At 73.0% G+C, this 115,343-nt stretch carries 98 protein-coding genes, 1 pseudogene and 1 riboswitch (1 of these 100 running past the window's edge); of the genes and pseudogenes, 69 read left to right on the plus strand and 30 right to left on the minus strand.

Annotated elements, in window-relative coordinates:
* Positions 1-171: 171 nt before the first annotated feature.
* The 4 genes from ACFYPH_RS20325 to ACFYPH_RS20340 form a co-directional block, all read right to left on the minus strand.
* Positions 172-1,236 carry an NADH:flavin oxidoreductase/NADH oxidase gene (locus tag ACFYPH_RS20325; protein ID WP_363942357.1) on the minus strand — a complete coding sequence of 355 codons (1,065 nt, stop codon included), beginning with the start codon at positions 1,234-1,236 and terminating at the stop codon, positions 172-174.
* Positions 1,237-1,302: 66 nt separating this feature from the next.
* Positions 1,303-2,595 (minus strand): dicarboxylate/amino acid:cation symporter, encoded by a 1,293-nt coding sequence (locus ACFYPH_RS20330; RefSeq protein ID WP_354857680.1) that lies wholly within the window; start codon positions 2,593-2,595, stop codon positions 1,303-1,305.
* 197 nt (positions 2,596-2,792) lie between these two features.
* Positions 2,793-3,461, minus strand: a complete 669-nt coding sequence (locus tag ACFYPH_RS20335) for a DUF998 domain-containing protein (protein ID WP_354857598.1) — start codon at positions 3,459-3,461, stop codon at positions 2,793-2,795.
* Complete coding sequence (locus tag ACFYPH_RS20340) at positions 3,454-4,419, minus strand: glutathione S-transferase family protein (protein ID WP_387183802.1); 966 nt, start codon at positions 4,417-4,419, stop codon at positions 3,454-3,456. Before ACFYPH_RS20340 ends, ACFYPH_RS20335 begins: the two co-directional genes overlap by 8 nt.
* 107 nt (positions 4,420-4,526) lie before the next feature.
* Here ACFYPH_RS20340 and pcaF point away from each other — a divergent pair, with 107 nt between their 5' ends.
* The 11 genes from pcaF to ACFYPH_RS20395 all read left to right on the plus strand — a co-directional run bounded on the left by pcaF (position 4,527) and on the right by ACFYPH_RS20395 (position 20,273).
* Entirely contained in the window at positions 4,527-5,732 is a 1,206-nt protein-coding gene (gene pcaF / locus ACFYPH_RS20345) for a 3-oxoadipyl-CoA thiolase (protein WP_355066867.1), read from the plus strand.
* A 154-nt stretch (positions 5,733-5,886) separates the two neighbouring features.
* Entirely contained in the window at positions 5,887-6,699 is an 813-nt protein-coding gene (locus tag ACFYPH_RS20350) for an SAM-dependent methyltransferase (protein WP_354857605.1), read from the plus strand.
* 5 nt (positions 6,700-6,704) lie between these two features.
* The gene (locus tag ACFYPH_RS20355; RefSeq protein ID WP_387183806.1) at positions 6,705-8,867 is read left to right on the plus strand and encodes a putative bifunctional diguanylate cyclase/phosphodiesterase; all 2,163 of its coding nucleotides are present in this window, start codon (positions 6,705-6,707) and stop codon (positions 8,865-8,867) included.
* A gap of 46 nt (positions 8,868-8,913) precedes the next feature.
* Positions 8,914-9,414: a DUF456 domain-containing protein gene (locus ACFYPH_RS20360; protein ID WP_387183809.1), complete on the plus strand. Its 501-nt coding sequence runs from the start codon at positions 8,914-8,916 to the stop codon at positions 9,412-9,414.
* Positions 9,415-9,714: 300 nt separating this feature from the next.
* Positions 9,715-11,301 carry an amino acid permease gene (locus ACFYPH_RS20365; protein ID WP_354857612.1) on the plus strand — a complete coding sequence of 529 codons (1,587 nt, stop codon included), beginning with the start codon at positions 9,715-9,717 and terminating at the stop codon, positions 11,299-11,301.
* Between the two features lie 127 nt (positions 11,302-11,428).
* Entirely contained in the window at positions 11,429-12,793 is a 1,365-nt protein-coding gene (locus ACFYPH_RS20370; RefSeq protein ID WP_387183812.1) for a glutamine synthetase family protein, read from the plus strand.
* An 87-nt stretch (positions 12,794-12,880) separates the two neighbouring features.
* Positions 12,881-14,236 (plus strand): aldehyde dehydrogenase family protein, encoded by a 1,356-nt coding sequence (locus ACFYPH_RS20375; RefSeq protein ID WP_355066864.1) that lies wholly within the window; start codon positions 12,881-12,883, stop codon positions 14,234-14,236.
* Between the two features lie 5 nt (positions 14,237-14,241).
* Entirely contained in the window at positions 14,242-15,009 is a 768-nt protein-coding gene (locus ACFYPH_RS20380) for a 3-oxoacyl-ACP reductase (RefSeq protein ID WP_354857619.1), read from the plus strand.
* Between the two features lie 55 nt (positions 15,010-15,064).
* Entirely contained in the window at positions 15,065-15,820 is a 756-nt protein-coding gene (locus ACFYPH_RS20385; protein WP_355066863.1) for a gamma-glutamyl-gamma-aminobutyrate hydrolase family protein, read from the plus strand.
* 46 nt (positions 15,821-15,866) lie between these two features.
* Positions 15,867-16,418: a pyridoxamine 5'-phosphate oxidase family protein gene (locus ACFYPH_RS20390; RefSeq protein ID WP_354857623.1), complete on the plus strand. Its 552-nt coding sequence runs from the start codon at positions 15,867-15,869 to the stop codon at positions 16,416-16,418.
* 195 nt (positions 16,419-16,613) lie between these two features.
* Complete coding sequence (locus tag ACFYPH_RS20395) at positions 16,614-20,273, plus strand: SpoIIE family protein phosphatase (protein ID WP_387183817.1); 3,660 nt, start codon at positions 16,614-16,616, stop codon at positions 20,271-20,273.
* A 48-nt stretch (positions 20,274-20,321) separates the two neighbouring features.
* Here the strand turns inward: ACFYPH_RS20395 and ACFYPH_RS20400 are convergent, their stop codons facing one another.
* Positions 20,322-20,636 carry an STAS domain-containing protein gene (locus ACFYPH_RS20400; protein ID WP_354857627.1) on the minus strand — a complete coding sequence of 105 codons (315 nt, stop codon included), beginning with the start codon at positions 20,634-20,636 and terminating at the stop codon, positions 20,322-20,324.
* 95 nt (positions 20,637-20,731) lie between these two features.
* Here ACFYPH_RS20400 and map point away from each other — a divergent pair, with 95 nt between their 5' ends.
* Both map and ACFYPH_RS20410 read left to right on the plus strand, forming a co-directional pair.
* Positions 20,732-21,589, plus strand: coding sequence for a type I methionyl aminopeptidase (map, locus tag ACFYPH_RS20405; protein WP_354857630.1), 858 nt, complete (start codon positions 20,732-20,734; stop codon positions 21,587-21,589).
* On the plus strand, positions 21,586-22,299 hold the full coding sequence (locus ACFYPH_RS20410; RefSeq protein ID WP_354857632.1) for a VIT1/CCC1 transporter family protein: 714 nt from the start codon (positions 21,586-21,588) through the stop codon (positions 22,297-22,299). The genes map and ACFYPH_RS20410 overlap by 4 nt, the downstream gene beginning before the upstream one ends.
* Positions 22,300-22,305: 6 nt before the next feature.
* On the opposite strand, the gene ACFYPH_RS20415 is transcribed toward ACFYPH_RS20410, so the two are convergent.
* The 7 genes from ACFYPH_RS20415 to ACFYPH_RS20445 form a co-directional block, all read right to left on the minus strand.
* Complete coding sequence (locus ACFYPH_RS20415; RefSeq protein WP_354857635.1) at positions 22,306-23,043, minus strand: nucleotidyltransferase domain-containing protein; 738 nt, start codon at positions 23,041-23,043, stop codon at positions 22,306-22,308.
* A gap of 93 nt (positions 23,044-23,136) precedes the next feature.
* A complete protein-coding gene (locus ACFYPH_RS20420; protein WP_354857637.1) occupies positions 23,137-23,637 on the minus strand; it encodes a nitroreductase/quinone reductase family protein in 501 nt (166 codons plus the stop codon).
* An 83-nt stretch (positions 23,638-23,720) separates the two neighbouring features.
* Entirely contained in the window at positions 23,721-26,450 is a 2,730-nt protein-coding gene (locus ACFYPH_RS20425; protein ID WP_387183823.1) for an FtsX-like permease family protein, read from the minus strand.
* A gap of 56 nt (positions 26,451-26,506) precedes the next feature.
* Complete coding sequence (locus ACFYPH_RS20430) at positions 26,507-27,241, minus strand: ABC transporter ATP-binding protein (RefSeq protein WP_355066859.1); 735 nt, start codon at positions 27,239-27,241, stop codon at positions 26,507-26,509.
* Positions 27,238-27,840 carry a PadR family transcriptional regulator gene (locus ACFYPH_RS20435; protein WP_355066858.1) on the minus strand — a complete coding sequence of 201 codons (603 nt, stop codon included), beginning with the start codon at positions 27,838-27,840 and terminating at the stop codon, positions 27,238-27,240. Before ACFYPH_RS20435 ends, ACFYPH_RS20430 begins: the two co-directional genes overlap by 4 nt.
* A gap of 53 nt (positions 27,841-27,893) precedes the next feature.
* Positions 27,894-28,331 (minus strand): ferritin-like domain-containing protein, encoded by a 438-nt coding sequence (locus ACFYPH_RS20440; RefSeq protein WP_387183828.1) that lies wholly within the window; start codon positions 28,329-28,331, stop codon positions 27,894-27,896.
* Positions 28,328-28,855 carry a hypothetical protein gene (locus ACFYPH_RS20445; protein WP_387184213.1) on the minus strand — a complete coding sequence of 176 codons (528 nt, stop codon included), beginning with the start codon at positions 28,853-28,855 and terminating at the stop codon, positions 28,328-28,330. Before ACFYPH_RS20445 ends, ACFYPH_RS20440 begins: the two co-directional genes overlap by 4 nt.
* 154 nt (positions 28,856-29,009) lie before the next feature.
* On the opposite strand from ACFYPH_RS20445, the gene rimP reads away from it, so the two are divergent.
* The 10 genes from rimP to ACFYPH_RS20495 all read left to right on the plus strand — a co-directional run bounded on the left by rimP (position 29,010) and on the right by ACFYPH_RS20495 (position 38,801).
* Positions 29,010-29,726 carry a ribosome maturation factor RimP gene (gene rimP, locus ACFYPH_RS20450; protein ID WP_363939714.1) on the plus strand — a complete coding sequence of 239 codons (717 nt, stop codon included), beginning with the start codon at positions 29,010-29,012 and terminating at the stop codon, positions 29,724-29,726.
* Positions 29,723-30,766, plus strand: coding sequence for a transcription termination factor NusA (gene nusA / locus ACFYPH_RS20455; protein ID WP_354857652.1), 1,044 nt, complete (start codon positions 29,723-29,725; stop codon positions 30,764-30,766). Before rimP ends, nusA begins: the two co-directional genes overlap by 4 nt.
* A gap of 16 nt (positions 30,767-30,782) precedes the next feature.
* Positions 30,783-31,115, plus strand: a complete 333-nt coding sequence (locus tag ACFYPH_RS20460) for a YlxR family protein (RefSeq protein WP_266251254.1) — start codon at positions 30,783-30,785, stop codon at positions 31,113-31,115.
* Between the two features lie 93 nt (positions 31,116-31,208).
* Positions 31,209-34,223: a translation initiation factor IF-2 gene (gene infB, locus ACFYPH_RS20465; protein WP_354857655.1), complete on the plus strand. Its 3,015-nt coding sequence runs from the start codon at positions 31,209-31,211 to the stop codon at positions 34,221-34,223.
* Between the two features lie 90 nt (positions 34,224-34,313).
* Positions 34,314-34,610 carry a DUF503 domain-containing protein gene (locus ACFYPH_RS20470; RefSeq protein ID WP_234588255.1) on the plus strand — a complete coding sequence of 99 codons (297 nt, stop codon included), beginning with the start codon at positions 34,314-34,316 and terminating at the stop codon, positions 34,608-34,610.
* 128 nt (positions 34,611-34,738) lie between these two features.
* Positions 34,739-35,230: a 30S ribosome-binding factor RbfA gene (gene rbfA, locus ACFYPH_RS20475; RefSeq protein ID WP_387183833.1), complete on the plus strand. Its 492-nt coding sequence runs from the start codon at positions 34,739-34,741 to the stop codon at positions 35,228-35,230.
* Positions 35,227-36,285, plus strand: coding sequence for a bifunctional oligoribonuclease/PAP phosphatase NrnA (locus ACFYPH_RS20480; protein ID WP_387183836.1), 1,059 nt, complete (start codon positions 35,227-35,229; stop codon positions 36,283-36,285). The genes rbfA and ACFYPH_RS20480 overlap by 4 nt, the downstream gene beginning before the upstream one ends.
* A gap of 127 nt (positions 36,286-36,412) precedes the next feature.
* Entirely contained in the window at positions 36,413-36,820 is a 408-nt protein-coding gene (locus ACFYPH_RS20485) for a hypothetical protein (protein WP_354857662.1), read from the plus strand.
* Positions 36,820-37,029 (plus strand): DUF6186 family protein, encoded by a 210-nt coding sequence (locus ACFYPH_RS20490; RefSeq protein ID WP_234588302.1) that lies wholly within the window; start codon positions 36,820-36,822, stop codon positions 37,027-37,029. Before ACFYPH_RS20485 ends, ACFYPH_RS20490 begins: the two co-directional genes overlap by 1 nt.
* Before the next feature lie 449 nt (positions 37,030-37,478).
* Positions 37,479-38,801 carry an MATE family efflux transporter gene (locus ACFYPH_RS20495; RefSeq protein WP_387183839.1) on the plus strand — a complete coding sequence of 441 codons (1,323 nt, stop codon included), beginning with the start codon at positions 37,479-37,481 and terminating at the stop codon, positions 38,799-38,801.
* A 15-nt stretch (positions 38,802-38,816) separates the two neighbouring features.
* Here ACFYPH_RS20495 and ACFYPH_RS20500 read toward each other — a convergent pair whose 3' ends face one another.
* Complete coding sequence (locus tag ACFYPH_RS20500; protein WP_387183842.1) at positions 38,817-39,833, minus strand: hypothetical protein; 1,017 nt, start codon at positions 39,831-39,833, stop codon at positions 38,817-38,819.
* Positions 39,834-40,021: 188 nt separating this feature from the next.
* Here ACFYPH_RS20500 and truB point away from each other — a divergent pair, with 188 nt between their 5' ends.
* The 6 genes from truB to dapB all read left to right on the plus strand — a co-directional run bounded on the left by truB (position 40,022) and on the right by dapB (position 47,292).
* Positions 40,022-40,906: a tRNA pseudouridine(55) synthase TruB gene (truB, locus tag ACFYPH_RS20505; RefSeq protein WP_355066854.1), complete on the plus strand. Its 885-nt coding sequence runs from the start codon at positions 40,022-40,024 to the stop codon at positions 40,904-40,906.
* Positions 40,907-40,982: 76 nt separating this feature from the next.
* Positions 40,983-41,912 carry a bifunctional riboflavin kinase/FAD synthetase gene (locus ACFYPH_RS20510; RefSeq protein WP_355066853.1) on the plus strand — a complete coding sequence of 310 codons (930 nt, stop codon included), beginning with the start codon at positions 40,983-40,985 and terminating at the stop codon, positions 41,910-41,912.
* A gap of 190 nt (positions 41,913-42,102) precedes the next feature.
* Entirely contained in the window at positions 42,103-42,372 is a 270-nt protein-coding gene (rpsO, locus tag ACFYPH_RS20515; RefSeq protein WP_007456699.1) for a 30S ribosomal protein S15, read from the plus strand.
* A gap of 226 nt (positions 42,373-42,598) precedes the next feature.
* Positions 42,599-44,998, plus strand: coding sequence for a polyribonucleotide nucleotidyltransferase (locus ACFYPH_RS20520; protein WP_354857674.1), 2,400 nt, complete (start codon positions 42,599-42,601; stop codon positions 44,996-44,998).
* Positions 44,999-45,045: 47 nt separating this feature from the next.
* A complete protein-coding gene (locus ACFYPH_RS20525) occupies positions 45,046-46,443 on the plus strand; it encodes a pitrilysin family protein (protein ID WP_354857676.1) in 1,398 nt (465 codons plus the stop codon).
* A gap of 96 nt (positions 46,444-46,539) precedes the next feature.
* Positions 46,540-47,292, plus strand: coding sequence for a 4-hydroxy-tetrahydrodipicolinate reductase (dapB, locus tag ACFYPH_RS20530; RefSeq protein ID WP_355066852.1), 753 nt, complete (start codon positions 46,540-46,542; stop codon positions 47,290-47,292).
* Positions 47,293-47,373: 81 nt separating this feature from the next.
* Here the strand turns inward: dapB and ACFYPH_RS20535 are convergent, their stop codons facing one another.
* On the minus strand, positions 47,374-49,509 hold the full coding sequence (locus ACFYPH_RS20535) for a glycogen debranching N-terminal domain-containing protein (protein WP_387183849.1): 2,136 nt from the start codon (positions 49,507-49,509) through the stop codon (positions 47,374-47,376).
* A gap of 108 nt (positions 49,510-49,617) precedes the next feature.
* Between ACFYPH_RS20535 and ACFYPH_RS20540 the strand changes: the two genes are divergently transcribed.
* The 4 genes from ACFYPH_RS20540 (at position 49,618) to ACFYPH_RS20555 (ending at position 53,980) form a co-directional block, all read left to right on the plus strand.
* On the plus strand, positions 49,618-50,607 hold the full coding sequence (locus ACFYPH_RS20540; protein ID WP_355066850.1) for a LacI family DNA-binding transcriptional regulator: 990 nt from the start codon (positions 49,618-49,620) through the stop codon (positions 50,605-50,607).
* A gap of 27 nt (positions 50,608-50,634) precedes the next feature.
* Positions 50,635-51,885 carry an extracellular solute-binding protein gene (locus ACFYPH_RS20545; RefSeq protein ID WP_387183852.1) on the plus strand — a complete coding sequence of 417 codons (1,251 nt, stop codon included), beginning with the start codon at positions 50,635-50,637 and terminating at the stop codon, positions 51,883-51,885.
* A gap of 84 nt (positions 51,886-51,969) precedes the next feature.
* Entirely contained in the window at positions 51,970-53,091 is a 1,122-nt protein-coding gene (locus tag ACFYPH_RS20550; RefSeq protein WP_387183855.1) for a carbohydrate ABC transporter permease, read from the plus strand.
* Position 53,092: 1 nt separating this feature from the next.
* Positions 53,093-53,980, plus strand: a complete 888-nt coding sequence (locus ACFYPH_RS20555; protein ID WP_355133479.1) for a carbohydrate ABC transporter permease — start codon at positions 53,093-53,095, stop codon at positions 53,978-53,980.
* Positions 53,981-54,016: 36 nt separating this feature from the next.
* Here the strand turns inward: ACFYPH_RS20555 and ACFYPH_RS20560 are convergent, their stop codons facing one another.
* Entirely contained in the window at positions 54,017-54,598 is a 582-nt protein-coding gene (locus ACFYPH_RS20560; RefSeq protein ID WP_354859186.1) for a GNAT family N-acetyltransferase, read from the minus strand.
* 35 nt (positions 54,599-54,633) lie between these two features.
* On the opposite strand from ACFYPH_RS20560, the gene ACFYPH_RS20565 reads away from it, so the two are divergent.
* Complete coding sequence (locus ACFYPH_RS20565) at positions 54,634-55,908, plus strand: glycosyltransferase family 87 protein (protein WP_387183859.1); 1,275 nt, start codon at positions 54,634-54,636, stop codon at positions 55,906-55,908.
* On the opposite strand, the gene ACFYPH_RS20570 is transcribed toward ACFYPH_RS20565, so the two are convergent.
* Positions 55,807-56,358, minus strand: coding sequence for a GNAT family N-acetyltransferase (locus ACFYPH_RS20570; RefSeq protein WP_355066845.1), 552 nt, complete (start codon positions 56,356-56,358; stop codon positions 55,807-55,809). The genes ACFYPH_RS20565 and ACFYPH_RS20570 overlap by 102 nt on opposite strands.
* An 80-nt stretch (positions 56,359-56,438) precedes the next feature.
* Between ACFYPH_RS20570 and ACFYPH_RS20575 the strand changes: the two genes are divergently transcribed.
* The 5 genes from ACFYPH_RS20575 (at position 56,439) to ACFYPH_RS20595 (ending at position 62,016) form a co-directional block, all read left to right on the plus strand.
* Positions 56,439-57,668 carry a winged helix-turn-helix domain-containing protein gene (locus ACFYPH_RS20575; RefSeq protein ID WP_387183863.1) on the plus strand — a complete coding sequence of 410 codons (1,230 nt, stop codon included), beginning with the start codon at positions 56,439-56,441 and terminating at the stop codon, positions 57,666-57,668.
* Positions 57,658-58,218 (plus strand): DUF2752 domain-containing protein, encoded by a 561-nt coding sequence (locus ACFYPH_RS20580; protein WP_387183866.1) that lies wholly within the window; start codon positions 57,658-57,660, stop codon positions 58,216-58,218. Before ACFYPH_RS20575 ends, ACFYPH_RS20580 begins: the two co-directional genes overlap by 11 nt.
* A gap of 342 nt (positions 58,219-58,560) precedes the next feature.
* Entirely contained in the window at positions 58,561-59,301 is a 741-nt protein-coding gene (gene thyX, locus ACFYPH_RS20585; RefSeq protein WP_145785820.1) for an FAD-dependent thymidylate synthase, read from the plus strand.
* A 47-nt stretch (positions 59,302-59,348) separates the two neighbouring features.
* A complete protein-coding gene (gene dapA / locus ACFYPH_RS20590) occupies positions 59,349-60,275 on the plus strand; it encodes a 4-hydroxy-tetrahydrodipicolinate synthase (protein ID WP_354859197.1) in 927 nt (308 codons plus the stop codon).
* 52 nt (positions 60,276-60,327) lie between these two features.
* Positions 60,328-62,016 (plus strand): ribonuclease J, encoded by a 1,689-nt coding sequence (locus tag ACFYPH_RS20595; protein WP_124854118.1) that lies wholly within the window; start codon positions 60,328-60,330, stop codon positions 62,014-62,016.
* A 68-nt stretch (positions 62,017-62,084) separates the two neighbouring features.
* Here the strand turns inward: ACFYPH_RS20595 and ACFYPH_RS20600 are convergent, their stop codons facing one another.
* Together ACFYPH_RS20600 and ACFYPH_RS20605 are read right to left on the minus strand one after the other, a co-directional pair.
* The gene (locus ACFYPH_RS20600; protein ID WP_387184217.1) at positions 62,085-63,722 is read right to left on the minus strand and encodes a YbjN domain-containing protein; all 1,638 of its coding nucleotides are present in this window, start codon (positions 63,720-63,722) and stop codon (positions 62,085-62,087) included.
* 80 nt (positions 63,723-63,802) lie between these two features.
* Positions 63,803-64,273 carry a YbjN domain-containing protein gene (locus tag ACFYPH_RS20605; RefSeq protein ID WP_355066841.1) on the minus strand — a complete coding sequence of 157 codons (471 nt, stop codon included), beginning with the start codon at positions 64,271-64,273 and terminating at the stop codon, positions 63,803-63,805.
* Positions 64,274-64,386: 113 nt separating this feature from the next.
* Between ACFYPH_RS20605 and ACFYPH_RS20610 the strand changes: the two are divergent.
* A pseudogene (locus ACFYPH_RS20610) lies at positions 64,387-68,310 on the plus strand (DNA translocase FtsK 4TM domain-containing protein); the annotation flags it as partial.
* A 91-nt stretch (positions 68,311-68,401) separates the two neighbouring features.
* On the opposite strand, the gene ACFYPH_RS20615 reads toward ACFYPH_RS20610, so the two are convergent.
* Both ACFYPH_RS20615 and ACFYPH_RS20620 read right to left on the minus strand, forming a co-directional pair.
* A complete protein-coding gene (locus tag ACFYPH_RS20615; RefSeq protein WP_354859203.1) occupies positions 68,402-68,647 on the minus strand; it encodes a hypothetical protein in 246 nt (81 codons plus the stop codon).
* A 76-nt stretch (positions 68,648-68,723) separates the two neighbouring features.
* Complete coding sequence (locus ACFYPH_RS20620) at positions 68,724-69,038, minus strand: SMR family transporter (protein ID WP_354859204.1); 315 nt, start codon at positions 69,036-69,038, stop codon at positions 68,724-68,726.
* Positions 69,039-69,093: 55 nt separating this feature from the next.
* Positions 69,094-69,164, minus strand: a riboswitch (guanidine-III (ykkC-III) riboswitch).
* Between the two features lie 93 nt (positions 69,165-69,257).
* Between ACFYPH_RS20620 and ACFYPH_RS20625 the strand changes: the two genes are divergently transcribed.
* The 7 genes from ACFYPH_RS20625 (at position 69,258) to ACFYPH_RS20655 (ending at position 75,687) form a co-directional block, all read left to right on the plus strand.
* Positions 69,258-70,181 carry an ornithine cyclodeaminase family protein gene (locus ACFYPH_RS20625; protein WP_354859207.1) on the plus strand — a complete coding sequence of 308 codons (924 nt, stop codon included), beginning with the start codon at positions 69,258-69,260 and terminating at the stop codon, positions 70,179-70,181.
* Positions 70,182-70,275: 94 nt separating this feature from the next.
* Positions 70,276-71,784, plus strand: coding sequence for a 30S ribosomal protein S12 methylthiotransferase RimO (gene rimO / locus ACFYPH_RS20630; RefSeq protein WP_354859208.1), 1,509 nt, complete (start codon positions 70,276-70,278; stop codon positions 71,782-71,784).
* Between the two features lie 77 nt (positions 71,785-71,861).
* Positions 71,862-72,458: a CDP-diacylglycerol--glycerol-3-phosphate 3-phosphatidyltransferase gene (gene pgsA, locus ACFYPH_RS20635; RefSeq protein WP_354859210.1), complete on the plus strand. Its 597-nt coding sequence runs from the start codon at positions 71,862-71,864 to the stop codon at positions 72,456-72,458.
* Positions 72,459-72,575: 117 nt separating this feature from the next.
* On the plus strand, positions 72,576-73,193 hold the full coding sequence (locus tag ACFYPH_RS20640; RefSeq protein ID WP_387183873.1) for a CinA family protein: 618 nt from the start codon (positions 72,576-72,578) through the stop codon (positions 73,191-73,193).
* 152 nt (positions 73,194-73,345) lie between these two features.
* Positions 73,346-73,807: a helix-turn-helix transcriptional regulator gene (locus ACFYPH_RS20645; protein WP_354859213.1), complete on the plus strand. Its 462-nt coding sequence runs from the start codon at positions 73,346-73,348 to the stop codon at positions 73,805-73,807.
* Between the two features lie 201 nt (positions 73,808-74,008).
* On the plus strand, positions 74,009-74,881 hold the full coding sequence (locus ACFYPH_RS20650; RefSeq protein ID WP_355066838.1) for a PspA/IM30 family protein: 873 nt from the start codon (positions 74,009-74,011) through the stop codon (positions 74,879-74,881).
* Positions 74,882-74,901: 20 nt separating this feature from the next.
* Positions 74,902-75,687, plus strand: coding sequence for a hypothetical protein (locus ACFYPH_RS20655; RefSeq protein WP_354859216.1), 786 nt, complete (start codon positions 74,902-74,904; stop codon positions 75,685-75,687).
* Positions 75,688-75,702: 15 nt separating this feature from the next.
* Here the strand turns inward: ACFYPH_RS20655 and ACFYPH_RS20660 are convergent, their stop codons facing one another.
* Together ACFYPH_RS20660 and ACFYPH_RS20665 are read right to left on the minus strand one after the other, a co-directional pair.
* Positions 75,703-79,470 (minus strand): hypothetical protein, encoded by a 3,768-nt coding sequence (locus ACFYPH_RS20660; RefSeq protein ID WP_387183877.1) that lies wholly within the window; start codon positions 79,468-79,470, stop codon positions 75,703-75,705.
* Positions 79,471-79,542: 72 nt separating this feature from the next.
* On the minus strand, positions 79,543-80,352 hold the full coding sequence (locus ACFYPH_RS20665; RefSeq protein ID WP_354859220.1) for a DNA-formamidopyrimidine glycosylase family protein: 810 nt from the start codon (positions 80,350-80,352) through the stop codon (positions 79,543-79,545).
* 109 nt (positions 80,353-80,461) lie between these two features.
* On the opposite strand from ACFYPH_RS20665, the gene ACFYPH_RS20670 reads away from it, so the two are divergent.
* A complete protein-coding gene (locus tag ACFYPH_RS20670) occupies positions 80,462-81,730 on the plus strand; it encodes a hypothetical protein (RefSeq protein WP_387183879.1) in 1,269 nt (422 codons plus the stop codon).
* A 24-nt stretch (positions 81,731-81,754) separates the two neighbouring features.
* On the opposite strand, the gene ACFYPH_RS20675 is transcribed toward ACFYPH_RS20670, so the two are convergent.
* Both ACFYPH_RS20675 and ACFYPH_RS20680 read right to left on the minus strand, forming a co-directional pair.
* Positions 81,755-81,997 (minus strand): CPCC family cysteine-rich protein, encoded by a 243-nt coding sequence (locus tag ACFYPH_RS20675; protein WP_039905669.1) that lies wholly within the window; start codon positions 81,995-81,997, stop codon positions 81,755-81,757.
* A 25-nt stretch (positions 81,998-82,022) separates the two neighbouring features.
* Positions 82,023-82,823 carry an SAM-dependent chlorinase/fluorinase gene (locus tag ACFYPH_RS20680; protein ID WP_354859227.1) on the minus strand — a complete coding sequence of 267 codons (801 nt, stop codon included), beginning with the start codon at positions 82,821-82,823 and terminating at the stop codon, positions 82,023-82,025.
* Positions 82,824-83,011: 188 nt separating this feature from the next.
* Between ACFYPH_RS20680 and ACFYPH_RS20685 the strand changes: the two genes are divergently transcribed.
* Positions 83,012-83,626, plus strand: a complete 615-nt coding sequence (locus ACFYPH_RS20685) for a hypothetical protein (protein ID WP_387183882.1) — start codon at positions 83,012-83,014, stop codon at positions 83,624-83,626.
* 545 nt (positions 83,627-84,171) lie between these two features.
* On the opposite strand, the gene ACFYPH_RS20690 is transcribed toward ACFYPH_RS20685, so the two are convergent.
* Positions 84,172-88,827 (minus strand): ATP-dependent helicase, encoded by a 4,656-nt coding sequence (locus ACFYPH_RS20690; protein ID WP_387183884.1) that lies wholly within the window; start codon positions 88,825-88,827, stop codon positions 84,172-84,174.
* Between the two features lie 178 nt (positions 88,828-89,005).
* Between ACFYPH_RS20690 and ACFYPH_RS20695 the strand changes: the two genes are divergently transcribed.
* The 10 genes from ACFYPH_RS20695 (at position 89,006) to ACFYPH_RS20740 (ending at position 99,291) form a co-directional block, all read left to right on the plus strand.
* On the plus strand, positions 89,006-89,392 hold the full coding sequence (locus ACFYPH_RS20695) for a hypothetical protein (RefSeq protein ID WP_354859914.1): 387 nt from the start codon (positions 89,006-89,008) through the stop codon (positions 89,390-89,392).
* Positions 89,393-89,523: 131 nt separating this feature from the next.
* Positions 89,524-92,358, plus strand: coding sequence for a Na+/H+ antiporter subunit A (locus ACFYPH_RS20700; RefSeq protein WP_363937068.1), 2,835 nt, complete (start codon positions 89,524-89,526; stop codon positions 92,356-92,358).
* A 23-nt stretch (positions 92,359-92,381) separates the two neighbouring features.
* Positions 92,382-92,843 (plus strand): Na(+)/H(+) antiporter subunit C, encoded by a 462-nt coding sequence (locus ACFYPH_RS20705; protein WP_354859968.1) that lies wholly within the window; start codon positions 92,382-92,384, stop codon positions 92,841-92,843.
* Between the two features lie 19 nt (positions 92,844-92,862).
* A complete protein-coding gene (locus ACFYPH_RS20710; RefSeq protein WP_354859919.1) occupies positions 92,863-94,368 on the plus strand; it encodes a Na+/H+ antiporter subunit D in 1,506 nt (501 codons plus the stop codon).
* Entirely contained in the window at positions 94,365-94,970 is a 606-nt protein-coding gene (locus ACFYPH_RS20715) for a Na+/H+ antiporter subunit E (RefSeq protein WP_354859921.1), read from the plus strand. The genes ACFYPH_RS20710 and ACFYPH_RS20715 overlap by 4 nt, the downstream gene beginning before the upstream one ends.
* A complete protein-coding gene (locus tag ACFYPH_RS20720; RefSeq protein ID WP_354859923.1) occupies positions 94,967-95,230 on the plus strand; it encodes a monovalent cation/H+ antiporter complex subunit F in 264 nt (87 codons plus the stop codon). The genes ACFYPH_RS20715 and ACFYPH_RS20720 overlap by 4 nt, the downstream gene beginning before the upstream one ends.
* Positions 95,230-95,637 (plus strand): monovalent cation/H(+) antiporter subunit G, encoded by a 408-nt coding sequence (mnhG, locus tag ACFYPH_RS20725; RefSeq protein WP_354859970.1) that lies wholly within the window; start codon positions 95,230-95,232, stop codon positions 95,635-95,637. The genes ACFYPH_RS20720 and mnhG overlap by 1 nt, the downstream gene beginning before the upstream one ends.
* A 161-nt stretch (positions 95,638-95,798) precedes the next feature.
* Entirely contained in the window at positions 95,799-97,154 is a 1,356-nt protein-coding gene (locus tag ACFYPH_RS20730) for a hemolysin family protein (RefSeq protein WP_387183889.1), read from the plus strand.
* Positions 97,151-98,215, plus strand: a complete 1,065-nt coding sequence (locus ACFYPH_RS20735; RefSeq protein WP_354859928.1) for a hemolysin family protein — start codon at positions 97,151-97,153, stop codon at positions 98,213-98,215. Before ACFYPH_RS20730 ends, ACFYPH_RS20735 begins: the two co-directional genes overlap by 4 nt.
* A 146-nt stretch (positions 98,216-98,361) precedes the next feature.
* Positions 98,362-99,291 carry a sporulation protein gene (locus tag ACFYPH_RS20740; RefSeq protein ID WP_355133511.1) on the plus strand — a complete coding sequence of 310 codons (930 nt, stop codon included), beginning with the start codon at positions 98,362-98,364 and terminating at the stop codon, positions 99,289-99,291.
* Positions 99,292-99,297: 6 nt separating this feature from the next.
* Here the strand turns inward: ACFYPH_RS20740 and leuE are convergent, their stop codons facing one another.
* Together leuE and ACFYPH_RS20750 are read right to left on the minus strand one after the other, a co-directional pair.
* On the minus strand, positions 99,298-99,969 hold the full coding sequence (gene leuE, locus ACFYPH_RS20745; RefSeq protein ID WP_355133513.1) for a leucine efflux protein LeuE: 672 nt from the start codon (positions 99,967-99,969) through the stop codon (positions 99,298-99,300).
* Positions 99,969-101,210 carry a bifunctional pyridoxamine 5'-phosphate oxidase family protein/GNAT family N-acetyltransferase gene (locus tag ACFYPH_RS20750; protein ID WP_387183892.1) on the minus strand — a complete coding sequence of 414 codons (1,242 nt, stop codon included), beginning with the start codon at positions 101,208-101,210 and terminating at the stop codon, positions 99,969-99,971. The genes leuE and ACFYPH_RS20750 overlap by 1 nt, the downstream gene beginning before the upstream one ends.
* A gap of 34 nt (positions 101,211-101,244) precedes the next feature.
* Here ACFYPH_RS20750 and ACFYPH_RS20755 point away from each other — a divergent pair, with 34 nt between their 5' ends.
* Together ACFYPH_RS20755 and ACFYPH_RS20760 are read left to right on the plus strand one after the other, a co-directional pair.
* Entirely contained in the window at positions 101,245-102,585 is a 1,341-nt protein-coding gene (locus ACFYPH_RS20755) for an aminotransferase class I/II-fold pyridoxal phosphate-dependent enzyme (protein ID WP_387183895.1), read from the plus strand.
* 295 nt (positions 102,586-102,880) lie between these two features.
* Entirely contained in the window at positions 102,881-103,585 is a 705-nt protein-coding gene (locus ACFYPH_RS20760; RefSeq protein ID WP_387183898.1) for a UdgX family uracil-DNA binding protein, read from the plus strand.
* 84 nt (positions 103,586-103,669) lie between these two features.
* Here ACFYPH_RS20760 and ACFYPH_RS20765 read toward each other — a convergent pair whose 3' ends face one another.
* From ACFYPH_RS20765 to ACFYPH_RS20775, 3 genes are all read right to left on the minus strand, one after another.
* On the minus strand, positions 103,670-105,082 hold the full coding sequence (locus ACFYPH_RS20765) for an FG-GAP-like repeat-containing protein (protein WP_354859943.1): 1,413 nt from the start codon (positions 105,080-105,082) through the stop codon (positions 103,670-103,672).
* A 101-nt stretch (positions 105,083-105,183) separates the two neighbouring features.
* The gene (locus ACFYPH_RS20770) at positions 105,184-105,444 is read right to left on the minus strand and encodes a hypothetical protein (protein ID WP_354859945.1); all 261 of its coding nucleotides are present in this window, start codon (positions 105,442-105,444) and stop codon (positions 105,184-105,186) included.
* A complete protein-coding gene (locus tag ACFYPH_RS20775) occupies positions 105,444-105,677 on the minus strand; it encodes a hypothetical protein (protein ID WP_354859947.1) in 234 nt (77 codons plus the stop codon). The genes ACFYPH_RS20770 and ACFYPH_RS20775 overlap by 1 nt, the downstream gene beginning before the upstream one ends.
* A gap of 210 nt (positions 105,678-105,887) precedes the next feature.
* Between ACFYPH_RS20775 and ACFYPH_RS20780 the strand changes: the two genes are divergently transcribed.
* The 8 genes from ACFYPH_RS20780 to rny all read left to right on the plus strand — a co-directional run.
* Positions 105,888-106,859 (plus strand): LuxR C-terminal-related transcriptional regulator, encoded by a 972-nt coding sequence (locus ACFYPH_RS20780; RefSeq protein WP_354859949.1) that lies wholly within the window; start codon positions 105,888-105,890, stop codon positions 106,857-106,859.
* Positions 106,860-107,025: 166 nt separating this feature from the next.
* Positions 107,026-108,630 carry an FAD-dependent oxidoreductase gene (locus ACFYPH_RS20785; protein ID WP_387183902.1) on the plus strand — a complete coding sequence of 535 codons (1,605 nt, stop codon included), beginning with the start codon at positions 107,026-107,028 and terminating at the stop codon, positions 108,628-108,630.
* Between the two features lie 145 nt (positions 108,631-108,775).
* Positions 108,776-110,143 carry an MFS transporter gene (locus ACFYPH_RS20790; RefSeq protein WP_387183905.1) on the plus strand — a complete coding sequence of 456 codons (1,368 nt, stop codon included), beginning with the start codon at positions 108,776-108,778 and terminating at the stop codon, positions 110,141-110,143.
* A gap of 4 nt (positions 110,144-110,147) precedes the next feature.
* Positions 110,148-110,348, plus strand: coding sequence for a DUF3046 domain-containing protein (locus ACFYPH_RS20795; RefSeq protein ID WP_354859956.1), 201 nt, complete (start codon positions 110,148-110,150; stop codon positions 110,346-110,348).
* Positions 110,349-110,532: 184 nt separating this feature from the next.
* Positions 110,533-111,579, plus strand: a complete 1,047-nt coding sequence (gene recA / locus ACFYPH_RS20800; protein WP_354859959.1) for a recombinase RecA — start codon at positions 110,533-110,535, stop codon at positions 111,577-111,579.
* A 14-nt stretch (positions 111,580-111,593) separates the two neighbouring features.
* A complete protein-coding gene (locus tag ACFYPH_RS20805) occupies positions 111,594-112,292 on the plus strand; it encodes a regulatory protein RecX (protein ID WP_387183908.1) in 699 nt (232 codons plus the stop codon).
* Positions 112,293-112,323: 31 nt separating this feature from the next.
* The gene (locus ACFYPH_RS20810) at positions 112,324-113,160 is read left to right on the plus strand and encodes a 3-keto-5-aminohexanoate cleavage protein (RefSeq protein ID WP_387183911.1); all 837 of its coding nucleotides are present in this window, start codon (positions 112,324-112,326) and stop codon (positions 113,158-113,160) included.
* A gap of 713 nt (positions 113,161-113,873) precedes the next feature.
* Positions 113,874-115,343 carry the 5' portion of a ribonuclease Y gene (gene rny / locus ACFYPH_RS20815; RefSeq protein ID WP_354859966.1) on the plus strand. It continues 297 nt past the right edge of the window, so only the first 1,470 of its 1,767 coding nucleotides appear in the window; the start codon lies at positions 113,874-113,876; its stop codon lies beyond the right edge, outside the window.

Below are 115,343 nucleotides of genomic sequence, written 5' to 3' on the forward strand. Positions count from 1 at the left end.
GGGGGGGGGGGGGGGGGGGGGGGGGGGGGGGGGGGGGGGGGGGGGGGGGGGGGGGGGGGGGGGGGGGGGGGGGGGGGGGGGGGGGGGGGGGGGGGCGGGGGGGGGGGGGGGGGGGGGGGGGGGGGGGGGGGGGGGGGGGGGCGCGGCCCCCCCCCCGACCGGCGGAAATCCTCAGGCGCGGGCGTACTGGGCGGGTCCGCTGTACGCGACGCCGAGCTTCGCGGCGGCGCGGCGCGGCCAGTACGGGTCGCGCAGCAGTTCCCGGCCGAGCAGCACCAGGTCGGCCTCGCCGTTGGCGACGATCTCCTCGGCGTGCTCCGGCTCGACGATCAGGCCGACCGCGCCGGTCGGCACGCCCGCCTCGCGGCGAATCTGGGCGGCCAGCGGCACCTGGTAGCCGGGGCCGAGCGGGATGCGCTGGTCCGGGCTGACGCCGCCGGAGGAGGCGTCGACCAGGTCGACGCCGACGCCGGCCAGCTCACCGGCGAGCACCACGCTGTCCTCGACGGTCCAGCCGCCCTCGACCCAGTCGGTGGCGGAGATCCGGGTGAGCACCGGCACGCTCTCGCCGACCGCGGCGCGCACGGCGCGGGCGACCTCCAGGGTGAGCCGCATCCGGGCGGCCCGATCGCCGCCGTACGCGTCGGTGCGGTGGTTGGTCAGCGGCGACAGGAACTCGTTGAGCAGGTAACCGTGCGCGGCGTGGATCTCCACGGCGGCGAAGCCGGCGGCGAGGGCCCGCTCGGCGCCTGCGGCGAACGCCTCGACCACCCTGGCGATGCCCGCCGCGTCGAGGGCGGTCGGCGTCCGGTAGCCGGGCGTGAACGGCTCGGACCCGGGGGCGACGGGCGTCCAGCCGCCCTCGGCGTCCGGCACTCCGCCGCGCTCCGGCGCCCACGGCCGGTAGGTGGAGGCCTTGAAACCGGCGTGCGCGAGCTGGACGGCCGGCACCGCACCGTGGGCGGCGACGAACGCGGTGATCGGTCGCCAGGCGTCCACGTGCGCGTCGGACCACAACCCGGTGTCCTGCGGGGTGATCCGACCCTCGGGGAGTACGGCGGTCGCCTCGGTCAGCACCAGCCCGGCCCCGCCGACCGCGCGGCTGCCAAGGTGGATGCGGTGCCAGTCGGTGGGCAGGCCGTCCGGTCCGGCCGAGTACTGGCACATCGGCGCCATGGCGATCCGGTTGGGCAGGGTGACCCCGCGCAGGGCCAGGGGAGTGAACAGGGAACTCATCAGGTCATCCTCTCCGAAACGGCGACGGGCCCCGGGTAGAGGGGCCCGTCGTCGTGCAGTGACTTGTCAGGCAGGGACGGGGCTGAGCTCGGGCCGGGTGTCGGCGACCGGCTCCGGGTCGACGAGATCCCGGCGGCCCGCGGACTCGTACGCGGCCCGGTCGAGGGTGCCCTCACGGGCGGCGACCACGGTCGGCACGAGCGCCTGCCCGGCCACGTTGGTGGCGGTACGGATCATGTCCAGGATCGGGTCGATGGCCAGCAGTAGGCCGGCGCCGGCCAGCGGCAGACCCAGCGTGCTCAGGGTGAGGGTGAGCATCACGATCGCCCCGGTCAGGCCGGCGGTGGCCGCCGAGCCGACCACCGAGACGAACGCGATGAGCAGGTAGTCGGTGACGCCGAGGTGCACGCCGAACACCTGCGCCACGAAGATCGCGGCGAGGGCCGGGTAGATCGCGGCGCAGCCGTCCATCTTCGTGGTGGCGCCGAACGGCACCGCGAACGAGGCGTACTCGCGCGGGACGCCGAGCCGCTCGACGGAGCGCTGGGTCACCGGCATGGTGCCCACCGACGAGCGGGACACGAAGGCCAGCTCGATCGCGGGCCAGGCGCCGGCGAAGAAGCGCAGCGGGTTGAGCCGGCCGGCGAGGATCAGCACCAGCGGGTAGACCACGAACAGCACGATGGCGCAGCCGACGTAGACGGCGGTGGTGAACTTCGCGAGGGGGGCCAGCAGGTCCCAGCCGTACGAGGCGACGGCGTTGCCGATCAGGCCGAGGGTGCCGATCGGGGCGAGTCGGATGACCCACCACAGGGCCTTCTGCACGATTTCCAGCAGCGAGCGGTTCAGCGCCACGAAGGGCTCGGCGGCGTCGCCGACCAGCAGGGCCGCGGCACCCACCACGAGGGCGAGGAAGACGATCTGGAGGACGTTGCCCTCGACGAACGCGCCGACCGGGTTGGTGGGCACGATGCCGGTGAGGAAGTCCGTCCAGGAGCCGGTGTTCTTGGGCGGGGTCGCGCCACCCAGGTCGAGGCTCACGCCGCGGCCCGGGTTGACGAGCAGGCCGAGGCCGATGCCGATGCTCACCGCGATCAGTGCGGTGATGCCGAACCACATCAGGGTCTTCAGCGCGAGCCGGGCGGCGTTGGCCACGCCGCGCAGGCTGACCACGCTGACCACGATGGCGGTGAAGACCAGCGGCGGCACGGCCAGCTTGAGGAGCTGGATGAAGAGGCTGCCGACGGTGTGCAGGGTGCTGGTCAGCCAGCTCAGGTCGTTGCTGCGGGCCAGGAAGCCGAGCGCGACGCCGAGCACGAGGCCGAGAAGGATCTGCACGGAGAACGGAATTTTGCGCAGGCCGAAGGGCATGAAGTGTCCAATTGTCTGTTCTGGTCGGGGTAGGCGCGAGGAGGGCGGCTACGCCGGACAGATGCCGCTGGCCTGCAGTCGGAGATCGACATACAGGCGAACGGTCAGGCCCCAGACATTGGTCATCGCTCGCCGACAGTACGCCGATCAGCGCGATCTGCAAGGAACGGCGGCCGTGACGCTCCTTACAAGCCCCGCTCGCGGCGGGCCAGGGCCAGGGCCGTGCCGGTGGCCACGCCCCACAGCACCGCGAGCCCGAGAACCAGCCGCTCCACCACGCCGACCAGGGCGCCCCGGCCGACCACGAGCATGGCCAGGCCGACCGTCGCGCACAGCGGCAGGGCGAGCGCGGCCGTGCCGGCCGCCAACCGGCGGACCACCGGCCCGGCCGGCCCGGACACGGCCAGCGCGATCATGGCGAGGACCACCGCCGCCGTCGCCGCGATGCTCGCGCCTCCGTGCACCAGGTCGGCCACCGTGGTGCGCTCGAACGGCGGCAGTGGGCAGCCGGCGGAGCAGGTCACCGCCCCGGACACCGCGGTGAGCACCGCGCCGGTGGCGAGCAGCGCCGGCGCCACCCGCACCCCGGGAGGCAGCGCCGCGGCGATCAGCAGCAACGCGCCAGCCAGGGCGAGAACCCCGATCCGGTACGTCACGGCGTGCGCGCTGCCGGCGATACCCGCCTCGCTCACGTACCCGGTGAGACCGGGACCGGGACCGGCGACGACCGCGACCGTCACCGCGACCGCGCCGGCCACCGCGCAGCCGGCGGCGGCGGACCCGGCGACCCGGCGGGCGACGTCCCCGCGGGCGACGGGTGCCGTCGCGGTGCCGGCCCGCCCCGGCTCAGCCACGCCCGTGCGGCGTCGTCCAACCGGACTCGTCGGGCCCCAGCGGCACGATGCCGGTCGGGTTGATCTCCCGGTGGGTGCCGTAGTAGTGCCGCTTGATGTGGTCGAAGTCCACCGTCTCGCCGAAGCCCGGGGTCTGGAACAGGTCCCGGGCGTACGCCCAGAGCACCGGCATCTCGGTCAGCTTGCTGCGGTTGCACTTGAAGTGCCCGTGGTACGCGGCGTCGAAGCGCACCAGCGTGGTGAACAGCCGCACGTCGGCCTCGGTGATCGCGTCTCCCATCAGGTAGCGCTGCCCGGCCAGGCGTTCGGACAGCGCGTCCAGTCGGGCGAAGAGCGCCCGGAACGCCTCGTCGTACGCCTCCTGCGAGGTGGCGAACCCGCACCGGTAGACGCCGTTGTTGACGTCGTGGTGGATCTCGGCCATCAGCGCGTCCATCTCCGGGCGCAGCGCGACCGGGTACAGGTCGGGTGCGCCGGGCGCGTGCAGCGACCGCCACTCGGTGGAGAAGTCGAGGGTGAGCTGCGGGTAGTCGTTGGTGACCACCCGGCCGGTCAGCGTGTCGACAAGCGCCGGCACGGTCACCCGGCCGGTGTAGTCCTCGTCGGTGGCCAGGTACGCCTCGGAGAGGAAGCTGACACCGAGGACCGGGTCGAAGCCGTCCGGGTCGAGGGCGAACGCCCAGCCCCGCTCGTCCCGGATCGGGTCGACGGTGCCCAGCGAGATCGCGTCGTCCAGCCCGAGCAGGCCGCGCACGATCCTCGCCCGGTCCGCCCACGGGCACGCGCGGCACCAGATCAGCCGGTACCGGCCGGCCTCCAGTGGCCAGCGGTCCTGCTCGTCCGGGCCGCCACCCGGCGGGGAGGTCGAGTGGGGGGTGACCCGACCGGTGAAGCGGTTGGGCTGGCGGACGAAAGCGCCACCACGGCTGGTCTCTGCGCTGAACTGGGCCCGGGCCATGCCGCCAACCTATCCGCTGGGAGCGTGGATATCCTGGCGGCTGGGGAGTCCCCCGCGACCCGGTGGACGCCCGCACCCCCGCCCTTCCCACCCCCGAAGGACTCGCGATGACCGTGGCATACCTGGTGGCCGGTGTCCGTACCCCCATCGGCCGGTACGCCGGCGCGCTGGCCGGCGTCCGCCCCGACGACCTGGCCGCACACGTGATCCGCGAGCTGGTCGCCCGGCACCCGTCGGTGGACTGGGCCCGCGTCGACGACGTCGTGCTCGGCTGCGCCAACCAGGCCGGCGAGGACAACCGCAACGTGGCCCGCATGGCGGCGCTGCTCGCCGGCCTGCCCGAGGAGGTGCCGGGCAGCACCGTCAACCGGCTCTGCGGCTCCGGTCTGGACGCCCTCGCCATCGCCGCCCGGTCCATCGTGGCCGGCGAGGCGGACCTGGTGGTCGCCGGTGGGGTGGAGAGCATGAGCCGGGCGCCGTTCGTCGTGCCGAAGGCGACCTCGGCGTACTCCCGCTCGGCCGAGATGTATGACACGACCCTGGGCTGGCGGCTGGTCAACCCGCTGATGCGTGACGGCTGGGGCGTCGACTCGATGCCGGAGACGGCGGAGAACGTGGCCGCCGAGTACGGCGTCGACCGGGCCGAGCAGGACGCCTGCGCGTACCGCTCGCAGCAGCGCGCCGCCAAGGCGCAGGCCGACGGCCGGTTCGCCGAGGAGATCGTGCCGGTGTCCGTGCCGGCCGGTCGCCGGGAGACCCGACTGGTCGAGGTCGACGAGCACCCCCGGGAGACGTCGCTGGAGAAGCTGGCCGCGCTGCCCACCCCGTTCCGCGACGGCGGCACGGTGACCGCCGGCAACTCCTCGGGCGTCAACGACGGCGCGGTCGCGCTGCTGGTGGCCAGTGAAGCGGCGGTGCAGCGGTACGGCCTCACCCCGCTGGCCCGCATCGGCGGCGCGGCGACGGCCGGCGTACCGCCGCGGATCATGGGAATCGGCCCGGTGCCGGCCACCCGCAAGCTGCTCGACCGGGTCGGCGTGGAGCTGGGCGCGGTGGACGTCATCGAGTTGAACGAGGCGTTCGCCGCGCAGTCCGTGGCGGTGCTGCGCGAGTTGGGGTTGCCGGTCGACGCCGAGCACGTCAACCCGAACGGTGGCGCGATCGCGCTCGGGCATCCGCTGGGCGCCAGCGGCGCGCGGCTGGCGCTGACCGCCGCCCTGGAGCTGCGCCGTCGCGGCGGCCGCCGGGCCCTCGCCACCATGTGCATCGGCGTCGGGCAGGGCATCTCGCTGCTGCTGGAGTCGGCCGCCTGAGCGCGGAAAGTTACGTGAAGGGATCTGCCGTACGTGGGAGTTGTCGGCCTAGAGTGGTCCACACCACACGACCCGCGGGGTCGGCCGGCGGTCGCGCGCGCTCGTCGACGCCGGTGCCGCCTCGCGCCGCGGCGACGAACTGGGGAGCACACTGATGCCGGACGCACTGCCGACCGAGATTGACCTGACCAGGCCGAGCGCGGCCCGGGTGTACGACTATTTCCTGGGCGGGGCGCACAACTTCGAGGTCGACCGGCAGTTGGCCGAGCAGATCGCCAGCATGACCCCGAATCTCGCCGCCACCATGCGCTCCGGTCGGGAGTTCCTGCGCCGAGCCGTCCGGGTGCTGCTCGACGCCGGCATCGACCAGTTCCTCGACATCGGCTCCGGCATTCCGACAGTGGGCAACGTGCACGAGGTGGCCCAGGCGGCCAACCCCAAGGCCCGGGTGGTCTACGTCGACATCGACCCGGTCGCCGTCGCGCACAGCCGTGAGCTGCTCGCCGGCAATGACCTGACCGGGGTGATCCACGCCGACCTGCGCGAGCCGGAGCGCATCCTTGCCGAGACCCGGCGGCTCGGGCTGATCGACTTCAGTCGACCGATGGGCATCCTGCTGGCCGGGGTGGTGCACTTCATCCCGGACGCCGACGGTCCCGAGGAGATCCTGTCCACCCTGCGGGCCGCCGCCGCGCCCGGCAGCTTCCTGGTCATCTCGCACTCGACCTTCGAGGACCAGCCGCAGGAGATGCTGGACGCCCAGCGCCTCTCCGCCCGGACGGCCACCGAGATCACCCTGCGCTCCCGCGCGCAGGTCACCGGCTTCTTCGGCGACTGGACGGTGCTCGAACCGGGCGTGGTGCACATGCCACTGTGGCGTCCCGACTCGCCGGCCGACGTGGATGAGCACCCGGAGCGGTTCGGCGCCTTCGGGGGCGCGGCCCGGTACGACCAGCCCGCCGGCTGATTCCAGTGGCCGCCGTCCCGGACCCCACCGGGGTCGACGTCGGCCGGGGCGGCGCCCAGGGCTACGCCGCCGACTGGGCCCGCGCCGTACGCCGCATCGGTTTCGTGCCGCTCAGCGCGGCCGAGACCGAGCGGCTGTTGCTGCTGCACACCGTCCGGCTCGCCCAGGTGGTGCGGGCCGAGCCGTTCAGCGCCCGCCCCGCCGAGGAGGTCGGGCGGGCGCTGGTGGAGGCGCACCTGACCGAGCCCCGGGCGTTGGAGTGGTCGCTGCGCGCGCTCGGTGACGACTTCCCCGATCGGGTCCTGGCGTCCGGCGACCGGCCGGCCGACCTGGGCGAGCGGATCGCGGCGGTGCAGGGCGGGTTGGCCGCCGGGTTCGCCCGCGCGCTGCGCGACCGCACCTTCACCCAGCAGGAGCGCATCGCCCGCTCGGCCTGGCAGGCCCGCGACGAGGTCGAGCAGGCGCTGCGCGACAGTGAGGCGCGGTTCCGGGCGGTCTTCACCGGCGCGGCGATCGGGATCGGCATCGCCGGGGTGGACGGCCAGATCATCGACGTCAACACGGCGTTCGCCGACATGCTCGGCTACTCGATCGAAGAGCTGTGCGAGATGAACGTGGCCGAGCTGTTCCACGCCGACGACGCCGCCGGCATGTGGGAGCTGTACCAGGAGCTGATCGAGGGCAAGCAGGACTCGGTCCGCGTGGAGAAGCGCTACCACCGCAAGGACGGCACTATCGTCTGGACGGACCTGGCCGTCTCGTTGATCCGGTACGACGACGGGCGACCCCGCTTCACCGTCGCCATGATCGAGGACATCACCGAGCGGTACGAACTCCAGCAGCGGCTGCGTTTCCAGGCGCTGCACGACCCGCTGACCGGACTGCCCAATCGGACCCTGTTCTTCGAGACGCTGGGCCGGGTCTTCGACACCGCCGGGCCCGGTCAACGGGTCGGGGTGTGCTTCCTCGACCTGGACGGCTTCAAGGCGATCAACGACAGCCTCGGCCACGACCTCGGCGACCGGCTGTTGGTGGCGATCGGCCGGCGGCTCGCCGAGTGCGTGGCCGACCACGGCCACCTGGTCGCCCGGATGGGCGGCGACGAGTTCGTCATCCTGGTCGACGGCGGCGACGACGTCGACGACGCGGTGGCCGTGGCGGAGGCCGCGCTGGCCGCCGTCGCCGCCCCGGTGCACCTCGGCGACCAGCAGTTGGCGGTCTCCGCCAGCGTGGGCATCGTGGACTGCCCGGCCGCGGAGACCACCGCCTCGGAGCTGATGAAGGCCGCCGACACGACGCTCTACTGGGCCAAGGCCGCCGGCCGCGGCCGGTGGGCGGTGTACGACCCGGAGCGCAGCGCCCGCGACCTCGCCCGGTCGGCGCTGGTCGCCGGGCTGCCGGCCGCGCTGGACCGGGGCGAGTTCGTGCTGCACTACCAGCCGATCGTGTCGCTGCTGGAGGGCACGATGCTCGCGGTGGAGGCGCTGGTCCGCTGGGAGCACCCGGAGCTGGGCCTGATCGGCCCGGACCGGTTCATCGGCCTCGCCGAGGAGACCGGCCTGATCGTCCGGCTCGGCGAGTGGGTGCTGCGGCGGGCCTGCCACGACGCCGAACGCTGGCGGCGGGAGTTCCCCGAGGCCCGGCTCGTGGTCAGCGTCAACCTGGCCGCCCGGCAGGCCGACGACCCGGCGATCGTCGCGACGGTGGCGGACGCGCTGGCCACCAGCGGCCTGCCGGCGGAGCTGTTGCAGCTGGAGTTGACCGAGAGCGCCGTGATGGGCAGCGCCGGCGAGCCGCTGCGCAGCCTGCACCGACTCGCGGCGCTGGGCGTCCGGCTGGCGGTCGACGACTTCGGCACCGGGTACTCCAACCTCGCGTACCTGCGGCGGCTGCCGATCCACTGCCTGAAGCTGGCCGGCCCGTTCGTCGAGGGCATCCGCGCCGACGGGACGGACGCGGTGGCGGACCACCGCGACGAGCGGATCGTCGACGCGTTGGTCCGGTTGGCGCACGCGCTGGAGCTGTGGGTCACCGCCGAGGCGGTGGAGACCCCGGTGCAGGCCGAGCGGCTGCGAGCGCTGCGCTGCGACACCGGGCAGGGGCGGTACTTCGGCGCACCGTCGCCGGCCGAGGAGATCACCGCCCGGCTGCGGCGGGCGACGGCGTGAGCGGTGGATCGGGCCGGTCCCGATGGTGGCGACGGAAGGCGACGGCGTGAGCCTGAACGACTCGCAGACGGTGGTGGCCGTGGTGGCCGCGCTGGCCATCCTGGCCGGGCTGGCTGGCGTGGTGGTGCCCGGCCTGCCGGCGCTGCCGCTGTGCTGGGGTGGGGTACTGGTCTGGGCGATCTTCGGTGGTGCCGGCCCGGGTGGCTGGGCGGTGTTCGCCGCCGCGACACTGGTCGCGGTCGGAGGCATCGTCGTGAAGTACCTGTGGCCGGGCAGGAACCTCAAACGCACAGGCGTGCCGACGTCGTCCCTGCTGGCCGGGGGCGCGCTCGGTCTGGTGGGGTTCTTCGTGATCCCCGTGGTCGGTCTGCTGCTGGGCTTCGTCGCGGGAGTGTGGGCCGCGGAGCGGCTGCGGCTGGGCAGCAACCGGCTCGCCTGGCCGTCCACCGTGCAGGCGCTCAAGGCGGCTGGCCTGTCCATGCTGGTGGAATTCCTGGCCGGCCTGACCATCGGCGCCCTCTGGGTAACCGGCCTCCTACTAACCTGACCCACCCCCCGCACCCGGGAGCGGAGGGGGCGGCGCGGGGCATTTGTGGGTACGGCGGTTGCCGTACGGAGAGAGAGGCGTGCCCCGCGCCGCCGCGGTGCCGGGCGGTCCGAGCGCCCGGTGGTGGCCCGTCGCGATCGGGCCTGGTCACGAGGTCAAGCATGCGGGCGGGCTGGACGGGCGGCAACGCAATTAGCCGGGACGGCGGTGAGATTCCCACCGGCGCTGTATTGACCTGTCTTGATCGGCGGGACGACACTTTGCGCACTCGTTCGCGGAACCACCTCAGGGAGGTGTGCAGTGGCCACGACGCCCGTGCCGACCGCAGAGCAACCGATCGACGACGACGCCCGACGACTCGCCGAACTCGGCTACAAGCAGGAGCTACGCCGCAAGTGGAGTGGCTTCTCCAACTTCGCCATCTCGTTCTCCATCATCTCGATCCTGGCCGGCTGCTTCACCACCTTCGGCCAGGCGTGGAACAACGGCGGGCCGGTCGCCATCTCCTGGGGCTGGCCGCTGATCTCACTGTTCATCCTGATCATCGGGTTCTGCATGGCCGAGCTGGTGTCGGCCTACCCGACGGCGGGCGGAATCTACTGGTGGGCGGCGACCATGGGCCGCCCGGTGCACGGCTGGTTCACCGGCTGGTTGAACCTCATCGGCCTGGTCGCGGTCACCGCCTCGGTCGACTACGGCTGCGCGACCTTCCTCAACCTCACCCTGTCGGCTCTCTTCGACGGCTGGGCCGGGACGCTGCGGCAGGCGTTCGTCCTCTTCGTGATCATCTTGGCGCTGCACGGCCTCATCAACATCTTCGGGCACCGGATCATCGACGTACTCCAGAACGTCTCGGTCTGGTGGCACGTGGCCGGCGCGGCAGTCGTGGTGGCCATCCTGGTGTTCGTTCCGGACGATCACCAGAGCTTCCAGTTCGTGTTCACCGAGCGGTTCAACAACTCGGGCTTCGGTGACGGGGACACCGGCGGGCTGACGTTCTGGTTCTACGTGCTGCCGCTGGGCTTCCTGCTCACCCAGTACACGATCACCGGCTTCGACGCCTGCGCGCACGTCTCCGAGGAGACCCGGGGCGCCTCGCAGGCCGCCGCGCGCGGGCTCTGGCAGTCGATCTTCTATTCGGCGGTCGGCGGTTGGATCCTGCTGCTGGCGTTCCTGTTCGCGGCCACCGACGTCGAGGCGGTCAACGCCGCCGGCGGCTTCTCCGGCGCCATCTTCGAGTCCGCCCTGACCCCGGTCTTCTTCAAGATCGTCATCATCATCTCCACGATCGGGCAGTTCTTCTGCGGGATGAGCTGCATCACCTCGATGAGCCGGATGGCGTACGCCTTCAGTCGGGACCGTGCGGTGCCGGGTTGGCGGCTCTGGTCGAGAGTGAACCGCAACGGCACCCCGGTCAACGCGATCATCGGCACCACCATCGCCGGCCTGGTGCTGACCCTGCCGGCGCTCTACGAGAGCTCGGCCGGCATCCCGATCGCCTTCTACGCGGTGGTCTCCGTCGCGGTGATCGGCCTCTACCTGTCCTTCCTCATCCCGATCGCGCTGCGGCTGCGCCTCGGCGACCGGTTCGTACCCGGCCCGTGGACGCTGGGGCGCAAGTACAAGCTGCTCGGCTGGATCGCGGTCATCGAGATCGCGGTCATCGCCGTGTACTTCGTGCTGCCGATCGTGCCGGCCGGCGTGCCCGGCAACGACGACTTCACCTGGTCGGCGGTGAACTACGCGCCGCTCGCCGTGGGCGGGGTGCTGCTGGTGGTCGCGGTCTGGTGGTACGCCTCGGCCCGGAAGTGGTTCGCCGGCCCGGTGCGTACCGTCGAGGAACCCGCGCCGGCGGCCGACCCGGCGCCGGTCGACGGCCCGGCCTGACACCCGCCCGGCGGGACGGTCATCGCGGCCGTCCCGCCGGTGCGGTCACCGGGTTTGCCGCCCTCGGCGCCGGGGGCATTGACGGTGATCCGGTTTGCCAGTAGACCTTGGTGATGGAGGCCCGCGAATGACGAAAGCTCCGCTCACGCTGGAACAACTGCGGGTCGCCGTCGCCGAGGGCGAGATCGACACCGTCGTGCTGGCCCTCGTCGACATGCAGGGCCGCCTGCAGGGCAAACGGTTCCACGCGCCGTTCTTCCTGGACCAGGTGGTGGCCAACGGCAGCGAGGGCTGCAACTACCTGCTCGCCGTGGACGTCGACATGAACACCGTCGACGGGTACGCGATGTCGAGCTGGGAGCGCGGCTACGGCGACTTCGCGATGGTGCCGGATTTCGCCACCCTGCGTCGGGTGCCCTGGCAGCCCGGCTCCGCCCTGCTGCTGGCCGACCTGACCTGGCTGGACGGCTCCGGTGACGTGGTCGCCTCGCCCCGGCAGATCCTGCGCCGGCAACTGGACCGGCTGGCCGAGCACGGGCTGACCGCGTACGCCGGCACCGAGCTGGAGTTCGTGCTGTTCCGCGACTCGTACGAGGATGCCTGGCGGCGCGGCTACCGCGACCTCACCCCGGCCAACCAGTACAACGTGGACTACTCGCTGCTCGGCACCGCCCGGGTGGAGCCGCTGCTGCGCCGGATCCGCACCGAGATGGCTGGCGCCGGGCTGACCCCGGAGAGCGCCAAGGGCGAGTGCAACCTCGGCCAGCACGAGATCGCCTTCCGCTACGACGAGGCCGTGGCCTGCGCCGACCACCACGTGATCTACAAGAACGGGGCCAAGGAGATCGCCGCCCAGGAGGGCATGGCGATCACCTTCATGGCCAAGCCGAACGAGCGGGAGGGCAACTCCTGCCACATCCACTTCTCGCTGCGCGACCGGACGGGCGCCTCGGCGATGCTCGGCGACGGGCCGGCGCACCTGTCGGAGACCGGGCAGCGGGTGCTCGCCGGGCTGCTCGCCACCATGCGGGAGTTCAGCCTGCTCTTCGCCCCGAACATCAACTCCTACAAGCGTTATCAGCCGGGCTCGTTCGCCCCGACGGCACTGCGCTGGGGGGTGGACAACCGCACCTGCGCCCTGCGGGTGGTGGGGCACGGGCAGGGCATGCGGGTGGAGAACCGGGTGCCGGGGGCCGACGTCAACCCGTACCTGGCGATCGCCGGGTTGGTCGCGGGCGCGCTGCACGGCATCGAGCGGGAGCTGGAGCTGGGCGAGGAGTGCACCGGCAACGCGTACGACGATCCGCAGGCCGAACGGGTCCCCGGCACATTGCGCGACGCACTGGCGCTCTGGGAGGCGTCGACGGTGGCCCGGGAGGCGTTCGGCGACGAGGTGGTCGCCCACTACGCCAACCAGGCAAGAGTGGAACTCGCGGCGTACGACGCGGCGGTGACGGATTGGGAGCTGACCCGTGGCTTCGAGCGCCTCTAACCCCTGGTCCGTCCTCCGTGATCTCGCACGTTGTGTCGGTGGTTCGTGCAGCACCTGCGAGATTGCGCAGGGGTAGGGGGTAGCGGCGTGACCGTGGTGGTGGATCCGGCCAGCGGGGAGGGGTTTCGGGAGGTTTCCGGGGCCTCGGTGGCGGAGGTGGACGCGGCGATCGCGCGTGCCGCGAAGGCGTTCGAGGCGTGGCGGGTCGTCGCGCCGGGGGACCGGGCCCGGCTGCTGCGGCGGTTCGCCGCCGCCGTCGACGCGCACCTGAACGAGCTGGCCGCGTTGGAGGTCCGCAACTCCGGGCACACCGTCGGCAACGCCCGCTGGGAGGCCGGCAACGTTCGCGACGTGCTGGACTACTACGCCGGAGCGCCGGAGCGGTTGACCGGACGGCAGATCCCGGTGCCCGGCGGCCTGGACGTCACCTTCCACGAGCCGCTCGGCGTGGTCGGCGTGATCGTGCCGTGGAACTTCCCGATGCCCATCGCCGCCTGGGGGTTCGCCCCGGCCCTCGCCGCCGGCAACACAGTGGTGCTCAAACCCGCCGAGCTGACCCCGCTCACCGCGCTGCGCCTGGCCGAGCTGGCGCGCGAGGCCGGCCTGCCCGACGACGTGTTCACCGTCATTCCGGGCGAGGGCGCGGTGGTGGGGGAGCGGTTCGTCAGCCATCCGGCGGTCCGCAAGATCTGCTTCACCGGCTCCACCGAGGTCGGCACCCGGATCATGGCCGGCTGCGCCGCCCAGGTGAAGCGACTCACCCTGGAGTTGGGCGGCAAGAGCGCGAACATCGTGTTCGCCGACGCCGACCTGGAGCGCGCCGCCGCGACCGCGCCGGGCGCGGTCTTCGACAACGCCGGCCAGGACTGCTGCGCACGGTCGCGGATCCTGGTCCAACGCCCGGTGTACGACAGGTTCCTGGAACTGCTCGAACCGGCGGTACGCGCGGTGCGGGTGGAGGACCCGTCCCGGGACACCGCCGAGATGGGTCCACTGATCTCGGCGGCCCAGCGGGACCGGGTCGCCGGCTACGTGACCGGGGCGACTGTCGCCTTCACCGGCTCCCGCCCGGACGGCCCCGGTTTCTGGCACGCGCCGACGGTGCTGCTGGCCGACTCGCCGGCCGACCGGCACTGGCGGGAGGAGATCTTCGGACCGGTGGTGTCGGTGCTCCCGTTCGACGACGAGGCGGACGCGGTCCGGCTCGCCAACGACACCGAGTACGGCCTCTCCGGCTCGATCTGGACCAGGGACGTGGGCCGCGCGCTGCGGATGGCCCGCGCCGTCGAGTCGGGCAACCTCAGCGTCAACTCGCACTCCTCGGTGCGCTACTGGACCCCGTTCGGTGGGATGAAGCGTTCCGGGCTCGGCCGTGAGCTGGGCCCGGACGCGCTGCACTCCTTCACCGACGTCAAGAACGTGTTCATCGCGACAGAGGAGTGACGCCAGTGCAGGGTCGATTGCAGGACCGGGTGGCCGTGGTCACCGGAGCGGGCAGCGGCATCGGGTTGGCCACCGTGCGGCGGTTCGCCGCCGAGGGGGCCCGGGTGGTCTGCGTGGACATCGACGAGGCGGCTGGCGAGAAGGCCGCCGAGGAGTGCGGCGGCGAGTTCGTCCGCACCGACGTGGCCGACGAGTCGGCGGTCCGCGACCTGTTCGACGGGGTGGCCGACCGGCACGGCCGGGTGGACGTCGCGTTCAACAACGCCGGCATCTCCCCGCCGGACGACGACTCCATCCTGGACACCGGCCTGGACGCGTGGGAACGGGTCCTCCGGGTCAACACCACGAGCGTCTACCTGTGCTGCAAGTACGCGATCCCGCACATGCGCCGCCAGGGCAAGGGCTCGATCATCAACACCGCCTCGTTCGTGGCGCTGATGGGCGCGGCGACGTCGCAGATCGCGTACACCGCCAGCAAGGGTGGGGTGCTGGCGATGACCCGGGAGCTGGGTGTGCAGTTCGCCCGCGAGGGCATCCGGGTCAACGCGCTCTGTCCCGGCCCGGTGGCCACCCCGTTGCTGCTGGAGCTGTTCGCCGCCGACCCGGAGCGGGCTGCCCGCCGACTGGTGCACGTGCCGATGGGCCGCTTCGGGCAGCCGGAGGAGATCGCCGCCGCGGTGGCGTTCCTGGCCAGCGACGACGCCTCGTTCATGACCGCCGCGCAGTTCGTGGTCGACGGCGGGATCACCGGCGCATACGTGACTCCCCTGTGAGCGCGAGGAGTGAGCCGGTGTTGCGAGCCCCGCAGTCGCGAACGCTGGCCGTCCGGTGAGGCGGCCGCTGATCGGGATCAGCGCGTACGTCGAGCCCGCCGACTGGGCCGTGTGGCGCGGTGTGCGGGCGGTGCTGGTGCCGGAGGCGTACGTGCGGGCGGTGACCGCTGCCGGTGGTCGTGCGGTGGTGCTGCCCCCGGACGACTCCGACGGTGACGTGCTGGCGGTCCTCGACGGGCTCCTGCTGGCCGGGGGCGCCGACGTCGGTCCCGGGCGGTACGGCCAGCAGCCGCACCCGCGGACCGAGGACCGGCCGGACCGGGACGCCGGTGAGCTGACCCTGCTGACGGCCGCCCTCGCCGCCGACCTGCCGGTGCTGGGTGTCTGTCGGGGAATGCAGCTGCTCGCCGTGGCGTACGGGGGCACCCTGCACCAGCACCTACCCGACGTCGTCGGTTCGGAGGCGCACCGTCCGGCCCCGGGGGTCTACGGCACCCATCCGGTGCGGTTCGCGCCGGGGAGTCTGGCGGCGAGGACGCTGGCCGGGGTGGACCGGGTCAACTCGTACCACCATCAGGCGGTCGCCACGCCGGGGCGGCTCGCGGTCAGCGGCTGGGCGGCGGACGGCGTGATCGAGGCGGTTGAGGACCCGGACCGTCCGTTCGTGCTCGGGGTGCAGTGGCATCCGGAGAACGAGCCGGACCCGCGTCCGATCACGGCGTTGGTCCGGGCCGCCCGCCGGCGAGCGTCCGGCCCGCCGGTGCGGGTCCGCCACGAGGGCGTGGACGCGGCGGGGTCGCCGACGGTGTGACGCAGGTCGCCCCGGCGCGGGACGGGCGCGATGGGAGGATCACCGCATGGGCAAGGTCTATCCAGAGATCGACGGTCGTCTGCGGGAGTTCATCGCGGGCCAGCCGGTCTTCTTCGTGGCCACCGCGCCGTCCGGGCCCGAGGGGCACGTCAACGTCTCGCCGAAGGGCATGACGGGCACCTTCGTGATCCTCGGCCCGCACCGGGTGGCCTACCTGGACTACCACGGCAGCGGCGCGGAGACCATCGCCCACCTGCGCGACAACGGCCGCATCACGCTGATGTTCTGCGCGTTCGACGGGCCCCCGAAGATCGTGCGCCTGCACGGCAGGGGCAGCAGCGTCGCGGTGACCGAGGCGGGCTACGCGGATCGGCTCGCCGAGTTTCCCGCGCCGCCGGACGTGCACGCCGTGCGGGCCGTGATCACGGTGGAGGTCGAGCGGGTCAGCGACTCCTGCGGTTATGCGGTGCCGCTGATGGACTACCGCGCGGAGCGTGACCTGTTGCTTACCTCACACTCCCGCCGTACGGCCGATGATCTGGTGACCTACCGCGCCACCAAGAACGCCGCGAGCATCGACGGACTCCCGGTCTTCTGACAGGTCAGGGCGCTCCCGGCGGCCTCCCTGGGCCCGCGTACGCCCCCGCGCTGCCGGGTCGGCGACGGGTGCGGCACGGGTAACCAGCGTCCAAGGGGCGTCATGCGTTACGTTGCTGGTCCGCCGGGGTACAAGTCGGAGCACGGCGCGTGAAGATCAACGGCTGCGGGGTACGGCCGAAGCGGGGGAGGCTGCATGAGCTCGGCCCAGGGGGGCGCGGATGCGGGGCATTCCTTCGCGGACGTCCACGAGACCTCCCCGCTGCTCGCCGCCGCGTACGCGGGCGGCGGTGAGCTGGGTGAGCGAATCCGCGCCTTCGACTGGTCCACCCACCCCCTGGGCGGGCCGTCCGGCTGGCCGGCGGCGCTCTCCAACGCGATCGGCATGATGCTCTCCTCCAGCGCGCAGATCGTCATGTTCTGGGGCGACGACCAGCTCGCCTTCTACAACGACGCCTACCGGCCGACCATCGGCAGCAAGCACCCGCACGTGCTCGGCCAGCCGGCCCGACACCACTGGGCCGAGACGTGGGACGTCCTCGGTCCGCTGCTCGACGGGGTCCGGCGCACCGGGCTCTCCTACCGCGGCGAGGACCACCCCTTCCTGCTGGACCGCTCCGGTTTCGTCGAGCAGACCTACTTCGACGTCTCGTACGACCCGATCCGGGGTGCCGACGGCGCGGTCAGCGGCGTCTACTGCATCGTCAACGAGACCACCGGGCGGGTGGTGGGCGAACGCCGGCTGCGGGCGTTGTCGGAGCTGGGCACCGAGCTGGCCGACGTGATCAGCGCGGGCGAGCTGGGCCGGACCGCCGCCGACGTGCTCGCCCGGCACTCCGCCGACGTGCCGTTCGCGCTGATCTACCTGGCCGACTCCACCGGCCGGTTCACCCTGACCGCCGCCAGCCGCGTCGACCCGGCCGCGGTCAATGTCCCGCCCGACACGTTCGGCGAGCTGGTCGCCGAGGGCTCGCCGGCCACCATCGAGGTGAGCGGTCTGCTCGCCCAGCCACCGGCCGACGCCGCCGACGTGGCGCTCGTGCTGCCCGTCAAGGCGGCCAACGAGACGGTCGGCGCGCTGGTCGCCGGCGTCGCCCGCCAGCTGCCGCTGGGCGACGAGTACCGCGACTTCCTCGACCTGGTGGCCGCGCAGATCTCCCGCGCGGTGGGCACCCAGCGGGCGTACGAGCAGGAGCGCGCCCGCGCCGCCGAGCTGGCCGCGCTGGACCGGGCGAAGACCAACTTCTTCGCCAACGTCAGCCACGAGTTCCGTACGCCGTTGACCCTGGTGCTCGGCCCGCTGGAGGACATGCTGGCCGACCCGGAGCTGCCCGCCGCCTACACCGACCGGCTCGTCGTGATGCACCGCAACGCGTTGCGACTGCTCAAGCTGGTCAACACCGTGCTCGACTTCTCCCGACTGGAATCCGGTCGGCTGGCCGCCCGCTACCAGCCCACCGACCTGGCCGGCTACACCGCCCGGCTGGCCAGCACCTTCCGCTCGGCCACCGAGCGCGCCGGGCTGCGCCTGGTGGTGGACTGCCCGCCGCTGCCGGCGCCGGTCTTCATCGACCGGGACATGTGGGAGAAGATCGTCCTCAACCTGGTGTCGAACGCGGTGAAGTTCACCTTCGACGGCGAGATCCGGGTGCGGATCCGGGCCGACGACGCCGTCGCCCGGCTGGAGGTCACCGACACCGGCGTGGGCATCGTGCCGGCCGAGTTGCCGCACGTCTTCGAGCGGTTCCACCGGGTGCCCGGGGTGCGCGCCCGCACCCACGAGGGCACCGGGATCGGGCTCGCGCTGGTCCGGGAACTGGTCGAGATGCACGGCGGCGACGTCGGTGTGACCAGCCAGATCGACGAGGGCAGCACCTTCACGGTGACCGTCCCGTTCGGATCGGCGCACCTGCCCGCCGACCGGGTCGCCGCGTTCGCCCCCCTGCCCACGGGCGAGCCCGAGCAGGCCCGGCTGTACGTGGCGGAGACGGCCCTGTGGGCCGACGAGGACATGCCCGGGCCGACCGACCGTCAGCCGACCGACGCGGCCCCGGCCGGCCGGATCCTGGTCGTCGACGACAACGTCGACCTGCGCGAGCACGTGACCCGGTTGCTCTCCCCGACCTGGGAGGTGGTCACCGCGAGCGACGGTCTGGCGGCCCTGACGCTGGCCCGTGCGGGCGGGTTCGACCTCGTGCTCACCGACGTGATGATGCCCCGGCTGGACGGGTTCGGCCTGGTCGGCGCGCTGCGCACGGACCCCCGCACCCGCGACGTGCCGATCGTGTTGCTCTCCGCCCGCGCCGGTTCCGCCGAGGCGGTCGCCGGCCTCTCCGTGGGCGCCGACGACTACCTGACCAAGCCGTTCTCCGGGCAGGAGCTGATCGCCCGGGTCCGGGCCAACGTCGAGCTGGGCCAGCTGCGCGGGCAGATCATCCGTCGGCTTCGGGCGCTGGCCGACGCGGCGGTGGCGGTCAACACCGCCCGTTCCACCACCGATGTGCTGCACGTCGCCGCCCGGCACGCGCTCAGCCTCGCCGAGGCCGCCCGGGTCGTGGTCACCGCGGCCGGCGCCCGCGCCGAAGCCGACGGCGGTGGCGTCACCGCCACCGACCCGTCCTTCGTGGCCGCGCTGACCGGCACCACCCGCGAGCAGCTCGGCGAGTTGCGGGTCTGGCAGGCTGCCGGCGACGACGCGCAGGCCGACGAGGCCGCGCTCACCCAGCTGGCCCGGCTGGTCGGCGTTCGGCTGGAGAACGCCCAGCTCTACGAGGCCGAACACCGCATCGCCGCCACGTTGCAGCACAGCCTGCTGCCGAGGTCGCTGCCCCAGATGCCGGGCGCGGTCGTCGCGAGCCGGTACCTGCCGGGCAGCGCCGACGTCGAGGTCGGTGGGGACTGGTACGACGCGATGAGGCTCGACGGAGACGACCTGGTGCTGGTCATCGGCGACGTGGTCGGCAAGGGCGTCCAGGCCGCCGCGGCGATGGGGCAGCTGCGCAACGCGCTGCGGGCGTACCTGCTGGAGGGCTTCGACCCGGGTGAGTCGCTGACCCGGCTCAACCGGTTGGTCGGGTCCACCGAGGGGCGCTCGTTCGCGACAGTGGTCTGCCTGCTGTTCAGCCCCCGTACCGCCCGGCTGCGCTACGCCAGCGCCGGTCATCCGTCCCCCCTGCTGATCCGAGGAGACGACGTGGCGTTCCTGCACGACCGCGCGCTCGGCCCGCCGGTCGGCGTCATCCCCGACACGACGTACCGGACGGTCGAGGGGGAGCTGCCCGCTGGCAGCCGGCTGCTGCTCTACACCGACGGGCTGATCGAGGACCGTCAGCTCGGTATCGACGCCGCGCTCGCGCAGCTGCGCGCCGACGCCGCCACCCCCGGCGAACACGTGACGGACCTGATCGACACGGTGGTCGAGCGGGTCACCGGACGGCCGCGCCGCGACGACGTGGCGGTGCTCGCCCTGGAGGCGGCCGAGCTGAACCGGTTCGCGTTGCGGCTGCCGGCGGACCCGACCCGACTGAGCGTGCTGCGCAAGCGCCTGGAGGACTTCCTCGTGGCGCACAACGTCGGCGAGACGGACCTGTTCGACCTGACCGTGGCGGTGTCGGAAGCCGCCGCGAACGCCATCGAGCACCCCGTCCAACCCGCCGAGGCGGTGATCAGCGTCGAGGTGGCCATCGAGGACCGGACGGTGATCGCCACCGTGCGCGACACCGGGCAGTGGCGGGAGCCGACCGACTCCGGGTTCCGGGGGCGCGGCCTGTCACTGATCAAGGCGCTGGGTGACCTGATGGTGCGGCGTACCGACGAGGGCACCGAGGTGACGCTGCGCCGGCAGTTGCAGGGCTGACCCCGGACCCGGTGGCCGGGGTGCCGGCGGCCGGGTGCGTCGGCGATCTCAGACCGGGTCGAGCCAGCCCTGGTCGCCCAGGCCGGAGATCTCCAGCACCCGGCGGACCTGCCGGGACGGCAGCACGGTGAGCGTGCCGGAGAACTGCTGGGCGAGCCGGACCAGGGCGTGGATGGCCGCCGAGTCGAAGAAGGTCACGGCGCGCAGGTCGAGGGTGATCCGACGGGCGGGCTCGCGCAGGGCGGTCTGGAGCATCGTGTCGGCGGTCGCCATGTCGACCTCGCCGGTCACCACCACGCGGAGGTGCTCTCCGTCGATCTCCGCGCTGGCGGAGAAGACGGGTGGTGCTCCCCCTTGATCCACGCAGACACCATGGCACAGCCGACCTGGCAGGGCAACAACCGGGACTGCCGGGCCGTGGCACGGGTCACCAGCTCCTCCGGCGATAGGCTTGGGGCATGACCGTCCGTCCGCCGCTGACCCCAGGCACGCTCTCCCCGATGCGACCGGTGCCCGCCCACATTCCCCGCCCGGAGTACGTGGGTAAGAAGAGCCCGCAGCAGTGGCGCGGCTCGCACGTGCAGACGCCGGAGACCATCGAGAAGATGCGGATCGCCAGCCGGCTCGCCGCCCAGGCGACCCAGCTCGCCGGTGAGCACTGCAAGCCCGGCGTGACCACCGACGAGATCGACCGTCTGGTGCACGAGTTCCTCTGCGACCACGACGCGTACCCGTCGACGCTCGGCTACCGGAGCTACCCCAAGTCCTGCTGCACCAGCGTCAACGAGGTCATCTGCCACGGCATCCCGGACTCCACCGTCCTGACCGACGGCGACATCATCAACGTCGACGTGACCGCGTACATCGGTGGGGTGCACGGTGACACCGACGCCACCTTCTGCGTCGGCGAGGTCAGCGAGGAGGCCCGGCTGCTCGTCGAACGCACCCACGAGGCGATGATGCGCGGCATCCGCGCGGTCGCCCCGGGCCGCCAGATCAACGTGGTGGGCCGGGTCATCGAGTCGTACGCCAAGCGGTTCGGCTACGGCGTGGTCCGCGACTTCACCGGCCACGGGATCGGCGAGACCTTCCACAGCGGGCTCTACGTGCCGCACTACGACAGCCCCCGCCCCACCGACATCATGGAGCCGGGGATGACCTTCACCATCGAGCCGATGATCACCCTCGGCACCTACCAGTACGACATGTGGGACGACGGGTGGACGGTGGTCACCAAGGACCGCAGGTGGACCGCCCAGTTCGAGCACACCATCGTCGTCACCGACGACGGCCACGAGATCCTGACCCTGCCGTGACCGACACTCCCGCGGCCCTGCGCGAGGCACACCACGCGGACGTCTCCGGCGGCTGGCTGCGCCCGGCCGTCTTCGGCGCGATGGACGGCCTGGTCACCAACATCGCCCTCATCGCCGGCGTCGGCGGCGGTGGCGTGTCGCCGCGCAGCATCGTGCTGACCGGGTCCGCCGGCCTGGTGGCCGGTGCGATCTCGATGGGGCTCGGCGAGTACACGAGCGTGCGCTCGGCCAACGAACAGGTCGCCGCCGAGGTGGCCAAGGAGCGGCGCGAGCTGGAGCGGCACCCCGAGGCGGAGGCCCGCGAGCTGGCCGACGCGTGGGTGGCCCGGGGCCTGCCCCGCGACCTCGCCACCCAGGTCGCCGAGGCGGTACGGCGGGACCCGGAGGAGGCGCTGCGGGTGCACGTCCGCGAGGAGTTGGGCGTCGACCCCGACGACCAGCCGAGCCCCTGGGCGGCGGCGATCTCCTCGTTCCTGTTCTTCTCGGTGGGGGCGCTGATCCCGCTGCTGCCGTACCTGCTGGGCGCCACCGAACTCTGGCTGGCGCTCGCCGTGGGTGGGCTCGGCCTGTTCGCCGCCGGTGCCGTGGTGGCCCGGTTCACCAACCGACCCTGGTGGACCAGCGGCCTGCGTCAACTCGTGCTGGGCGCCGCCGCGGCCGGCGCCACCTACCTGGTCGGCTCACTGATCGGAGTGCAGGGCGGGCTGTGACGCCGGTCAACCGGTGAGCAGCTCGTCGATCGTGCCGTCGACCGGGCGGCCACGCGCCGCCAACTCCTCGGCCTGCCGCGCCAGCACCGCGCCGACCTCCGTCATGTCCGCGCCGGCCAACCCCGTGCGCCGCACCGCGTCACCCGGATCACGGAAGTAGGTGCGGCCCAGCAGGCCGGTCACGGTCGCCGCGGCCAACCGCGCCTCACCGAGCATCAGCAACGCCTGGTCCGTCTCGTACCACTCGGCCAACCGGGCGGCCCGGGAGTGCGCCGCGCTACCCCGGTACCAGGCCTGCCGCGCCGCGGTGCTGAACTCCGTCGGCCGGGCCCGGGCGAGCCGGCCGAGATGCTCGTCCCGCAACGTCCGCAGCCAGCTCGTCGGGTCGTAGAGGGACCGGGTGGTGACGTACCGGTCGGCCGTCAGCGGCCACAACGGGGAGAGCACCCGGGCCTGCCCGAGGTAGTCGTCGGCGGCGGCCACGGTCAGATCGACAAGCACCCCGTCCACCCGCCGGGTCGCCGGCGGCGGCCCGGCGCCCGGCCGGTAGGTGACCACCAGCATCCCCACCTCACCGTCCCCGCCACCGTCGTCGTCGCCGTGCGCCAGGGGACCGTGGACCGCGATCGCGAGCACCTCGGCCGGAAACCGCCGCCGGACCACCTCGGCGACCCGCTCCGCCACCGTCCACCGTCGATCGTCGAGGCTCCGGTCGACACCCGACCGCTCACTGCTCGCGCTCACTGGTCAGCCTTTGTTCGCGGCTGCGGGGCTCGCAGGACCGGCTCACTCCTCGCGCTCACGGGTCAACCTCCGCCTGAAGCGACTGGCGTCAGCCTAGCCAGCCGACGGGGGGTCGGCCGGCACGCCGCGCCCGGTCGGCACCAGCCGGAAGATGCGGATCTCCCGGCCGCCGGCCCGCTCGACGTACGTGCGGTACGCCGGCCACTCGGTGACCAGCAGGTGCCACAGGCGGTCCCGTTCGGCCCCGGTGGCCGGGTCGGCCCGCACCGGGAACCGGCGACCCTTCACGTCCACCTCGGCGGCCGGGTCGGCGAGCAGGTTCATCGCCCAACCGGGCTGGTGGGTCTGCCCCCAGTTGGAGCCGATCACCGCGTACGCGTCGCCGTCGGCCACGTAGAGCAGCGGATTGCTGCGCGGCTTGCCCGAGCGGCGACCGGTCGTGGTGATCACGAGGGACGGGAGCACACCGAGCGCGACCACCCGGCCCCGGGTGAGCCGGCCGACGATCCGGTCGGCGGGGACCAGCAGGCGGGCGGCGGACCCGAACCAGCGGTGGTGGCCGAGTCGACGGGTGAGGGTTGCGAGCGCTGACACGTCGCTCAGTCTGCCGGCTGCCCCGCCCCGACGGCACCCCCGGACGGTCCGGTTCCGGCCCCCGGCCCCCGGGTGGCCCGGGTTCAGTCCAGGCGCCGTTCGATCGGCAGCCCCGACCGGGTGAACAGGCCCGCGCCGAGCATCGCCACCACCGGCACCAGCACCAGCACGCCCAGCGCCGGCCACGGCACCAGGTACGGGTACGGCTCCCGTGCCGGCCAGGCCGTGGCGTACTCCCGGTTGGCCGAGAACAGCACGATCGCCGCGGTGCCGAGCCCGGCCACGATGCCGAGCACCGAACCGAGACCGGCGATCACCCCGGCCTGACAGATCGCCAGCAGTCGGCGTACCGCAGGGGCCGCGCCGACCGCGGCGAGGGTGGACAGTTCGGCGCGGCCCTCCGCGGCGGCGAGCGCCGTGGCGATCCCGGCCGCGCCCACCGTGATCATTCCGGCCGCCGCGGCGAGCAGCAGCAGCAGCGGTGAGTCGTCGCGCGGGGCGGCGCCCTGCTCCACCTGGAGGGAGAACGTCCCGAAGGCCCGCAGGTCCTTGGCGAATCGATCCTGCCGGCGCTGGCTGGGCGGCGCCGGAGTGTCGACCACCCAGCCCGCCTGGACAGGGCTCAGACCGAGTTGTCGGGCGGCGGACGCGGAGAGCAGGAGGCGTGGCTGGCCGACCGTGGGCGGCAACGCGTACCCGGGCAGGTCGTGCCGGGTGGTGGTCGCCTCGTCCCGCCCGGCCCGCACCTCGTTGACCTGCACCGTCACCCGGCCGTCGTGCAGGTAGCGCGGGTCGGTCACCACCACGCCCCCGGCGCGCAGCACGGCGGTGGCGGCGGCGGTCGCCGCCGCGTCGGCGCCGGTGAGCAGCGGCAGCGCGCTGCCGTCGTCCACCACTGTCTCGACGCCGTTGCCGAAGTAGTCCGCGGCACGGTTCCGGCAACGCGGGTCGGCCCGCGCCTGGCGACGCTGCGTCGCCGACAGCCTGTCCCCGGGCACAAAGGGGCAGACGCGCTCGGGCGGGATCTCCGGCCCGACGGAGCAGTAGTCCGCCGCGCCGTCGGTCGAGGAGCAGAGCGGCGTGCGTACGGGTGCGACGGCGGTGGCGCCCAGCTGCGCCCGTGCGACGGCGTCGATCTGGGCCAACGTCGGCTCCGGCTGCCGGCCCGGCTCCTGGGGGTTGATGAGGACGTGACCGGTGGGCAGCATCGGCTGGTAGGTGCGCGCGTCGCGGACCCCGTCGCTGGCCAGGTATCCGCCGAGCGCGACGCTGCTGGCCACCGCCGCCATCACGGCGCAGATGGCCGGCGCCGCGGCGGCCCGGTTGCGGCTGGCGTCGCGCAGCGCGATGCGGGGCGCCAGCGGCAGCACCCGGCCGAGCCGGGCGAGCGCGCCGATCAACGTCGGCGTGCAACAGACCAGGCCCAGCTCACCGAGGATCAGGCCGGTCAGGATCACCGCCGGTGATGTCCGGCTGGCCCCGAACGCCGCGAGCGCCGCCCCACCGACCACCAGCGTCAACCCGAGGGTCAGGGCGCGGGCCCGGGGCGGCGGCGGGGTACGTCGCCCGGCGAGCCCGGCGACGACGTCCTGCCGGGCCGCCGTCCAGGCCGGCGCGAGCGCGGCCAGCACCCCGGCCAGCACCGCGACCCCGCCGAGCACGACCAGGGCCGAGGGCCAGCAGCGGTACCCGCCGAAGCGGGCGCCGAAGACGTACTGCTCCATGAGTGGACGACCGGCGAACGCCGCGCCGACACCGAGCAGCAACCCCGCCGCGGCGCCCAGCACGCCCAGCACCACCCCGTCGGCGAGCACGACCCGACGCAGTTGGGCCGCGTCCCCGCCGGCCACGGCAACCAGCGCCAGGTCCCGGCGCCGACGGCGGACCCCCACGGCGAACGCCGGTCCGACCAGCAGCACGACCTCCAGCAACCCGAGACCGGCGATCAGCACGCCGGTGCTCAGGTCGGTGGTGTCCGCGTAGCCGATCCAGCTGCGGGACGACGTCGCCGAGGCGGGCAGGTGGCGCGGCGCGACCACCACCCCGTGGTCGTTGAGCCGCGACACCATCGCCGCGTCGACGACGCCGGGAACGTCGACCAGCCAGCGGCTCTCCGTCTGCGGATCGGCCCGCCCGACGGCCGCCGGGTGCAGCGCCATCACCGGGCCGAGGTCGTCGGGAAACTCGACAACCCCGACCACCGCGTACGTCCTCGCCCGGTCGGCGGTGGCCACGGCGTCGCCCAGGCGTACGTCCAGGCGGCGCAGCGCGGCCGGGCTCACCGCGACCTCGCCGGGCTGCTGCGGCGCCCGCCCCGACCGGAACCGCACCAGACTCCGGGCCAGCGGGTCGGCGAGGTCGAGAACCCGCCCCTGCAGGGTCTCGTCGCCTCTCGGGCCCCGCACCGTCACCGGGCCTCCGGCGCGGACCTCGGTGACCCGGCTGCCGGGGCCGAGCAACGCGGTCACCTCGGCGGCGGTGGCCGGGCGGCCGATCGCTGACTGGCTGTCGTCACGGGGATACCAGCTGTCGCCCCACTCGTCCTGGATGACCGGGGTCTCGGCGAACCACCGCAGCTCCGCGTCGGCGACGCCGAGGCGGCGGTCGACACGCTCCTGCGGGGTCAGTTCGGACATGTCGTAGCTCGTGGCGAGGAAGGCCAGCACCAGCACCGGCAGGGCGATCATCGCGAGCACCAGGGCGGTACGCCGACGTGCCCGGCGCGACTCGCGTCGGGCGATCCGCAGCGCCGCCCGCCACGAGCCGGTCAGTTCGGCGAACCTCCGCCGCCCGACGGGCGTGGGCGGTGTCACCGGTCCGACCGCCGGGGGATCGACGCGGCGGCGTGCCAGCGGCGTCCGGCGCAGGGTCAACGGTCGCTGCCGGACAGCAGTTGCTCGACGCTGCCCAGCGGGGCCGTCGTGTCGACCAGCACGCCGTCGCGCAGGAACACCACCCGGTCGGCCCAGCCGGCGTGGCGCGCTTCGTGGGTGACGAGGATGCCGGCGGCGCCCGCGTCGACCCGGCGGCGCAGCAGGTGCAGCACCGCCTCGCCGGTCTGCGAGTCCAGCGCCCCGGTGGGTTCGTCGGCGAGCACCAGCCGCCGCTCGCCGACCAGCGCGCGGGCGATCGCCACCCGCTGCTGCTGACCACCGGAGAGCTGGTCCGGGAAGCGGTCACCCAGCGCCGGCAGGCCCACCTCGGTCAACGCGGCCAGAGCCGCCGCACGGGCCCGCCGGCCGCCGACGCCGTCGAGCTCCAGCGGGAGCGCGACGTTCTCCAACGCGCTCAGGCTGGCCAGCAGGTTGAGCTGCTGGAAGATGTAACCGATGCGGCGGCGGCGCAGCTGGGCCAGCCCGCGGCGATCCAACGCCCCGAGCGGCTGGCCCTCGACCCGGACGTCGCCGCGGGTCGGGCGGTCCAGCCCACCGGCGAGGGCCAGCAGCGTCGACTTGCCCGAACCGGACGGGCCCATCACGGCGACCAGCTCGCCCGGCCGGACGACCAGGCTGACACCGCGCAGCGCGTGGACCGCCGCCGGGCCGGACCCGTGGGTGCGGTGGACGGCGCGCAGCTCCAGCACCGCGTCGTCCGTTCCGCTCACCGTCGCGCCTCCTCGTCGGCCCACCGCGCGCCGTCGGACGCCCCGGGGTCGGGCGGCCGGGTCGGGGGTGGCGTCGGCCCGTTGGGCTGGAGCCGGACCAGACTGGTCTCGCAGTGGTCCAGCCACCGCACCTCAGCTTCGGCCTGGAACACCATCGAGTCCAGCACCAGTCGCCACGGCAGGTCCTCCGGGCGGTCGCTGCCGTACTTCAACCGGGTCAACTCCTGCAACGTGCGCATGGTCGCGCTGCGCTGGGCCTGCACCACCGAGCGGACGTCCACTCCGGGGGTGGTGAGCGCCAGGGCCAGTTTGATCGCCAGCTCGTCGCGGGGGCGGTCGGTGCGGCTGATCGGGGTGGCGAACCACAGCGCGAGGTCCGCCCGACCGGCGTCGGTGATCTCGTACGGGCGCTGCCCGGCCTCGCTCTCCGGCAGCGGGCGCACCAGACCGTCCCGTTCCAGCCGGGACAGCGTGGTGTAGACCTGCCCGATGTTCAGCGGCCAGGTCGAGCCGGTCGACTCCTCGAACGCGGCGCGCAGCTGGTAGCCGTACATCTGGCCGCGTTCGAGAAGGGCGAGCAGCCCGTGACGGATGGACATGGCAACGGAGTATGCATACCTGGTATGCGCTCCGCAACCGGAGTGGACCAGGTTCAGGTCGGGCGGCCGGGAAATGCGACAGTCGCCGGGGTCACCCCTGCGGTCTTGCGCCACCGCGCGGCCCGTACGGCGTACTCGACCAGGGCGGCCAGCGCCTGGTCGCGGTCCGGGCCCGTGGTGGACGCCAACGCGGCCCGCCAGTGCGCCGCGGTGCGCTCCTCCACCTCGACGGCCAGCCGCAACGCGCTCGCCCGGTCGATGACGGGAAACGGCAGCGCGTACCCGGCCCGGCCCGGTGGAACGGTGCCGCCGGTGGTGCTGAGCTGCACGACCAGCCCGTCGCGCCGTCGTCGGTGTGCGGCCTCCGCCTGGTGTGCGGCCTCGCGTGCCGCCCCGGTGAGCCGGACGCCGATCCGCCCGTAGGCGTAGATGGCCGCGTACTCGGCGGAGAGGGCGGCGGCGAGCGCCTCCCCGGAGGTGGGCTGCCTCACTTCAGTGCCTCCTGGTGGGTGGCCCGCGCGGCGGCGATCGACCCGAGCAGCGCCGCCCGCTCGGCGGGCGCCGCCGCGCAGGCCGCGGTGGCGGACTGCTGTGCGGTCTTCTCCCGCGCGCGCAGGGCGGCCAGCGCGCCGGCCGGCTCGGTCGCCGCGGTGGCGCTCGGGTCGGCGGCGGGTGTGGACGGGAGAGCGAGGCCGATCACCCGGGCCAGCTCGGTGGCGTGCGCGGTGTGTGTCTCGGCGATGGGGCCGAGGCGGTCGGCCAGCTCCGGGTGGGCGGCGGCGCTCGCCCGGTACGCGGCGGCCAGGCCCAGCGACTCGTCGACCATCGGGCGCAGCGGGTCCGGCGGTGGCGCCGGCTCGTCGTCGCGGTCGAAAAGATCACAGCCGGTCAGCGGCGCCGCTGCGCAGCCGAGCGCCAGCAGCGCCCCGACGCGCAGGAGGTTTCGCCGGTTATGTCCGGATACTTGGTCGCGCGGTGTCGTTCTGCCGATCCCCACCGAGCCAGTGAACACCATCCGGGCCGGTCCGGGGGCCATCGCCGTCGGTGCGCCGCCCGGTCCGCCGCCGGGCAGGCGCGTTACGCTCTGCGCAGCCACCGGCGCGTCCGCTCCGGTGGCGTGCCGGCATGGCGGGACGAGGGTCCCGGTCGACCAGGGAGAGGGTGCGCAGATGACGCAGCGTGGCCGTGCCACCAGGTCGACGGGTCGACCCCGCGACGGCGCGGGCTCCCGCGGTCCGCGCGACGGCGCCGCCCCGCGCGGCGGCGGTGATCTCGCGGCACGGCGTACCCGGCTGCGGACCGTGATCGAGCCGGTGGTCAACGGCGTGGGCTACGACCTGGAGGACCTGTCGGTCTCCCGGGCCGGCCGCCGGCACGTGGTGCGGGTGATCGTGGACGCCGACGGCGGCATCGACCTGGACGCCGTCGCGGACGTCTCCCGCGCGGTCTCGGCCGCCCTGGACGCCGCCGAGGAGACCGGCGGCGACATTCTCGCCGGGGAATACCAGCTCGAGGTCAGCTCGCCGGGTGTGGACCGGCCGCTCACCCTACCCCGGCACTGGCGGCGCAACGTGGGCCGGCTGGTCAAGGTCACCGTCCGGGGCGCGGTCGCGCTGCCCGGCCAGCGCGGCGAGCAGCCCTCCGGGGACCGCCAGCTGACCGGCCGGGTGGTCGGGGCCGACGACGAGGGCGTGCGGCTGGAGACCGACGACGGCCAGACCCTGTGGGCGTACGCCCAGCTGGGCCCGGGCCGCGTGCAGGTCGAGTTCACCCGCCTCGCCGAGCTGGGTGAGCCGGACGAGTTCGACGACGCGGACGAGACCGACGAGAACGACGATTCAGACGACATCGACGACGAAGATGATGTGGAGGACGAGGAGAGGTGAACATCGACCTCGCGGCGCTGCGCGCACTCGAGCGCGAGCGGGAGATCCCGTTCGACACGATTCTCGCGGCGATCGAGACCGCGTTGCTGACCGCCTACCGGCACACCGACGGCGCCGAGCCGCACGCCCGGGTGGAGATCGACCGCAAGTCCGGCGCGGCCCTGGTGTACGCGCAGGAGATGGACGACGACGGTTCCCTGGTGCGTGAGTGGGACGACACGCCGCACGACTTCGGGCGGATCGCCGCGATGACCGCCAAACAGGTGATCCTCCAGCGTCTGCGGGAGGCCACCGACGAGGTGCACTTCGGCGAGTACGTGGGCCGCGAGGGTGACCTGGTCACCGGCGTGGTGCAGGCGCACGAGACCCGTACCGAGAAGGGCATCGTCAGCGTCGACCTGGGCAAGCTGGAGGGCGTGCTGCCGCAGTCCGAGCAGGTGCCCGGCGAGCGGTACGCGCACGGCGAGCGGATCCGGTGCGTGGTGGTGCACGTGGCCAAGGGCATGCGCGGGCCGCAGATCACCCTGTCCCGGTCGCACCCGGCCCTGGTCAAGAAGCTGTTCGCGCTGGAGGTCCCGGAGATCGCCGACGGCACGGTCGAGATCGGCGCGATCGCCCGTGAGGCAGGTCACCGTACGAAGATCGCCGTCCGTTCCACCACCCCCGGGGTGAACGCCAAGGGCGCCTGCATCGGCCCGATGGGCCAGCGGGTGCGCGCGGTGATGAGCGAGCTGCACGGTGAGAAGATCGACATCATCGACTGGTCGGACGACCCGGCCACCTTCGTCGGTAACGCGTTGTCGCCGGCCAAGGCGCTGCGCGTCGAGGTGGTGGACCTGGCCGGTCGGGCCGCCCGGGTGACCGTCCCGGATTTCCAGCTCTCGCTCGCCATCGGCCGCGAGGGGCAGAATGCCCGACTCGCTGCCCGGTTGACCGGTTGGCGGATCGACATCCGGTCCGACGCGGAGCAGACCGCCCCGGCCGCGCGCGGCGCGGCCGAGCATGTGCCGGAGCCGGGCGGCGCGATCTCGGGCAGCTAGGGGTAGACTTCCTCCAGTGGTACGACGCGCGCAGCCGGAGCGCACCTGTGTGGGTTGCCGGCAACGTGCGCCGGCCAGCGAATTGCTGCGGGTCGTCGCGATCGGGGACGAGGCTGGTCACAGCCTCCGGCCTGATCCGCGCCGCAGGCTGCCGGGTCGGGGAGCGAACATGCACCCGGATCCGGCCTGCTTCGCGCTGGCGGTGCGGCGCCGAGCCTTCGGGCGAGCGCTGCGCATCACCGAGGTCCTCGACCACGGTGTGCTGGCAGAGCACGTCGATGCGCCAACCACTACGTCCGGTCAGCCCGACCGGGCGAGGGTCGCTAGCAGGGTAGGACGACCGACATGAGCACACGATGAAGTCCCTGAAATGACCAGGCTTCAAGTGCACGAGTGAGGTCGCTGCGGGTGCTGCCCGCACGACCTCGGAGTGAGGAGTGCAGTGGCAGGCAAGGCCCGCGTACACGAGCTTGCAAAAGAGCTCGGGGTCGAGAGTAAGACCGTTCTCGCCAAGCTGAAGGAAATGGGCGAGTTCGTCAAGTCCGCGTCCAGCACGGTCGAGGCGCCCGTCGCCCGACGGCTGCGTAACGCATTCGTCGCGTCGTCCGGTGCTCCGGCGCCGGCCGCCCCGTCGGCGCCCGCGCCGACGCCGGCTTCGACGCCGACCCCGACGCCGTCTCCGACCCCGGGCGCCCCCCGGGTCTCGGCGAAGCCGATGCCGCCTCGGCGGCCGGCCGCGCCGGCACCCGGTCCGAAGCCCAAGGGTCCGGTGCCCGGTGCGCCGCAGTCCGCGGCCCCGGTCGCCAAGCCGGCGAGTGCCCACGACATCGAGGTGGCGGCCGCGGAGGCGCGTGCCGCCGCGCTGAAGGCTGAGCAGGAGGCCGCGGTCAAGGCCGCGCAGGCCGCCCGCCAGCAGCAGCGGGAAAACCCCGTTCGCCGGGAGCCTCCGGCAGACGGCAACCGCCCCGGTCCGCGGCCGGGTCCGGCCGCGATGCCGCCCCGTCCCGGTTCGCCGGCCGCTCGGCCGAGCACGCCGGCGCCGGGTCCCGGTGCCCGACCGGGCGGTCGTCCGCCGGCGCGCGGCGCCGGTAACAACCCGTTCGGCATCCAGGGTGGCCAGCAGCAGCGGCCGCCGGCCGCGGGTGCGGGTGGCCCCCGGCCCAACAGCCCGGCGGGTATGCCGCCGCGGCCGAGCCCGAACTCCATGCCGCCGCGGCCCAGCCCGGCGTCCATGCCGAGTCAGCGTCCGGCTGCCGGTCGTCCCGGCCCGGGTGGCGCCGGTCGTCCCGGTGGCGGCGCGGGTCGCCCCGGTGGCGGTGGCGGCGGTTTCCGTGGTGGTCCCGGCGGCGGCGCCGGTGGTGGCGGCGGTTACCGCGGCGGCCCCGGTGGTGGCGCGGGTGCCGGCGGTGGCGGTGGCTACCGTGGCGGTCCCGGCGGCGGTGGCGGTGCTCCCGGCGGTGGTTTCCGTCCGGGCGCTCCCTCGGGCGGCGGCGGTCGTCCGGGTGCCGGCGGTCGTGGCCGTGGCGGCGGCGCCGCGGGTGCCTTCGGGCGTCCGGGTGGCCGGCCGACGCGTGGCCGCAAGTCCAAGAAGCAGCGCAGACAGGAGTTCGACAACCTGTCGGCTCCGACCATGAGCTCGGGTGCTCCCCGGGGTCAGGGTCAGGTCGTCCGGCTCTCCCGTGGCGCCTCGCTGTCGGACTTCGCCGACAGGATCAACGCCAACCCGGGTTCGCTGGTCCAGGAGATGTTCAACCTGGGCGAGATGGTCACCGCGACCCAGTCCTGCTCTGACGACACCCTGCAGCTGCTGGGTGAGCACCTCGGCTTCGAGGTGCAGATCGTCAGCCCGGAGGACGAGGACCGCGAGCTGCTCGCGCAGTTCAACATCGACCTCGACGCGGAGGTGGCCGAGGAGCGTCTGGTCAGTCGTGCGCCGGTCGTGACCGTCATGGGTCACGTCGACCACGGTAAGACCAAGCTGCTCGACGCGATCCGTAAGGCGAACGTCGTGGCCGGCGAGGCCGGTGGCATCACCCAGCACATCGGTGCCTACCAGGTCCACGTCCCGCACGAGGGCGAGGACCGCGCGGTGACCTTCATCGACACCCCGGGTCACGAGGCGTTCACCGCCATGCGTGCCCGTGGTGCCCAGGTGACGGACGTCGTGATCCTGGTGGTCGCGGCCGACGACGGCGTGATGCCGCAGACCATCGAGGCGTTGAACCACGCCAAGGCGGCCGACGTGCCGATCGTGGTCGCGGTCAACAAGGTCGACAAGCCGGAGGCCAACCCGGACAAGGTCCGCCAGCAGCTGACCGAGTACGGCCTGGTCGCCGAGGAGTACGGCGGCGACACCATGTTCGTCAACGTGGCCGCGAAGCCGGGCATCGGCATCGAGGAACTGCTCGAGGCTGTCCTGCTGACCGCCGACGCGTCGCTGGAGCTGACCGCTCCGATCGACGGGCCGGCGCAGGGTGTGGCGATCGAGGCGCACCTGGACAAGGGTCGCGGTGCGGTGGCGACGGTGCTCGTGCAGAAGGGCACCCTGCGGGCGGGCGACTCGATCGTCGCCGGTGGGGCGCACGGCCGGGTCCGGGCCATGCTCGACGAGAACGGCAACCAGCTCACCGAGGCCGGTCCGGCGCGTCCGGTCATGGTGCTGGGTCTGACCGCGCCTCCCGGCGCGGGCGACACGTTCCTCGCCGCGGCGGACGACCGTACGGTGCGGCAGATCGCCGAGCAGCGGCAGGCACGGCGGCGGGCGGCGTCCTTCGCCAACTCCCGTGGTCGGGCCACTCTTGAGACGCTCATGGAGCAGCTCAAGGAGGGCGAGAAGACGTCGCTCAACCTCATCCTCAAGGGTGATGTCTCCGGTTCGGTGGAGGCCCTGGAGGACGCGCTGTTCAACCTCGACATCCCCGAGGAGGTCCAGCTCAAGGTCCTCGACCGGGGCGTCGGCGCGATCACCGAGAGCAACGTCATGCTCGCGAGTGCCTCGTCGGAGCCGGTCACGATCATCGGCTTCAACGTGCGGGCCTCGAACAAGGTCCGCGAGATGGCCGACCGCGAGGGCGTGGAGATCCGGTACTACACGATCATCTACCAGGCCATCGAGGAGATCGAGGCAGCGCTCAAGGGCCTGCTCAAGCCGGAGTACGAGGAGGTCGAGCTGGGCAGCGCGGAGATCCGCGACGTCTTCCGCTCGTCCAAGATCGGCAACATCTCCGGTTGTATCGTCCGGTCGGGCATCATCCGGCGCAACGCGAAGGCGCGCCTGCTGCGGGACGGGGCGGTCGTGGCGGACAACCTCACGATCACCTCGCTCAAGCGGTTCAAGGATGACGCCACGGAGGTCCGCGAGGGCTTCGAGTGTGGTCTGACCCTGGGTGGTTACAACAACGTCCAGGTCGGCGACGTCATCGAGACCTTCGAGATGCGGGAGAAGGCTCGCGCCTGATCCGGCAGTGACACGCTGATCAAGGGGTTTACGCCAACCGGCGTAAACCCCTTGATCATGCGGGGCGGGTTGCCGGTATCGTCCGGGGCGATGTTCACCGGAAACGCGGTCTTCGACCTGCTGCTGCCGGGCGACTCCCGGTCGCTCAAAGCCAAGAGATCATATGTACGGCCGATCGTGGCGGCGCTGCGCCGCTTCGAGGTCTCGGCCGCCGAGGTGGGTGCGCTCGACCTGCACGGTCGAGCGGAGATAGCGGTGGCCGTGGTCGCCGCCGAAGCGGCGCACGTCCGCGAGGTGCTCGACTCCTGCGAGCGCCTGGTGGCCGCGCGTCCCGAGGTCGAGTTGTTGTCGGTCCGACGCCGGCTGTACGGCGTGGACGACGACTGAAACGGGGTGCCGGCGGTGCCGGGCGACCGGTGCCGCCGCGAAGGTAGTGTTCGAGATGTTGGCCGGTCGGGCCGGCGGCCCCCGGGTCGCCGGGTCGGCCGGGAGCAGGACGCCGTGGAGGTGGCGAGATGTCTGATCCGGCCAAGGTACGCCGGCACGCGGAACGGGTGCGTGAGCTGGTCGCGTCGGTGGTGCGGAGCCAGATCAAGGACCCGCGGCTCGGCATGATCACCATCACCGATGCCCGGATCACCGCTGACCTGCGCGACGCGACGGTCTTCTACACGGTCCTCGGCGACGCGGTGGCCCAGGCGGACACCGCGGCGGCTCTGGAGAGCGCCAAGGGGCTGCTGCGCAGCACGGTCGGCAAGGCGCTCGGGCTGCGGCACTCGCCGACGCTCACCTTCGTCCTGGACGACGTGCAGGACCAGGTCAAGCACATCGACGATCTGCTCGCCGCCGCCCGCAACGCCGACGCGGAGGTGCAGCGGCTGGCAGCCCGGGCGGAGTACGCGGGCGAGGCGCAGCCGTACCGGGTCGACGACGACGAGACCGACGACGACGAGGCCGACGTGGCCGCCGACGTCACGGAGATCCCCCGGGGTGGGGCAGCGCGGTGACGGGCGCCGCCGGTGCCCAACTCGTCGCGCCGGTCGACGCCGGCCCGGCCGAGGCGGACTGGGCCGCGGCCCAGGCGCTGATCCGCGCCGTCGGGCCGACCAGCCGGGTGCTGTTGATCTGCCATGTCAACCCGGACGGCGACGCGCTGGGCAGCATGCTCGGCTTCGGTCTGGGCCTGCGCCAGCTCGGCGTACACCGGTTGCAGGCGACCTTTCCCGGGCCGCCGGAGGTGCCCGAGCCGTTCCGGGGGCTGCCCGGCCTGGAGCTGCTGGTCCCGGCGAGCGCCGCGGACCCGGCTCCGGATCTGGTGATCTGTTTCGACGCGGCCAGCGAGTCGCGCCTCGGTGAGCTGGCCGGTCGGTTGTCGACGGCTCCTGCCGTGCTGGTGCTCGACCACCACGCCTCGAACCCGGGCTTCGGCACCGTCAACCTGGTCGACCCGCGGGCCGCCGCCACGTCGGTGGTGGCCGAGCAGCTGTTGGCGCGACTGGGCGTACCGCTGGATCGGGCCATCGCCGAGTGCCTGTACGTGGCGCTGACCACGGACACCGGCTCGTTCCGGTTCGAGGCGACCACTCCGGCGGTGCACCAGCTTGCCGCCCGGCTGCTGTCCACCGGCATCTCGCCCGGGGACATCTCCCGGCGGGTGTTCGACACCCGACCCTTCGGCGCGGTCCGTCTCTTCGGGGAGGTGCTCGGCCGTGCTCGGCTGGAGCCGGCCGCCGCCGACGGCCGGGGGCTGGTGTGGACCTTCGCCACCCTCGACGACCTGGCCCGCCACGACCAGCGCCCGTACGTCCTGGAGGCGCTGATCGACTCGGTGCGCTGCACCGCCGAGGCGGACGTGAGCTGCGTGCTGAAGCAGACCGCCCCCGACGAGTGGGCCGTGTCGATGCGGAGCAAGGGCGCGGTGAACGTCAGTCGCGTGGCGGTGGCGCTGGGCGGGGGTGGCCACACCTTCGCGGCCGGGTTCACCGGCCGGGGGACCGCCGAGCACGTCATCGAGGCGATCCGCGGCGAGCTGGCCGGGGCACTGATCACCGGCGACGCCTGACCGCTCCCGGGTCGTCCGGCGCAGCTGACCAGGCCCGTTCACGTTTCCGTCCGAGGCGGGAAGTTCAGGGTCAGCTCCGGGGGGTGTCGGTCTAGCCGCGCTCCGTGAGAACGGGAAGAATTGCGGGATGGAGCAGCCGCACGACCTCACCGTGGAGGCCCCCCGAGCCTGGGACCGGCCCGCCGTCTCCGTCCCGGTTCTCCTCTGCCTGTCCCTCGTTGGCGGCCGGTTCGCGTCGTTCTCCACCGAGGCCAATCTCTACACGCTCGGCACCGGCGGCGTGTTGATCTGGCTCGGTCTGAGCAACCGGGTGCCCCGGCGGCCGGCGCCGCGTCGGCTGGGCCCGGGAGCGGCCTGGTGGGCACTGCCGGTGGTGGTCTTCGGGGTCTTCGAGGGCGCGACCTTCGTGTTGGCCGTGGGCGACGACTTCCCCACCTTCTCCCGGTTGGCCGACCCCTTGCTGGAGGATCATCTGACCCGGTCGGCGGCCTGGTTCGCCTGGCTGGCCGCGTTCTGGGGGCTGGTGCGGCGATGATGCGGGCACTCGCGATCGGCGGTTTCCTCACCGCCCTGGCCCTGTTCGTCGGGGTCGAGTGGCTGGCCCGGCGGGAGGGATCCCGCATACCGACCCTGGGCGAGGTCTGCGCGTACGTGATGCGCTACGAGGTCGGTTCGGTGCCGGTGGGCAGGATCGGTCTGTTCGGGTTCTGGTGGTGGCTGGGCTGGCACTTCCTGGCCCGCTGAGCCGGGCTGCCACCGTCCAAATGGCGGGAACCGGGAGCAGCATGTGGACCTGAACGATAACTTGGGAGGCGGCCGGCATCACGTGGTGATGCAGGTCGTGGGCGGTGGTGCCACACCTCGCGCTGCCTCCCTCCAGGGTCGGACCGACCCGGGCTCACGCTGCCCAGTCGGCTGCTCCGGTAACCCCGGACCGCCGTGGGGCGCTCAGCACGACCGCCCGTGAGGGCTGCCGCGTGCCGGTGGCTCGCACCCTGGAAGGAGCGCCACCATGCCGAACAAGCCCAAGCCCGAGACCACCACCGACGACGCCCGCGAGCAGGCCCGCCGCGCACTGCAGACGTCGATGGACACCCGCCAGTGAGCCAGTCCTCCGGGCGGTGACGCCGCCGATGGAGTAAGTCCTCGGCGGGATTGCGATCCTTACCGTCGTCGTGCCAGGATCGGCGGCGATGAGCCACCCTGCCACCACCGACCGATCCGCCTCGCCACGCCGCATCGCCGGCCTCGCGTTGCCGGCCCTCGTCGTCCTCGCCGCCGAGCCGCTCTACGTGCTCGTCGACACGGCCGTCGTCGGTCACCTCGGTCGGGTGCCCCTGGCGGCGCTCGCCGTCGGCGGCACGGTGATGACGCTCACCGCCTGGCTCGGCACCGTCGTCGCGTACGGCACCACCGGGCGGTCGGCCCGCCGCTTCGGCGCCGGCGACCGGGCGGCGGCAGTGGCCGAGGGAGTCCAGTCGTCGTGGCTCGCGTTCGGCGTCGGGCTGCTGGTCGCGATCGGCATGCAGATCGGCGGGGGCGCGCTGGCGCGTAACCTCGCCGGAGGTCCCGGCGACGTGGCCGACGCCGCCGCCGGGTGGCTGCGGATCGCGGCGCTCGGCGCCCCCGGCCTGCTGCTCGCCGCCGCCGGCAACGGCTGGCTGCGCGGCGTGCAGGACACCCGGCGGCCGCTGTTCTTCGTGCTCGGCCCCAACCTGCTCTCCGCGCTGCTCTGCCCGCTGCTGGTCTATCCCGGTGGGCTCGGCCTGACCGGTTCGGCGGTCGCCAACGTGGTCGCCCAGACCATCGCCGGCGGGCTCTTCGCCGCGGCGCTGGTCGCCGAACGGGTCTCGCTGCGGCCCCGACCCCGGGTGATCCGCCAGCAACTCGTGCTCAGCCGGGACCTGCTGATCCGGGGCGTGGCGTTTCAGGCCAGCTTCCTCTCCGCGACGGCCGTCGCCGCCCGCTTCGGCGCCGCCGCCGTCGGCGCACACCAGATCGCCCTGCAACTCTGGTTCTTCACGGCGCTGGTGCTCGACGCCCTCGCCATCGCCGCGCAGTCCCTGGTCGGTGCCGCGCTCGGCGCCGGCGACGCGGCGGACGCCCGCGCGCTGGCCCGCCGGATCGGCCTGCTCGGCGGCGTCTGCGGCGTCGCCTTCGCGCTGCTCATCGCCGCCGGCGCCGGCGTCGTACCGTCCTGGTTCAGCTCCGACGAGCAGGTACGCGAGCAGGCCATGGTGGCCTGGCCGTGGTTCGTCGCCATGCAGCCCCTGGCCGGGGTGGTGTTCGCGCTCGACGGCGTGCTGATCGGCGCGGGCGACGTCCGCTACCTGCGCAACCTCACCATCGTGGCGGCGCTTGGCGGTTTCCTGCCGGCCATCTGGCTGGCGTACGGGCTCGACCTGGGGCTGGGCGGCATCTGGGCGGGGCTCACCCTCTTCGTGGCGATCCGGCTGGTCGCCCTGCTGCTGCGCCTGCGCAGCGGCGCCTGGGCCGTGGTCGGCGCGATCCGCTGACGGCCTGCCCCCGGCTCAGCAGTCCTCGCCGTCGCCGGGACGCCAACCCGGGTCGTAGATGTCCCCGGTCGGCGCGGTGTTCGGCAGGCCTACCTCGGGCGCGATCTCCAGGTCGATCCGGCCCTTGCGGATCGCCGCGCAGGTCGCGTTGAGCACCGTCACGTCGGCGCTGTCCACCCACAGCCCGGCCGAGCCCGCCCGCACGTCGTCGGGGTGCGGCACGTGCCAGACGACCTGGTCCCGGAGGGTGACGAGTTCGGCGCCCGGGGCGTACGCCTGCGGGCGGGGCAGGTCGAAGGAGTAGACCCAGATGAACCGGGTGGTGATCGCCAGCACCCGGATCCCGTCGCTGTCGGTCGTCGACCGGTACTCCACGGTGCCGCTGGCCCGGATGCCGTCGGCGAGGTCGAGGTTCGGGTCGGCGGCGCGGTCGACCCGGGTGGCGTAGTTCAGGTTCGTCCCCTGCGCGAAGTCCTTGCGCAGGTCGGCGCGGGCGTCCGGGGCCAGCAGGGCGAGGAACTGGTCCGGATCGCCGAAGAGCATGGACGGGTCGAGTCGGCTCTGGATCAACGCCCCCTTGACCTTCGCCAACGCGTCACCGACCTGCTTGGCGGTGAACGGCGCGGCAGCCTTGGCCGCCGGGAGCGTGATGGCCGCCGCGCCCACGGCGAACGTCTCTGCCGGCGTGCCGACGAACGGTCCGAGGCTGTTGCCGCTCTCGTCGACCGGCCGGGGCGGCGCCGTGGAGGAGCCCTGACCCAGCAGCGGCTCCCCGTCGTGGATCCGCTGCACGGCGCTGTACCCGCTCCAGGCCAGCACGGCCAGCAGCACCAGGGCGACCAGCCCGCCGACGCCGCCGAGCAGCTTGCCCGCGTGCTGCTCCCAGCCCAGCCGCAGCCGATCAGCGCCGGTCACGGGGGTTTCGGTCGCCGGCCCCCGCATCCAGTCCGGCACCCGGATGTCGTCGGTCTCGCTGGCGACCGCGTACGGGTCGGTGGTGTTCGGCGGGCTGGCGGGGTCTTCGCTGGTCATCGTGTAGTCCTGGTTCGGCGGGAACGGGCGTGTGATCTTCGCATTCGGCCGACGACGGCGCTGTCCCGTTCGGCGCGCCCAGCAGCAGCCGGCACCCGGGCGCCGCCGTGGCGACAGCGGGCCGGGGTCGGCCGGAGGGCGCCGGGCGACTCCGGTCGCCGAGAGGCTGTCTGGCAGGCTTGGGCGACGTGAGCACCGATGGTCTGATCGTGGTCGACAAGCCCGGCGGCATGACGTCGCACGACGTGGTGGCGCGGATCCGCCGGCTGGCGAAGACCCGCCGCGTCGGGCACGGCGGCACCCTCGACCCGATGGCCACCGGTGTCCTGGTGATCGGTGTGGGGCGGGCCACCCGACTGCTGACCTACGTGATCGGCGCGGGCAAGAGCTACACCGGCACGATCCGGCTCGGCCAGGCCACCGTCACCGACGACGCCGAGGGCGACGTGATCGCCAGCACCCCGGCCGGTCACGTCACCGACGAGGCCATCCGCGCCGCGCTGACGGCCCTGACCGGGGAGGTCGACCAGGTGCCGAGCGCGGTCAGCGCCATCAAGATCGACGGGCAGCGGGCGTACAAGCGGGTGCGCGACGGCGAGAGCGTCGAACTGCCGGCGCGGCGGGTCACCATCTCCCGGCTGGAGGTGCTGGCGATCCGCCGCACCGAGCCGGACGTGGTGGACGTGGACGTGGACGTCACCTGCTCCTCCGGCACGTACATCCGGGCCATCGCCCGGGACGCGGGCCTGGCGTTCGGCGTCGGTGGGCACCTCACCGCGCTGCGCCGGACCGCGGTGGGTGGCTTCACCCTCGCCGAGGCGGCCACGCTCGACGAGCTGGAGCAGCGCGCCCCGGCCGTGGTGAACCTGCCGCTGGACGCGGCGGCCGACCGGTTCTTCCCGCGCCGGGAGGCGACACCCGACGAGGCGAAGGTGCTCGGCCACGGCGGTCCGCTGGACCCCGCCGGCATCGCCGGGCCGTACGCCGTCTTCGGACCGACCGGCGGGCTGATCGCTATCGTCAGCGAGCGGGACGGGCGGGCCCGCGCGGAGATCGTGCTCGCCCCGGCCTGACGGCGGGACGAGGTCCGCCGGCTTCCGGCCGGCGGTGTCGACCCGCCGAACAGCGGGACAGCAGGAAAGGAACGGCATGCAGCGGTGGCGGGGGTACGACGCGGCGCCCGGCGGCTGGGGACGCTCGGTCGTCACCATCGGCGTCTTCGACGGCGTGCACAAGGGGCACCAGGCGACCATCGGGCACGCCGTGGCCCGGGCCCGGGAGTTGGGCGTGCAGTCGGTGGTGGTCACGTTCGACCCGCACCCGGCCGAGGTGGTCCGCCCGGGCTCGCACCCGGCCGTGCTCACCGAGCCGGCCCGCAAGGCGGAACTGATCGAGGCGCTCGGCGTGGACGTGCTCTGCGTGGTGCCGTTCACCCCGGAGTTCTCCCGGCTGCCGCCCGAGCAGTTCGTGCACGACATCCTGGTCGAGCACCTGCACGCGGCGCTGGTGGTGGTGGGCGGCAACTTCCGCTTCGGGCACCGCGCGGCCGGCGACGTGGCGCTGCTGGAGCGGCTGGGGAAGACCTTCGGCTTCGGGGTGGAGGGCGGCCCGCTGGTCGCCGCGGACGGCACGGTCTTCTCCTCCACGTACATCCGCTCCTGCGTCGACGCCGGTGACGTGGGCGCCGCGGCGGCCGCGCTGGGCCGCCCGCACCGGGTGGAGGGCGTGGTGGTCCGCGGTGACCAGCGCGGCCGGGTGCTGGGGTTCCCCACCGCGAACCTGCTCTGCCACCGGTACGCGGCGGTGCCCGCCGACGGGGTGTACGCCGCCCGCCTGATCCGTCGCGGTCAGTCCGAGCCGCTGATGTCCGCGGTGTCGGTCGGCACCAACCCGACCTTCTCCGGTCGGGAGCGGCGGGTGGAGGCGTACGCGCTGGATTTCGACGGCGACCTGTACGGCGAGCGGCTGGCCCTGGACTTCGTGGCGCACCTGCGCGGTCAGGTCCGCTACGACTCGATCGAGCCGTTGATCGCCCAGATCGAACAGGACGTCGCACGCACCCGGCGCGCTCTGAGCTGATCATCCACCGGGCCGCGCAGGCCCTTGGCCGGCTGTTACCCGTGGGTGCTGGTAGTCTTGCGGGGACGTCGGGTGACCGGCGTGGGGCCTCGCGTGCCTGCTCGACGCCGCGGGTGCGAGGTACCGGTCCGTTCCCGGTCCATCGGGACGACGGACACCTACTTGATCAACCCATCGAAACAGGGAGAACATGGCGCTCGACCAGGAAGCCAAGGCCAGCATCCGCGCGGAGTACGCGACCGCCGAGGGCGACACCGGTTCGCCGGAGGTCCAGGTCGCGGTCCTCACCAAGCGGATCGCCGAGCTGACCGAGCACCTGAAGGTGCACAAGCACGACCACCACAGCCGCCGTGGGCTGCTGCTGCTGGTCGGCCGTCGCCGTCGGCTGCTCAACTACGTCCAGAAGAAGGACATTGCCCGCTACCGGACGCTCATCGAGCGGCTCGGTCTGCGCCGGTGACGTGACGGGGGAGTGGCCCACCGGCCGCTCCCCCGATCGGCGTCCCACCTGAAGAACACGGGCCGCGCGACCAACCCGAGAGGGAGCCGGTCAGCGTACCGGTCTCCGGTAGTGGCCCCCGGGAACCCGGCAGTACGCCGGCCACCCGGGCGCTTCGATCGAAGACCGGCCGGCTGAGCAGCTCCCCGACGTCGCGGGCCCACGACGCGAAGGAGCACGACAGCACATGACCGAGACCAAACTCGGCACCGAATCCCGCACCGCCGTGATCGACAACGGGTCCTTCGGCACCCGCGAGATCACCTTCTCCACCGGTCGACTGGCTCGCCAGGCCGCCGGTTCCGTCATCGCCCAGCTGGGCGAGACGGTGGTCCTCTCCGCCACCACCGCCGGTAAGCACCCGAAGGAGCAGTTCGACTTCTTCCCGCTGACCGTCGACGTCGAGGAGCGGATGTACGCCGCGGGCCGCATCCCCGGCTCGTTCTTCCGCCGTGAGGGTCGGCCCAGCGAGGACGCGATCCTCACCTGCCGCCTGATCGACCGGCCGCTGCGCCCGTCCTTCGTGAAGGGCCTGCGCAACGAGGTCCAGGTCGTCGAGACCATCCTCGCGCTCGACCCGCAGCACCCGTACGACGTGGTGGCCATCAACGCGGCCTCGATGTCGACCAAGCTCTCCGGCCTGCCGTTCTCCGGCCCGATCGGCGCGACCCGGGTCGCCCACATCGACGGCCAGTGGGTCGCCTTCCCGACCCTGGAGGAGCTGGCCCGCGCCACCTTCGACATGGTCGTGGCCGGCCGCACCCTCGACGACGGCGACGTCGCGATCATGATGGTCGAGGCCGAGGCCACCCCGAACGCCGTCGCCCTCATCTCGGCCGGTGCCACCGCCCCGACCGAGGAGATCGTCGCCAGCGGCCTGGAGGCCGCCAAGCCGGCGATCCGTGAGCTGTGCCGCGCGCAGAGCGAGCTGGCCGAGGTCGCCGCCAAGCCGGTCACCGAGTTCCCGGTCTTCCTGGACTACCAGGACGACGTGTACGACGCGGTCGCCGACCTGGCCCGCGGCGAGGTGGCCGAGGCGGTCACCATCGCCGGCAAGGCGGACCGCGAGGAAGCCCTGGACCGGGTCAAGGCCCGGGTCGCCGAGGAGTTGGGCGCTCGGTTCGAGGGTCGGGAGAAGGAGCTCAGCGCCGCCTTCCGCTCGCTGACCAAGTCCGAGGTGCGCAACCGCGTGCTGCGCGAGCAGGTCCGCATGGACGGCCGCGGCCCGCGCGACATCCGGCCGCTGACCGCCGAGGTCGGCGTGCTGCCCCGGGTGCACGGTTCGGCGCTGTTCGAGCGCGGCGAGACCCAGATCCTGGGTGTCACCACGCTGAACATGCTCCGCATGGAGCAGATGGTGGACACGCTGTCCCCGGAGAACCGCAAGCGCTACATGCACAACTACAACTTCCCGCCGTACTCGACCGGTGAGACCGGCCGGGTCGGCTCGCCGAAGCGGCGCGAGATCGGCCACGGTGCGCTCGCCGAGCGTGCGCTGATCCCGGTGCTGCCGTCGCGCGAGGAGTTCCCGTACGCCATCCGGCAGGTCTCCGAGGCGCTCGGCTCCAACGGCTCCACCTCGATGGGCTCGGTCTGCGCGTCGACGCTCGGCCTGCTCTCCGCGGGTGTGCCGCTGAAGGCGCCGGTCGCCGGCATCGCCATGGGGCTCATCTCGGACGAGGTGGACGGCAAGACGCAGTACGTGACGCTTACCGACATCCTCGGCGCCGAGGACGCGTTCGGTGACATGGACTTCAAGGTCGCCGGCACGCCGGAGTTCGTTACCGCGCTGCAGCTCGACACCAAGCTCAACGGCATCCCGTCGGACGTGCTGGCCGCCGCGCTGCAGCAGGCGAACGAGGCCCGGCAGATCATCCTCGGTGTCATGCGGGCCGCGATCGAGGCTCCGGCCGAGATGTCGGACTACGCGCCGCGGGTCACCACCGTCAAGATCCCGGTGGACAAGATCGGCATGGTGATCGGCCCGAAGGGTCAGACCATCAACGCGATCCAGGACGAGACCGGCGCCGAGATCTCCATCGAGGACGACGGCACGATCTACGTTGGCGCCACCAACGGCCCGTCGGCCCAGGCGGCCGTCGACCGGATCAACGGGATCGCCAACCCGACGCTGCCCAAGCAGGGCGAGCGGTTCCTCGGCACGGTGGTCAAGACCGCCGCGTTCGGCGCGTTCATCTCGCTGCTGCCGGGCCGCGACGGCCTGCTGCACATCTCCAAGGTGGGCGACGGCAAGCGGGTCGAGCGCGTTGAGGACTTCCTCAACGTCGGTGACCGGGTCGAGGTCGAGATCGCGGACATCGACGCCCGCGGCAAGATCTACCTGGACAAGGTTCGCCCGGAGGGCGCCGAGGCTCCGGCCGCCGGTGAGGCCGCTGGCGGCGACCGACCGGCTGGTCGGGACCGGGGTGACCGGGGCCCGCGTGACCGCGGTGACCGTGAGCGTGGCGGCGACCGTGGCGGTCGTGGCCCGGAGCGCGGCGGCGAGGGCGGCAACGGCGGCAACGGCGGCGGCGAGGGTGGTGGCGAGGGCGGCGAGCGTCCGCGCCGCCGGACCCGGCACAGCTGACCACCAGCACCTGCAACACCCACCCCTCGTCGAACCGGGAGCAACACGTGAGTCGGGCCTTCAGTGCGCCGTTTCCACCGGATCGACGGGGGGTGGCTGCGTCCCGGGACAATGGGGCGGGCCGCTCCGGCGGCGCCGCCCGCGCGGTGACCCGGACGCTCAGCGACGACCCGCTGGGCGGCACGGTACGTCGTACCGTGCTGCCCAGCGGCCTGCGCGTGCTCACCGAGGCGATCCCGGCGATGCGCAGCGTGTCCTTCGGCATCTGGGTGGCGGTGGGTTCGCGGGACGAGACCCGTCCGCAGGCCGGTGCCGCGCACTTCCTGGAGCACCTGCTCTTCAAGGGCACCCACAAGCGCACCGCCTTGGAGATCTCCTCGCAGATCGAGGCGGTGGGTGGCGAGACGAACGCCTTCACGACGAAGGAATACACCTGCTACTACGCCCGCGTGCTGGACGAGGACCTGCCGCTGGCGATCGACGTGATGTGCGACCTGGTCGCCGACTCGCTGCTGGAGCCGGCCGACGTGGAGACCGAGCGTGGCGTGATCCTGGAGGAGATCGCCATGCACGACGACGAACCCGGTGACGAGGTGCACGACCTCTTCGCCCGGGCCGTCTACGGCGACCACCCGCTGGGCCGACTGATCTCCGGCACCGAGGAGACCGTCACGCCGATGACCCGCAAGCAGATCCAGTCCTTCTACCGGGGTCGCTACACCGCACCGCAGATCGTCATCGCCGCGGCCGGCAACCTCGACCACGCCGCGGTGGTCAAGCTGGTCCGGCAGGCCGTGCGCGGCACGCCACTGGACAGCGACCCGGCCGCACCGGCCGCACACCGCGCGGCCACTCCGGCGGTACGCACCAAGCCGGCCACCACACTGGTCGAGCCGAAGGAGACCGAGCAGGCGCACGTCCTGCTGGGCTGCCCCGGCATCGACCGCACCGACGACCGGCGCTTCGCCCTCGGGGTGCTCAACAACGTCCTCGGCGGGGGCATGTCCAGCCGCCTCTTCCAGGAGATCCGTGAGCAGCGCGGCCTGGCGTACTCGGTCTACTCCTACGCCAGCCAGTACGCCGACAGCGGCCTGTTCGCCGTCTACGCCGGCTGCGCGCCGGGCAAGGTGGACGAGGTGCTGGCCCTGACCCGCGCCGAGCTGGCCCGGGTGGCCGCCGACGGGTTGACCGAGGCCGAGGTGGCCCGGGGCAAGGGGATGAGCAAGGGCTCGTTCGTGCTCGGCCTGGAGGACACCGGCTCCCGGATGAGCAGGCTGGCCAAGGGTGAGCTGCTCTACGGCGACCTGATGCCGGTGGACGAGCTGCTCCGGCGGGTCGACGAGGTCAGCGTCGCGGACGTGAACACCCTCGCCGCCGAGCTGCTCAGCCGGCCGATGTCGCTGGCCGTGGTCGGCCCGTTCGGCGAGGGCGACTTCTCCGCCTGAGGCCCGTCGCCCGCAGGGCCGGGGGCACATCCCGGTCGGTGGAGCGGACCGGATCCGGCGGCGGTGGCACGTCCCGATTGGGATAGGTTGTGCCGCGTGACTGACGAGCAGGAGAAGACCCGCGTCGGCGTGTTCGGTGCCCGCGGCCGGATGGGCATCGAGGTCTGCAGGGCGGTCGACGCCGCCGACGACCTCGAACTGGTGGCGTCGATCGACCAGGGCGACAGCCGTTCCGCCGTCTCCGGTGCCGACGTGGTCGTCGACTTCACCACGCCGGACGTCGTCATGGACAATCTCAAGTGGTCCATCGAGCAGGGCATCAGCGCGGTGGTCGGCACGACCGGCTTCACCGAGCAGCGGCTGGAGCAGGTGCGCGGCTGGCTGGCCGAGAAGCCGGAGGTCGGCGTGGTCATCGCCCCGAACTTCGGCATCGGCGCGGTGCTGATGATGCAGTTCGCCGCGCGGGCCGCCCGGCACTTCGAGTCCGTCGAGATCATCGAGCAGCACCACCCGCGCAAGCTGGACGCCCCGAGCGGCACCGCCACGCACACCGCCCGGCAGATCGCCCAGGCTCGCGCCGAAGCCGGTCTCGGCCCGGTGCCGGACGCCACCAAGGACGAGGTGCCGGGTGCGCGCGGCGCCGACATCGACGGGGTACGCGTCCACGCGGTGCGCGCCACCGGCCTGGTCGCCCACCAGGAGGTGCTCTTCGGGGGCACCGGCGAGACGCTGACCATCCGCCACGACTCGTACGACCGGGTGTCCTTCATGCCCGGCGTGCTGCTGGCCGTCCGCGCGGTGCGCAACCGTCCCGGCCTCACGGTGAGCCTGGACCCCCTCCTCGGCTGACCCCGCCCCTCCTCGCAGATCTTGGACAGTTTCCGTCAGCTTCTGACGGAAACTGTCCAAGATCTCCCGCCGCAGCGCCCGCTATGCCGGGTGTTCCGCTGCGCGGCGTTGGGTGGGGAGGGTCGGGGTGAGCGGGGTGGGGAGGTTGGTGACCCTGGCCTCGCCAGAGCGGTCGACCTCGACCGTCACCGGGGTGTCGGCCACGCGGAGGCCCTTGACCGTGACGGCGCCCAGCTCCGCGCCGGCCAGCGGGGTCAGCCGGACCGTGCCGCCCGGCACGTCGGGGTAGAGGCCCGTCGCGGCCTGGAGCAGCAGCACCGCGCCCGCCGCGGCCCACGCCTGGGGCCGGCACGCCGCCGGGTACGGCACCGGGCGATCGAGCAGCGTCCGGTCGTCGCCGCCGTACAGCTCCGGCATCCGGTAGTCGAACGCCTCGGCCGCCGTGAGCAGCCCCTCGGCCAGGCCGAGCGCGGCGTCGCGGTGCCCCGCGCGGGCCAGCCCGGCGAGCACGATCGCGGTGTCGTGGGTCCAGATCGAACCGCAGTGGTACGACAGCGGGCTGAAGCCGGCGTCGTCGGTGGACATCGTCCGTAGTCCGAAGCCGCCGGCCAGCGTGTCAGTGGTGAGCAAGCGGGCGACCTGGGCCTCCTCGTCGACGGTGAGCAGGCCGGTGCCGAGCAGGTGACCGATGTTGCTGGTCAGCGAGTCGACGGGGCGCTTGTCCCGGTCGAGGGCCAGGGCGGGCTGCGGGCCGTACCGGCCGTCGACCCAGAAGGTGTCCCGGAACCGGCGGGCCAGCGTGGCGGCGCGCTCGCGCCAGTGGTCCCCACCGGGGCGGCCGAAGGCGTCCAGCAGGGCGGCGCCGTTCACCGCCGCCTCGTGCGCGTACCCCTGCACCTCGGCCAGCACGATGGGCGCGGTGGCCAGGGAGCCGTCGTGGAACCGTACGGCGTCGCCGGAGTCCTTCCAGCCCTGATTGGACAGCCCGTGGCCGGTGGTGTCGATGTACTCGACGAGGCCGTCGCCGTCGGGGTCGGCGTGCTCGCCGAGCCAGCGCAGGGCGGCCTCCAGGTGCGGCAGCAGTGGCTCGACCTGCTCGGCCGGCAGGCCCCAGCGCCACGCGTCGTGCAGCAGGTTGACCCAGAGCATGGTGGCGTCGACGGTGCCGTAGTAGGCCGGCGGGAGGCGCAGCCCGTTCCCGGGCAGCGCGAACTCCTGCCCGCGCAGCTCGTGCAGGATCTTGCCGGGGGCCTCCCCGGTGGCCGGGTCGACGCGGGTGCCCTGGCGGCGGGCGAGCACGCGCAGGGTGCCGGCGGCCAGGTCGGTGCCGAGCGGCAGCATCATCCGGGCGGCCCAGAGGCTGTCCCGGCCGAACAGGGTGAGGAACCAGGGGACGCCGGCGCCGAGGAAGACGTCCCCGGGCGCGCCGGTCTCGGCCAGGCGTAGCCCGCGCAGGTCGTCCAGGCTGCGGTCGAGGAAGCGGACCAGCCGTCGATCGTCGGCGGTCACCTCGGGTCGGGCCCACTCCGGTTCGCCGACCGGGCCGATCACCACGGCGCGCGGGTCCTCGACGGTCAGCTGCCAGCGCAGCACCGACTCGCCTCCGGGGGGCAGGTCGATCGGCCAGGCCAGCCGCGGCGCGGTGGCCCGTTCGTCGGCGGCGAGCACGTCGGCGTCGGGCGCGGTGACGGTGACGGTGATGCCGTCGGCCGACCAGGTGAGCAGGCCCGGCTGGCCGGTCTTGGCCTCCAGCGGCGCGGCGGCGCCACCGGACTTGACCACCTCGATGGGCGCCAGGTCGCAGCCGAGGTCGACGCTCACGGTGGCCCGTACGCCGACCGTGGCGGTGGAGACGATCCGCAGCTCCTCGGTGAGGCCGTTGCGAGTGGCCCGACGGAGCCGGTCGACGCGGACTGTGGGGTCGGGCGTGGGATCGCCGAGCCAGCGGGCCAGGCCCACGAAGCGGGCGCCGTGCGGGCCGTCCGCGCCGCGGGTCAGCCCCTCCAGCTCCTGGTCGTCGACCCGCAGTTCGGCCCGGGAGAGCACGCGGGCGTCGGCGTGGAAGACGCCCTGGACGCCGGTCGGGCGGATCTGCCCGGTCGCGTCCCCCAGCGCACTGGTCGGGGCGAGCACCACCGGAACCAACTCGTGCAGGAGGGGTTGCAGCTGGCGTTCGATCACGGCGCGGCTCCAGATCTCGGGGTGCGGGGCGGACATCTTGACAACGCGCCCCTGGCGGTGCAAAGTGCGAAACATTCCAGAAACTTGAACGATCTAATCCTGCACTATCCGAATTGGATCGTTCAAGACGGCGAGAGGGATTAAGTGCCCGAGAAGGTAACCATTGCGACGGTGGCCCGGCACGCCCGAGTAAGCCGGCAGACGGTCTCCAACGTGCTCAACGCGCCGCACATCGTGCGGCAGGAGACCCGCCAGCGGGTCGAGGACGCGATCAGCGCGCTCGGCTACCGGGCCAACCAGGCGGCCAGACAGATGCGCACCGGCCGGTCCCGCCTCATCGCCGCCCGGATCGAACCGACCCGCGACGGCATCAACGGCTCCGTTCTCGACCGCTTCCTGCACGGCCTCACCGAGACCGCCGACGCCGCCGGCTACCGGGTGCTGCTCTACACCGCCACCGACGACGAGCGGGAGATCGCCACCTACGACGACCTGCTCGGCACGTACGAGCTGGACGCGTTCGTGCTCGTCGGCACCAAGTACGGCGACCCGCGTACCGCCTGGCTCGCCGACCGGGACGTGCCGTTCGTGACCTTCGGCCGCCCGTGGGACGCGCTCGACGCGCACCCCTGGGTCGACGTGGACGGCGCCGCCGGCACCGCCGCCGCTACCCGGCATCTGCTCGACGCCGGGCACCGGCGGATCGCGTTCATCGGCTGGCCCCTCGGGTCCGGTGTCGGCGACGACCGGCGGGCCGGCTGGCACGACGCGCTGCGCGCCGCCGGTGTCGACCCGACCGGGCTGCACCGCGAGACCGAGGACGGCATCGCCGAGGGCGAACGGCTCACTCGGGACCTGCTCGCCGCCGAGGCGCCGACCGCCGTGCTCTGCGCCAGCGACTCGCTCGCCCTCGGCGCGCTGCAGGCGATCCGGGGCACCGACCCGCCGGTGTCGGTGATCGGCTTCGACGACACGCCGGTCGCAGCCGCGGTGGGGCTGACCAGCGTCAGCCAACCGCTCGGCGAGGCCGCCGCCCGCTGCGTGGACCTGCTCACCGGGGTCCTCGACGGCAACCACGAGACCCCCACCCACGTGCTGCTCCAGCCCTCGCTGGCGCTTCGGCACACCGCGTAGTCCCATCCCCCACCAGGAGAGAACCCCATGGCACCTCGAAACCTCACCCGGGCGGCGGTGGCCGGCCTCGCCGCCGTCGCCCTTCTCGGTTCCGCGGCCTGCGGCAGCGGCTTCGACGACTCGTCCGGCGACGCCGCCCAGTCCAGCGGACCGGCCAGCCTGCAGATCCTGATCGGATCCTCCGGCGAAGCCGAGACCAAGGCCGTGCAGGACGCCGCGGCGAAGTGGGCCAGCGGCTCCGGCAACACCGCCACGGTCACCCCGGCGCAGGACCTCACCCAGCAGCTCGGCCAGGGCCTCGCCGGCGGCACCCCGCCGGACGTCTTCTACGTCGACGCGGCCCGCTTCGCCGACTACGCGAGCGTCGGCGCGCTGGAGCCGTACGGCGACAAGATCTCCAACCCGGACGACTTCTACGAGAGCCTGCGCACCACGTTCTCGTACGACGGCAAGCTCTACTGCGCGCCCAAGGACTTCTCCACCCTGGCCCTGCAGATCAACACGGACCTGTGGGCGAAGGCCGGACTGACCGACGCCGACGTGCCGACCACCTGGGACCAGCTCACCGCGACCGCCCAGAAGATCAAGGCGAAGGGGCAGGTCGCCCTGGCGCTCGGCGACACCCGGGACCGGATTGGCGCCTTCCTGGTGCAGAACGGCGGCTGGCTGCTGAGCAAGGACGGCAAGCAGCCGACCGCCGACACCCCGGAGAACCTGGCCGCCCTCCAGTACGTCAAGTCCCTGCTCACCTCGGGCCTGGCCAAGTACCCGAAGCAGCTCGACTCGGGCTGGTCCGGTGAGGCGTTCGGCAAGGGCAAGGCCGTGATGACCATCGAGGGCAACTGGATCAAGGGCGCGCTGCAGAACGACTTCCCGAACGTGAAGTACAAGGTGGTGGCGCTGCCGGCCGGCCCGAAGGGGCAGGGCACGCTCTCCTTCACCCAGTGCTGGGGCATCGCGGCGAAGAGCAAGTACAAGGACCAGGCCATCAAGTTCGTCGAGGCGATGACCAGCGGTGAGCAGCAGCTGACGTTCGCGAAGGCGGTCGGTGTCATGCCGTCGCGGCAGTCGGTGCGCGACCAGTACACGGCCGCCTCCCCGGCCGACAAGGTGTTCATCGAGGGCGTCGCGTACGCCCAGGGCCCGGTGAACGCGCCGAAGATGGACAGCGTCCTCAAGGACCTGGACACCGGTCTGCAGAGCCTGGCCAACGGCGACCCGAAGACCGTGCTGCAGAACTTCGACAAGAACGCCAAGGCGGCGCTCGGCGGCAGCTGAGGTGACGGCGGGGGCCCCGACAGCGAGCGGGGCCCCCGTCCGCACCTCCGGCCCGGAAGGGCCCGAGAGAGGGAGGGAGGGGAGATGGCAACCGAGACACTGACCGCCGTGGCCACCGCGCCCGGGACGAGCCCCCGGCGACGGCGGGGTGGCGTCCGCGGCAACGAGAACCTCGCCGGCTGGCTCTTCGTCGCACCGGTGATCGTCATCCTGGGGCTGTTCCTGTTGCTGCCGATCCTGATGGCGCTCTGGGTCAGCCTGACCGACTGGAACGGGCAGGGCAGCCCGTTCACCGGCGACGTCCCGTTCGTCGGCGCGCACAACTACACCCAGTTGTTCACCGAGGACGGGCTGGCCCGCCGCGACTTCATGACCAGCATCCGCAACAACATCTACTACGTGGCGATCGTGGTGCCGGCGCAGACCGTGCTCGCGCTCGGGCTGGCGCTGGTGGTCAACAACCGGATGCTCAAGGGCAAGAGCTTCTTCCGCAGCGCGTTCTACTTTCCCTCGGTCACCAGCTCGGTCGCGATCAGCGTGGTGTTCCTGTTCCTCTTCGCCAACTCCGGCGCGGTGAACGCGCTGCTCGGCTTCCTCGGGATCGACGGCCCGGAGTGGTTCGCCGACTCTCGAGGCGTGCTGCACCTGCTCTTCGGCGCGGTCGGCGTCGACTCGCCCCCGGCGGCGCTCACCGACGGCGGCCCGTTCGGGCTGAGCTGGTGGGACTGGCTGGCCGGCCCCAGCGTGGCGATGATCTCGATCATCACGTTGGTCATCTGGACCACCTCCGGCACGTTCATGCTGATGTTCCTGGCCGGCCTGCAGAACGTGCCGGTGACGCTGGACGAGGCCAGCACGCTCGACGGAGCCTCCCGCTGGCAGCGGTTCCGCTACGTCACCCTGCCGATGATCAGGCCGACCACCTTCCTGGTGCTCACCCTCGGCATGATCGGCTCCTGGCAGGTCTTCGACCAGGTGTACGTCATGAGCCAGGGCGACCCGGCCAAGACCACCGTCACCCCGGCGTACCTGTCGTACCGGACCGCGTTCCGGGACTTCGACTACGGCTCCGGCGCGGCGATCTCGTTCGTGCTGTTTCTGATCATCATCGTGCTCACGCTGATCCAGCGTCGGGCGCTCGCCGAGCGGGACACCGACCGGCCGCGCCGCGGCTGGCGGCGTCGACGCGTACCGGAGAGGTCCTGACATGGCCGTGCTGACCGACCGCCCGGCGGGGGCGCCCGCGCGCGGCGACCAGCGCGCGGCCCGCACCCTGGTCACCCGCTTTCTGGGGTACGCCACGCTGGTCTTCTTCGGGCTGGTGTTCCTCTACCCGTTCGTCATCCAGATCGCGAGCTCGCTCAAGACCGAGCCCGACGCGGCGGCGAACCCGCTCTCGCCGATTCCGGACCCGCTCAGCCTCGCCGGCTTCGACCGGATCTTCGCCGGCACCAACTTTCCGCTCTGGCTGGGCAACTCGCTGCTGGTCACCGTGCTGGTGACCCTCGGCCGGGTGTTCTTCGACTCGCTCGCCGGGTACGCGTTGGCCCGGCTGCGATTCCGGGGTCGCGCCGGGCTGTTCGCCGCCGTCATCGCGGTGATGGCGGTGCCCGGCGTGGTGCTGCTGATCCCGAAGTTCCTGGTGCTCAACCAGCTCGGCCTCTACAACAGCTACGCCGGCCTGGTGGTGCCGCTGCTGGCCGACGCGGCGGGCGTGTTCATCATGAAGCAGTTCTTCGAGTCGATCCCGGTGAGCGTGGAGGAGGCCGCCCGCATCGACGGGGCGAGCATCTTCCGCACCTTCTGGTCGGTGGTGCTGCCGATGGCGAAGCCGGCGCTGATCACCCTGACCATCCTGTCGTTCCAGGGTTCCTGGAACGAGTTCCCGCACAGCCTCGTGTCGGTGCAGGACCCGGACCTGTTCACCCTGCCGCGCGGCCTCGCCGACCTGGTCAGCGGCTCGCTGGGCAGCGGCACCCAGTACCCGCTCAAGCTGGGCGCGGCGCTGCTCGCCACCATCCCGGTGGCGATCATCTTCGTGGTGTTCCAGCGCTACTTCGTCCGCGACGCCAGCGACGGCGCGGACAAGGGTTGACCGTACCGGTGCGGCGGCCCCGGGCCGCCGCACCGGTCACTCGGCCGGAACCTTCTCGGTCGGCACGGCCACGTGCAGGCGCACCTGAGGCACCAGCATGTCGTCGACGTCCAGCGCCCGGGCCGCGCCGTCGGGCTCCCAACCGGTGCTGGTGAGGAACTTCCGGGTCGCCTCGTCACCGTCGAACGCCCAGGCCACCGCCCGACTCATGCCGTCGGACCGCCACAGGTCGACGGTCGCGGCGAGCAGCCGACTGCCGTGCCCGCGCCGGCCCCAGCGCGGCTCCACCAGCAGGTCGGTCACCGCCGCCACGTCCGGGCCGAGCGCGTCGGCCGGCTCACCCGGGGCGAGCGCCTCGCCGTCGGCCGGGCCGGAGGCGGCGAACCCCACCAGATACGATTGCTCGGCCTGTTCGACGGCGACCAGCACCCGGTGCGCGCCCGAGGGCGGCTCCAGCACCGCGGCGCTCCACCGCCGGGCGAGGAACGCCTCGTCCAGGTTGTCGAGCACATGCCGAGGCAGAATGCGGCGGTACGCGACCCGCCAGGTCGCGAGCTGGATGCGTGCGATCTCGCCGGCGTCCTCGGGACGCGCCGGGCGGACGTACCCGAGAGCCATGGGACGGAAGCCTACGCAGGGCGAGGGAGGCGACGGTGGCGCAGGGTGCCAACAGGACGACCGCGCAGGTCGTCGGGGTGGTGGTGCTCGCCGCGGCGGTCACCGCGTTTCTCGCCGTCGCGGCCGTCCGGCACGGTTTCTTCGACCTCAAGGTCTACTACGGCGCGTTGACGTGGTGGGTGCACGACGGCGGGGAGATCTACGACTACCTCAAACCGGGCACCCAGTACGGCTTCACGTACCCGCCGTTCGCGGCGCTGGTCATGCTGCCGATGGCGTACCTGCCGTGGTCGGCCGCGATCGTGGTGAGCGTACTCGCCAGTGTGGTCACCACGACGGTGCTGATCTGGTGGCTGGTGGACCCGATCGCCCGCCGGGCCGGGTGGACCCCCTGGTTCGCCCTCGCCGTCGCGCTCTGCCTGGCCGCCGCCTTCGAGCCGATGCGGGAGACGGTCAACTTCGGCCAGGTGAACACACTGCTGCTGTTCCTGGTGGCGGTGGACCTGCTGCGGCTGCTGCCGGTCGGCGACCGGTGGGCCGGGGTGGGCATCGGCCTGGCCACCGCGATCAAGCTGACCCCGGGCATCTTCATCGTCTATCTGCTGGTCACCGGGCGGTGGCGGGCGGCGCTCACCGCCAGTGGCGCGGCCGCCGGGGTGACGTTGCTGGCCGGCGCGCTCTTCCCGGACGCCTCCCGGGAGTTCTGGACCGAGGCACTGTGGAACACCGGGCGGGTCGGGGAGCTGGCGTTCGTCTCCAACCAGTCGCTGCGCGGGGTGGTCGCCCGGCTCGACCCGCAGCACCCGAGCACCCTGCTGTGGCTGCTGCTGGTGCTCGGCGCCCTGGCGCTCTGGGCCTGGCGGTCCCGGGTCGCCGTCGCCGCCGGTGACGAGGCGACCGGCCTGGCCCTGACCGGCGCGGTGATGTGCCTGGTCAGCCCGGTCACCTGGGTGCACCACCTGGTCTGGCTGCTGCCCGGGCTGATCCTGCTGGTCGACAACGCGATGGCCGCGCCGGCCGGCCGTCGACGGCGCGTCCTGCTGGCCGCCGCGACCATCGGCTACGTGCTGCTGATCAGCCGGACCGTCTGGTTCTGGGAGAAGGACTTCACCGGCGTCGACGGCTTCGTCGGCAGCAACGCGTACGTCTGGATCAGCCTGGCCCTGCTGGCCTTCCTGCCGGTTCGCCGGTGGCTGACACCGGGCAGGTCAGTCGTCGAGGCGTCCGGCGTACCGCAGCTCGACCAGTCCGACCGGCCCGCGTCCGCCGGCGAGCGGCACCTGGTAGGTCGACCGTTCACCGTCCGGTGACAGCCCCGCCCGTTCGTAGAACCGGCGGGCCCGCCGGTTGTCCGCCAGCACCCACAGCCGGTAGCCGGTCCAGCCCCGTTCGCTGAGCCCGGCGCGGGCGGCGGCGAGCAGTTCGGCGGCCATCCCGTCGCCCCAGAACTCCGGCTCGACGTAGAGCGCCAGCACCTCGCCGACCGTCGGGTCCAGATCGTCGCGGTCCTGGTTGCGGCGGTACGGCCCGAACGTGGTGAAGCCGACGACCAGCCCGTCCACCTCGCCGAGCAGGGTGCTGAACGGGTGCTCCGGGTCGGCGGTGCCCAGGTCACGACGGCGCTGCGCCCAGGCCCCCACGTTGAGCCGTCCGAGCACCTCGTCCGGCATGAAGCCGGCGTAACCCGCCTGCCAGCCGTGCACGTGCACCCGGGCGACCGCCTCGGCGTCGTCGGGCTCCTCCCGGCGGATGGTCAGCATTGCACCGTTCTATGCCCCCGTAGCCGTCGGAGTCCAGCTTCCCGCACCGGCGTCGTACCGATGATTTATCGTCGCCGACGATGGCCGCACCGGAAGCACTCTCACTCGCCCAGGCCCGCCGGGTGGCACTCGCCGCCCAGGGTTTCGCCGACCCGCCGCCGGTCGGGGTGCCCACGCGTCGACATCTGCGCCGGGTCCTCGACCGGGTCGGGTTGATCCAGATGGACTCGGTCAACGTGCTGCAACGTGCGCACTACCTGCCGCTCTACAGCCGGCTCGGTCCGTACCCCACCGCGCTGCTCGACCAGGCCGCCTACCGCCGCCCCCGCGAGCTGTTCGAATACTGGGGCCATGAGGCGTCCCTCGTGCCGGTCGGGCTGCACCCGCTGCTGCGCTGGCGAATGGCCCGCGCGCAGAGCGAATCCTGGGGTGGCATGCGGCGCATCGCACAGGAGCAGCCGGAGCTGGTCGCCTGGGTCCGGGCCGAGGTGGCCGCGCGGGGTCCGTTGACCGCCGCCGAGATCGAGCACGACGCGCCCCGGGAGACCGGCAACTGGGGGTGGAACTGGTCGGCGGTGAAGCGGGCGCTGGAGTTCCTGTTCTGGGCCGGCGAGGTGACCGCCGCCGAGCGCAGCACGTCCTTCGCCCGCCGCTACGACCTGCCCGAGCGGGTGCTCCCGCCGGCCGTGCTGGGCGCGCCCACCCCGACCGACGCCGAGGCGTACCGCGCTCTGGTGGCCCTGGCGGCGCGGTCGCTCGGGGTGGCCGCCGAACCGGAGCTGCGCGACTACTTTCGGCTGCCACTGGCCGGCGCCCGGCAGGCCGTCGCGGAGCTGGCCGAGGCCGGCGAGCTGGTGCCGGTCACCGTGGCGGGCTGGCGACAGCCGGCCTGGCTGCACGCGTCCGCCCGGCTGCCCCGGTGGATTCGGGGCAACACGCTGGTCAGCCCGTTCGACCCGCTGGTCTGGGAACGTGCCCGCACCGAGCGGCTGTTCGACTTCAGCTACCGGATCGAGATCTACGTCCCGGCGCCACAGCGGGTGTACGGCTACTACGTGCTGCCGTTCCTGCAGGGCGACCGGTTCACCGCCCGGGTCGACCTGAAGGCCGACCGCAAGGCCGGGGTGCTGCTCGTGCCGGCCGCCTGGGTCGAGCCCGGCGCCGACCCGGGGGAGACCGCCGTGGCGCTCGCCGCCGAGCTGTACCGGCTCGCCGGCTGGCTCGGGTTGGACGCGGTGGCGCCGCCCGCGGCCGGCGACCTGGCCGGTCCGCTCACCGCCGCGTTGGCCGGCGTGTCCGGTGTACCGTGAGCGCGTGACGAGCGTTCCCGGACCGGTCGACCAGCCGCAGCCCGCCCCCGGTGCGAGCTGGCCGGCGAGCCCGCCGGATGGCTACGGCTACCCGGCGCCCGAGCCCGACCGGCTCACCCGGGGCGTTCTGTGGCTCTACGAGCGGTCACCGCGCTGGGCGGCGCCGCTGGCCGCGGTCGGGTGCGTCGGCCTCGGCATGGCCTACGCGCTGCTGAGCAACCCGGCCCACGCCGACCCGGACGCCGCGCCGACCTGCCTGCTCAAGCTGACCACGGGGCTGGACTGCCCGGGCTGCGGCGGCACCCGCGCGCTCTGGTACGTGCTGCACGGCGACCTGCCGGCCGCCGCCCGACACCACTTCCTGTTCGTCTTCGCGCTGCCCTTCCTGGCGTACCTCTTCGTCGCCTGGGCGGGCCATCAGGCGTTCGGTTGGCGGCTGCCGGAGCTGCGGATCAGCTCGAAGGTCATCGTCGGGTTCCTGGGCGTGTGGCTGGCCTTCTCGGTGCTGCGCAACCTGCCCTGGGCGCCGTTCACCTCGCTCTACGTCTGAGGCCTGCCAGCCCCGGCCCGGCGTGCTGTGGATCGGCCTTCCTCGGCCTTCCTCGGGCGGGCCGTGAGGTCCTGCGCGTCCTGTAGAGCTGCCCCGGATATGGGGCGTGGCGGTGGTGCGCCCGGCGTCGTGCCGCCTGCCCCACTTCTGGGGCAGCTCTACAGGGAACCGGGGGTGTGCGAGACCCGCGAGCCACCGGATCCGCGCGTAGAGATCTTGGACACCTCCGGGCGCCGGCGCGTCCGCGAGCACCGGTGATTCGGCTGCGGTTGGCGGCTTCCACACCGCGAGCCCGAGTTGGGAGCGGGACCGCCGGCTACTACAGTCCCTGGCATGCCGGAGATGGTGCAGCCCCAGGTCAAGTTGATCGCGTGGACCCAGTTCGCGGCCCCGGACGACGTGCCGTGGTCGACCGACGCCGAGGGCGGCCAGGCGCTCGCCGAGTTCGCCGGGCGGGCCTGCTACCAGTCGTGGAAGAAGCCGAACCCGGCGACCGCCACGAACGCCGGCTACCTCGCGCACATCCTGGAGGTCGGGCACCTGAGCGTGCTGGAGCACGGCTCGGTCACCTTCTACTTCACCGGGGTGTCCCGCTCCTTCACCCACGAGTTGATCCGGCACCGGCACTTCTCGTACTCCCAGCTCTCCCAGCGCTACGTCCCCGAGCGGGACGCGGCCATGGTCGAGCCGGCGGTCATCGCCGACGACCCCGAGCTGCACAAGAAGTTCACCGAGGCCGCCGAGGCGAGCGTGCGGGCGTACACCGAGCTGCTGGAGGGTCTTGAGCAGCGCTTCTCCGACGAGCCCAACCCGACGCTGCGCCGCAAGCAGGCCCGGCAGGCGGCCCGCGCGGTGCTGCCGAACGCCACCGAGACCCGGATCGTGGTCACCGGCAACTACCGGGCGTGGCGGCACTTCGTCGCCATGCGGGCCACCGAGCACGCCGACGTGGAGATCCGTGAGCTGGCCGTGGAGTGCCTGCGCCAGCTCCAGGGAGTCGCACCGAACGTCTTCGCCGACTTCGTGATCTCGACGCTGCCGGACGGCACCGAGGTGGCGGCCAGCCCGCACGAGGCGTCCTGAGCCCTTCCCCGGCAGGCTCCGGCTGGTCGTCCGCTAGGTTGGAGGGTATGACGCACGACCACCCCGACGCCGCGGCCCAACCGGCGTCCCGCCCCTTCGGCCGGGTGCTCACGGCCATGGTGAGCCCGTTCACCCCCGACGGCTCGCTCGACCTCGACGGCGCCGCCCGACTGGCGAGCCACCTGGTCGACGAGCAGGGCAACGACGCGCTGGTGGTCAACGGCACCACCGGTGAGTCGCCGACCACCACCGACGCGGAGAAGGAACGCCTGATCCGGGCCGTGGTGGAGGCCGTCGGTGACCGGGCCAGGGTCGTCGCCGGGGTGGGTACCAACGACACCCGGCACACCATCGAGCTGGCCACCGCCGCCGAGAAGGCCGGCGCGCACGGCCTGCTCGTGGTCACCCCGTACTACAACAAGCCGCCGCAGAGCGGTCTGCTGCGGCACTTCACCGCGGTGGCCGACGCCAGCGGACTGCCGGTGATGCTGTACGACATCCCGCACCGCTCCGGCGTGCCGATTGACACCGAGACACTGGTCCGGCTCGCCGACCACGCGCGGATCGTCGCGGTCAAGGACGCCAAGGGCGACCTGACCGCCACCAGCTGGGTGACCAGCCGGACCGGCCTCGCCTTCTACAGCGGCGAGGACGCGCTCACCCTGCCGGCGCTGGCCGTCGGCTGCGTGGGCGTGGTCGGCACCTCGACGCACTTCACCGGGGCGCTGACCGCACAGATGATCGAGGCGTACGACGCGGGGGACATGCCGGCCGCGCTTGCCCTGCACCGGCGGCTGCTGCCGCTGTTCACCGGCATCTTCCGCACGCAGGGCACCATCCTGGTGAAGGCGGGCCTGGCGTCGCTGGGCCTGCCGGCCGGCCCGGTGCGACCCCCGCTCGTGGACGCCACCGACGACGAGATCGCCCAGCTGCGCGCGGACTTCGCGGCAGCGGGCCTGGAGCTGCCCGAATGATCGAACGACACGATGGGCGCCGAGTGATGGCGTCGCAGAATGAGGTGGACGCGTGACCGAGGCGCACATCGAGGCGGAACTGCCCCCGCCGCTGCCGGAAGGTGGCCTGCGGATCATCCCGCTCGGCGGGCTCGGCGCCATCGGTCGGAACATGACCGTCTTCGAGTACGACGGCAAACTGCTGATCGTCGACTGCGGGGTGCTCTTCCCCGACGTCGAACAGCCGGGCGTGGACCTGATCCTGCCCGACTTCGGCCCGATCCTGGACCGGCTGGCCGACGTCCAGGCGATCGTGCTGACCCACGGCCACGAGGACCACATCGGCGCGGTGCCGTACCTGCTCGCCCACAAGCCCGACATCCCGCTGGTCGGCTCGCAGTTCACCCTCGCCCTGGTCGAGGCGAAGCTGGCCGAGCGGCGCATCCAGCCGTACACGCTGACCGTGCGGGAGGGCGGCCGCGAGCGGCTCGGCCCGTTCGAGTGCGAGTTCTTCGCGGTCAACCACTCCATCCCCGACGCGCTCGCCGTGGCCATCCGCACCCCGGCCGGCCTGGTGCTGCACACCGGCGACTTCAAGATGGACCAGCTCCCGCTGGACGGCCGGATCACCGACCTGGCCGGCTTCGCGCGGCTCGGCGCCGAGGGCGTCGATCTGCTGCTGTCCGACTCCACCAACGCGGAGATCCCCGGCTTCGTCACCCCGGAGCGGGAGATCGGGCCGGTGCTCGACTCGATCTTCGCGAAGGCCAAGGGCCGGATCATCGTCGCCTCGTTCGCCTCGCACGTGCACCGGGTGCAGCAGGTCTTCGACTCCGCCGCGGAGCACGGCCGCAAGGTCGCGCTGATCGGTCGGTCCATGGTCCGCAACATGGGCATCGCCCGGGACCTCGGCCTGCTCAACATCCCGGCCGGCCTGGTCATCGGGATCGAGGAGGCGACCACGCTGCCTCCCGAGCAGATCGTGCTGATGTCCACCGGTTCGCAGGGCGAGCCGATGAGCGCGCTGGGCCGGATGGCCAGCGGCGACCACCGGCACATCACCATCGCGCCTGGCGACACAGTCGTGCTGGCGTCGTCGCTGGTGCCGGGCAACGAGACCTCGGTCTACCGGGTCATCAACCGGCTCGCCCGGGCCGGCGCGGTCGTCGTGCACAAGGACGTGGCGAAGGTGCACGTCTCCGGGCACGCCCCGGCCGGCGAACTGCTCTACCTGCTCAACGTGGTTCGGCCCAGCAACCTGATGCCGGTGCACGGCGAGTGGCGTCACCTGCGCGCGCACGCCCGCCTCGGCATCGAGTCGGGGGTCGCCGCCGACCGGGTCGTGATCTGCGAGGACGGCGACGTGGTCGACCTCGTCGAGGGCCGGGCCAGCCTCGTCGGGCACGTGAAGAGCCGGTACGTCTACGTCGACGGTCTCGCCGTCGGCGACGTCAGCGAGTCGCTGCTCACCGAACGGCGGATCCTCGGCGACGGCGGTTTCATCGCCACCACAGTGGTCGTCGACTCGGTCACCGGCAAGGTGGTCGCCGGCCCGACGCTGTCCGCGAAGGGCTTCTCCGAGGACCCGGAGGCGTTCAACCCGGTGGTGCCGCTGGTCACCGAGGCGCTCAACCGGGCCGCCGCGGACGGCATCACCGACCCGCACCAGCTCCAGCAGATCGTCCGGCGGACCGTGGGGCGGTGGGTCAACGACAAGTACCGTCGTCGGCCGATGATCGTGCCCACCGTCGTCGAGGTCTGAGCACGTCGCGCTGACGCCGGTCCACCCGTTGCGGGTGGGCCGGCGTCGCCGTGTCGGCCGCCGGGCGGTCAGGGCAGGTCGGCCACCGCTTCGGCGTACGCGACGCCGGTGGCGATCGCGGCGTCCACCAGCACCAGCAGTTGCACCGGCGCCACCCCGTGGGTCAGGTCTGTCGCCACGTCCCCGGCGAGCACGATCTCCGTGTCGAGATCGTGCGCGTACGCCTTGGGCAGCAGCCGGTCGTGGTTCCAGGCGTTGCAGAAGGCGTACGCCTCGGCGCGGCGCGCGGTCGGCAGCCGGCGGGCGGCCATCGCCCGGGTGTGCAACACCTCGCCGCGTTCGCCGGCCCGACGGAACTGGATCACGGCCGCACCCCACCGGCCGACCACGGTGCCGCCGTCGTCGACCAGGTACCGGTCGCCGCGCCTGTCCAGCGTCGAGGTGATCATGTCGGTGGTGAGCGCCATCACCTCCCGCTCGGAGTCCGCCTCCGCGCCGGCCTCGTCCGCCCCGGGCTCGTGCGCGCCGGGCTCGTGCGCGCCGGGCTCGTGCGCGCCGGGCTCGTGCGCGCCGGCCTGGTCGCCAACCTCGTCGGCGGCCTCGTCGTCGGCGGGCAGCGGCGCTGCCGTCGCGGATGGGCGCTCGGCCAGCCAGGCCGCCATCCGGCCGGACTGGTGACCGGTGCCGTTGCGGGCGTCGAAGCTGCCCGCCAGGTCGGTGGCGAGGCCGAGCAGCAGCGCGCCCAGGGTGCCCACCTCCAGTTCGGTGGCCGGGCGATCGGCGTACGCCGGGCGGTGCACCGTCCGGTCACCCAGCCCCGCCTCCTCGGCCAGCCCGCAGACCAGCGCCCCGGCGGCGGCGAACTCCATCGCGGCGAGGTCGTCGGTGGGCCGGTCCAGTCGGGGCAGCTGCTCGGTCAGGACGGTCAGCCCGCGTTCCAGGTGCCCGCCGAGCGCGCAGAACCGCAAATGCGTGGCGAGGTACGGAAAGGCGGAGCGCTCGCGCCGGTGTCGCCGGTACGCCCGCACGTGCGCCGCCGCTGCCTGCTCTGGTTCGCCGAGCCGCAACAGCGGCAGCAGATCGGCGACCAGCGCCCGCTCGGGCTGGTCGGTGCACTCCTGAGCGTCGCCGTCGTACGCCCGCAGCTCACTGCGTGCGGCCTGCCACTCGCCCCAGCCGGCGAGCAGTTCCGCGCGTCGGGCCGGGGCGCAGCCGGGGCATCCACCGGCCGGGCCGGGACGCGTGCCCGCCCACCCCTGGAAGAAGCGGCGGGCGGTGGGTTCGTCGCCGAGGTGGTCGGCGATCCGGCAGCGCAGCTCGGCGACGGTCGGCGCGTCGGGGCCGTCCGCCCCCACCCGGTGGGCCAGGTCGTCCAGCAGGAGTCGGGTCTGGTCCAGCCCGACCCGAGGCGTGCCGAGCAGCGCCTCCACCGCGTAGCGCTGGTAGCGCGCCAGCAGCTCAGCCTCGGCGTCGGTGAGCAGCGCGGGCCACCGGTCGGCGGCGGCCCGGCAGCGTCGCAACGGCTCGACCAGCCGCCACCGCTCGCCGTGCAGCAGGTACGCCTCGATCAGGGCGAACCGGGCGTCCATCGCGGACCGGACGTCCCCGGCGGCGTCGGCCCGTTCGGCGACCCGTTCCAGGGCGACCAGCCGACCGGGCCCGTCGGGCAGGTCCCGGGCGTCGGCGAGCGCGGCCACCAGCGCCAGGACGCGCTGACCTGCGACCCGGCCATCGGAGGGGCCGTCCGCCCGGTCGGTGCGGCTGCCCGCCGCCTCCTCCCGCCCGGTCACGCCGACACCGCGCCGGGCAGCCGGCCGACGGCGACGGCGAGCTGGCAGCCGGCCGTGATGCCACAGTCGAGCAGTTGGTCGAGCTGGTGCGGTGTGACCCCGCGCTCCAGGTCGGTGATCACCTCACCGTAGATCCGGGCCTGACCGCCGTCGTCGACGTGCACGAACGCCTTCGGCCAGAGCCGGTCGTGGTTCCAGGCGTTGCAGAAGGCGTACAGGGCGGGCACCTGCTCGATCCCGAAAGCGGGCGCGACCATGGTGCGGACCTGGAGCAACTCGCCGTCCACCCCGAGACGCAGGAACCAGATCAGGTTGTCGTCGAAGCGACCCACGAGGTCACCGTTCACGGCGCGGCCGACCGGCCGGCCACGCGCGGCGAGCACCGCGGCGACCAGCTCGTCGGTCAACGGGCGCAACCTACCGGGGTGCCCGGCCAGCGGATCGTCCTCGAGTCTCGGCGACGCCATCGGGCATCCCTTCTGAGGCGGATATCACGACCGGCGGCGGGGTCAGTGCTGCGACGCGCGGACACGACCCGGAAAAGCGGCGATCTGCCCGGCCCCACCGTTACCGTGACTCTATGGCGGGCCGTACCTCTCAGGCGAGCCGGCGACGCGGCGCGTCGCCGCGCGGTGGCACCAACAGCCGTGCCCGTCAACCGGCGAAGAAGACCCGGGCGCCGGTACGGCGGCGCACCACACCCGCCCGCCCGGGGCCGGCCGTCTACGTTGGCCGCGCGATCGGTGCACTGTGGATGGGGTTGGCGCACGGGATGGGCTGGGCGGTGCGGGCCGCCGGCCGGCAGGCCGCCTCCGCCCGCGACCTCGACCCCGAGCACCGTCGCGACGGCGGCGGGCTGCTGCTGTTCGGGCTGGCCCTGCTCACCGCCGTCGCGCTCTGGTTCTCCGGAGCGGGCCCGGTGGGCGCGCGGCTGGCCGACACGATCCGGCTGTTCCTGGGCGCGATCTCCGTGGTGGTTCCGGTGCTGCTGATGATCGGGGCGTGGCGGCTGATGCGCCAGCCGGCCGATCCGGAGCACCGGGGCCGCGGGTTGATCGGGTGGGGCTCGCTGCTGGTGTCGACCGCCGCGCTGCTCCAGATCGGTCAGGACCCGACGAACACCGTGCAGCGTGACTACGCCGGTGGCCTGGTCGGCGCCGGCGTGGGCGGGTTGCTGGAGCGAGCGGTCACCGCGTGGGTGGCCGTACCGTTGCTGGTCCTGCTGTTGCTCTTCGGCCTGCTCGTGGTCACCGCGACGCCGATCAACAAGATTCCCGAGCGGCTGGGCCTGCTCGCCGGAGGGTTGATCGCGCCTCCGGAGGCCACCGAGGAGGACGACGAGCCGGTCGCGCGGCCCGCGCGCAAGCGTCCGGCGAAGCGGATGCCGCCACCGATCGACCCGGACGACTTCGATGATCTGGAGGGCGCCGACCTCCAGGAGACCATGGTCCTGCCGCGCAAGGCGCCGGCGAAGGTGCCGGCCAGCCGCAAGCCGGCCGAGCCGCCGGAGCACTCGCCCGCGCCCACCCGCGCCGAGCAGCTCGCGTTGACCGGTCTGTCCGGCGACTACACCCTGCCCCCGGCGAACATGCTCAGCGCCGGTGCCGCCGCGAAGACCCGCAGCAAGGCCAACGACGAGGTGATCGCCGCGCTGACCGGCGTCTTCGACCAGTTCGACGTGGACGCCGCGGTCACCGGCTTCACCCGGGGCCCGACTGTCACCCGCTACGAGGTGGAGCTGGGGCACGGGGTCAAGGTCGAGCGGATCACGCAGCTCTCCCGCAACATCGCGTACGCGGTGAAGTCGCCGGACGTACGGATCCTCAGCCCGATCCCGGGCAAGAGCGCGGTCGGCGTGGAGATCCCGAATACCGACCCGGAGAACGTGGCGCTCGGCGACGTGCTGCGCTCGCGGGCGGCGACCAGCGACCACCATCCGATGGTGGTGGCGCTCGGCAAGGACATCGAGGGCGGCTACGTGGTGGCCAACCTCGCCAAGATGCCGCACATCCTCATCGCCGGGGCCACCGGCGCGGGCAAGGCGCTGGCCCTGGACACGCCGATCCCGACACCTGACGGCTGGTCCACGATGGGCGACCTCCAGGTTGGCGGGAAGGTTTTCGACGAACACGGCCGTAGCTGCACCATCGTCGCTGCCACCCCAGTGATGTACGACCGCCCCTGTTACGAAGTGGAGTTCTCCGACGGCACGGTGATTGTCGCCGACGCGCAGCACCAATGGCAGACGACGACCAGAGCTGGCCGGACCCAGCGAACCCATCGTTGGAGGGACGGGGCCTACTGGTCGGCGGATGATCGGCACCGGCTGGCTACAAAGACCGACGAGGTGTTGGCAGAGCCTGATCGTTCGGTATCGACCGACGAGGTTGTCTCCGATGTCGGCCAGCAGTTTCGAAACGCGCTGTACAAGGTGGTGCGTGGGCTGCCGAAGGAGTTCGGCAATACCCTGACCAGCTATGTGCGGGGCGGACGCGAGGTGGCCCGCCGAGTTCCCGCCTATTCCCGCCACCGTCTTTATCAGGCGTTGAACGAACTCGTCGCTGATCCAGGCCGGTCGGGTCGGAGGCGCAGCTTCGACGACCGGCCAGTGACGACCGAAGAGATCGCAGCTTCGCTGCGGGTGGTCGGGCGTGGCGGGTCCTGGGCCAACCATGCGGTTGCGGTGTGTGGACCACTCGACTATCCGGAGCAGGATCTACCAATCGCTCCGTACACGATGGGTTGTTGGCTGGGTGATGGCACGACCGGCTCGGCCTCCTTCACCTGCGACGAGGATGAGTTACTGGACAACATTCGGCTTGACGGGTACGTGGTGACGAAACGCCCCTCCAGCCGGAGGCATTACACGATCTCCAACAAACCAGAACGGGACGGGCGAATCGCCGAGGCTGTGAATCTGTTCGCTCAGGGTGTAAGCCTCGTTCGGGCGTCTCGGCAGGCCGGGGTCGGCCTTTCCGCTGTATGCCTGGCGGCTCGCGGTCGGGCCAGGGTTGCACGGCCGGGCCGCCGCGAGCCAGACTCTGCGCTCCGAGAGCAGTACCGGACGTTGCGGCACTTGTTCCGCGAGATCGGGACGAAACACATTCCTGCCAGCTACCTGCGCTCCTCGGAGGAGCAGCGGCGGGCTCTGCTGGCTGGTCTGTTGGACACGGACGGAACAATTTCCCCTCGGGGCGGAGTCGAGCTGGGGCTCACAAACCAACGTCTGGCACAGGATGCTCTAGAGCTGATCATCGGGCTCGGCTACCGGGCGACAATGACGACCAAGCGGGTGAAGGGCCGGAGCGAGTCGTCCTCCACCTTCTATCGAATTCACTTCACCCCGGCCGACAAGGTCTTCCGGCTGACACGCAAAGCGAGCCGCCAGGTGGTCGGCGGGCGTGCCACGACTGCCCGTCGTTACATCGTGGATGTACGACCAATCGCCTCGGTGCCCGTCCGGTGCATCGAGGTCGACAGTCCGAGTCATCTGTACCTGGCCAGCCGCGCGTGCATCCCCACCCACAACTCGAGCTGCCTCAACACCCTGCTGGTGTCTGTCCTCACCCGGGCCACCCCGGACGAGGTGCGGCTGCTGCTGATCGACCCGAAGCGGGTCGAGATGACCGGCTACGAGGGCATCCCGCACCTGGTCACCCCGATCGTGACCAACGCCAAGAAGGCGGCCGACTCGCTGGACTGGGTGGTCCGCGAGATGGACATGCGCTACGACGACCTCGCCGCCAACGGGGTCCGGCACATCGACGACTTCAACCGCAAGGTCCGCAACGGCGAGATCAAGGCTCCGCCGGGCAGCGAACGGGAGATGCGTCCGTACCCGTACCTGTTGGTGATCGTGGACGAGCTGGCGGACCTGATGATGGTCGCGCCGCGCGACGTGGAGGACTCGGTCGTCCGGATCACCCAGCTGGCCCGGGCCGCCGGCATCCACCTGGTGCTGGCCACCCAGCGCCCCTCGGTCGACGTGGTGACCGGTCTGATCAAGGCGAACGTGCCGTCCCGGCTGGCGTTCGCCACGTCGTCCCTCGCGGACTCGCGGGTCATCCTGGACCAGCCCGGCGCGGAGAAGCTGCTCGGCCGTGGTGACGGTCTCTTCCTGCCGATGGGCGCCTCGAAGCCGGTCCGGATCCAGGGTGCCTGGGTCACCGAGCGCGAGATCGCCGACGTGGTGAAGTTCTGCAAGGACCAGCGCGAGCCCGAGTTCCGCCCGGACGTGCTGGCTCCCGCCCAGGAGAACAAGAAGAAGATCGACGAGGACATCGGCGACGACCTCGACCTGCTGGTGCAGGCGGTGGAGCTAGTGGTCACCTCGCAGTTCGGCTCCACCTCGATGCTCCAGCGCAAGCTGCGGGTCGGTTTCGCGAAGGCGGGCCGTCTCATGGACCTCATGGAGACCCGGGGCGTGGTCGGGCCGTCGGAGGGGTCGAAGGCGCGCGACGTGCTGGTCAAGCCGGACGAGCTGGAGGACGTCCTGGCCGGCCTGCGCGGCGACGTGGACTGACCGCGCCGGACCGCCCGACCCGCTGACAGCGACGGGCCCGCCGGAAGCCGGCGGGCCCGTGGAAGAGGAACGCTCAGTTGTTGATCAGCGCGCCGATGATCACCAGGCTGATGATCGCGGCGACGACGCTGGCCGCGGCGGCGTACCAACCCAGCGGCTTGTCGCCCAGGACGGCGCCGACGACGCCGGCGATCACGCCGAGCACACCGAAGATGATCGGGTTGAGCAACAGGGCGAGCACGGCGAAGACGAAGCCCACGATGGTGAGGATGCGGGCGGCGTTGTTACGCGGGCGGGCGGTGGTGGGGACGTCGGCCATGTCTTCCTCCGGTGTGAGAGCCTGTCGTGCCAGACCGATCAACTACCCACCGTGGACATTGGTCACGCGTACCTCTTCAGTGGAAGATCTTCAGTCCGACCACGCCGGCGATCACCAGCAGCAGGCAGAGGACCCGGGGCAGGCTGGCCGACTCGCCGAGCGCCAGCATCCCGACCAGCGCCGTCCCCACCGCGCCGATGCCGACCCAGACCGCGTAGCCGGTGCCGACCGGGATGTCGCGCAGCGCGTACGCCAGCCCGCCCATGCTCAGCACCAGGGCCAGCACGAACACCGCCGACGGGAGCAGCCGGCTGAAGCCGGCGCTGCGGTCCAGGGCGATCGCCCAGACCGTCTCCAACAGTCCAGAGATCACCAACACCAGCCAGGCCATCGTCCACCTCACGAAGGAGCGCCCGGGCTGCCGCACCGGACGAGTCGGGTCGTCACGTGGGGCGTCTTGGCCTGACCGGGTACGCCCACCACTCGTCCGGAGTGGTCACCGGCATCCGGGGCCACCGTGGCCGACGCTAGCACCGGCCCGGCGGCCGGGGTGGTGACTCCCGCCACCACACGTTGACCTCTACCTCACTTCAACTTGCAGGATGGCGAGATGGCCCTGCTCTATGCCGATCCCGAGATCGCCGCCGTCCTGGACGCCACCACCACCGTCGACGCCATGCGCGTCGCCCTGGTGGCCGCGTACGAGGGGCGGCTGGTCGCCCCACCCCGGGCCGCCGCCCCGCTCGGCGGGGGACGGATGGTGCTCACCGCCGGGCACCTGGTCGGCGAGTGGTACGGCTACCGCTCGTACGACACGTTCGGCCACCCGCAGGGCGAGCAGCTGGTGGTGCTGCACGACGCCCGCACCGGCGCGGTCCGGGCGGTAGCCGTCGGCGAGGAGCTGGGCTCCCGGCGTACCGGTGGGCTGGGTGGCGTCGCGGTCGACGCGCTGGCCCGGCCGGACGCGGCGACCCTCGGCGTGATCGGCTCCGGGCGGCAGGCGTGGACCCAGGTGTGGGCCGCGGCGGCCGTCCGTCCGCTGCGCGAGGTGGTGGTGCACAGCCGCTCGGCGGCGCGACGGGACTCCTTCGCCGCCCGGGTGCGCGCCGAGCTGGGCGTGCCGGCCCGCGCGGTCGCCGACCCGGGCGCGGCGGTCACCGGACGGGACATCGTGGTGCTCGCCACCACCAGCCCCACCCCGGTGCTGCGCGCCGCCGATGTGAGCCCCGGCACGCACGTCAACGCGGTCGGTTTCAAGCAGCACGACCGCAGCGAGTTCGGCACCGACCTGCTGGACGTCGCCGACCTGCTGGTCACCGACTCGCCGGCCCAGGCGGCGGACTACCAGCCGCCGATGCTCGCGGCCCTGCCCCCGTACGCCGGACAGTTGCGTGACCTGGGCGGCATCCTGGCCGGCGCGGTCCCCGGCCGGACCACCGCGGACCAGCTCTCCGTCTTCTGCTCCACGGGCCTGGCCGGCACCGAGGTCTTCCTGCTCGACGCGCTGACCCGCGTGGGCGCCGCGACCCGCTGACGGGTCGGCGCCCGGCGAGGGCGCGCGGGGTGTGTGCCGGACGACCACCCCGGCCCGCGTGCGCGGGCTTCCGCGGCCGGCCCGGTACCCTCGGATGGTGTCTGCCACCTCTCCTTCTCCTTCCGACAACGCCGACGGCCGTCGCGTCGCCTTGCTGACCCTGGGCTGTGCCCGCAACGAGGTCGACTCGGAGGAGCTGGCCGCCCGCCTGCACGCCGACGGCTGGCAGGTGACCACCGACGGCGAGGGCGCCGACGTGGTGGTCGTCAACACCTGCGGTTTCGTGGAGAAGGCCAAGCAGGACTCCATCCAGACCCTGCTCGCCGCCGCCGGCACCGGCGCGAAGGTGGTGGCCGCCGGCTGCATGGCCGAGCGCTACGGCCGGGAGCTGGCCGACAGTCTGCCCGAGGCGCAGGCGGTGCTGAGCTTCGACGACTACCCGGACATCGCCGCCCGGCTGAACGCCGTCGTCGCCGGGGAGCAGATCACCGCGCACACCCCCCGGGACCGCCGCGAGCTGCTGCCGCTGACCCCGGTGCAGCGCCAGAGCGCCACCGTGTCCCTGCCCGGGCACGGCACCGTGGCGCGCACCGTCGTCGACACCGACGAGCACACCCCGGCACACCTGCGGCAGGTGCTGCGCCGCCGACTGGACACCGGCCCGGTCGCCTCGCTGAAGCTCGCCAGCGGCTGCGACCGGCGCTGCGCGTTCTGTGCCATTCCCGCGTTCCGTGGGGCCTTCGTCTCGCGTACGCCGGACGAGCTGCTCGCCGAGGCGGAATGGCTGGCCAAGACCGGCGTACGGGAGCTGGTGCTGGTCAGCGAGAACTCCACCTCGTATGGCAAGGACCTCGGCGACCCCCGCGCGTTGGAGAAGCTGCTGCCGCAGCTCGCCGCGGTGTCCGGCATCGTCCGGGTGCGGGTGAGCTATCTCCAGCCGGCCGAGACCCGGCCCGGTCTGGTCGAGGCGATCGCCGGCACACCGGGGGTGGCCCCGTACTTCGACCTGTCGTTCCAGCACTCCAGCGAGCCGGTGCTGCGTCGGATGCGGCGTTTCGGCTCCACCGACCGGTTCCTGGAGCTGCTGGCCAGTGCCCGCGCGCTGGCCCCGGAAGCGGGCGCGCGGAGCAACTTCATCGTGGGCTTCCCCGGCGAGACCCGCGCCGACATCGACGAGCTGACCCGGTTCCTGACCGAGGCCCGACTCGACGCGATCGGCATGTTCGACTACAGCGACGAGGACGGCACCGAGGCGGCCGGCCTGCCCGGCAAGGTCTCCGCCGCGACCATCAAGCGGCGCTACGACCGGCTCAGCGCGCTCGCCGACGAGCTCTGCTCGCAGCGGGCCGAGGACCGGCTCGGCTCGACCGTCGAGGTGCTCGTCGACGCGATCGTCGACGGCGTGGTGGAGGGCCGGGCGGCGCACCAGGCGCCGGAGGTGGACGGTTCCACCACCCTTGTCGCACCTGCCGACGGCGGCGTCGACCTGGCCGCGTTGCGCCCGGGTGACCTGGTGCGGGCCACGGTGACCGGCACCGAAGGGGTGGATCTGCTCGCGGTGCCGGATGAGATGATCTCGGCGGCGCCCGGCGCGGCACGGTGACGGCGGGCCCGGACGAAGCGGGGGAGCCTGGTGGTGCGGTGCCGGAAACGCCATGGCGACCCGAGCGGAGCGAGGCGGTGACCGGGGCGACGGAGTCGACGCCGGCCCGGGTGGTCGCGCGGGTGCCCGTGCTCAACGCGGCCAACGCGCTGACCGCGCTGCGGCTGGTGCTGGTGCCGGTCTTCGCCGCGTCCGTGATCGTGTCGGGGATGACCCACGCGGGCTGGCGGATGGCGGCCTGTCTGATCTTCGCGGTGGCCTCGGCGACCGACCTGGTGGATGGCTGGATCGCCCGCCGGTTCGCTCTGGTCACCTCGGTCGGCAAGGTGGCCGACCCGATCGCCGACAAGGCGCTCACCGGCGCGGCCCTGGTGCTGCTCTCCTGGTACGACCGGCTGCCCTGGTGGGTGACGGCGCTGATCCTCGTCCGCGAGCTGGGCATCACCGGGCTGCGGTTCTGGGTGATCCGGCACGGGGTGATCGCGGCCAGCCGCGGCGGCAAGATCAAGACTGCGCTCCAGATCCTGGCCATCGCCTGGTACCTCTGGCCGATGCCGGCCGCCCTCGTGGCCGTCGGCCCCTGGATCATGGGTGCCGCCGTCCTGGTCACGGTGGCGACGGGCTTCGACTACATAACCCAGGCCCTCCGCCTCCGCCGCCCCCACCACCCCTGACCCCCCGGTGATCATGAAGTTATTGCCGTCCGGGCCGGCGTGTCGGGGCGATAACTTCATGATCGACGGGGTTCGGCCGGGAGGGTTGGGGGTCGGCGGGTGGGGAAGGACGAGCTCATGCGGCGGGAAGAGCGGGACGAGAACGCAACGGGTAGCGCGGCGGCGGGTGTCGTGCACAGTCTGTCGCAGCGCCACGAGACAGTGGCCACCGTCGAGTCGCTCACCGGCGGGCTGCTGGCCGCGTCGATCGTGGAGATCGCCGGGGTCAGTGGGATCTACCGGGGCGGGCTGGTCGTCTACGCCACCGAGTTGAAGTCCACGCTGGCTGGCGTACCGGCCGATCTGCTGGCCGAGCGCGGCCCGGTCGACCCGGACGTGGCGGCGGCGCTCGCCGAGGGCGGCCGGCGGCGCTGCGGCGCGGACTGGGGGCTCGCCACCACCGGGGTCGCCGGCCCCGAGCCGCAGGACGGCAAGCCCGTGGGCCTGGTCTACGTCGCGGTCGCCGGCCCGAGCGGTGTCGAGGTCCGCCAGCTCGACCTGGACGGCGGGCGGGACCACGTACGCTCGGCCGCCGTGATCGAGGCGCTGCGGCTGCTCGCCGAACGGATCCACGCCGCCGACGAAGCCGCCCGGGACGGTCTGGGGACGGCCGGCGAGGTCGCCCGGGGCGGTCTGGGGACGGCCGACGAGGCCGCCCGGGACGGTCTGGGGACGGCCGGCGCGGGGCGCCGATGAGCCGCCCCGGGCGAACCAACGGGCGGGGCGGGATGTCGCCGGGCCCCACAGCGGGTACGGTTGCGGGAAGGCTCCGACGCTCGGAGTCGGCGCGGTCCGCTGCGGCCGGCCGCCCGACGCCGGGCGAGAGGTATCCCTCAGGGGGAGGTGCGATGGTCCTGCTACGCCGGGTGATCGGTGACGCACTGCGGGCGCGCCGGCAGGGACAGCAGCGCACACTGCGTGAGGTGTCCACCGCCGCCAACGTCAGCCTCGGCTACCTCTCCGAGATCGAGCGGGGGCACAAGGAGCCGTCCAGCGAGCTGCTCGCCGCGATCTGCGACGCGCTCGGCGCCCGCCTGTCCGAATTGCTGCGCGAGGTGAGCGACACCGTGGCCCTCGCCGAGCAGATGCCCGCCGGGGTGCTCGTCGGCATGCAGGACGAGCCGGCCGAGGCCGCGCCCGTCGGCGCGACGACCGCCGTGCGCAAGGGCGCGAACCGGGGCGTCCGTCAGGTCACCTCCGATGGCAAGGTCGCCGTGTCGGTCCGGCAGGACTCGCCGCTGCGGGCAACCCTGCGCAGCACCCGGGTCCGCCCCACCGAGCGCGACCGGGACGTGGTCTGCGCCGCCTGAGCCCGTCGAGCGGTTGACCATGGGCGACGTGGCCACAGCCGCGTAGGGTGGCCCGCAGGAGCCGACGGTTCCCGTCGAGCACCCGGTACGGATGCCTCGGTGGCGTTCGGCTGGGACGATGGAGACCGGCCGGTCCGCGGTCGGTCGGCTGAACCCGGCCCGATCGCGGTGGAGCGACGCTACTGAGGGGATACCGCGGAGATGGCGAACCCGTTCGTCAAGGGCTGGAACTACCTGATGGCGCTCTTCGGTGCCAAGATCGATGAGCACGCCGATCCCAAGGTGCAGATCCAGCAGGCCATCGAGGATGCCCAGCGGCAGCACCAGGCGCTGGTCCAGCAGGCTGCGGCGGTCATCGGCAACCAGCGTCAGCTGGAGATGAAGCTGTCCCGGCAGATGTCCGAGGTCGAGCGGTTGCAGGGCAACGCCCGGCAGGCCCTGGTGCTCTCCGACCAGGCCCGCGCCAAGGGCGACGAGGCCGAGGCGGTGCGGTTCGAGCAGTCCGCCCAGGCCCTGGCCACCCAGCTGGTCTCGGCCGAGCAGGCCACCGAGGACCTGAAGACCCTGCACGACCAGGCGCTCGGCGCCGCCGCGCAGGCCCGCCGCGCCGTCGAGAACAACTCGATGATCCTCCAGCAGAAGCTCGCCGAGCGCACCAAGCTGCTCAGCCAGCTGGAGCAGGCCAAGATGCAGGAGACGGTGGCCCGCTCGCTGGAGTCGATGTCGTCGATGACCGCCCCCGGCACCACCCCGTCGCTGGACGAGGTGCGTGACCGCATCGAGCGGCGGTACGCCAACGCGATGGGCCGCGCGGAGCTGGCCGGCAACTCCGTCGAGGGCCGGATGCTGGAGATCCAGAAGGCGACCATCGACTCGGCGGGCTCGGCCCGGCTGGAGCAGATCCGGTCCAGCATGGCGGGGGAGCAGCTCGGCGGCACGGCGCAGCGCCCGGCGGTGCCGCAGGGTGAGACGGCGAGTCCGGGCAGCGACCCGACCGCCGCGGCCCGGCTGGACGAGCTGCGCGCCAGCATGGCCCGCGAACGGGGCACCGGCGACCCGACCGCTGCCGGCTGAACGGTTCGAGGAGGTCTTCGGTGGCAGACGAGCGGACGCGGTACTTCCGTCGGCTGGGTCGGCTGCGCCGGTCCGCCCGGCGGTGGAGCGTACTGGCCGGTGGGCTCGGCGGCGCCGCGGCGGTGCTGACTCCGTACGCCGGCCTCGGTCTGCCGGACGCGGCCTGGGCCGGCGCCGCGGGCAGCGCGGTGGCGTTGGCCGCCTGGCGCTGGATCGATCTGCGGGCGCTGGCCGCCCGCCCGGCGCCCCCGGCGCTGGATCCGGCCGAGGCTGCCGCCCGGTCCCGAGCCCGGCTGGTGGCCGCCGTCGAGCGACTGCCGGTCGGCTCGGGCGTGCTCGCCGAGGTGCGCCGCGTTCGCAGCCGGGTCGCGCTGCGCGGCACCACCGCCGGGCAGCAGTGGGCCCGACTGGACCGGGCGTCGCTCACCCTGGCCGGGATGGCGCCCCGGCTTACCGGGCTGGCCGAGCCGGCCGTGCTGGAAGCCGCTGCCGCCGACCGGTCGTTGCGCGACCTCGCCGCGCGGGTGGCCAGCGTGGAACGGGCCCTGCGGCTCGCGCCGACCGACGCCCGGGCGCCGCTGGCCGAGGCGCACCGCACGCTGACCGCCCAGCTGGAGAGCGGCGTGGCGGCCTACGAGCGGCTGGTGGTCGCCGCCGCCGGCTACCTCGCCGAGGACGCCCGACCGGAGCCCACCCACCCGGCAGCCGACCGGCTCACCGAGGCGACCGACCTGCTGCACGGGGTGGCCTCCGCCCTGGCCGAGCTGCGTGCCGGCGGCTCCGGGCTGCGGGCACCCACCAGCTGAGCCCCGCCCGGCCCGTCACGGTGGGGTCGGGACCGGGATCGGGCCGGTGTACGGCGAGCTGCCCACGACGTTGAACGACCGGATCCGGTAGTGGTAGGTCACGCCCCGGGCCAGCCCCGTGTTGGTGAAGCCGCGACCGGTCACGGTGAAGGTCGCCACCTCCTGCCCGAACGCCGGGTCCAGCGCCCGCTGCACGATGAACCCGGACCCCGGACCGGCGGGCGTGTGCGCCGTCCAACCCAGCACCACCGTGGCGGTGTCCGGCCCCGGCGCGCTCGCGGCGGCGGTCACCTCGCTCGGGGTGCCCGGCGCGGGCGGGGTGCTCGCCGCGGCCACCGTCGACCAGGCCGAGGCGGCACCCAGGTACGTGGTGCGGACCCGGTAGTAGTACGTGGTGTCCGGGGCGGCCGTGGTGTCCAGGTGGTTGTCACCGACCCCGATCGCCGTGGTGCCGGGGCCGCTGGTGAAGGTCGGGTTGGTGGCCCGCTGCACGTCGATGCCGGTGGCGAAGGAGCGGTTCGTCCAGCGCAGGGCCACCCGCAGCGGCGCGGCGGGCGGGATCGCCGCGATCAGCCCGCCCGGCGCGGCGAGGTGCACCGAGGCGGGCACGCTGTTCGACCAGGACGAGTAGCTGACGTCGTTCTCCGCGCGGATCCGGTAGTGGTAGGTCGTGCCGGGGGTGACGGTGGCGTCGGTGTAGCGGGTGGCGGCGGCCGCGACGGTGATCGTGGTGACGTCGCCGCCGAAGGTCGCGTCGGTGGCCCGTTGCAGCAGGTGGCTGGTCGCGGGCGGGCGTCCGCCGTTGCCGGTCCACGCCAGGGCGATCGCCGGCAGCGCGGTGGCCGAGCCGGGCACCGGCGTGGCGGTCAGCCCGGTGGGGGCCCTCGGGGTCACCCGCAGCACCAGCGGGCGACTCATGCCCAGGTCGCGGTGGCCGGCGAGCTGGCTGTGCCAGCGGTACTCCCAACCGAGGTTGACCATCTGGTTGACCACCACGGCGGGTCGCCCGTCGGTCGGGCTGATCGGCGTCGACCCGGCCCGCGCGCCGGGTGGACGGCCGGGGTCGAGCAACCGGACGCTGTCGCCCAACTTGAACGGCAGGGCCGGGGCCACGGGGCGGAGCGCCACCACCACGTCCTCCCGCGGGTTGACCCGGACGATCTGCTTCCAGCCCAGCTCCGCACCGTGCGGGGGGCGCTGCGTGCCGTCCCAGCCGACCCGGTTGACGAGCTGCACGTCGCAGCCGCCGAAGTGCAGCGGCTCGGTCTGCCGGACGTTGCCGCTGATCCGCCAGAGCTGGGTGCCGTCGGCCGGCGCGCCGACCGGTATGGCCGGGTCGGCGGCGTACAGCACCTCGGTGACCGGGTCGGTCGGGCCGAGCGGCAGGGTCGCCGGGGCGAGCGGCCCGGCGTGCGGGTGGGCGACCCCGAGCCGCCCGGCCAGCCGCCCGTGACCGGGTTCGAAGACCTGCTGGGCGGCCTTGACCTCGATCGGCAGGGTCACCGGGCCGGCGCCGCCCAGCGGTGTGAACGTCACGGTGTCGGCGTGCGCCGACACCGTCGTCCCGGCCGCCGTCCGGCTGCCGAAGGCCGGGTCGTACGCCGGCTGCGGCACGATCGGCGGGCGCTGGCTGGCCGCGTACGCCCCGGGCAGCCGCTCCCGCAGCCGGGCCAGGTCGTACGCCGGTTCGGGCACGCCGCTCACCCGGAACTGGAGCAGGGTGCGGGTGTTCGGGCCGTACCCGGGCTCGGTGGGCGGCGGGCCGCCCTCGGCCGTCCGGTCCGGCGCGTCGGTGTGCTGGTCGTAGCGCGGGTCGAAGCCGGGCAGCGGTGCCGGGGCGTCGTTGTAGAGGATCAGCGTGCTGCCCGGTGCCACGGTGGAGAAGTCGACGAGCACATCGGCGCGCTCACCCGGGGCGAGCAGCAGCGTGTGCCCGTCCACGTTCAGCACGGTCGGGTCGAGCCGGTCGTAGCGGTACCCGATCGGCCGGTTCGGCAGCACCACCGGGGCGGGCAGCAGCCCGGCCTCGTTGCCGATCTGGACGAACTCCGGGCCGGCGGCCCGTGGGTCCGGCACACCGCCGTCCCGCCCGTCGCTCGGCCAGGCGGCCGGCCGGTCCGGCGCGCGTACGGCGGGCACCATCGGCACCTCGCCGGCGTCCGCGTCGGCCAGGACGCCGTCGTCGGTCCACATCGGCGCGTCCGAGCAGGCCCGGTAGAGCTGGAGGTTGAGGCTGCGGTCCAGGCAGGCGTTGAGGATGCGGAACCGGTACGCGCGTGGACGCACCTCCAGGTACGGGTAGGCGACGCCGTTGACCAGCGGGGTGTCGCCGTACGCCGCGGGCACCGCGGACGGGTGTGGCACCCCGGGGCGCAGCGGCGGCTCGGTGGGCGCGCCGACGGGGTCGTGGTGCGGGTTCGGCACCGGCCCCGGTCCGGTCGGCGGTGGCCCGCCGGTGATCCGTTCCGCCAGCGGCCAGCCGTCCACCGTGGGCTCGCCGTCGGCCCGGCTGCCGTCCGGGGCGGGACTGCGCGACCAGGGGCCGTAGTCCCACCGGCCGGTGGGATTGCGCCCGCCGGACCGGTACGGGTTCTGCCGGGGCTGGTAGACGTGGGGGTGCCACAGGCTGCCCCGGGCCCCCCACCGTTCCCGGTCCCAGGTCGGGTCCTCGGCGGCGAGTTGGGTGTCGTCCGGTACGAACGTCTTGTCCTCGATCACCAGGGGGAGCTGGTCGGCCGGCAGCACCCCGTCGGCGACGAGCTGATCCTCGACCGGGTCGGTGAGCAGGTAGGGCGCGAGCTGCCCACCGTAGACGGTGAGCCGGGCCAGGCCGAGGGTGTTGTCGTGGAACCAGAGCAGCCGGCCGCTCTGCTCGTTGGGGAAGTAGAGCGTGGTGGCGCCGGCACCGGGTGGCGGCATGTCCGGCACGGGCGTCAGGCCCGTCCCGGTCGGGTACGGGGTGATCTCGCCGGCCGGGGTGATCCACTGGCCGGGGTTGCCCGCGCTGGTCCAGCCGGTCTGCGCCCCGGCCAGGTGCAGCACCGCTCGGTTCTGCGGGTACGGCGCCGGGCCGTCCAGCGGGCCGATGCCGGCCCCCTCGACCGTCTCGTCGACCGGCAGGAACAGCTCGCCGGCCCGGCCGGTGGGGAGCTGGTTGATGAACTTCACCCGGACCGGCCGGCCCCGCCGGGCGTGGATCATCGGGCCGAGGTGCCAGGGCCGTTCCGGGGGCGCCACCGTGTTGTGGCCGGACGCGTCGGTGCCCAGGTTGAGCTGGCGGTAGCCGCGCAGCCGGGTGGCCGGCAGGTCCCGGTGCAGGCGTTGCGTGTACTCCTGGAGCCCGATCTCGTAGTAGTCGCAGCCCGGGTAGCTGATCGTGTCGGGCACCGCAACCGGCAACCGCCCGCCGAGGTCGGTGCCGCCCGCCCGGCCCGGGATCGGCAGCGCGTCGACGAACTTCCGCAGCCCGGTGCCCGGCACCGGCCGGCCGTCGGGGGCGCGCGTCGGGCGGGGACTGTACGCGACGTTCGGCACCGGCCCGAAACAGCGCGGCACGGCGGTCGGGTCCAGGCTCGCCGCGGGGGCCCCCTCCTCGGCGGTACGCGCGGCCGGGACGGACACCGTCCGGCCGAGGCTGTCGGGGGTGGGCCGGTAGAAGAAGGTGGAGCGGAGTCTGCGGAAGATCGCCATGACTCTCCCCGGGGTTGGGGCACGAGGATCGCCACCCCGGCGTGGCGACCCCCGGCACTCTGCTGACGGGCGGTGAGCATTCAACCGCAGCATGCGACGTCGGAGGCCGGATAGGAATTACCCAATCGTCCGTATCTGGGCTGGCCCCGGTCGGCGGGGGCCCGGTCAGCCGGGCGGTGGGGTGTGCGGCTGCTCCGGCTGGCAGACCGGGCACCAGTAGGTGACCCGTTCGCCCAGCTCCTCCTTGCGGATGGCGGTGCCGCAGCGGCGGCACGGCTGGGCGCGGCGGCCGTACACGTAGCTGGTCTGACCCCGGTGCAGCGAGCCGGTGGTGCTCTGCGTCCAGCGGCCCCGGTTGGCGGCCAGCAGCCGCTGGGCGAGCGCCACAGTGGCGGGCAGGTCCGGCACCGCGGCGACGGGCGTCCACGGCGACACGCCCCGCAGGAACAGCACCTCGCACTTGTAGAGGTTGCCCACCCCGGCCAGGTTGCGCTGGTCGAGCAGGGCCTCGCCGATGCTCTGCTCCGGGTGCGCGGCGAGCCGGTGGACCGCCTCGGCCGGGTCCCAGTCCGGGCCGAGCAGATCCGGCCCGAGGTGACCCACCAGACCGTCCTCCTCGGCGGTCGGCACCAGGGCCAGCTCGTGCAGGTGGTAGCCGACCGCCACCGCGCCGGGGGTGCGCAGCACCACCCGGATCAGGTGCGCGGGCCGGCCGCTCCACCGTTCCCCCGGCGCGTACGCCCGCCAGGCGCCGTCCATCCGCAGGTGGGAGTGGAGCGTCCACCGCGCGTCGTCCGGGGCGGTGAGGCGCAGCAGCAGGTGCTTGCCCCGGCTGGCCGACTCGCGGACGGTCCACCCGGTGAGGTCGGTGGTGGCCAGCTGCGGCACCCGGAAGTCGGACCCGGTGAGCCGCGCGCCGGCCAGCGCGCGGTGCAGCACGCGGGCGGTGTTCCAGACGGTGTCACCTTCGGGCACCCTGCCATCCTCCCTCTTTCGAGCAAGATTCGCATGTGTCGCTATTTGTAGGCAGGTTCCTCATGATCTCCTGACATGCGAGGGTCAGGGGGTTCTGAGGAGAATGCCCATGACGCGACCTCATTGTCGTATCCGATCCGCTACCCTCACCGCCACCCTCGCCCTCGCGCTCACCGCCGCCGTCGCGCCCGCCACCAGCCTTTTCCCCAGCGCCGTACCCGCAACCGGCACGTCGCTCACCCTGACCGCCGCCGTGCCCGGTGCGGAGCGGTGGAGCGCCGACCTGTCGGTCGTCGACCGTGACGACGTCAACGTCCGGCGTACCGCCGCCGGGCTGCGGCTGCGCGAGGCGCGCACGGCCGGGCGCAGCCCGCGCAGCCCGCACAGCGCGGTCGCCGAGGGCATGCTGCTGACCGCACCACGCACCCTCGCCCGACCGGCCACCCGGGTCCGCGCCGAGATCAGCGCCGACGTCCCCGCCGGCGCCAGCGTGGAGGCGCAGGTCCGCGGATGGCGGGTCAGCGGCTGGACCGAATGGCGGTCCGCGACCGCCGGCGTGGTCTTCGACCGACCGGTCCGCCGGGTGCAGACCCGGGTGGTGCTGACCGCGCGGGCCGGCGGCGTCACCGCGACGGTACGCGGCGTCCAGCTCACCGCCGACGCGACGGCAGCCGTCTCCGCCGCCACGCCCGGCCTCACCTACCGGGTGTACGCCACCCGGATCGGGCTGGTCGGCCAACTGACCGCCAACGGCCGCACCATCCAGCCGCGCGACCACTTCGCGGCGCTACCGTCGCGCCGGAGCCTCTCCCCGCTCAACAGCGGCGACTACACCGTGCGGGTCTGCACCACCACGGGCGCCCGCTGCGAGTACGCCCCGGTCTGGGACGTCGGGCCGTGGAACACCCGCGACGACTACTGGAACCCGTCCGCCGTACGGGAGAACTGGAAGAACCTGCCGCAGGGCCGGCCCGAGGCGCAGGCCGCCTACCAGTCCGGCTACAACGGCGGGCGGGACCAGTTCGGGCGTACGGTGCTCAACCCGGCCGGCGTCGACCTGGCCGACGGCACGTTCACCGACGGCCTGCAACTCACCACCAACGCCTGGGTGGACGTCGCCTACCTGTGGACCGGCGGCGGGCCGCGCGGCGTCGTCGGTGACGGGCCGCTCAACATCCGCAGCGGGCCCAGTACGTCATACAGGGTCCGCGGCCTCGCCGCCCGGTTCGCCAACGTGCCGATCCAGTGCTACGTCACCGGTCAGTCGGTCGCCGGCCCGTACCGCACCACCACCAGATGGAACCGCCTGGCCACCGGGCAGTACGTCAGCCACGCGTACATCTCCGCCGTCTACGGCGGCGGCGTGCCGGTCTGCTGAGTCGGCCCTACCCCGGCGGGGTCGTCAGGGACGCTCGTCGGGGCGGGCGGGGCGCACCATGTCCTGGTAACGCGGGTGGCTCGCCCCGTACACGGCGTAGTTGAGCCGGGCGTGCGACAGGCTCAGGTCGCCGTTCGCGCCGCCGCGCACCGCGTCGGCGTCGGCGTCGCTCTGACCGTCGTCGGTCCAGAAGCAGACCGGGCAGGTCCCGCCGCCGGTCCGAGAGGCACAACAGGGACAGCCCACGGGAACTACGTGTTCACCCACCGGGGCAGCATTCCATAGTCGAATGTCACCCGGCCACCCGCAGGAGGTCGCCCGGACGCACCCCGAGGACGTCCACCGCTCGGCCGCCGTTGACCGCCACCGCCACCAGATCGGCCGAATCGACGTACACCACCAGGCCGCCCTCCGGTGCGTCGCCGAACGTCCGTCCGCGCACCGCCCCGCGGGCCGGTGCGGGCCCCGGCGGGCCCACCCGGACGGTGGCCGGGAGCGGGCCGAGCACCTCGGCCGGTGCGGCCAGTTGGACGTTTCCGAAGTGGTCGACGGTCAGCACCTCGGCGGTGAAGCCCTCGGCGTCGCGGGCCACGACCGCCGGCGGCAGCCGGACGAGCCCGTCCGGGTCGACCGCCGGACCCGCCTCGGCCAGCGGCGCGCCGAGCGCCAGCCGGGCCGCCACCGGGGCGAAGACGTCCCGGCCGTGGAACGTGCCGGACACCCGGGCCGCCAGCCAGCGCGGCTCGGTCAGCTCCACCGCGGCGGTCACCCCGCCGAGCGCGGCAGCGGCGTCCGGCAGCAGCCCGTTGTCCGGGCCGACCAGCAACCCACCCGGGGTGGCCAGCGCGACGCCCCGCCGGGCGGTGCCCACCCCCGGGTCGACCACCGCCACGTGCACGCCCACCGGCAGGTACGGCACCGTCTGCGCCAGCACGGCGGCACCGCGTCGGACGTCCGCCGGCGGCACCAGATGGGTCACGTCGATGACCCGGGCGGCCGGCGCGATCCGGGCGATCACCCCGTGGCAGGCGGCCACGAATCCGTCGGTGAGGCCGTAGTCGGTGGTCAACGAGACCCAGGGCGTGACAGCCATCCCGGCAGGTTAACCGTCGACGTCGGTCCGCGGTTCCACCAGTGGGATCTCCGGCTGAGCCGACGGGCGCGTCGGTGCCCGCCGGAGCGCACCCCGGCCGTGCGGTCGATCACCGGTGGCGGATATGGGACAGCGCGGTGGCTGACCGGCCACTGCCGCCGTCGGGCGTGGCCCGGCAGACTGCCCTGGTGACACATCGGAGCCTGCCCGCCGTCGGGATCCTTCTGGTCGCCGTCGCGCTGACCGCCGGCTGCGGCAGTGACGACGACAGCCCTCGGGCGGCCCCGCCGGCGTCGCCCGTCGCGACCCCGGCGGCGAGCGGCCTCGCCAGCGTGCCGACGCCGTCGGTGGTCCCGTCCGGTTCGGCCGATCCCGCCGGGCCGTCGGGCCGCCCCGCTCAGCCGACCCCGCCGCCCGCCGTGCCGCCCGCGCCGCCGCAGGGGCCGGTCGAGCGCCGGCCGGCCAGCCCGCCGCCGGTGGTGCTGCCCCCGCGCCCGGCCGGTGCGCCCGGTGCCCGCCAGGTGGTCGACGCCTTCAAGGCCGCCGGTCTGCGAGTGACGCACCCCAAAGACCGCTCCGTTGACTGTGGACCGGACGGTCTCGGTCTGGGCTGTTCCGAGATCGTCGCCACCGATGGCGTGACGGTCTACGTGTTCCCCGACGAGACCAGCGCCGGCGACATCGCCGAGACGTGGGGCGGCCAGTCGTACCGGCGCGGCGCCGTGGTGCTCAACTACCTCGAGGCGAAGACCCCGGCGGCCGACCGACTTCGCTACGAGAAGATCCTCAACAACCTCCACTGAAACCGAGCGCCGGCCACCAGCCGCCGCCGCCGCCGACCGCCGACTGCCGACCGCCGACTGCCGACCGCTACGGGCCTTAGCGTCGGTGGCCGGGGCATGTCTGTCTCGTGAGCGATATGACTGTGAGTCATATTTATGACTCACAGTCATATCGCTCGACGGGAGATTGGCTAGCCGGTGGGCCGGTGGGCCGGTGGGTCGATGGGCCGGTGGATCTGGCGGGCCAAGTGGGCCGGGTGGGCCGACACCGCCCGGCGCAGCATGTCGCGTGGGCCGGGTGGCCCAAGTGCCCGAAGTGGCCCAAGTGCCCGAAGTGGCCCAAGTGGCCCAAGTGGCCCAAGTGGCCCAAGTGGCCCAAGTGGCCCAAGTGGCCCAAGTGGCCCGAGTGGGCCGGGTGGGCGCGGGCCGGGTGGGCCCGGTGGGCCGGGTGGCCCAAGTGGGCCGGGCGGGCCGGTGGGCCGGACGGGCCGGGTGCGCCGAGTGGCCCAAGCGGGCCGGACGGCCAGTGGGCCAGGTGGCCGCCGCGCTGGCGTCGCGCGGTCGGATCAGCCGCGCAGGCGCAGGCCGCGCGGGGTGGCCCGGAAGCCGGCGGCGGTCAGCGCGTCCCGCAGCGGCGAGGAGTGCACCGCCTCGCCGTCGGCCCGCTCCACCGACATCGCGCCCAACGCTCCGGAGTGGACGGCGTCGGCGAGCGCCTTGCCGGCCGCGGCGAGCATGTCGGTGTCGTCGCTGAAGGAGAGCAGGGTCCGGCCGCCGCGTTCCACATACAACACCAGGTCACCGGCGACCTGCACCACCAGGGCACCGGCCTTGCGGCCGGCCCGGTGCCCGGTCGCGGGGGCGGCCCCGTCGCCGGAGTCGACGATGCGTTCCGGCCAGGGCAGCGCCGCGCCGTACGGGTTGGCGGGGTCGGTGGCCGCGAGGACTGTGGTCGGCCCACTCCGGCCGCGCGTGCCCTCGGCCGGGTCGGCAAGCGCGCGGAGCCGGTCCACCGCGCCGGGCACCGCGAACTGCGCCGCGCCGAGGCCCTCGACGAAGTAGCCCCGGCGGGCCGCGCCGCGCTCCTCCAGCGCCGACAGCACCGGGTAGACGGCGGAGAAGCCCCCGACCACCTGTTCGGCCATCACCGCGCCCCGGGTGACCACGCCGTGCCGTTCCAACAGGACGTCGGCGAGGGCAGCGGCCCGCCTGGTCGGGTCGAGGTCCCGCTCCGGAAGACGCGACCAGCGGCCGGCGACGGTCGGCGGGCCGCTCCGGGTGGGCAGGGCCACCCGGCCGGGCCGCCGGTAGCGGGTGCGCGGCGCCGAGGGCCGGGACCGGTGCGCACCACCGGCGCCGAGCACCGCCCGCAGCGGGGCGAGGGTGTCGTTGGTGAGGTGGCCCGCCCAGACCAGGTCCCAGATCACCCCGGTCAGCGCGGTGTCGTCGGTGGAGCCGACCCGGTCGGCCAGCGCGCGGAAGAACAACGCCTGCCCGTCGCCGAGCGCGTCGAGCACCGCGTCGTGCAGCGGGGTACGGGTCAGCGCCTCGTCGGGCGGCGGGAGCAGCAGCGGCGCGGCGTCCGCGTACGCCAGGGTGACCCAGCCGTCGCCCCCGGAGATCGCCCCGGACCCGGCCCAGAGCACCTCACCGCTGGCGCACAGCTCGTCGAGGTGGGCGGGGGAGTAGTCGGCGACCCGGCCGGGCAGCACCAGCCGCTCCAGCGCGGACGCCGGCACCGCCGCGCCCTGCAACTGCTCCACCGTGGCGGCGAGCGCCTCCACGCCCCGGGCGGACGAGCCGACCTGCTGCCAGCGCGGCAGGAACGTGGCCAGCGCCCGGGGCGGCACCGGCTCGATCTCCCGCCGTAGCGCCGCGAGCGAACGGCGGCGCAGCATCCGCAGCACCTCGGCGTCGCACCACTGGGCGCCGGCCGTGTCCGGTGTGAACTCCCCGGAGACGACGCGGCCGGTGGCGGCGAGGCGGCGCAGCGCCTGCTCGACGACGAACACCCCGAGCCCGAAGCGCGCCGCGCAGCTCGCTGCGGAGAACGGCCCGTGGGTGCGGGCGTAGCGGGCCACCAGGTCACCCAGCGGGTCAGCCACCGGGGCGAGGTACGCCTCGGCCACCCCGACCGGCAGCGCCACGCCGAGGGCGTCGCGCAGCCGGGCGGCGTCCTCGATGCCCACCCAGCGCTGCTCGCCAGCGATGCGGACCCGCAGCACCCGGCGGGTGGCCTCCAACTCGGTCAGCCAGCCCTCCGGTACGCCCCGCTCGGTCACCTCGGCGTCGCTCAGGTCGCCGAGCACCCGCAGCAGCTCGACCACGTCCTCCGCGTCGCGCGGGCGGCGCTGGTCGGTCAGCCAGCGCAGTTGCCGATCGGTCTCGGCGAGCACCGCCGGATCCAGCAGTTCGCGCAGGTCGACCCGGCCGAGCAGCTCGCCGAGGAGGGTGGAATCCAGCGCGAGGGCGGCGGCCCGGCGCTCGGCGAGCGGGGCGTCGCCCTCGTAGAGGAACGCCCCGACGTAGCCGAAGAGCAGCGACCGGGCGAACGGGGACGGCGCGCTGGTCTCCACCTCGACCAGGCGGACCTTGCGGGCCGCCAGGTCGCGCATGAGCCCGGCCAGCGCCGGCTGGTCGAAGACGTCCTGGAGGCACTCCCGGGCGGCCTCCAGGGTGACCGGGAAGTCGGCGTACTCGCGGGCGACGTCGAGTAGTTGCGCGGCGCGTTGCCGCTGCTGCCAGAGCGGCTGGCGGCGGCGCGGGTCGCGGCGGGGCAGCAGCAGCGAGCGGGCGGCGCACTCCCGGAAACGGGCGGCGAAGAGCGCGGACGTGCCGACCGACTCCTCCACGAGCTGGGCGATCTCGTCGGGTTCGAAGACCACCACGTCGGCGCCGGGTGGCTCGTCGGCGGTGTCGGGCAGGCGCACCACGATCCCGTCGTCGGAGGGCATCACCTGGGCGTCCACCCCGTACCGCTCGGCCAGCCGGCGGCCCACGGCGAGGGCCCACGGCCCGTTGACCCGCGCGCCGAGAACGCTGTGCACGGCCAGCCGCCAGTCGCCCAGCTCGTCGCGGAACCGCTCGACCACGATGGTGCGGTCGTCGGGCAGCGAGCGGGTGGCCTCCCGCTGGTCGCGCAGGTAGGCCATCAGGTTGGCGGCGGCCCAGTCGTCCAGCCCGCCGTCGCGCAGCGCGGCCAGCGCCGCCTCGTCGCTCAACCGCAGGAGGGTGCGTACCCGGGCGCCGATGGCCCGACCCAGCTCGACCGGGCGGCCCAGCTGGTCGCCCTTCCAGAACGGCATCCTGGCGGCCTGACCGGGCGCGGGGGAGACCAGCACCCGGTCGGGTGTGATCTCCTCGATGCGCCACGACGAGGAGCCGAGCAGGAAGACGTCGCCGACCCGCGACTCGTAGACCATCTCCTCGTCCAGCTCGCCGACCCGGGCGGCCCGCTCGGCGCCGGCCAGGAAGACCCCGAACAGACCCCGGTCGGGGATGGTGCCGCCGCTGGTCACCGCGAGGCGCTGCGCGCCGGGGCGGCCGGTGAGCAGGTCGCTGGCCCGGTCCCAGACCAGCCGGGGGCGCAGCTCGGCGAACGCGGTGGACGGGTAGCGGCCGGAGAGCATGTCCAGCACGGCGTGCAGCGCGGAGTCGGGCAGCTCGTTGAAGGGCGCGGCCCGGCGGACCAGCACGGCCAGGTCGCCGACCCGCCACGGCTCCAGAGAAACCATCGCGACGATCTGCTGGGCCAGCACGTCCAGCGGGTTGCGCGGGTAGTGCAGCTCCTCGATCGCGCCGTCGGTCATCCGCTCGGCGACGACCGCGCAGGACAGCAGGTCGCCACGGTGCTTGGGAAAGACCACCCCGCGGGAGACCGCGCCCACCTGGTGCCCGGCCCGACCGACGCGTTGCAGGCCGGCGGCGACGCTCGGTGGGGCCTCGATCTGCACCACCAGGTCGACCGCGCCCATGTCGATGCCCAGCTCCAGGCTGGAGGTGGCCACCACCGCCGGGAGCTGGCCGGACTTGAGCGCCTCCTCGATGTGCTTGCGCTCCTCGCGCGAGACGCTGCCGTGGTGCGCGCGGGCGATCACCGGCGCGGCGCCGGTGGCCGCGCCGGACTGGGCCATCACCTCGGCCGGGCCACCCCACCGCTGCGCGCCGGGCGCCGGGCCGCCGTCGGCGGCCGGCTCGTCGCCCACCGACAACCCATCCGGTACGTCGATCGCGCCCACGGCCGACGCGGAGGCGATCGCGGCGGAGGCGACCTCCTCGGCGGCCAGCTCGTTGAGCCGTGCGCACAGGCGCTCGGCACTGCGGCGGGAGTTGGTGAAGACGATGGTGGAGCGGTGCTGACCGATGAGCGTGAAGACCCGCTCCTCGACGGCCGGCCAGATCGAGGCACGGCGTGGCCCGGGACCGCCGAGGGAATCCTCCGGCGGCTGCTCCTGCTCGTCGAGGCGGGTCATGTCCTCCACGGGGACCTGCACGCTGACCTCGATGGTCTTCGCCGTGGCCGGCTGCACGACGTCAACCGGCCGGGCGCCGCCGAGGAACCGGGCGCAGGCGTCGACCGGCCGGACGGTGGCGGAGAGGCCGATCCGTTGTGCCGGCGTGGGCAGCAGCTCGTCCAGGCGTTCCAGCGAGAGGGCGAGGTGGGCGCCGCGCTTGCTGCCGGCCACCGCGTGCACCTCGTCGACGATCACCGTCTGGACGCCGCGCAGCGAGTCCCGAGCGGCGGAGGTGAGCAGCAGGAACAGGGACTCGGGCGTGGTGATGAGGATGTCCGGTGGGGTGCGGGCGAAGGCCCGTCGCTCGTCGGCAGGTGTGTCGCCGGTGCGCATGCCGACGGTGATGTCCGGCGGCGTCACGCCGAGCCGGGCCGCCGCCTGCCGGATGCCGGCCAGCGGGGCGCGCAGGTTGCGCTCCACGTCGACGGCGAGAGCCTTGAGCGGGCTGACGTAGAGCACCCGGCACCGCTGCCGTGCCTCGGCCGGTGCGGGCTCGCGGGCCAGCCGGTCCAGCGACCAGAGGAAGGCGGCGAGCGTCTTGCCGGAGCCGGTGGGCGCCACGACGAGGGCGTTGCGGCCGGCGGCGACGGATCGCCAGGCACCGGTCTGGGCGGCGGTGGGCGCGGCGAAGGCGGCGTCGAACCAGGCGCGGGTGGCCGGGCCGAAGCCGTCGAGCACCCCGCCCTTGTCCGCATCTCCCCCGCTCACCGATCCATCCTGCCCCGCCGGTACGACAACGACGAGCGGCCCACGGGGGAACGTGCCGAGCTGGATGGAAAAAGCGATGGATGCGCCATTAATACGTTAAGTCTCACTTAACTGCTTGCTTGTAAGGAGCAACATAAAGTAACTTCACCCGCAACGCGAACCGGGTGGAGGGGATCGGATGGCCGGCGAGCCGCGACACGTCGAACCCGCCACCGATGTGCTGATCCGCAAGGTCGACAGTCACCTCGCCACGCTCCGCGGCGGCCTGCACGGGCCCGAGCTGGAACTCGCCGAACGCCTCGCCCGTTGCCTGCGCGAGATGGTCGTCTCCACCGCCCAGGCCAGCGCCGCCGACCGGGGGCAGGTCCGCGTCGCCGTGCACTATTTCGTGCTCCGCCGGGAGAGCCGCGGCCGGCTGCTCTCGATGCGGTCCCTCGCTGTCGCGGAGCGGGTCGTCGCGAAGGTCGCCCGCCAGCTCGGCCGCGTCGATCTGCTGAGCGAGCTGCACCTGGAGAGCTCGGACCTCGACGACGAGCTGACCATCGGCGACGCCCTGCTGCGCTGACCGCCGACCGCACACCAGGGCTCATAGCGGGCTTATTCCGGCAAAACCGCCCGAAGGGCGGAGAACTGGCGTTCGATCGCTGCTAGGCGCCACCGCTGCACGGGCGTCGGCCACCTCGATCGGGAGTGCGGGTGCTGGTACTGCTCATCCTCCACCTCGTGGCGGCCCTCGCCGCGCCGCTGCTCGTCCGGTGGTGGGGTCCGCGCGCGTGTTATCCGCTGGCGCTCGCGCCGGCCGCCGCGTTCGGCTGGGCGCTGGCCCGCACCCCGGCAGTCGGTCACGGCGGCGCGGTGGTCGAGACGTACCCGTGGATCGGGCAGTTGGACCTGGACATCGCGCTGCGCCTCACCACGCTGTCCTGGCTCCTGACCCTGTTGATCGGCGGCGTCGGCGCGCTGGTGCTGGTCTACAGCGCCCGGTACTTCGACGCGGGCGCGCCCGGGATGGCGCAGTTCGCCGCCGTCCTGGTCGCCTTCGCCGGCGCGATGCTCGTCCTGGTCTTCGCCGACGACCTGCTGCTGCTCTACGTCGGCTGGGAGCTGACGACGATCTTCTCGTACCTGCTGATCGGGCACAGCACCGAACGCCGGTCCAGCCGGTGGGCGGCGGCGCAGGCGTTGACCGTCACCACGGCGGGCGGGCTGGCCATGCTGGTCGGGTTCATCCTGCTCGGCCAGCACGCCGGCAGCTACCGCTGGTCGGAGATCGCCACCCACCCGCTGCCCGGCGGCGGCTACCTGATCACGGCGGTGCTGCTGATCCTGGCCGGGGCCCTGTCCAAGTCGGCGGTGCTGCCGTTCAGCTCCTGGCTGCCGGTCGCGATGGCGGCGCCCACCCCGGTCAGCGCGTACCTGCACGCCGCCGCCATGGTCAAGGCGGGCGTCTACCTGGTCGGGCTGCTCACGCCGGTGCTCGCCACGGTCGGCCCGTGGCGGCCCGTGGTGCTCATCGCCGGTGTGGCCACCATGCTCATCGGCGGCTGGGCGGCGCTGCGGCAGACCGACCTGAAGCTGTTGTTGGCGTACGGGACGGTCAGCCAGTTGGGCCTGCTGGTCGCGGTGACGGGCGCGGGCACCCCGGACGCCGCGCTGGCCGCCACGGCGATGCTGCTGGCGCACGCCCTGTTCAAGGCGGCGCTGTTCCTGGTCGTCGGCGTCATCGACCACGGCGCCGGCACCCGCGACCTGCGCGAGTTGTCCGGGCTGCGGCGCTGGTCGCGGCCGTTGTTCGCGGTCGCGGTGCTGGCGGCGGCGTCGATGGCAGGCGTGCCGCCGCTGGTCGGGTTCGTCGCCAAGGAGGCGGTCTTCGCGGCGTTCACCGACGACCCGGTGCTCCTCACCGGGCTGGTCGCCGGGACGGTGCTCACCGTGGCGTACAGCGCCCGCTTCCTCTGGGGCGCGTTCGCCGACCGGCCGGGCGTCGAACCGGTCGAGCCGGTGCCGATCGCGGCGTCGATGCTGGTCCCCCCGGCCGTGCTCGCCGTCGTCGGGCTGCTCGCCGGCCCCGCCGCCGGCGTGCTGGACGGCCTGCTCAGCCCGTACGCCGAACTGCTCGGCGCGGTCGACGGGCACCTGACGCTCTGGCCCGGGCCGACCGCGGCGCTCGGTCTGTCCGTGCTGGCGCTCGCCGGCGGCGGCCTGCTCTTCGCGCTACGCGGACCGCTCGCCCCGGTGTTGGCCCGGCTCCGCGCGCCGGTCAGCGGCAATCAGGGGTACGAGTGGACCGTCGGCCGGTTCGACCGCCTCGCCATCGAGGTCACCGGCGCGACCCAGCGGGGCTCCCTGCCGCAGTACCTGGGCATCATCCTGATCACCCTCGTGCTGCTGCCCGGTGGGGCGATGCTCGCCGCCGGGCCGTGGCGGGCCGGGCTCCCGCTCTGGGACAACCCGCTGCAACCGGTGGTCGTGGTGGTGATCGCGGTGGCCGCGCTGCTCGCGGTCGGCGCCCGCCGGCGGTTGACCGCGATGCTGCTGGTGGGGATGACCGGCTACGGCACCGCCATGCTGTTCATCCTGCACGGCGCACCGGATCTCGCGCTCACGCAGTTCCTGGTGGAGACCGCGACCATCGCCGTGTTCGTGCTGGTGCTGCGCCGCCTGCCGGAGCGTTTCTCGGCCCGTCCGCTGCGCCGCAGCCGATGGACCCGCCGGGTGATCGGCGTGGCGATGGGCGTGGCGGCGGGCGGGCTCGCCCTCGTCGCGGCCGGGGCCCGTCGCGCACCGGACATCTCCGCAGTCTTCCCGGACCTGGCGGTGGGCGAGGCGTACGGCCGCAACGTGGTCAACGTGACCCTGGTCGACATCCGGGCCTGGGACACCATGGGGGAGGTGGCGGTGCTGGTGGTGGCCGCCACCGGGGTGGCCAGCCTGATCTTCGAGCGGTCCCGTACCGGGCCGCGACCGCGCCGGCCGGAGTCGGCCGATCGAGCGGCCCGGTCCGACCGGCCGGTCTGGTTGCGGGGCGGCCCGACCCTCTACGAGGAGCAGCGTTCGCTCGTGCTGGAGGTGGTCACCCGGCTGATCTTCCACACGGTGGTGCTGTTCTCGCTGTTCCTGCTCTTCTCCGGGCACAACGCGCCGGGCGGCGGGTTCTCGGGCGGACTGGTGGCGGGGCTCGCGCTGGCGGTCCGCTACCTGGCCGGCGGCCGGTACGAGCTGACCGAGGCCGCCCCGGTGGGCGCCGGCCTGATCCTCGGCGCGGGGTTGGCCGTGGCGGTGGGCTCCGGCGCGGTGGCGCTGGCGGCCGGTGGGTCGGTGCTGGAGAGCGCCAAGCTCGACCTGTCCCTGCCGCTGATCGGCGACGCCCACCTCGTCACCTCGCTGTTCTTCGACATCGGCGTGTACCTGATCGTGATCGGGCTGATGCTGGACATCCTGCGCAGCCTCGGCGCCGAGGTGGACCGGCACATCGAGGCCACCGGCACGGCGAGCGGCGGTCTGGCCGTCGACAAGGGCGGCCGGACGTGACGGCGAGTGGCCCCGGACCCACGATGGTGTTGGTGCTCGCCGTCGCGGTGCTGGTCGGCTGCGGGGTGATCCTGCTGCTGGAGCGCAGCCTCACCCGGATCCTGCTCGGCGTGATCCTGCTCGGCAACGGGGTCAACCTGCTGATCCTGCTGGGCGGCCGGTCCGGTGGCGCGCCGGTCGTGGGCACCGGGCCGGTGGACCAGATGAGTGACCCGCTGCCGCAGGCGATGGTGCTGACCGCCATCGTGATCACATTCGGGTTCACCGCGTTCCTGCTCGCCGTCGCGTACCGGAGCTGGTATCTCACCGGCGACGACGAGGTGCCCGACGACCTGGAGGACCGGCAGATCATCCGCCGTGCCGGGCGCAACGAGGTGGGGGCCGTCGACCACGGCGGCGAGGGCCCGGACGCCGACCCGGAGCAGGTCGATCCCGAGCCGGCCCGCCGACGGCTCCGGCGTGGCAGAGGGGACGGGGCGCGGTGAGCGGGGCGCGGGGGACGTGGTGAGCAGGCTCCTGCCGCTGCCGGTGGTGGTGCCACTGCTCGGCGCGGCGCTGACCCTGCTGCTGGCCACCCGGCCCCGGGTGCAGCGGGCGGTCAGCGTGCTCTGCCTGACCGTCACGTTCACCGTCGCGGTGGTGCTGCTGGTGCAGGCGTACCGGCACGGGCCGGTGGTGCTCGCGATCGGCGGGTGGCCGCCACCGGTCGGCATCGTGCTGGTGGCCGACCAGTTGGCCGCGCTGATGCTTGTGGTGTCCTCGGCGGTGACCCTCTGCGTGCTGCTGTACTCGATCGGCCAGGGCCGCAGCGAGACCAGCGAGAGCGCGCCGGTGGTCATCTTTCACCCGACGTACCTGGTGCTCACCGCGGGTGTCACCAACGCGTTCCTGGCGGGCGACCTGTTCAACCTGTTCGTCGGCTTCGAGATCCTGCTGGCGGCCAGCTTCGTGCTGATCACGCTGGGCGGCACCGAGACGCGGATCCGCACCGGGTCGACGTACGTGGTGGTCAGCATCCTCTCCTCGATGATCTTCCTGGCCGCGGTGGGGCTGGTGTACGCGGCCACCGGCACGCTCAACCTGGCGCAGCTCGCCCAGCGCCTCGACGACCTGCCGGACAACGTCCGGTTGACCCTGCAACTGATGCTGCTGCTCGCGTTCGCGATCAAGGCGGCGGTCTTCCCGCTGTCGGCCTGGCTGCCGGACAGCTATCCCACGGCCCCGGCCCCGGTCACCGCCGTGTTCGCGGGGCTGCTCACCAAGGTCGGCGTGTACGCGATCATCCGTACCGAGACGTTGCTGTTTCCGGGTGGTCAGGTCGACGGTCTACTCATGGTCGTCGCCGGGCTGACCATGCTGGTCGGCATCCTCGGCGCGGTGGCGCAGTCGGACATGAAGCGGCTCTTCTCGTTCACCCTGGTCAGCCACATCGGCTACATGATCTTCGGGGTCGCGTTGAGCACCGCCGCCGGTCTCGCCGGCGCGATCTTCTACGTGGTGCACCACATCACCATCCAGACCACGCTGTTCCTGGTGGCCGGCCTGGTCGAGGAGCGGGCCGGCAGCACCGATCTGCGTCGTCTCGGCGGCCTGGCCCGAATGGCGCCCCTGCTCGGCGTCCTCTTCTTCGTCCCGGCGATGAATCTCGCCGGGGTGCCGCCGTTCTCCGGGTTCCTCGGCAAGCTCGGCCTGCTCCAGGCCGGTGTGGCGGCCGGCGGGGCGCTGCCCTTGACGCTGGTGGCGGCCGGCACGCTGACCAGCCTGCTCACCCTGTACGTGGCCTCCCGGGTGTGGAACATCGCGTTCTGGCGGGCGCCCCGGACCGTCTCCAGCGAGCCCACCGTCCGGCTGCCCACCGTGATGGTCGGCGCGACCGCCGCCCTGGTCGCGTTCGGGTTGACGCTCACCGTGCTGGCCGGCCCGCTCTTCGACGTCACCGCCGACGCGGCCACCGACCTGCTCCTGCGTACGCCGTACGTGCGGGCCGTCCTGCCCGGTGTCGTGCCGTGACCGGCCCGCGTGCGACGACCCCGACGGGCGCGACCCCGCCGGTGCGGAGCCGGTTCGGGCGTTGGCGGGACCAGGCGTTGGCGCTCGGCTGGCTGGTGCTCGTCTGGAACCTGCTCTGGGGTTCGATCAACCTCGCCAACATCATCGGTGGCCTGCTGGTGGGCGGCGCGGTCCTGGTGTTCTTCCCGCTGCCGGCGGTCAGCTTCGGCGGCCGGCTGCGGCCGGGTGCCCTGGTGGCGTTCGCGGGCCGGTTCGCCGTCGAACTCGTCAGCGCGAGCCTGCACATCGCCCGGATCGCCGTGCAACCCGGCTACCGCCCGCGCGGGGCGATCATCGCCGTGGCGCTGCGGGTTCCCACCGACCTGAACCTGGCGCTCACCGCCGAGGCGGTCTCGCTGGTGCCGGGCACGCTGATCCTCGAGGTGGACCGGGAGTCGGCGACGCTCTACCTGCACGTGCTGGACACCCACGGGCCGGCGGACCTGGCCCTCTCCCGGGAACGCACCCTCGACGTCGAGCGACGGATCGTCCGGGCGGTGGGCAGCGCCGCCGAACTGCGCCGCGTCGGTCCCCATCCCGTCGAGAAGGGAAACTCCCAATGATCACGTTCCTGGCCGTCGTCCTCACCACCCTGCTGTCGGTGACCGCGCTGCTCGCGCTGATCCGGCTCTACCGGGGCCCCTCGCTGCTGGACCGGGTGATCGCGGCGGACATGCTCCTCGCCACCATGGTCGGCGCGGTGGGCGCGGAGGCGGCCGTCAACCGGCACGCCACCACGCTGCCCGTGCTGGTGGTGCTCTCCCTGCTCGGTTTCGTCGGCTCGGTGTCCCTGGTCCGCTTCGCCGTGCGGGAGCAGGCGTGATGGTGGCGACCGGCGGACACTCGGCGGCCGGTGTGCTCGCGACGGCTGCCGACTGGCTCGGCGCCGCCTGCCTGGTGACCGGCGCGCTGCTCGCCCTGTCCGCCGCGATCGGTGTGCTGCGCTTCCCGGACGCCCTGTCCCGGATGCACGCGGCCACCAAACCCCAGGTGCTGGGAGTGCTCCTGCTGCTGCTCGGCATCACGCTACGGCTGCGGTCCGCGGCCGACGTCGGCACGATCCTGCTGGTGGCGGTCTTCCAGTTGGCCACCGCGCCGGTCGCGGCACAGATGATCGGCCGGGCCGCGTACCGGTCCGGCCGGTTCGACCGCGGCCTGCTCGACGCCGACGAGTTGGCCGAGCGCCCGGCGGGCGGCGGACCCGGCGACGGCCGCGCCCGGCCGGAGTGAACCGGACGATCGACGCCTTCGGCCCACCCTCAGCGGAGTCCCAGGCAAGGCCGATAAAATAGCGGCATGATCGACTCTTCTGCCCAGGAGGGCAGCAGTAGCCAGCCGGGTCGTGCCCGGCATATTCCCGTCCCGACGGCCCCGGGAGCCCTGAGCGACCCGTGCTGATCGTCGTCGGCCTTCTCTTGATCATCGTGCTCACTGCCGCCACCGGTTACTTCGTGGCGCAGGAGTTCAGCTATGTCGCCGTGGACCGGGGCAAGCTGCGCCAGCTCGCCGACGACGGCGACCAGGCCGCCGCCCGGGCCCTCACCGTCACCAGCCGGCTCTCCTTCGTGCTCTCCGGCGCGCAACTAGGCATCACCGTCACCGCCCTGCTGGTCGGCTACGTCGCCGAGCCGTACCTCGGCGGCGGCCTCGCCGACCTGTTCGGCGTCGCCGGTCTCCGCGAGTCGGTCAGCCTGCCGCTGTCGGTGGCGCTGGCCCTGGTCATCGCCACCGTGGTGCAGATGGTCCTCGGCGAGCTGGCCCCGAAGAACCTCGCCATCGCCCGAGCCGAGTCACTCGCCCGGGCGCTGAGCCGGTCCACCCTCCTCTACCTGGCGATGGCCGGGCCGGTGATCCGGCTCTTCGACCGCGCGTCGATACGCCTGCTGCGCCGGGTCGGCATCGAGCCGATCGAGGAGCTGCCCAGCGGCGCCACCCCCGCCGACCTGGAACAGATCATCGCCGAGTCCCGCGAGGAGGGCAGCCTGGACGCCGAGATGTCCACGCTGCTCGACCGCGGGCTCGACTTCCGCGAGCTGACCGCCGGCGAGGCGATGGTGCCGCGCGTCGACGTGCACACCGTCCGGGCGCAGGAGCCGGTGAGCCGGGTGGTCGAGCTGCTGGACACCGGCCACTCCCGCTTCCCGGTGCGGGGTGCCGAGGGCGTCGACGACCTGATCGGCATCGTCGGGATCGCCGAGGTGCTCGGCGTACCGCCGGGGGAGCGGGCCACCACCCCGGTGAGCGCGGTGGCGGGGCCGCCGCTGCTCGTGCCGGAGACCCTGCCCCTGCCCACGGTGCTGGACCGCCTGCGGTCCGGGCACCGGCAGATGGCCTGCGTGGTGGACGAGTACGGCGGCTTCGCCGGTGTGATCACGCTGGAGGACATCGCGGAGGAGCTGGTCGGCCCGATCCGGGATGAGGACGACCCGCCGGAGCGCGCTCCCGCCCGGCAGGAGGACGGCTCGTGGGTGGTGCCGGCCCGCTGGCGGATCGACGAGGTCGCCGACAGCACCGGCATCGCGCTGCCCGAAGCCCCGGAGTACGACACGCTGTCCGGGCTGGTCATGCGCGAGCTGGGCCGGGTGCCGGAGGTCGGCGACCGGCTGGAGATCAGCCTGCTGCCCGAGGGTGCCGAGGTCGAAGACGGTGAGGCGGAGCCTCGGGCCCTGGTCGAGGTGCTCGCCGTGGACCGGCACGTCGCCGACTCGGTACGGCTGCAACTGAGCACGCCGGGGGTGACCGCGTGAGCCCCGGCATCGCGTTGTTCAGCTCGGGGGTCCTGCTGGCGTTGAACGGGTTCTTCGTGGCCGCCGAGTTCGCCCTGGTGGCCAGCAAGCGGTACCGGCTGGAGCAGGCGGCGGCCAGCGGCGGCCGGGCGGCCCGGGCCGCGCTGGACGGTGTCCGCGAGCTGTCGCTGATGCTGGCCGGGGCGCAGCTGGGCATCACGCTGTGCACCCTGGGGCTCGGCGCGCTGGCCGAACCGGCGATCGAGCACCTGATCAGCCCGCTGCTGCACGCGGTGGGGCTGCCCGACGCGGCCAGTCACGTGGTCGCCCTGGTCTTCGCCCTCGCTCTGGTGACCTTCCTGCACCTGGTGGTGGGGGAGATGGCGCCGAAGTCGTGGGCGATCACCGACGCCGAGCGTTCGGCGACGCTGCTCGCGCTGCCGTTCCGGGCCTTCGCCCGGGTGTCCCGGCCGGTGCTGTCGGCGTTGAACGCGCTGGCCAACGCGATCCTGCGCCTGGTCGGGGTCAACCAGCAGGATCAGCTCGCCCAGGTGCACGGCCCGGACGAGCTGCGGATGCTGCTGGAGCAGTCCCGCGAGCACGGGTTGCTCGGCGCTGAGCAGCACCAGCTGCTCACCAGCATGCTGGAGTTGCAGGGCACGTCGGTGGCGCAGGTGATGGAGCCGTTCGCCACCATGGTCACCGTCCGGCGCGACGACCCGGCCGAGCGGATCGAGCAGGTCAGCCGGGACAGCGGCCGGTCGCGGCTGGCGGTCCTGGACTCCAGCGGCGACGTCTGTGGCCTGGTGCACGTCCGGGAGGCGGTACGGGTGGTCACCACCGGCCGGGCCGCCACCGCCGGGGAGCTGATGACGCCGGCTTTCACCCTCCCGGCGACGTCCTCGGTCACCGAGGCGGTGGCCGCGATGCGCGCCCGGCAGTCCCAGCTCGCGCTGGTGCGCAACGGCGGTGGTCCGGCCCGCCCGATCGGCTTCGTCGCTCTGGAGGACCTGCTGGAGGAGGTCATCGGCGAGTTCGACGACGAGACCGACACGGTGCCGCGGGGCCGGCGGTTGCGGTGAGGCGCACGCCGACCCGACCGCGCTGCTGCGGTGCGGCGGGTCGGCGCGTCAGCATCCGGTCGAGGCGGCGGGCGTGAGGTGACCGCGACCGGGTAGGCGCGGTCGGTCCGGGGCCAGGGGGGCCTCGTCCCGCGAGGGGGCGCGCGGTGCGGTTGACGGGGGTGTCTCGGGACTCCGGCTGGACCGGGCTGTCCGTGCGGACCACGCTGCCGAACCCGAGCACCCGTCCGGGCCTGCGTCTGCCGGGGCGGGTGACCCTCGCCGCCGGGCCGGACGACGTGCTCGTACGCCACATCCGGCTCGGCCTGGTCACCACTGTCGAGCCGGACGACCCGGCCGCGCCCCGGCGCCTCGTGCAGTTCTTCTCGCTGCCGATCGCCGGGCGGTTCGTGGTGCCGGCGGGTCGCCGGCGGGCGGTCGACTTCGCGTTGCCGTTGCCGTGGGAGATCCCGGTGACCACGTTCGGCGGGGTGCCGTTGCTGAGCCTGCGGATGGGTCTGCGGACCGAGGTGTCCGTCGACCCGGATCTGGACCAGGGGGCCATGGTGCCGGTCCTCGTGCACCCGATCCCCACCCAGCAGCATGTGCTGGCGGCGCTGGCCACGCTCGGCTTCATGATCCGCCAATCCGGGTTGCAGGAGGGCGGGCTGCCGGGGGTGGAGCACACCCTGCCGCTGCACCAGCGGTGGGGCTACTGGGTGGGCCCGCTCTACGCCGGCCCGATCACCGAGCTTGAGCTGATCTTCGTGACGAACTCGGCGGGCCTGGAGGTGATCATGTGGCTGGACCGTCGGCTGTCGCTGGCCGGGATCACCCACCAGAGCATCAGCCGGTTCCGGGTCTGGCACGCGGACGCCGGGCAGCGGGACTGGGTCGCCACCGTGGACGGCTGGCTACGTCAGGCGATCAACCGGCACGCCGCGGCTGCCGCGCACGCCGACTGGTCCGCCACCATCAGCCGGTCCGCCCATGTCAGCCGCCACCCCGACCAGCCGATCAAACCCGGTTACGGGCTGGGCGGCACGGCCGGAAGCGGAGGCGTGGGAGGCGGCTCCGGCGGCGGCGACGGGACCTGAGGGGGGTCAGCCGGCGCTGGCGGTGGCGAGCTTGAGGCTGAAGGCGAGGAAGAGGGCTGCCACGGCGGTGGTGCCGCCCACGGCGAGGCGACGCCGTTGGCGGAACTGGGCGGCCAGGAACGTGCCCGCGAAGATCAGCGCGGTCAGGTAGAGCGCGCTGGTGACCTGGGCGATCAGGCCGAGCAGCAGGAACGACAGCGCCGGCCAGGCGTAGTCGGGATCGACGAACTGGATGAAGAACGAGATGAAGAACAGGATCGCCTTCGGGTTCAGCAGGCTGATCACCAGCGCCTTGCGGAACGGGCTGCGCATCTGCGCCGGTTCCGCGGCGTCGATGAGCCGCGGCGTGTCCGGGTCGTTGCGGTCGCGCCAGCGCCGCCAGGCGCCGCGCAGCATGGTCAACCCGACATAGCCGAGGTACGCGGCACCGGCGTACTTGACCACAAGAAAGACCGGCGGGTACGCCTTGAGCAGCGACGCCACCCCGGCGGCGGAGAGGACCATCAGCACCGCGTCGCCGACCCACACCCCGCTGGCGGCCCGGTAGCCGACGCCCACACCCCGTTTGGCGGCGGTGGACAGCACGAAGAGCGAGTTCGGTCCGGGTAGCAGGATGATGGCCACGGTGCCCAGCACGTACGTCCAGATGTCGGTGATCCCCAGCACGCCCGCCATCATCACGCCACCGACGCCGTCCGCAGAAGTCTTTCCCGCAGCCTGGCCTGTGCGTTAGGCCACTCGTCGACGGTCATCGCGTACTGCACGGTGTCCCGCCACGAGCCGTCCGGACGCTGGCAGTGCATCTGCAGCACCCCCTCCCGGGTGGCGCCGAGTCGTTCGATGGCCGCCTGCGAGCGGACGTTGCGGATGTCGGTGTGCCAGACGACCCGCACCGCGCCCAGGTCGTCGAAGGCCCGGCCGAGCAGCAGCAGCTTGGCCTCGGTGTTGATCCCGGTACGCCACCACGGCCGGCCGAGGAAGGTGTACCCGATCGCCACCGACCGTCGTTCCGGGTTGATCTCGTAGTAGGACGTGGTGCCGACCACCGCCCCGGTCCTCGCGCAGCGCTGCACCCAGGGCGCCCGCTCGCCGCGCTGCTGGGCGGCCAGCGCCGCGGCGACCACCTCGGCGGTCCCGGCCGGCTCGGTGGGCCGGGTGACGGTGAGGTGCCGCCAGACGTCGTCGTCGGCGGTGGCGCTGTGCAGGTCGTCGGCGTGCGCCAGGTCCAGCGGCTCCAGCAGGACGTGTTCGCCGCGCAGTGACACCGGGTCGTGCCAGGGCGTGCGGGCCGTCCGCAGGTACGCCGGCAGGGGCGCGGTGACCCCGGCGGCGGGTTGCGGCAGGCCGGCGGTCAGCCGCAACGGCAGTACGCCGGCCCAGTGCGGCAGGTGCAGGTCGGCCTCGTCCTCGCGGACCCCGCCGGTGCGGGACCGGACGGACACCTCCCGCAGCGGCAGCGCCAGCACCGCGGTCTCGGCCAGCTCGCGACGGTTCGGCGGGCGGCTGTCCGTGCTGCGTCCCGCGCCCACCTTGTCGACCAGCGCGGTGAGCATGGCGCTCTTCTCCTGCTCGTCGGTGACCAGCCGGGAGGTGCCGAGCGCGACCACCGAGCGGTAGTTGGCGCTGTGGTGGAACTGCGAGCGGGCGTAGACCAGAGCATCGAGCAGGGTCACCGTGACGCAGACGGGCAGCCCGTCGCCCCGGGCGGCGAGCAGGGGCCGGCTGCCGGTGGACCCGTGCAGGTAGAGGGTGTCACCGATGCGGACGTGCAGGGTGGGCAGCACCCGGGGCTCGCCGTCGACGGTGAAGCCGAGCGCGCAGTGGTACGCCTCGTCGAGCACGGCGTGCGCCGCCTCCCGGTCGTAGCTCATCCGGTCGCGCGAGCGGGTGGGAGTGGTCCGGGCGGTGGGTGGATACATGCGCGCCCCTTTGTTCTAGTACAATCTCCTGTTTGTGTCAGCACGCTATCAGTTCAGCGGGACGACGGCCGTCGCGATTTCGGCCAGCATCGAGTCGGGCATCCGTACCGGCGCCCTGCCACCCGGCGCCGCCCTGCCGCCGGTGCGGGCCCTCGCCGCCGAGCTGGGCGTCAGCCCGGCCACTGTCGCCCGCGCCTATCGGGAGCTGCGCCAACGCGGCGTGCTGGCCACCGCCGGCCGCCACGGCACCCGCGTCCGTCCGCGCCCACCGGTGGCGGCCCGCCGCTCCGTGCTACGCCCCGCACCGCTGCCGGACGCCCGCGACCTGTCCCGGGGCGAGCCCGACCCCCGACTGCTGCCCCCGATCGGCCCGCACCTGGCCGCGCTCGCCGCCGATGCGGGTCCTCCGGTCGGCTACTCGCAGGCCGGCGTGCTCCCGGAGCTGGCCGAGGCCGCCCGCGCCCGGTTGAGCGCCGACGGCGTACCCGCCGGGGACCTCACCCTCACCGGCGGCGCGCTGGACGGCATCGAGCGGTTGCTCGGCGCCCACCTTCGTCCCGGTGACGCGGTGGCGGTGGAGGATCCCGGCTGGGCCAACCTGCTCGACCTGGTCGCCGCGCTCGGGCTGCGGCCGATCGGTGTGCCGCTGGACGACGAGGGTCCACTGGTGGCCGGGGTGGCGGCCGCGCTGAGCGCCGGAGCGCGGGCGCTGGTGATCACCAGCCGGGCGCAGAACCCGACCGGCGCCGCCGTCTCCGCCGCCCGCGCCGAGGAGCTGCGCGCTCTGCTCGCCGGCCGGCGGGACCTGCTGCTCATCGAGGACGACCACGCCGCCGAGCTGGCCCGCGTACCCCTGCATCCGCTCGCTGGCGTGACCGGAAGCTGGGCCTTCGTGCGGTCGGTGAGCAAGCCGTTCGGCCCGGACCTGCGGCTGGCGGTGCTGGCCGGTGACGAGACCACCGTGGCCCGGGTGACCGGCCGGACGCGGGTCGGCGCCGGCTGGGTGTCCACCGTGCTGCAACGGCTGGTGCTCGCCCTCTGGGGGGACCCGGCGGTCGACGAGCTGGTGCGGCGGGCGGCGCAGAGCTACGACCTGCGGCGCGATGGCCTGTTGGCCGCGCTCGCCGAGCATGGCCTGACCGCGCACGGCCGCAGCGGCATCAACGTCTGGCTGCCGGTGCCGGACGAGACCAGCGCGCTGACCGCGTTGCGGGACGCCGGCTGGGCGGTGGCGCCCGGCGCCCTCTACCGGATCGCCGCCCCGCCCGCCCTGCGCATCACCGTCAGTTCCCTGGCCGTCGAGGAGCTGACCCCCCTGGCCGCCGCCCTGGCCCGCGCCATCCATCCCTCCCCTGAAATGGGCTTCTCCACCTGACCTGCGAGCGTGACGCCCATTAAGGGGGTTTATCGGAAGAAAAAGGGGTATCGCGGCGATTCAGAGCGATTGGGGCGGGTATGCGGGCCGCCGGAGGTGCCTGATCATGGCTGCAGGTGGGAACCGCAAGGGGTTGTGGATCGCGATCGCGATCGCCATCATCGTGATCATTATTGTGCTGATCGCCATCGCGTCCGGTGGTGGCGGGGGCGGCAACGGCTACTGACGCGGCCGGGCCGCGCCCACCCCGGGGCGTACCCGGCAGGCGATACCGAACGGGTATATAACAGTCGGCATGGCCGAGCAGACCGACAGCGCTCCCGGCGCCCAGCGGTTCATCCCGCCCGACGCCGACACCATCGACGAACTCCGCGCGGCGTCGGGTGGCTGTCGGGGCTGCGAGCTGTACCGCGACGCCACCCAGACCGTCTTCGGCCGGGGGGACGAGAGCGCCCGCGTGGTCCTCGTCGGCGAGCAGCCCGGCGACATGGAGGACCAGAAGGGCCTGCCCTTCGTCGGCCCCGCCGGACGGCTGCTGCGCCGCGCCGTCGACGACGCCGAGCTGGACCCGACGCAGCTCTACCTGACGAACGCCGTCAAGCACTTTCGTTTTGAGGCGCGCGGCAAGCGGCGCATCCACCAGACCCCGGACCAGGTGCACATCACCGCGTGCCGGCCCTGGCTGGTGGCCGAGTTCGCCCGGCTGCGCCCGGAGATCGTCGTCGTGCTCGGCGCCACCGCCGCGAAGGCGCTGCTCGGCCCGTCCTTCCGGGTGACGAGACAACGCGGCGAGCTGCTGCCCTGGCCCGCGTCGGCCCAGCGCCCAGAGGACTTCCAACGGGTGCCGGTGGACGACACGGGGAAGCGGGCCGACGCGCCGCCGGCTCGGTTGCTGGCCACCATCCACCCGTCCGCGGTCCTGCGCGCCGACGACCAGGACAAGGCGTACGAGGGACTGGTCGCCGACCTGACGGTCGCCGCCCGCGCCCTGCCCGCCTGACCCAGGTGTTCCCGCCGGTGGTCGGGCGGTGCCCAGGCAACGCCGACGCGCCCGGCCAGAGGCCGGGCGCGTCGACTGAGGGTGTCAGATGATGCTGTTGAAGCCGCCCCAGCCGCTGCCGATCTGCTGGTTGCCGCTGAAGGGGACGCCGTTGTCGCGTTCGATGTTGTTGGGGTACAGCAGGAGGGCACCGCTGGTCGTGCGGCCCACCAGGTCCGTGTAGCCGTCACCGGTCACGTCCGCGCCGACCAGCGTGTCGAAGCCGCTCCAGCCGCTGCCGATCTGCCGGTTGCCGCTGTACGGGACCCCGTTGTCGCGTTCGATGTTGTTCGGGTAGAGCCACAGGGTGCCGTCGGTCTTGCGGGCCACCAGGTCGGTGTAACCGTCGCCGGTCACGTCCGCGCCGACCAGCGTGTCGAAGCCGCTCCAGCCCTGGCCGATCTGCCGCGCCGACGAGCTGCTGTACGGAGTGCCGTTGTCGCGTTCGATGTTGTTCGGGTAGAGCCACAGGGTGCCGTCGGTCTTGCGGGCCACCAGGTCGGTGTAGCCGTCGCCGGTCACGTCCGCGCCGACGATCCGGTCGAACCCGCCCCAACCGCTGCCGATCTGCCGCGACGCGCCGCTGCTGTACGGGGCGCCGTCGTCACGAACGATGTTGTTGGAGTACAACAACATCGTTCCGTCTGACTTGACGGAGATCAGGTCGGTGAAGCCATCACCGGTGACGTCGGCGTTGATGATCCGGTCCGCGCTGCTCCAGCCGCTGCCGATCTGCCGGGACGAGCCGCTGCTGTACGGGACGCCGTTGTCGCGCTCGATGTTGTTCGAGTACAGCCACAGAGTGCCGTCAGTCTTGCGGGCCACCAGATCGTGATAGCCGTCGCCGGTCACGTCGGCGACCCCTGGGTCCTTCACCGGAGCCTGGCCGCCGGTGGTGATGTTGTTGTAGCGGCGGGCGACGTAGTTGCTGGCCGGGTGCGAGTCGATGAGACCGTCCCCGCCGCCGCTGAGCGTCTCGGTGTCGATCTTCACCGGGGTCGATCCGAAGGCGTAGTACTCGAACGTGCCCGTCGACTGGTTGATCCAGCGCTTGAAGAGGATGACGTGCTGGCTCGCCGAGTTCAGGATGTCGCCCGGCTGGAGGTCGCTCTTACTGATCTGCTTCGACACCGTGTACATGTTGTAGGTCGTCTTCGACGTCGAGAGGTGCCAGGCCATCGAGACGAACCCGGAGCAGTCGGTGCGGTAGTTCTTGCCGTTCTCGTCGCGGTAGTAGCCGCCCTGGCTGTAGGGGATGCTGCCGCGATTGTCGTACCAGTACTTGGCGCGGCTGAGCACCTCGGTCGGACTGATCGACCCACCCACGCTGGAGTCGGCGAAGGCTGCCTCGGGACTGCTCGCCAGCACCGTGGCGACGCCCCCGGAGAGGCCGGCGCCGGCGGCGAGTGCCACGCCGAGCGCCATTGTGGTCAGGCGACGAATCGCATTTCGTTGCATGGTGTTCCTTTCGGATTAATTCCGATTTCAAGGCAGGTTTGTCCGTCCGCCGAACGGTATCCGTCGGCGGAGGCGGGAAAATTGAACAGGTGATGCCGTGGTCAGACGATTCGCCACGGGCCGAGCAGTGGGCTGCTGGCGATTGTGCGGTCGACGACGCGGCGCAACGTCACGGCGGCTGCCGTCGGATCGTCGGTGTCCACGAAGGCCAGGATGTCGGCGCTGTCCGGGCCGGCGCGGACTCGAAGGTGTTCGATACCGCTCCCGGCCGTGGCGTTCACGTGGATCAGATTTCGCAGCGTCGCCGGGTCGATGGCGGCCGTCGAGGTGAGCGGGGCGATACGGATGTGCGTCACGATCATCAGGACCACTCCGACGGGTCGACCGGGGGCGGCGAGCCCCAGCCAAATCCCTGGCCTCCGAACTGGCCGGTCGAGGCGTCCTGTGCGGGACCACCCCAGCCGAACCCCTCCGCGAGCGCCGCCATCGCACCCGGTTCCGAGTTCAGGATGATCGCGAGGGCGAGGGCGAGGCCGAGTGCGAGAATGGCGATCGAGGTACGGTAATTGGCATTGATAAAAGTGGTTATGCTCATTGACGTCTCTCCTGTGCTTGGAATGTCGATTCCGGAGGCTCCGTGGTCGTTGTCGCCGCCGTGAGAGAAGCATCGCGGGCCCACGGTGCCCTGTCACCAGGTTCGGCCTGGCGTGACCCCGCCCGGCGGGACCACGCCAGGTGCGGAGCGGGTCCACGAGAACGCTCGATACGCGGCAGAATGTCGATTGGTTCTACCGGGGGAGGGGTCATGTTCGACCTGCTGGGACTGTCCGCGCAGCATGAGGCGGTCTATCGCGCCATGCTGCAGTGTCCCGACCTGAACGTCGCCGGCCTGTCCGATCACCTCGGCGTCTCGCCGGGGGAGGTGACGGCGGCACTGGACGTGTTGGCCGACCTCGCACTCGTTCGGCTCGACTCCCTGGGCGATCACGCCCGGCCGGTGCGACCGCAGGCCGGGTTGATGGCGCTCCTGACCAAGGTGGAGGCCGAGGTCGCGGTCCGGCAGCGGCAGGTCGAGGCGACCAAGGCCGCCATCGCCGCCATCGCGACCGCCCACGACGACTACCACCAGGTGGCGGAGGGGCGGTTGCTCGCAGGGGTCGACAGCGTCCGGGACCGGCTTGCCGAGTTGGCCGACACCGCCCGCGCCGAGTGTCTCTCCTTTAGCAGCGGCGGCGCACAGAGCCCGGACACGCTCGAGGCGGAGGCGCCGCTCGACCAGCAGGCTCTGCAGCGGGGTGTCCAGATCCGCAACGTCTATCAGGACAGCTTCCGCAACGACCCCGGCACCCTCGCGCACGCCCGCTGGCTGGCCGGCCTCGGTGGGCAGTCACGCACGACGCCGACGCTGCCGATGCGCATGGTCATCGTCGATCGGGAGGTCGCACTCGTGCCCATCGACCCGGCCAATCCCCGGCAGGGTGCACTGGAACTGCGCAGCCGCGGGATTGTTGCCGGGCTTATCGCGCTCTTCGAGCAGGTGTGGCACGCCGCGACTCCGTTCGGCGAACAGGCGGCGGCCGACGAGCAGGGTCTCACCCGGCAGGAACGCGAGCTGCTGCGGCTGCTCGCCGCGGGGCACACCGACGAGTCGGCGGCCCGCAAGCTCGCAATCTCCCTGCGCAGTGTGCAGCGCATGATGACGTCCCTGACCGAGCGGTTGGGCGCCGCCAGCCGATTCCAGGCCGGCGTGCAGGCGGCCAGCAACGGTTGGGTGTGAGGGGGCGGTACGGCACGGTCGTCGGCTCGGCCGGTAGCGAGATCGGTGACAAAAACCGCCACCGCCGGCGGTCGGTGAGGCGATACCTACCGGAAACGGCGTTGCGTGATCCGCGTAACAGGTCCTCTGCAGACTCACGTGAGTCGATCTTGTAGGGGAGGCGTTCATGAGCGATCAGACGCAGTCGACGGTGAGTCGGCGTGGGTTCCTGCGCGCGGTCGGGATCAGCGGCGGTGCCGGTGCGATGCTCGCCACGATGGGAGCCATGGGTCTCGCGCCCAGCGCCGACGCGTCGGTGACCCCGGCGTTCCGGGCGCCCGAGCCGTCCGACTTCACCCTGACCGGCCGGCCGGGGGCCAGTGTCGTCGTGCTCGGCGGTGGCATCGCGGGGCTCACCACCGCGTACGAGCTGGGCAAGGCGGGCTACCACTGCACGGTCCTGGAGGCGCGGCACCGCGTCGGCGGGCGGAACCTGACCATCCGTGGTGGCGACGTCGAGACCGACCTCGACGGGCACACCCAGCGGGCCGGCTTCTCCGACGGCGTCTACTTCAACGCCGGGCCGGGCCGGATCGCACAGTGGATGGTCACCATGGACTACTGCCGGGAACTCGGCGTACCCATCGAGGTGTTCACCAACCAGAACGCCGACGCCTGGATCTACAACGAGTCCGCCGGGATGACCGAGCCGATCCGGTATCGCACCGCCAAGGCCGACGTGTACGGCTACGTCTCGGAACTGCTCGCCAAGGCCACCGACCAGGGCGCGCTGGACGCGCGGCTCACCACCGAGGACCGGGACCGGCTGCTGTCGTTCCTGCAGGGCTTCGGTGCGATCGGTGGGCGTGCCAACGACTGGGCGTACGCCGGGACCAACCGCCGCGGCTTCTCCGCGTACCCCGGCGCCGGCAACGACGTGGGGACGCTCCTCGGCACGCCGCCAGCGCTCTCCGACGTCTTCGCCAGCAACGTGGGCCGGTACTTCTCCTTCGAGTTCGGCTACGACCAGGCGATGCTGATGTTCCAGCCGGTGGGCGGCATGGACCAGATCCCGCGTGCCCTCGCCAAGGCCGTGGGCGGGCACCGGATCCGACTCGACGCCGAGGTGACCGGAGTGACCGACCGGGGCAGCCGGGTCGAGGTGACCTATCGGCAGGGCGGCCGGGAGTCGCTGATCACCGCCGACTACTGCGTGGCGGCGCTGCCGCCGCACCTGATGGCCCGGGTGCCCCACAACCTCGGCGCAGGGGTGACCGCCGCCCTGGCCGACTTCCCGGTCACCGCCGCCGGCAAGATCGGCCTGGAGTACCGCAGCCGCTGGTGGGAGACCGACCAGCGGATCTACGGCGGCATCACGGAGACCGACCTGGACCTGTCGCACATCTGGTACCCGTCCTACGGCTTCCACGGCAAGCGTGGCCTGGTCGTCGGCTACTACAACACCGGGGCGAACGCCAGGGCGTACAGCGGGCTCACCCCCGAGCAGCGCCGGGAGCGCGCGGTCAGCCAGGGGGTGAAGATCCACGGCGACAAGTACCGCAGCGAGCTGGTCACCTCGTACTCCCACGCCTGGGACCGGACCCGCTACATCGAGGGCGCCTGGACCTCGCCCCGCTACGGCACCGCCGGATACAACCTGCTGCTTCAGCCGGCCGGGCGGGTCTACTTCGCCGGGGACTGGCTGAGCCACGAGGTGGCCTGGCAGCACGGGGCGTTCGTGGCGGCCCGTTCGGCGGTGTCGTCGGTGCACCAGCGGGTGATGGCCGGCTGACCGACGGGCCCTCGCGAAGATCAACGCCGCGAAGATCCGCGCGGGCGCGGCGAGGCGGCCCGGCGGGCGGGGCAGCCCGGCGGGGGCGTCGGGGTTCGGGGTGGGTGCGCGAGGATGGGGTCACCCCCGTCCTCAAGGAGCGCCGATGGCCACCGACCTGACCGTGCCGCGTACCGGCGGCGCCGGGCTTGACGTCGCGCCGATCCAGCGGCGCACGATGCGGCTGCTCTTCACCACCCAGATCATCGGCGGCGTCGGTGTGACCATCGGCATCTCCGTCGGCGCGCTGCTCGCCGCCCGCATCGCCGGCACCGCGGTGGCGGGCGTCGCGCAGAGCGCCGGGGTGGTCGGTGCGGCGCTGCTCGCCGTTCCGGTCACCCGGATCATGGCGCGGCACGGCCGTCGTCCCGGCCTGGTGCTGGCGTACACCGTGGGCGCCGTCGGCGGCGTCCTGGTGGTGGTGGCGGCGGCCACCCGTTCGGTGCCCCTGCTCTTCCTCGGCATGCTGCTCTTCGGCGGTGGCACCGCCGCGAACCTGCAGGCCCGCTACACGGCGGTGGACCTCGCCGAGCCGACCCGTCGAGGGCGTCAGCTCTCGCTGATCGTCTGGGCCACCACCATCGGGGCGGTGGCCGCGCCGAACTTCGCCGCCCTGGCCGACCGGGTCACCACCGGCTGGGGGCTGCCGCCGCTGGCCGGCCCGTTCGCGTTCAGCGCGACGGCATTCGTGCTGGCTTCCGTCGTACTCCTCGGGTTGCTCCGCCCCGACCCGTTGCTCACCGCGCGGCGGCTCGCGGCGGCCGACGCGCCACCGACCGCCGTCGGGCCGCCCGCCGACGCCGCGCCGACGGCCGGTGGGGCCGGGCCGGCCACCGCGCTGGTCCGTGCGCGCGCGCCGCGCACCGCCGGAATGCGGCTGGCCTGGTCGGTGGTACGCGGACAGCCAGCCGCCCGGCTCGGCATCACCGCCGTGGCGATCGGTCACCTGGTGATGGTGGCGGTGATGGCGATGACCCCGGTCCGGCTCGGTGAGTCGCACGCCGACGCCGACGTGCTGCGGCTGGTCGGGATCGTGTTGAGCCTGCACATCGCCGGCATGTACGCGTTCGCCCCGGTGGTCGGCTGGCTCACCGACCGGCTCGGCCGGCGGGCGGTGATCCTCGGCGGGGTCGGGCTGCTGCTGGCCGCCTGCGCGGTCGCCGGCACCGCCGGGCACCACACGCCCCGGCTCTCGATCGGTCTGGTCCTGCTCGGGCTGGGCTGGTCGGGGACGATGGTGGCCGGCTCGACGCTGCTCTCCGAGTCGGTGTCGGCCGGTGTGCGGCCCAGCGTCCAGGGGTTCTCCGACCTGATCATGGGGTTGGCGGGGGCCAGCGCCGCGGTGCTCAGCGGGTTTGTCATGCAGCTCGCCGGTTATCCGGTGCTCACCCTGCTCGCGGCGGTCGCGACCGTGCCCCTGGTGGCGCTAGCGTTGCGCCCGGTGCCGACGGGGGCACCGGGCGAGGAGGGTTGATCACGTGCGGCTGACCGACTTCTGGGCGCGGTTGGAGGAGGCGTTCGGGCCGGGCTACGCGGCCAGCATCGCCCGCGACCAGGTGCTGTCCCAGCTCGATGGGCGGACCATCGAGCAGGCGCTGTCGTCGGGGGAGCAGACGCACGTGGTGTGGCGGGCGGTCTGCGCCGCGTACCCCGACCGCGTACCCGCTCGACTACGCTGAGCAGCCTTTTCGCCGGTTCCGCGTGTCGCTTGTCGAGTCGTACACCTGTTCGGCTATTGTCCACAGCGGGGTGCTCGTCCACAGCTCGCGGCCCGTCGGCTGGTTTTCTGTCGGACCCAGCGCCTAGCGTGTCCGCGTGACGCGAAGCTCAGCAAAGACGCCGGCGAAGGCAGGGGTGGCAACCATGGCAGCAGGGCCTGACCGGGAGAAGGCACTCGACCTTGCTCTCGCTCAGATTGACAAGCAATTCGGCAAGGGCTCGGTGATGCGGCTGGGTGACCGGCCGGTCGTCCAGACCGCGATCATTCCGACCGGCTCCATCGCGCTCGACGTGGCCCTCGGCATTGGCGGCCTGCCCCGTGGCCGGGTGGTCGAGATCTACGGTCCCGAGTCCAGCGGTAAGACCACGGTGGCACTGCACGCGGTGGCCAACGCCCAGCGCAACGGCGGCATCGCCGCCTTCATCGACGCCGAGCACGCGCTCGACCCGGAGTACGCGAAGGCCCTCGGCGTCGACACCGACGCGATGCTGGTCTCCCAGCCGGACACGGGCGAGCAGGCGCTGGAAATCGCGGACATGCTGATCCGCTCCGGCGCTCTGGACATCATCGTGATCGACTCGGTGGCGGCCCTGGTGCCGCGCGCCGAGATCGAGGGCGAGATGGGCGACAGCCACGTGGGCCTCCAGGCCCGGCTGATGAGCCAGGCACTACGGAAGATCACCGGTGTGCTCAGCAACACCGGCACCACGGCGATCTTCATCAACCAGCTGCGCGAAAAGATCGGCGTGATGTTCGGCAGCCCGGAGACCACCACCGGTGGTCGGGCGCTGAAGTTCTACGCCTCGGTCCGGCTCGACGTGCGACGCATCGAGAGCCTCAAGGACGGCACCGACGTGGTCGGTAACCGCACCCGGGTCAAGGTCGTGAAGAACAAGGTGGCCGCGCCGTTCAAGCAGGCCGAGTTCGACATCATGTACGGCAAGGGCATCTCGCGTGAGGGCTCGCTGATCGACGTCGGCGTGGAGCAGGCGATCATCCGCAAGTCCGGCGCGTGGTACACGTACGACGGCGACCAGCTCGGCCAGGGCAAGGAGAAGGCCCGGGAGTTCCTGAAGGAAAACCCGGACGTGGCCGCCGAGATCGAGAAGAAGATCCTGGAGAAGCTCGGCGTCGGGGTTGGCGCGAGCGACGCCGCCGGTGGCCCGGAGCTGCCGCCGGTCGACTTCTGACCGGTCGCTGACCAGTGGCAGGACGACGCGCCCGTACGGGGCGGGGCTGGGATGCCAGCCCACCCCGTACGGGCGACGCCAGCGATCCTCCCCGCCCTCGCCGGGGTCGCCGTGGGCGCCCCGAGGAGGGCGACACCGTCGAGTCTTCGGCGCCGCCTCGAGACGAGTCGGAGGTGGCTCGCGAGATCTGCCTGCGCCAGCTCGCCGTCCGGCCCCGCACCCGGGCTGAGCTGGCCGACGCGTTGGCCAAGCGGGGCATCTCCGAGCAGGTCTCGGCCGAGGTGCTCGACCGCTACGACGAGGTCGGCATCATCGACGACGCGGCGTTCGCCCGGGCCTGGGTGTCCAGCCGGCACACCGGTCGTGGCCTGGCCCGCCGGGCGCTCGCCAACGAGCTGCGCCGCAAGGGCGTCGACGGCGAGGTGGCCACCGAGGCGCTGGGCGAGCTGGACGAGGAGACCGAGGCGGCAACCGCCCGCGCCCTGGTGGAGCGCAAACTGCGCACCGCCCGGGGTGAGCCCGACGCGGTCTTCCGCCGGCTGGTCGGGATGCTGGCCCGCAAGGGCTATCCGCCCGGCGTGGCCATCCGCGCGGTGAAGGACGCGCTCGCCGCGCAGAGTGCCGAGGCGGCCGAGTTCGCCGAGCAGATCGACGCCGACGCGCTCGCCGACGCCGAGGGCGATCTGGAGCGCGACAGCCGTCCGCTCGACTGAGTGGCGCGATGGGTGCGGTGGGGGTGACCCGATGTTGAAAGCGTGTCTGAACGGCCAGCGCAGTCGTGCCGCCCATCCGGCCGTGCCGGTGACCCCGACGGAGTTGGCGGCCGACGCGGCCCGCTGTGCCGCGCTGGGCGTCGCGGCCGTGCACATCCATCCCAGAGACGCGGCCGGCGTCGAGTCACTGCGCCCAGCGGTGATCGCCGACGCGCTGACCGCGATCCGTGCGGCCCGGCCGGGGCTGCCGGTGGGGGTGAGCACCGGAGCCTGGATCGAACCGGATCCGGCCGCCCGGGTGGCCGCCGTCCGATCCTGGCCGGTGCTGCCCGACTTCGCCTCGGTCAACGCGCACGAGCCCGGCGCCGAGGCGGTCGCCGCCGCGCTGCATGAGCGTGGCGTGCTCGTCGAGGTGGGGCTCTGGACACTCGACGCCGTACAGGCGTACCGGTCCTGGCGGGTGCCGGTCGGACGGATCCTCGTCGAGTGCATGGCGCAGGAGGCGCCGGTCGCGTTGGCCGACGCGGCGCGGATCCTCGCCGCGCTGCCGCCGCCGTCGGCGGCGATGCCCGGCGTGCCACCGCCGTCAGCGGGGATGCCCGCCGTGTCACCGCCGTCAGCGGGGATGCCGGGCGGGTCGCCGCCGTCGACGGGGATGTCGGGCGGGTCGCCGCCGGAGGACGCGGTGGCTCCGCCCGTGCTGCTGCACGCCGAGGGTCCGGCCACCTGGGCGGTACTCGCCGAGGCGGTCAGCCGTGGGCTGCACACCCGAATCGGGCTGGAGGACACGCTCCTGTTGCCCGACGGCGTACCGGCACCGGGCAACGCCGCGTTGGTCACCGCCGCGCTGGCGGCCGGCGCCGGCTGAGCCGCGGACGTCGGCTCAGCGGGGAAGCGCAGGCTCGCCCCGATCAGGTGGTGGCCGGCCCGCCCGCATGTCCGCCGCCAGCCGGTCACGTCGGCAGTCGATCAGGAACTGTCGGTGCTGTCCGGCGTGACGCCGACAATCGACAAGCGGTGCGGCCCGTGCCCGGGCGACTTGTAGAGGGTCGCTGGTGTCACAAAGTCGGCTCGGCGCACGGGCGCCGCCACCGCTGAACAGGCACGACATCCGAATCGAGGGCGTCGGCTCGCCGCCTTTGTCCTTCCGTGTCCGACACGACATCAGCTTTGGGTGACGCTACAACTTCGCTCCGTTCGGGGGGTTTGATCATGAGTCCTTGACCAGACCGCCCTTGGCGACCTAGCCTCGCCATACAGGCTCACATTGCCCGACCAGCGCAGGCTAAGCGCACAACATAGATCTCGTAACAGAACAGCATCACTTTGGCCGACTCCGCGGCCTTTGGCGGCAGTTCCGGACTGGCCGGTCCGGCACTCCGCGACAACTGCACCCGGTCGCCGACGATGCCCGAGGGCACCGCCGGCGGAGAGAGCTATCCACGGCCAGCCGCTCCGGTCGGGCGTCCACAGCCGCAGGAGTGTGCCTCGGGCACAGTCGCTGCGGTCTCGACGTTCAGGGGAGGCGGCCATGGCGGGGCGGCGGCACAGGTTCACCGGTAGACCCAGCGGGGTCCCGGCATGAACGCCCTCGACGTCGTGCTTCTCGCGGCCGTCCTGATCCTCGCGGTGGTCGTGGTCGGGGCGGTGCTGGTCGGCATCCGGACGCTGCGTCGGATGGGTACGGCGCCGGCCCCGGAGGATCCCGCCTTCATCGCCGAGAAGGACCGTCAGGAGCAGTCCCTGGCCGCCCTGCGCAACGCCGCCGACCAGGCGAACAGCACGATCGACGTGGCCAAGTCCGCGGCCTCCGCGGCTCGGGCCGAGGCGGCGGCGGCGAAGGCTGAGGCGAAGGCGGCCCGGGCTGAGGCCCGGCGGGTGCTCGACGACGCCCGCGCCGAGGCGGACACCGTGCTGGAACGGGCGCACAAGCAGGCCGAGGCGGACGCCGACCAGCTGCGCACGGCAGCCCGCCGCAGCGGCGAGCGGGAGGTCGCGGTGCTCGCCGCCACGACCCGGGAGCAGGCCGCGGAGGTGGAGCGCCGGGCGGCCCGGATGGACGAGCGGGAGCGGCTGCACACCGAGGAGGTGGAACGGTTCGCCGAGCGGGAGCGGCAGCTCACTGCGGCGAGCGCCGCCCTCGCGGCCCGGGAGTCCGCGCTCGCCCAGCGCGAGACCGAGCTGGCCGAGGCCGAGGAGCTGCGCCGCCGGGAACTGGAGCGGGTGGCCGGTCTCACCGCCGAGTCGGCCCGGCTGGAGCTGATCGACGCGATCGAGACGTCTGCCAAGCGCGAGGCGGCGCTGCTGGTGCGCGACATCGAGTCCGACGCGCGCAACACCGCCGAGCAGCGGGCCCGACACATCGTGGTGGACGCGATCCAGCGGGTGGCCAGCGAGCAGACCGCCGAGAGCGTGGTCAGCGTCCTGCATCTGCCGGGCGACGAGATGAAGGGCCGCATCATCGGCCGGGAGGGGCGCAACATCCGCGCCTTCGAGTCGGTGACCGGGGTCAACCTGATCATCGATGACACCCCGGAGGCGGTGCTGCTCTCCTGCTTCGACCCGGTCCGCCGGGAGGTCGGCCGGCTCACGCTGGAGAAGCTGGTGCTGGACGGGCGGATCCACCCGCACCGGATCGAGGAGGTCTACGACCTGGCTCGGCAGGAGGTGGAGCAGCTCTGCCTGCGCGCCGCCGAGGACGCCCTGGTCGAGGTCGGCATCACCGAGATCCACCCGGAGCTGGTGACCCTGCTGGGCCGGCTGCGCTACCGCACCTCGTACGGGCAGAACGTGCTCAAGCACCTGGTCGAGACCGCGCACATCGCCGGCATCATGGCCGCCGAGCTGCGGCTGGACGTGCCCACCATCAAGCGGTCGGCGTTCCTGCACGACATCGGCAAGGCGCTCACCCACGAGGTCGAGGGCAGCCACGCCATCATCGGCGCCGACCTGGCCCGCAAGTACGGCGAGCACGAGGACGTGGTGCACGCCATCGAGGCGCACCACAACGAGGTGCCGCCGCAGACCATCGAGGCCGTGCTCACCCAGGCC

It is taken from the genome of Micromonospora sp. NPDC005252, from assembly GCF_042872475.1.
Classification (GTDB): domain Bacteria; phylum Actinomycetota; class Actinomycetes; order Mycobacteriales; family Micromonosporaceae; genus Micromonospora.

Bases quoted from the DNA above. Each gene is read 5' to 3' on its own strand.
- ACFYPH_RS20325 (WP_363942357.1), bottom strand. From the start codon at position 1,236: ATGAGTTCCCTGTTCACTCCCCTGGCCCTGCGCGGGGTCACCCTGCCC.
- ACFYPH_RS20340 (WP_387183802.1), bottom strand. From the start codon at position 4,419: ATGGCCCGGGCCCAGTTCAGCGCAGAGACCAGCCGTGGTGGCGCTTTC.
- pcaF (WP_355066867.1), top strand. From the start codon at position 4,527: ATGACCGTGGCATACCTGGTGGCCGGTGTCCGTACCCCCATCGGCCGG.
- ACFYPH_RS20350 (WP_354857605.1), top strand. From the start codon at position 5,887: ATGCCGGACGCACTGCCGACCGAGATTGACCTGACCAGGCCGAGCGCG.
- ACFYPH_RS20370 (WP_387183812.1), top strand. From the start codon at position 11,429: ATGACGAAAGCTCCGCTCACGCTGGAACAACTGCGGGTCGCCGTCGCC.
- ACFYPH_RS20390 (WP_354857623.1), top strand. From the start codon at position 15,867: ATGGGCAAGGTCTATCCAGAGATCGACGGTCGTCTGCGGGAGTTCATC.
- ACFYPH_RS20395 (WP_387183817.1), top strand. From the start codon at position 16,614: ATGAGCTCGGCCCAGGGGGGCGCGGATGCGGGGCATTCCTTCGCGGAC.
- map (WP_354857630.1), top strand. From the start codon at position 20,732: ATGACCGTCCGTCCGCCGCTGACCCCAGGCACGCTCTCCCCGATGCGA.
- ACFYPH_RS20435 (WP_355066858.1), bottom strand. From the start codon at position 27,840: ATGTCCATCCGTCACGGGCTGCTCGCCCTTCTCGAACGCGGCCAGATG.
- ACFYPH_RS20445 (WP_387184213.1), bottom strand. From the start codon at position 28,855: ATGGTGTTCACTGGCTCGGTGGGGATCGGCAGAACGACACCGCGCGAC.
- rimP (WP_363939714.1), top strand. From the start codon at position 29,010: ATGACGCAGCGTGGCCGTGCCACCAGGTCGACGGGTCGACCCCGCGAC.
- ACFYPH_RS20470 (WP_234588255.1), top strand. From the start codon at position 34,314: ATGTTCACCGGAAACGCGGTCTTCGACCTGCTGCTGCCGGGCGACTCC.
- rbfA (WP_387183833.1), top strand. From the start codon at position 34,739: ATGTCTGATCCGGCCAAGGTACGCCGGCACGCGGAACGGGTGCGTGAG.
- ACFYPH_RS20485 (WP_354857662.1), top strand. From the start codon at position 36,413: ATGGAGCAGCCGCACGACCTCACCGTGGAGGCCCCCCGAGCCTGGGAC.
- ACFYPH_RS20490 (WP_234588302.1), top strand. From the start codon at position 36,820: ATGCGGGCACTCGCGATCGGCGGTTTCCTCACCGCCCTGGCCCTGTTC.
- ACFYPH_RS20495 (WP_387183839.1), top strand. From the start codon at position 37,479: ATGAGCCACCCTGCCACCACCGACCGATCCGCCTCGCCACGCCGCATC.
- ACFYPH_RS20500 (WP_387183842.1), bottom strand. From the start codon at position 39,833: ATGACCAGCGAAGACCCCGCCAGCCCGCCGAACACCACCGACCCGTAC.
- ACFYPH_RS20510 (WP_355066853.1), top strand. From the start codon at position 40,983: ATGCAGCGGTGGCGGGGGTACGACGCGGCGCCCGGCGGCTGGGGACGC.
- rpsO (WP_007456699.1), top strand. From the start codon at position 42,103: ATGGCGCTCGACCAGGAAGCCAAGGCCAGCATCCGCGCGGAGTACGCG.
- ACFYPH_RS20520 (WP_354857674.1), top strand. From the start codon at position 42,599: ATGACCGAGACCAAACTCGGCACCGAATCCCGCACCGCCGTGATCGAC.
- ACFYPH_RS20535 (WP_387183849.1), bottom strand. From the start codon at position 49,509: ATGTCCGCCCCGCACCCCGAGATCTGGAGCCGCGCCGTGATCGAACGC.
- ACFYPH_RS20545 (WP_387183852.1), top strand. From the start codon at position 50,635: ATGGCACCTCGAAACCTCACCCGGGCGGCGGTGGCCGGCCTCGCCGCC.
- ACFYPH_RS20550 (WP_387183855.1), top strand. From the start codon at position 51,970: ATGGCAACCGAGACACTGACCGCCGTGGCCACCGCGCCCGGGACGAGC.
- ACFYPH_RS20555 (WP_355133479.1), top strand. From the start codon at position 53,093: ATGGCCGTGCTGACCGACCGCCCGGCGGGGGCGCCCGCGCGCGGCGAC.
- ACFYPH_RS20560 (WP_354859186.1), bottom strand. From the start codon at position 54,598: ATGGCTCTCGGGTACGTCCGCCCGGCGCGTCCCGAGGACGCCGGCGAG.
- ACFYPH_RS20570 (WP_355066845.1), bottom strand. From the start codon at position 56,358: ATGCTGACCATCCGCCGGGAGGAGCCCGACGACGCCGAGGCGGTCGCC.
- ACFYPH_RS20575 (WP_387183863.1), top strand. From the start codon at position 56,439: ATGGCCGCACCGGAAGCACTCTCACTCGCCCAGGCCCGCCGGGTGGCA.
- thyX (WP_145785820.1), top strand. From the start codon at position 58,561: ATGGTGCAGCCCCAGGTCAAGTTGATCGCGTGGACCCAGTTCGCGGCC.
- dapA (WP_354859197.1), top strand. From the start codon at position 59,349: ATGACGCACGACCACCCCGACGCCGCGGCCCAACCGGCGTCCCGCCCC.
- ACFYPH_RS20605 (WP_355066841.1), bottom strand. From the start codon at position 64,273: ATGGCGTCGCCGAGACTCGAGGACGATCCGCTGGCCGGGCACCCCGGT.
- ACFYPH_RS20615 (WP_354859203.1), bottom strand. From the start codon at position 68,647: ATGGCCGACGTCCCCACCACCGCCCGCCCGCGTAACAACGCCGCCCGC.
- ACFYPH_RS20620 (WP_354859204.1), bottom strand. From the start codon at position 69,038: ATGGCCTGGCTGGTGTTGGTGATCTCTGGACTGTTGGAGACGGTCTGG.
- ACFYPH_RS20625 (WP_354859207.1), top strand. From the start codon at position 69,258: ATGGCCCTGCTCTATGCCGATCCCGAGATCGCCGCCGTCCTGGACGCC.
- rimO (WP_354859208.1), top strand. From the start codon at position 70,276: ATGGTGTCTGCCACCTCTCCTTCTCCTTCCGACAACGCCGACGGCCGT.
- ACFYPH_RS20640 (WP_387183873.1), top strand. From the start codon at position 72,576: ATGCGGCGGGAAGAGCGGGACGAGAACGCAACGGGTAGCGCGGCGGCG.
- ACFYPH_RS20645 (WP_354859213.1), top strand. From the start codon at position 73,346: ATGGTCCTGCTACGCCGGGTGATCGGTGACGCACTGCGGGCGCGCCGG.
- ACFYPH_RS20650 (WP_355066838.1), top strand. From the start codon at position 74,009: ATGGCGAACCCGTTCGTCAAGGGCTGGAACTACCTGATGGCGCTCTTC.
- ACFYPH_RS20660 (WP_387183877.1), bottom strand. From the start codon at position 79,470: ATGCTGCGGTTGAATGCTCACCGCCCGTCAGCAGAGTGCCGGGGGTCG.
- ACFYPH_RS20670 (WP_387183879.1), top strand. From the start codon at position 80,462: ATGACGCGACCTCATTGTCGTATCCGATCCGCTACCCTCACCGCCACC.
- ACFYPH_RS20680 (WP_354859227.1), bottom strand. From the start codon at position 82,823: ATGGCTGTCACGCCCTGGGTCTCGTTGACCACCGACTACGGCCTCACC.
- ACFYPH_RS20695 (WP_354859914.1), top strand. From the start codon at position 89,006: ATGGCCGGCGAGCCGCGACACGTCGAACCCGCCACCGATGTGCTGATC.
- ACFYPH_RS20705 (WP_354859968.1), top strand. From the start codon at position 92,382: ATGGTGTTGGTGCTCGCCGTCGCGGTGCTGGTCGGCTGCGGGGTGATC.
- ACFYPH_RS20720 (WP_354859923.1), top strand. From the start codon at position 94,967: ATGATCACGTTCCTGGCCGTCGTCCTCACCACCCTGCTGTCGGTGACC.
- mnhG (WP_354859970.1), top strand. From the start codon at position 95,230: ATGGTGGCGACCGGCGGACACTCGGCGGCCGGTGTGCTCGCGACGGCT.
- leuE (WP_355133513.1), bottom strand. From the start codon at position 99,969: ATGATGGCGGGCGTGCTGGGGATCACCGACATCTGGACGTACGTGCTG.
- ACFYPH_RS20750 (WP_387183892.1), bottom strand. From the start codon at position 101,210: ATGTATCCACCCACCGCCCGGACCACTCCCACCCGCTCGCGCGACCGG.
- ACFYPH_RS20760 (WP_387183898.1), top strand. From the start codon at position 102,881: ATGGCCGAGCAGACCGACAGCGCTCCCGGCGCCCAGCGGTTCATCCCG.
- ACFYPH_RS20765 (WP_354859943.1), bottom strand. From the start codon at position 105,082: ATGCAACGAAATGCGATTCGTCGCCTGACCACAATGGCGCTCGGCGTG.
- ACFYPH_RS20770 (WP_354859945.1), bottom strand. From the start codon at position 105,444: ATGATCGTGACGCACATCCGTATCGCCCCGCTCACCTCGACGGCCGCC.
- ACFYPH_RS20775 (WP_354859947.1), bottom strand. From the start codon at position 105,677: ATGAGCATAACCACTTTTATCAATGCCAATTACCGTACCTCGATCGCC.
- ACFYPH_RS20780 (WP_354859949.1), top strand. From the start codon at position 105,888: ATGTTCGACCTGCTGGGACTGTCCGCGCAGCATGAGGCGGTCTATCGC.
- ACFYPH_RS20785 (WP_387183902.1), top strand. From the start codon at position 107,026: ATGAGCGATCAGACGCAGTCGACGGTGAGTCGGCGTGGGTTCCTGCGC.
- ACFYPH_RS20790 (WP_387183905.1), top strand. From the start codon at position 108,776: ATGGCCACCGACCTGACCGTGCCGCGTACCGGCGGCGCCGGGCTTGAC.
- recA (WP_354859959.1), top strand. From the start codon at position 110,533: ATGGCAGCAGGGCCTGACCGGGAGAAGGCACTCGACCTTGCTCTCGCT.
- ACFYPH_RS20810 (WP_387183911.1), top strand. From the start codon at position 112,324: ATGTTGAAAGCGTGTCTGAACGGCCAGCGCAGTCGTGCCGCCCATCCG.